An 84835-nucleotide genomic window follows, 5' to 3' on the forward strand; every position below is an offset into this window, starting at 1 on the left:
GTGGTCGACACCATTTCGTCCACCGCCCGCACCGGCAAGATCGGCGATGGGAAGATCTTTGTCCTGGATGTGGCACAGGCCGTGCGGGTGCGCACCGGCGAAACCAACCTCGAGGCGCTTTAAGCGTCCATTTCGGAGGAAAATACAGATGCGTAAACTGAAACTCTCTCTTGCCGCCACGGCCTTTGCCGCCCTTCCGGGCCTGGCACTGGCGCAGGACGCGGCAGCAGAAACCCCCGACATCAACCCCTATATCTTTACCACCCTGCTGTTCCTGATCGGCGGCTTCCTGGTGTTCTGGATGGCTGCAGGCTTTGCCATGCTCGAAGCAGGTCTGGTGCGTTCCAAGAACGTGACCATGCAGCTGACCAAGAACATCGCGCTGTTCTCGATCGCGGCCATCATGTACTGGCTGATCGGTTTCAACCTGATGTACCCCGGCGACTGGGTGATCTCGGGCGTGATGGGCCCCTGGTTCTCCATCACCTCGCTTGAACCGGTTGGTCTGGCGGCAGCGGATGCATCGCTCGACTATGCTTCGGTTGGCTCCGACTTCTTCTTCCAGCTGATGTTCTGCGCCACCACTGCCTCGATCGTCTCCGGCACCCTGGCCGAGCGTATCAAGCTGTGGCCCTTCCTGATCTTCGTCGCGATCCTGACCGGCGTTATCTACCCGATCGAAGCCTCTTGGCAGTGGGGCGGCGGCTTCCTGTCCGAAATGGGCTTCTCCGACTTCGCCGGCTCGACCCTGGTGCACGCAGCAGGTGGTTTCGCAGCCCTCGCAGGCGCGCTGATCCTCGGCCCGCGTATCGGCAAGTACAAAGACGGCAAAACCATCCCGATGCCCGGCTCCAACCTGGCTCTGGCGACCCTGGGTACCTTCATCCTGTGGCTCGGCTGGTTCGGTTTCAACGGCGGCTCGCAGCTGGCGATGGGCACCGTGGGTGATGTGACCGACGTGTCGCGCATCTTCGCCAACACCAACATGGCTGCCGCCGCTGGTGCTGTCGCTGCCCTGCTGCTGACCCAGGTCATGTTCAAGAAGCCCGACCTTACCATGACCCTGAACGGCGCTCTTGCCGGTCTGGTGTCGATCACCGCCGGTCCGCTTGACCCGTCGCTGTTCGGCGCGCTCTGGATCGGTGCCGTCGGTGGTGTGATCGTGGTCTTCGTTGTGCCGATGCTGGACAAGCTGAAGATCGACGACGTCGTCGGCGCCATCCCGGTGCACCTGGTCGCAGGCTTCTGGGGCACCTTCGCGGTTCCCTTCTACACCGAAGGTACCTCCTTCGTGACCCAGATCACCGGCTTCGTTGCCATCGGCGCCTTCACCTTCATCGTCTCCGGCATTGTCTGGCTGATCCTGAAGGCAACCATGGGTATCCGCGTCACCGAAGAAGACGAGATCAACGGTCTCGACATGGCGGAACTGGGCATGGAAGCCTATCCGGAGTTCAAGGCAGGCTAAACCCAGCCTCCTGACACAGATCTAGGAACGCGGCCTCTCGGGGCCGCGTTTTTCTTTGTCCGCGCCCCTTTCGCCCAGCATCGGGTGAACCCTCCCGCCCGCTCCGGCACAGTCATAGACTGTCCCTTTGCGGTTGGGCCCGGCGCCGCGATAGCGGCGCCTGCTGCTCTCCTCTGTCGCCAAGGCCCCGCCCATCAAAGCGTACAGCGGGTCAAGGGCCGCACCAGCGGCCTCGCGCAAGGCGCGAGGTTCCCTTGAGGCGCGGTGCGCTGCAATTCACAATGGTCAAGGCGCGTTTGAGGGCAGACCTGCTCTTAAACCGCTTCTCAGCGAAATCCCTTGCGCCGCGTCAGCGGCGCCGGGCCCAAGCCCGCCAAGGGGTCTTGCCAGAGGCAAGGCACCTGCGGGCGCGGGAGCCCCTGCCCCATGACCGTCACACAAAAACGCGCCCCACTCGGGAGCGCGTTTCACTCTTCACGTCTTTGTTTATCGCGGCGTTCAGACGCCCGCGTCGATGATCGCCTTGGCCAGCAGCGGCACGGTGGTCTTGTTGAGGCCCGCGATGTTCATGCGGCTGTCGCCCACCATGTAGATGCCATTGTCCACGCGCATCTTCTCGACCAGCTCGGGCGTGGTGCCCAGAAGCGAGAACATGCCGCGGTGCTGCGCGATAAAGCCGAAGCGGTCCGAGCCGCTCAGGCGCTGCAGCTCATCCGCCAGCTGCTGACGCAGGCCCAGCATGCCCAGACGCACCTCTTCCAGCTCGGATGCCCAATCGGCGCGCAGGGCTTCGTCGTTCAGGATCATCGTCACCAGGCGCGCGCCGTGATCCGGCGGGAAAGAGAAGTTCTGCCGGTTGAGGAAGGCCAGCGTGCCCTGGTTCAGCGCCTGTGCGCTGCCGTCCTGGCTAACCGCCATCAGAAGGCCGGTGCGTTCGCGGTAGATGCCGAAGTTCTTGGAGCAGCTTGCCGCGATCAGGCATTCGGGCGTCTGGGCAGCCACCATGCGCACACCCGCTGCGTCTTCTTCCAGACCGTCGCCAAAGCCCTGGTAGGCAATGTCGATCATCGGGATCAGACCGCGCGCGTTCAGAAGGTCGATCACCTCCTGCCACTGGGTGGTGTTCAGGTTGGCCCCGGTGGGATTGTGGCAGCAGCCGTGCAGCAGCACCACGTCGCCCTTCTCGGCCCCCTTCAGATCCTCGATCATCCCGTCAAAGTTCACGCCGCGGGTTTCGCGGTCAAAATAGCGGTAGGTGACGGTCTCGATGCCAACGTATTTCAGGATCGAGATGTGGTTCGGCCAGGTCGGGTCCGACACAAAAACGCGTGCCTTGGGGTTGGCCATCTTGATCAGCTCGAACGCCTGGCGCACGGCACCGGTGCCGCCGGGGGTGGCGGCGGCGGCAATGTTTCCACGCGCCACGCTATCACCCAGGATCAGTTTGATCATCACATCGGCATAGCCGGGATCACCCGCGAGGCCAGTATAGGCCTTGGTGGTTTCTTCTTCCCACAGCTTGTGCTCGGCGGCCTTGATCGCGCGCATCACCGGGGTGACGCCCTCGGCGTTCTTGTAGACACCGACACCAAGGTCGATCTTATCCGCGCGCGGGTCCTCGCGGTACATCTGCATCAGCGCCAGGATCTTGTCCGCTGGCTGGGGTTTCAGGGTCTCGAACATCAGTTCTCTCCGGTTGCAACGGGTAGGGTCGGGAAGGCGCCCCATTCTGCCCAGGATCCATCATAAAGCGCGTGATCGGTCTTGCCGATGCGCTCCAGTGCCAGGCTGAGAACGGCGGCGGTCACACCCGAGCCGCAGGTGGTGATGGCAGGTTTCGCAAGGTCGACACCGGCCCCTTCAAAGGTGGCGCGAATGCCGTTTGCGTCTTTCAGGGTGCCATCGGGGTTCAATAGGGTCACATAAGGCACGTTCTTCGAGCCGGGGATATGGCCCGAGCGCAGCCCTTCGCGCGGTTCCGGGACCTCGCCGCGGAACCGTTCGGCAGCGCGGGCGTCGATGATTTCATGATCGCCCAGCTTGGCGGCCGCAGAGACCTGCGTCACATCGCGAACCAGCTGGTTCTGCACCCGCACGGTCATGTGGCGGTCGCGGATCATCGGCGGCAGGTCTTCGACCGGATGCCCCTCAGCCTGCCATTTCGGCAGACCGCCATCCAGCACCGCGACATTCATCTGCCCCATCAACCGGAACAGCCACCAGACACGGGCCGCCGATTTCAGGCCGGCGCCGTCATAGACCACCACCTGATGACCGTCGCCTACGCCCATCGCGCGCAGGCGCGACATGAACTTCTCGACCGGTGGCACCATATGGGGCAGTTCCGACCGGTGGTCCGAAATATCATCGATGTCAAAGAAGCGCGCGCCGGGGATATGGGCCGCGTCATATTCCGCCTTGGGATCGCGGTTCTCATTGGGCAGATACCATGACCCGTCCAGAATCCTGAGATCGGGATCCTTCAGATGGGCTGCCAGCCAGTCGGTTGACACAAGAGTTTTCGGATCATCCATCAAAAACGCCTCCCCTCAGGTTCGCTGGCGCATGGGTACAGCCCACCGCGCGGAGTCGCAAGAGAAGCGGCTGTTCCGGTACAATATTTCCCTGATACATGCACCAAACGTGGTGCCGTGGCGACAAACGGCACGCCGGGCCTGCCTCGTCCCTGTCCCGAAGGATGGTTCCGGCAGCTCAGGCTATTGGCGTCAGCGCGCGTCCTTCAGCAGCCGCTGTTTCTGGCGCGACCAGTCGCGTTTGGCCTGGGACTCGCGCTTATCGTGGTTCTTCTTACCCTTGGCGATGCCGATCTTCATCTTGGCCATACCCCGGTGGTTGAAGTAGAGCACCAGCGGAACCAGGGTCATGCCCTTGCGCTGCGTCGCATTCCACAGGCGTGCCAGCTCCTTGCGCGAGACCAGCAGCTTACGGCGGCGGCGCTCCTCGTGCTTGAACACCTTGGCCTGCGCATAGGGCGCGATATAGGAGTTCACCAGCCACAGCTCCCCGTCGTCGACGGTCGCATAGGATTCAGCGATATTGGCGCCCCCGGCGCGCAGGGATTTCACCTCCGACCCCTCAAGAACGATCCCGCATTCGAGATCTTCCTCGATCGCGTAATCGAACCGCGCCCGGCGGTTCTCGGCAATCACTTTGTAGTTCGGGTCTGATTTCTGCTTGGCCATGGCAGGCAGATGTAAGCGCGCCCGGGACCGGACGCAAGATGACTCAGGCTTTGCGGCTGCGGATCAGGGTAAAGACACCACTGGCCACGATCACCGCGCTGCCAATCAGCGTCAGCGTATCGGGCCGCTCGCCAAAGACCAGAATGCCCAGCACCATGGCAAAGACCAGCCGCGTATAGCGGAAGGGCGCCACGACCGAGATTTCGCCCAGCCGCATGGCGCCGGTCAGCGCCCCATAGGCGATCACGCCGATCACCGTGGCGCAGGCCACATCCAGCCAGACGCCCGGATCGGTCAGCCCCCCGTCACCCAGCCCATCAAGCCCGGTCCAGCCCAGCGCGATAATGCCCGCTACTGCCAGCATGGCAAAACCCAGCATACCGAGCTGGCTGTTGTGCATCGACACATGCGCCGCCCGCGTTGCCAGATCGCGCCCGGCAAAGCCCAGCGTTCCGGCCACCGCGAACAGCGAGGCCGGTTCAAAGCCGCTGACCCCGGGGCGCAGGATGATCAGCACCCCGGCGAAACCGACCAGAATCGCCAGCCAACGCCGCCAGCCCACCGTTTCGCCAAAGAACACCACCGCGCCCGCCGCGACCACCAGCGGCGTCGCCTGCAGGATGGCCGAAGCCGAGGACAGCGGCGTCAGCGCAAGGGCCAGGGTAAAACACAGACGACCAACGACCTCTGACAGAGAACGCAGCAGCATCACGCGCGTGCAAAAGGCCGGGTGCCACAAGGCCTGTCCCTGCGCACGCGCCACCAGTGCAAACAGCACCATACCGCCAAGACCGAAGAAAACCAGAATCAGCCCGACCGGCAGCGCCTGCGCTGCCGATTTGATGAACATGTCCTCCAGCGCAAAGGCCCCCATGGCCAGCACCATCAACAGGCTGCCGCGCAGCGTTTCCATCGGTGCCTCCCCCAATCGGCTTTTACGTCCCTGCCAAAGCCCTAGTCACAAGGTGAGACTTCGGCAAGCACTGCCGTGTCCCCTCTTACGGAATTGTGACCTTTGCGGGCGCAGGACCTGATCAGCCAGTCGGATCCGGTCTGCGATAATGGTGCATGTTGAGAAAGGCCGCCCCGTCCGGCCCGGCACGGTACCCATGGGGCTGATCGGCCGCAAAGCGCAGCCCCTCCCCAACGTCGAGCCGCACCCACGCGCCATCGCTCAGCACCTCCACAGGCCCTTCGAGCACAAAGACCTCTTCGGTCACGCCCGCGTCATGCGCCTGAGATTGGTGGCACTGATCCGGACGCAGGCGCACGTGAAAGGTCTCGGCCCCGAGGTTGGGATCAAAGGGAAAGACGATCTTGACCGCGATACTGCCGGGAAACTGCACCGTGCGGAACACGCTCTCGCCCAGAACCTTGGGCTGACTGCTATCCTCGATCAAGGCGGTCAGCGGCAGGTGAAACCCCTTGGCGATCTTCCAGAGCGTGGCGATGGTCGGGCTGGATTCGCCTCGTTCGATCTGCCCCAGCATCGCCTTGGAGACTCCCGTCACCTCGGCCGCCCGCGACAGGCTGAAACCGGCCTCGGCCCGGATCTGCTTCAGATTCTGCGAAATCTTGTCTTCACTTACCGGCGGGGACGCGGGCTGCGTTGGCATCGGTCTGTCGATCTCTTCAAAAAAGGGCTTGTGCGTTATAACGCACAGAAGATAATGTGCGCTATAACGCACAAACTGACCCTACAAGAGCCCGACGCCCGGGAAAACCCCATTCAGGATCCCCATGATGCCGCAGCTGAAACTCTCTCATATCACGGCAGGCGCCGTCGCCGTTCTGGTCGGGTACACCAGTTCGGTGGCGATCATCTTTCAGGCCATCGCGGCGTTGGAGGCAAACCAGGCGCAGGCCAACAGCTGGCTTCTGGCCCTCGGGCTGGGCATGGGGATCACGAGCCTGATCCTGTCGCTGTGGTTCCGCCTGCCGGTTCTGACCGCCTGGTCCACGCCCGGTGCCGCTCTTCTGGCGGTGGGCGGTGGCGCGACCACCCTGCCCGAGGCCACGGGCGCCTTTCTGTTCTGCGCCGCCTTGCTGACGCTCACCGGCCTCACTGGCTGGTTCGAGCGGCTGGCGCGGCTGATCCCGGATACGCTGGCCAATGCGCTTTTGGCTGGTATCCTGTTCCGCTTTGGGCTGGAGGCGTTCACTTCGCTTGAAGAAGACGTCTGGCTGGTCGCGGTGATGGGCGCGGTCTTTCTGATCGGCAAGGTCTATGCCCCGCGCTACACGATCCCGCTGGTTCTGCTGGCGGGTGTCATCTGGGCCGCCGCAGCCGGCAGCTTCGGAGACCTGCAGCAGCTGAACCTGACTCTCGCCACCCCCGAGGCGGTCATGCCCGAGTTCACCCTCTCGGCGCTGATCGGCCTTGGCCTGCCACTCTATATCGTCACCATGTGTTCCCAGAACATGCCCGGCGTGGTGACCCTGCGCAGCGCAGGTTACGTTCCGCCGGTTTCGGCTGCGCTGACGGTGACCGGGATCGCTTCGCTGATCCTCGCCCCCTTTGGCGGCTATGCCTTCAACCTGGCCGCCATCACCGCTGCCATCTGCGCCGGACCCGAAGGGGATGAGGATCCGGACACCCGCTACCTCGCCGTGGTGGCCGCCGGGGTGATCTATTGCGCCGTGGGGCTGGGCGGCGCTGCCGTGATTTCCCTGTTCCTGATCGCACCGCACGCGCTGGTCGCCACCATTGCAGGCCTAGCGCTCTTGTCGACCATTGGCAACGGGCTGTCCCATGCGCTGGCCCCGACCGAAGGACGCGAGGCGGCACTCCTGTGTTTCATGGGCACGGTTTCGGGCATCAGCTTTCTTGGGATCGGAGCCCCCTTCTGGGCCCTGCTGATCGGCCTGGTCTGTCACCTCACGCTGAGCCGCCCGTCGGTGACATTCAGAAAACCCGCATAACCCATTCCGCAACCGCCCCGGAAATCGGAGCAAAATAACCAAAATCGCCCCTCAGTTATTGCGTTTGTTTCGCGAATCATGTCCCTGAGGGTAAAAAGGGGAAATAGCCACATGCCAATGTACCGATCCAGAACCTCCACCCATGGACGCAACATGGCCGGCGCGCGTGGCCTTTGGCGCGCAACCGGTATGAAAGACCATGATTTCGGCAAGCCGATCATCGCCATCGTCAACTCCTTCACCCAGTTCGTGCCCGGTCACGTCCACCTCAAGGATCTCGGCCAGATGGTCGCCCGCGAGGTCGAGGCCGCAGGCGGTGTTGCCAAGGAATTCAACACCATCGCGGTGGATGACGGCATCGCCATGGGCCATGATGGCATGCTCTACTCCCTGCCCTCGCGCGAAGTGATCGCGGATAGCGTGGAATATATGGTCAACGCCCATTGCGCCGATGCCATGGTCTGCATCTCCAACTGCGACAAGATCACGCCGGGCATGCTGATGGCCGCCATGCGTCTCAATATCCCGGTGATCTTCGTCTCCGGCGGCCCGATGGAAGCGGGCAAGATCGACATCGCCGATCTGGATGCCAAGAAGATCGACCTCGTCGATGCCATGGTTGCCGCCGCCAGCGACACGCTGAGCGACGAACAGGTCCAGCATATCGAGGAAAACGCCTGCCCCACCTGCGGCTCCTGCTCGGGCATGTTCACCGCGAACTCGATGAACTGCCTGGCCGAGGCACTGGGTCTCGCCCTGCCCGGCAACGGCTCGACCCTCGCGACCCACGCCGACCGCAAGAACCTGTTCCTTGAGGCGGGCCGCAAGATCGTCGACATCACCAAACGCCACTACGTGGGCGAGGAAAAAGGCCTGCTGCCGCGCGAAATTGCCACCTTCGAGGCCTTTGAAAACGCCATGAGCCTCGACATCGCCATGGGCGGTTCCACCAACACCGTGCTGCACCTCCTGGCCATTGCCAATGAAGGCAAGGTGGATTTCGACATGTCCGACATGGACCGGCTCAGCCGCAAGGTGCCGTGTCTCTGCAAGGTGGCCCCCAACATCGAAAACGTCCACATGGAAGACGTGCACCGCGCTGGCGGCATCTTCTCGATCCTCGGCGAACTCAGCCGCGCCGGTCTGTTGCACGATGACTGTTCCACCGTACACTCCAGCACCATGGGCGAAGCCATCGCCAAATGGGACGTCAAGGTCGCCAACAACCCCGAGGCCGAAGAGCTGTTCAAGGCGGCGCCGGGCGGCGTGCGTACGACCGAGGCCTTTTCGCAATCCAACCGCTACAAGGAGCTCGACACCGACCGGAAGGGCGGCGTCATCCGCTCGGTCGAAAACGCGTTTTCCAAGGATGGCGGCCTTGCTGTTTTGTTCGGCAATATCGCGCTCGATGGCTGCATCGTGAAAACCGCGGGCGTCGATGAAAGCATCCTGAAATTCACCGGCTCGGCCTATGTCTGCGAAAGCCAGGATCAGGCCGTCAGCGACATCCTGACCGGCAAGGTCAAGGAGGGCGATGTGGTGGTGATCCGCTATGAGGGCCCGCGCGGCGGTCCGGGCATGCAGGAAATGCTCTACCCGACCTCCTACCTTAAATCCAAGGGTCTCGGCAAAGCCTGCGCCCTCCTGACCGACGGGCGTTTCTCCGGTGGCACCTCGGGTCTCTCCATCGGTCACGTCTCCCCCGAAGCGGCCGAAGGCGGCGCCATCGGCCTGGTGCAGATGGGCGACACCATCGAGATCGACATCCCCAACCGCTCGATCCACCTGGCCGTCTCGGACGAGGAACTCGCCAGCCGCCGCGCCGCGCAAGAGGCCGCTGGCTGGAAACCGGCGAAACCGCGCAAGCGCAAGGTCTCGACCGCGCTCAAGGCCTACGCGATGCTGACCACCAGCGCCGCCAAGGGCGCCGTGCGCGCGCTGCCAGACGACGAGTGACCGCCTCTGAATGAATGACGAAGGCCCCTCGCCAACCCGGCTGAGGGGCCTTTTTCTTATCCGGCCTTCGACCGCGGCATCTGCGACCCGGGTCAAGGGCGGCTCCGCCGCCGCGCGGCCCGCGCGGTTCACCCTTGACGCGCCCATCCCAAAGAAAATCGATAGGGTGCGTTGAGGGCAGACCTGCCCCTCAACCGCTTCTCAGCCCCCTGCGCGCCGCGCCAGCGGCGCCACGCCCAACCAGCGGATGGGCATTTTCAATGCCCGACGATGGGCGGGAGTACCCCTGTTTCTGCCAAAGACACGATCAGTCGCCCAGCTTGGCGTGCACCTCGTCCAGATCGATCTCTCCGATGGGCATCTTGTTGGCCGGGTTTTCAAAATCGTATTTGAACAGATCGAAGTCGCGCTTGTAGATCTCATAGATCAGATGCATCGACAGATCGTCGAAGTAATCCTCGACCGGATGCGCGCGTTTGGGACCGTGGCCTTCGCTTTCGTTGAAGCGCGGGATTGCCGCCAGATCCACGGGATGCGGCGTCTCGATGGCGTCCAGAACGCCCTGCATCCCATCGTTAAAGGCCTCGGTCCAGATGATCTTGTTGTAGCGTCCGCCATTCACGATAAAGGTCGACACATGCCCCGAGGCCGCCGACCAGTGGATATCCGGCTCCATCGGACGCCGGAACCGGATGGTGTCGCGCACGAATAAAAGGAACCGCCGGAAGCTCTTGATCTGGTCGAACTCCTGCTGGCCATCCTCGCCGCCGACCTCGATCCCGTAATCATAGACCAGCCGTGGCACCAGATTGCCACGATAGCGCTTGCCGTTGCGCTGGATGCCGCAGATCTTGTCAAAGAAGGAGCTGAGCACCCGGGTATAGGGGTTGCGCACGCAGGTGAAGGCATAGGTGCGCTGGCCCAGCACATTGCGGCTGATCGGCTCCTGACTGACCTCCTGCGCCCATTTATGCAGGCCTTCCTTTGAATCGTGAATATCGCCCTCAAAGAACCTGCCGTGATCGGAATAATAGAGTATCTGACCGATGGTCGAACAGGCGCATTTCGGCACCACCCGGTAAATCACGCTTTCACTCTCGGTCATCCAGGTTCCTGGGAATCCCATCCGCAACCAACTCCGTTCCTGTCCACTCGACGCAACAATGACCACATCGCGACCAAAAGACAAATAATCTTGTTTCTTCAAACAGCTCCGAGCTTTATCAAGAAGACAATCCAGCAAAACAGGGGCGTACCGTCGTCAGAATGGCAAAAATTGCATACATACTGCTCTGCCATAAGGACCCCGAGGCGATCATCCAGCAGGCCGAACGGCTGACGGCGGTCGGCGATTACATGGTGATCCATTTCGACGGCCGCGCCAGCGATCAAGACTATGCCAAGATCCGCGCGGCCCTCGACGACAATCCCAATGTCTGCTTTCCGCGGCGGCGCATCAAATGCGGCTGGGGAGAATGGTCGCTGGTCCGCGCCACCCTAGCAGCAATGCGCACCGCCGCCGACAACTTCCCCAGGGCCACCCATTTCTACATGCTGTCGGGCGATTGCATGGCGATCAAGACCGCCCAGTACGCGCATGACTATCTGGATCAGAACGATTTCGACTTCATCGAAAGCTTTGATTTCTTCGAAAGCGACTGGATTAAGACCGGCATGAAGGAAGACCGGTTGATCTACCGGCATGTCTTCAACGAACGCAAGAACAAGGCTCTGTTCGAATGGAGTCATAACCTTCAGAAGAAACTCCGCCTGCACCGCGCGGTGCCTTCGGACATTCAGGTTCAGATTGGCAGCCAGTGGTGGTGCCTGCGCCGCCGCACTGTTGAGGCGATCCTGCAATTCGTGCGGGAGCGGCGCGATGTGGTCCGCTTCTTCCGCACCACATGGATCCCGGATGAGACCTTTTTCCAGACGCTGGTCCGCCACCTGATCCCGGGCGATGAGATCCAGTGCCGCACGCTCACCTTTCTGATGTTCACCGATTACGGAATGCCGGTGAATTTCTACAACGATCACTACGATCTGCTGCTGAGCCAGGATTTCCTCTTTGCCCGCAAAATCAGCCCGGATGCCAAGGATCTGAAACGCCGTCTCGGGCGGCTCTACGCGGCCGAGGGCGTGGAGTTCCAGATCTCGAACGAGGGGCGCAGCCTGTTCCAGTTCCTTACCCAGCGCGGTCGCAACGGACGCCGCTTTGCACCGCGGTTCTGGGAAACCGAAAGCAGCCTGGGGCGAGAACGCGAATTGACCATGGTCGTGTGCAAGAAATGGCACGTGGCCAAGAGGCTGATCCGGCAAGTCAACGAGCGCACTGAGGTTCCGGCCATCGCCTATCTCTTCCACGAGGAAGACACGCCCTTACCCGATCTTGGCGGGATCGAAGCCTCGCTGTGGAAACGCACTCGCCACCGCCGCGCCCTGATGCGCATGCTGTTTGAATATTACGACAGCAACCGGCTGATCGTCTGCATAGATCCCTCGGGGCTGGAGCTGATGAATGACTTCGCCTCTGACCGCTCAGTGACGCAGGTGCTTCACCTCGATTGTGATTTCACCGATGAATATCTGATCGCCCATGCCCAGCGATCTGGCCTTGTCGGAGTGCAGACACCGAAACAGACCCTCGACCGGATCCTGCCGACCATCCGCAATGATATCCTGCATGAAACCGACCGGATCCGGGATGCCGGGTTTGATCCCTTCGTTACCCTGCACGAGGCGGACACTGCAGAAGACAAGGTCGCCAAACTGGCCAGGGTGTTTGGCATTACGGCGGAGCAGGCCAAAGACATCAGCCAGAACCCAGATCTGTTCAGCGATTAATCGACCTCAACCGTAAGGGCCACCCCGCACCCCCGGCGCGGCGAACAGGATCACTTGTTGCCGCCACCAAGCCAGCGGCGCAGCCTGCTGCGGCGCTCTGATATGGCGTCGCCAGCGGCATAAAGGCTGTCTTCCACATCATCGATCATCGGGTCGAGCCGGTTGCGGCGGAAGCGGCGCCAGCGCACGTAGATGGCCCAGAACAGCGCCGCAATCAGCACTAGGATCAGAATGCTGACCCAGTTCAGAGGTTTGTCATCCGGCCCGGCAACGGGTTTGATCCCAACCGCATTGGGAAAGGCCGACAGGAATTCGTTGCGCCAACCATAGTGCAGCACCGCCACCCATTCCGGCGCGGCCTTGTTCGAGATCGCGTCATTGGCCTCGGTATACAGATTGGCGGTGTCGAATTTGAAATAGGGCGGCCAGTTCCAACCGGTGTCCTCGTTCCGGTAAACGATCGCGCTGCCATCGGGACGCACCGCCTGAATGAACTGCACATCCCGGTTGCTCTGCTCGGTCGACTGGGTGTCGGGCGTCGACCAGAACATCCGCGTCCAGTCATTCAGTTCCTGACGCTCCTCGTAGGTGTTGACGATCCGCACCACGTCATACTGCGGCAACGTATAGTGCAGGAAGGCCCCGAACAGCAGCCAGACGGTGATCAGAAATCCCCATTTGATGTAGCCCATAAAGGCCTCCTATCTGAAATTTACCATATAGATCAGCGTCGCAATCAACCCCAGCGGCACCACATAGACAAGCAGGATCAGCCGACGCCGGAACGAATGGTCATACCGCCGCAACCCCCGCTGGATGAAGGCCGCGCGATCTCCGGTCAAGCCCTTCTCAGCCCAGCGGCGTTTCAACTTGGCCCGGCGCATTTCCCGCGAATAAAGCGACACGGCGCCGTAAACCACCGTGAGCCCAATCATCAGAAAGAAAAACAGCCGAAAAAAGCCTAACATCACCGCCCCCAGCCCCAACGCGGCCCAAGCCTGCGGCGCTGCCCTGCGGCAGAGCCCGGCCAAGGCGCTGGCTTACCCCTTCGAACATAAGCGTTTTTGCCGCGATGCCAATCCCGCCGACCGCACAAGGGTGCGGGGGCGCCCGCCGCCCATCCGAAGCGGGCAGTTCGGGCACGGGCTTAGTTTTGGCGGGCTTTCTTCAGCACCAGAAAGGTCATCATCCCAAAGGGGGGCAGACTTTCCTGCTCCTTGAGGCTGAGCGTCTCTTCGCCAAGGATGGTCCCGATCTCGAAATCGGAATGCCAGCCCAGCACATTGGCAAAGGGGGCCGATATCTTCTCAAGCGAGGCCAGAACGCCCTGGGTGCTTTTGAAATGGTTGCTGATCACCACCTCGCCGCCGGGTTTCAGCACCCGGGCGATTTCCGCCATCACCTTTTGCGGCTCGGGCACCACCGACAGCACATGCATTGCCGCCACCGTGTCAAAGGAGGCATCGGGAAAATCCAGATCACGCGCATCCATCTGCCGCAGCCCCGCGACATTGGCCAGATCCATCTCGGCCACGCGGGTTTCTGCCTTGGCCAGCATTTCGGTGCTGAAATCGATACCGGTGACGCGCAGATCCGCGCCGTAATGTGGCAGCGACAGCCCGGTGCCAACGCCAACCTCCAGCACGCTGCCGCCACGCCGGGTGATATAGTTCACGACCCGGCGCCGCCCGGCATTGGTAACCGCCCCGAATGTCCTGTCATAAATTGGCGCCCAGCGCGCGTAGGATGATTGAACCGCCTTCAGTTCCAATCCCGTGCCTCCCCGTTTTCTTGTTACCCGCTCAATCCGGTACCTTTCGGATCAGCCCCCAGACCACCAAAACCACGTAAACAAGGCACAACACAACCAGCGTCGTCCAAGCATAGGTCAGAACCGCCGCCCCGGCAAAGGCACAGCCCACCAGGAAGTATTTCACATTCTCCCGGCTGATCTTCACCGCCTTGGGCGACCAGGTCGGGATGCGACTGATCATAAGGAAACCTATGACAACCATGTGAAAGCAGATCAGCAGATCCGGAACGACCAGCCCGCCGGAGAAGGAGAAGGAGACGAACATCGGCAGCATCGCCAGTAGTGCCCCGGCAGGCGAAGGGATGCCGGTGAAGTAGCCAAGGCGTTCGCCCACGACCGGCTCATCCGATTTCGCTGCCACGTTGAACCGCGCCAGCCGCACCACGCAACAGACCGAGAACACCAGCACCGAAATCCACCCGGCGCTGCGCATGTCCTGCAAGGCCCAGAAATAGATCACCAGCGGCGCCGCGACGCCGAAGTTCAGGAAATCCGCGAGCGAATCCAGCTCGGCTCCCATCTTGCTGTCGCTGCCCAGGGCCCGCGCCAACCGCCCGTCAAGACCATCCAGCAGCGCCGCCAGCAGGATCAGCTGCACCGCCAGCACGTAATTGCCCTGCACCCCGAACCGGATCGCCGACAACCCCGCACAGATCGCCCCCACCGTCATGATGTTGGGGAGAAGCTGGATCAGAGCGAATTCATTCTTGGTCTTCTTGGGCAGATCGTCCATGGGGCGGAGGTCAGTCTATAAGGCTCGGTTAGGGATCCTTGGGGCGGCACAGGACTGCATAGCCCCCTGCCCGCCCCAGCCTGCACAATACAGGAGGGTTCCCCCTCCTATGCCCGATTGCGAGGGAGCGTGCAATGGGAGGGGTCGGAGAGCCGTTTCCACCATAGCCCGCCAAGGCAGGATGGCGGATGATCACTTTTTAAATATTACAATGATACTCATGTTATCTCTGGGGCGAGCTGAATCACGGTTGTTTTGTTAACCGTTCAACGGGACAAGAGACTGAATCTCATATACGACCCGAGGACTTGGTTCATGTATCGTCTGTTGGACTGTATCACCCAGGAGCATATTTATGGCCTGGTTGCCGTGGCTGCTTTTATTTGCGTCATCGGTTCGGTCCTCTCCACACATATGTCCACCCGTTTGACCCAGTGGACGGGCATGCGCCGCCTGGTTCAGCTGCCCCTTGCCGGTTTGATCACCGGGGCCACGATCTGGTCGACCCACTTTATCGCGATGCTGTCCTATGACCCGGGCTATGCGCATGGGTATGAACCGGTGCTGACTGGCGTATCGCTTCTGGTCGGCGTCATCGGTTCACTGGCTGCAAACACCGGGCTGGCCTATGCCCGCAGCCGGATTGCGGCCTGTGCAGCGGGGGCGGTGTTCGGGCTGACCGTGACGGCGATGCATTACACTGGCATGAACGCCTATTTGCTCCCCGGAACGATTGTCTGGAGCCTTCCGCATCTGGTGGCCTCTGTCCTTCTGGGCGCGGGTTTTGGCGCACTCAGCTATGGTTTGATTGTCCAACGCCTGGGCGGGGTGGCCGGGCGGCTATGGCCAGCGGGGGCCATGGTCCTGGCGATCTGTCTTATGCATTTCACCGGGATGAGCGCCATCGAGATCCGGCTGGATTCCTCAATTGAGGTGCCGACCGAGACAATTTCGGATACCGCCATGGCCATGCTGATCTTCGGAGTGACAGGGATCATTCTGCTGATTGCCATCGCTTCTGCGAGTATTGAGGTCAATCTCGAAGGGGAATCCCGTTCCCAACTCACCCACGCGGCCCTGCATGATCCGCTGACCGGCATGCCCAACCGGATGTGGCTGACCCGCAAACTGGATGCCCTGCAGACGCAGCTGACCGAAAATGAGACAGCAAAGGCGGCGGTGCTGACGATCGACCTCAATCTGTTCAAGGAGGTGAACGATCTGCATGGCCATGCGATAGGAGATGCAGTATTGCGCCGGGTTTCGCAGAGCTTGAATGAGCAAAAGAGTGAAGGCGAATACATCGCGCGGGTTGGCGGTGACGAATTTGTCGCCATCAAACTGGGGTTCCGCCGCATCGAAGAGGTGCAGAGCTTTGCAGAGCGTCTACATGCCGCCATAGTAGAGCCCATCGACCTGGAGGAAGTCTCGTTGCGGGTCGGGGCGTCGATCGGGATTGCATCGACGCTGGAAGACGGGCGTGATCCGAACCAGTTGCTGCATAAATCGGATGTGGCGATGTATCGGGCCAAGTCAGAAGCAGACACGCCGATCTGCCAATTCGACGAGGAAATGGACCGCCGTAGCCGGGACAAGACGCAGCTGGTGCATGACCTGCGTCTGGCGCTGCAGAACAATGAATTCGAACTGGTGTATCAACTCCAGAACACATTGGAAACGCTGGCGCCGGTGGGGTTCGAAGTGCTCTTGCGCTGGAACCATCCGACGCGTGGTCGGGTGTCCCCGGATGAATTCATCCCGGTGGCCGAAGAAACCGGTCTGGTGCGCGATATCGGCGCCTGGGTGCTGCGGGAGGCCTGCCGCGAGGCGGCGCAATGGGATCACCCCTACAGCATTGCCGTCAACGTGGCGCCGCAACAGCTGGTGCAGCCCTCGTTTGTCGAAGACGTGATGGACAACCTGTTCGAGACCGGCCTCGACCCGCAGCGCCTTGAACTGGAAATCACCGAAGCCAGCATCATCGACGATCAGGCGCATACGCTGAAGGTGATGCACAAGCTGAAAGAGCTGAGTATTCGCATCGCCATGGATGATTTCGGCACCGGGTATTCGTCGCTGTCGATGTTGCAGACCTTCCCATTCGACAAGATCAAGATCGACCGCAGTTTCGTTCAGGACGTGCATAAAGACGCACAGCGTGCCGCCATCGTGCGCTCCACGCTGCTGCTCGGGGCTGCCCTCGACATTCCGGTTCTTGCCGAAGGGGTCGAGGTCGAAGACGAACTCAGCTTCCTGCGCGCAGAAAGCTGCACCTCGGTTCAGGGCTTTTACTTCGGTCAGCCAATGACCCGGGACGACATGCGCCGGATTGCCTGCAATGCGGCAGTGGACGGCGAGAAAAACGCCGCATAACCCCTGGACTGCGGCCTGCCTGCCGAACAGAGGCTGCACAGCCTGTGTACGGGGGGTGTCCGGATGTCACCCCCCGACTCTTGAGCCTTTCGGCCCCCGTTACCCGACCACGTTGAACTCCGGCCCGTAGGGGTAGCCGGTGATGTTCTCGTTGCCATCCTCGGTGATCACCAGGATGTCATGTTCGCGGTAGCCGCCCGCGCCGGGGTTGTCTTCCGCGATGGTCAGCATGGGCTCCATCGAAATGACCATTCCCGGCTCCAGCACCGTGTCGATATCCTCGCGCAGCTCCAGCCCGGCCTCGCGCCCGTAGTAGTGGGACAGGACGCCAAAGGAGTGCCCGTAGCCAAAGGTGCGGTATTGCAGGAGATCGCGTTCTTCGAAGAAGGCGTTGATCTTATGGGTGATTTCGGCGCAACTGGCGCCGGATTTCAGCAGCGAGATGCCGTATTCATGGGCGGCGACATTGGCCTCCCAGACTTTCAGGCTGTCGGGATCGACCTCTCCGACGAACAGGGTCCGCTCCAGCGCGGTGTAATAGCCCGAGATCATCGGAAAGGTGTTCAGCGACAGGATATCGCCGCGCTGCAGCTTGCGCGCAGTCACCGGGTTATGGGCGCCATCAGTGTTGATGCCCGACTGGAACCAGACCCAGGTGTCGCGGTATTCGGCATCGGGAAAGCGTTTGGCGATCTCCAGCTCCATCGCATCGCGTCCCGCCATGGCCACGTCGATCTCCCGCACCCCTTCGCGGATCGCATCGCGGATGGCATAGCCGCCCACATCGGCCACTGCGGCACCGGCGCGGATCATCTCGATCTCGGCAGCGGATTTATGCATGCGCTGGCGCATGGTCGGCTCGTAAAGATCCACCATCTCAGCCGGTTGCAGAAAGGCTTCGAGCTTGCCCTTTTGCAGCAGGGTCAGGTGATCGCTCTCGTAGCCCACCGTTGCGCAGGGGCCAGAAACCGACAGGATCGCACGCCAGAAATTGTCGCGCTGCCAGTCGGTATAGGTGATGTTATCGCAGAAAGAGCGGCGCCAGGGCTGGCCCGCGTCGATGCCTGCGCTGATGGTGACGGCGGCATCGGCGGTCACCACAAGACCGTAGGGACGGCCAAAGGCGCAGTAGGTAAACCCCGAATAATACGAGATATTATGCATCGACGTGAAGACGGCGGCGGTGACGCCTGCCTGCTCCATGATCTTGCGCAGGCCCGCAATGCGCGCCTCATACTCGGCCACGGGGAATTGCAACGGCGCCTTTTCGCCATTGTGAAAACGGTACATGTCAGGACGTGCAGTCATGCTGGATCCTTCCTTTGCTTACAAGAAAGGTCCCGGCGTACAGGACAGATTGTGTGTCTAAGTCAGGGTCCCGTGAGAACTCCCTCACGCGGCGACGCCATCGCCCGGCCCTGATCCCAGACATGCTGCGGAATCGCAGCGCTGGCAAGTGTTTTCTGCGCCGCCCTGCCCGGGTCGTGCCTTGGTGCGGCGCAGATCGGCAGGGCTACCTAATTGACGATCAGCGCCACCAAGTCGCTGTCGGGATCCGCCAATGGGTCGATGACATTGAAATGATGCTTGCCAAAGGCGATGACGTGATCCGTCGCCCAGGCATCGGTCAGCCATTGCGCCTGATCCAGAAAGGCCGGGCGTTCCTCGGCGCCGACCCAGACGGTGACCGGTACGTCATAGCGGTCCTGCATCTCCACCGGGCTTTCGGCCTTGGCGGCCTCGGCATCCATCTTGAATTGCTTGTTCATTGAGGTTCGCAACAGCGGCAGCAGATCCGACAGCGGCGAAATTGGGATCACTGTTTTCAGGCGCGCGCCTACATCCTCGGGCAGCAGCGCCCGGTCCAGCATGCGGGCGACCAGATGCCCCCCGGCAGAATGCCCGGCCAGGGCGATGGGGCCGTCCACTTCTTCGGCGATATGTACCACCGCCGAGGCCACCTGCCGGGTGATATCGGCAATGGAGACATCGGGGCACAGGTCGTAGGACGGCATTGCCACGGCCCAGCCATGCGCCAGCGGACCTACCGCCAGATGCGACCAAGTGCTTTTGTCGAACCGCAGCCAGTAGCCGCCGTGCACGAAGATGAAGACACCCTTGGGCGTACCTTCGGGCAGGAAGAGGTCGAACTTGTTTCGATCGCCTGGACCGTATGGAATGTCGAGCTGGGCGCGCTCGTGCAGGCTGTTGCGGAAATCCTCGGCCGAGGCATCCCAGCGCGGCGGATAATCATCGGCCCCCGCGATATAGGCTCCGTTGGCATAGGCGTCGTCCAGTTCCATGGCAGTCTCCCCGGTTTGTTGTTTTTGCCAAAGTGACGGGCTGCGCGGGACAATGTCAAACAGCTAACTGAAGCGGCGGCATCCGGCCCTTCTGCTTTGCCTATGACCAGCGTCCGGCAGATTTATGATCAAATTCTGGACTCATCGAAGGTTCTGGACATATGAATGACCAGCTGATTTGCATGCCTGCAAATAATCCGGGGAGACACCAATGCTGACCAAGAACACCGAGCTGAAGTCCCTTTTGAAGGACCCGACCCTGCTGGAAACCCGCGCCTATGTGGGCGGCCAGTTTGTTGACGGAGACAAGGGCACCTTTGTTGTCACCAACCCCGCGCGTGGCGATGTGGTGGCTGAAGTTGCCGATCTCAGCCGCGCGCAGGTTGCAGGTGCCATCGCCCAGGCCGAAGCCGCACAGAAAGACTGGGCCAAATGGACCGGCAAGGAACGCGCGAATGTCTTGCGCAAGTGGTTTGACCTGATGATGGAAAACCAGGACGACTTGGGCATCATCCTGACCGCGGAAATGGGCAAACCCCTAGCCGAAGCCAAGGGCGAGATTGCCTATGGTGCATCTTTCATCGAGTTCTTTGCTGAAGAGGCCAAGCGGATCTATGGAGAGACCATTCCCGGCCATCAGCGGGACAAGCGGATCACCGTTCTGAAACAACCCATCGGGGTTGCCGCCTCGATCACGCCGTGGAACTTTCCCAACGCGATGATTACCCGCAAGGCCGGTCCGGCGCTGGCCGCAGGCTGTGCCTTTGTCGCCCGCCCGGCCGAGCTGACGCCCCTGTCGGCCACCGCGCTGGCGGTTCTAGCGGAACGCGCAGGCATTCCGGCGGGTGTGTTCAACGTGGTCACCACCTCGGACGCGCCAGAAACCGGGCTGGAATTCTGTGAGAACCCGGCGGTGCGCAAGCTGACCTTCACCGGCTCGACCCCGGTTGGCCGTCTGCTGCTGCGCCAAGCGGCGGATCAGGTGATGAAATGCTCGATGGAACTGGGTGGCAATGCGCCTTTCATCGTCTTTGACGATGCCGATCTCGACGCTGCTGTCGAAGGCGCGATCATGTGCAAGTTCCGCAACAACGGCCAAACCTGCGTCTGCGCCAACCGGATCTACGTGCAGGCCGGTGTCTATGATGCTTTCGCCGCCAAGCTGAAAGAGGCGGTTGCCAAGATGAAAGTCGGCGACGGTCTTGAGGACGGCGTTCAGTTCGGCCCGCTGATCAACGACAAGGCCGTTGAAAAGGTCGAGGCCCATCTGGCCGACGCGCAGGCCAAGGGCGCCGAGATCATTCTGGGCGGCACCCCGTCCGAGCTGGGCGGCTCCTTCTTCCAGCCGACCATCGTGACCGGCGCCACCACGGATATGCAGTTCTCGACCGAGGAAACATTCGGCCCGCTGGCGCCGCTGTTCAAATTCGAGGACGAGGACGAGGTCATCGCCATGGCCAATGACACCATCTTTGGCCTCGCATCCTATTTCTACGCCAAGGATCTGAGCCGGGTCTACAAAGTGGCCGAGGCGCTGGAATACGGCATCGTCGGCGTCAACACCGGGATCATCTCGACCGAGGTCGCGCCCTTTGGCGGCGTCAAGCAGTCGGGCCTCGGGCGCGAAGGCAGCCATCACGGCATCGAAGATTATCTGGAGATGAAGTACATCTGCATGTCGGTCTGATCCGGCACGCAAAGGATCAGAGCATCAGGACTGGGGTCCGTGACCGGCAAGGTCGCGGACCCTTTTTCGTATCTGCGCACGAAAAGCCTCGACCGCCCCTGCCTGCCCCGGAAGGCGAGGCAGAACCGGTTGCGACATGGCGAAATAGCTAATCGCCCCCAGCAGATCGCAAACCGCTGCCAATGCGGCCGCGGGCGGCGCGGCGCGCCAGGCCGGTGCATCCTGCACCATGGCCACCAGTTCCTGCAAAAAGGGCCGCAGGAACCAGCGTTCAGCGGGCTGGTCTTCCTGTCGGTCATCCAGCAGCTCCCGCAGGATCAGGCGGCTGTCGACAGGATTGAGCAGCCCCTCGCTCAGATAGGTTTCGAAAAACGTCTCAAGCCGCTGCTCCGGCGCGGCATCGGGGTTCTGCGCCTCCATCAGCATCAGCATCATGCGATCCGCTACCCCTTCCAGCACCCGCTCATACAGCGCGTCCTTGCTGCCGAAATGGTGCAAGAGAGCCTGTTTGGTCAGCCCCAGCTCATCCGCGATATTGGCGATCGAGGCGCCGTGATAGCCCCGGTTCGCAAAAAGCTGCGTTGCGGCCAGAACGAATTCGTCCGGACGATTTGCGGATCGTGACGCAGGGCGGTCAGCGGGGCGAGAGGCAGGGGGCATGGCGGCTCCTTTCCAGCTTCTGATAGCAGAAAAGGACGGTCCCTACCATCCGGTCAGTTTCGACCGTGAGATGCGCCAAACGCAAAAGCCCCCGCGCCCGGCATCCGGACACGGGGGAAGGAAGGCCGCCACGGGTAGGACGGCGACCTCGGGGAGTTTCAAAGCAGGCAGAACCCTGTGCGGGGAAGGATCAGTTGACCTTCTGCGCTTCCAGTTCGGCGCGCTGCGGTGTGGCAGAGCTGATCTCGATCCGGCGCGGTTTCAGGGCCTCGGGCACTTCGCGCTGCAGGTCGATATGCAGCATGCCATCCGCATGGCTGGCGCCGGTGACGCGCACATGGTCGGCCAGTGTGAAACGGCGCTCGAACGCGCGGGTGGCGATGCCGCGGTGCAGGAAGGTCCGGTCCTCATCCGCTTCGGCCTTGCGGGCCGACACGACCAGGGCGTGCTCCTTCACCTCGACGCTGAGGTCGGCTTCGGAGAAACCGGCGACCGCAATCGAAATGCGATAGCTGTCGGCATCGGTCTTTTCAATATTGTAAGGGGGATAGCTGGGCTGGCTTACATCGTTGCTGAGAACCCGGTCCATCAGGTCCGCGATCTGGTCAAATCCCACGGTCGCACGGTGCAGCGGTGCAAAATCAAAGGTACGCATATGTGTCATCCTCATCATTGAGCGATATGTACATTGCCCTCCCACGTCTGGGGCAGGGCGTTCATTTCCATCGGGCCCCGCTTGGCGGCGACCCGACACAATCGAGATAAGGACTGCATCGTGGGTTTCAAGAGGTTGGCAGGGCGCGGAAATATGCCCCGTCTGAGGCCTACTGACGGATGAATTTGGCGCCGCTGGTACGGCGGCCATCGCCGACCTGAACCCGGCCCACACCGGGCGGCATGCGGCTGCCGATATGGGTGCCGGTCAGCTGCGCCTGCAACAGATCCAGCCCCTCGCCCAGCGCCGCGCCAAGCGACACCCGCTGGCCGTTCACCTCTGCCTTGGCCGAGACCACCGAGACGATGCGTGGTGTTTTCCCGTCAAAGGAAAACACCGGCGCTCCGGAGGAGCCGAAATCCACATCGCAGGACATCACAAGAACCCCCTGCTGCTGTGCGGTGACGGCGCAGACCTCCTGCAGCGAGGGCGCTTCGGAGCGATCATGCGCATAAGACACCACGCCAATCCGGCTCCCCCTGCGCGGGCGCCGGTCGGTTTCGAACGGGATAACGGTGGTGTTGCGGATGGGGCGCTGCAGCTGCAACAGCGCGATATCCTTGCGCACCCGCCCGGTCGATACCTCGCCATCATAGACATAGTCGGGGTGGATCACCGCCCGGCGCACCGAGCGATAGGCCGAGGCGCGGCCATTGCGCCAGCCGGCCAGAAACTCGATCGTCTCTGGGGCGATCCGCTGACCGGTCCGCCCATCAAACAGACAATGTGCTGCTGTCAGGACCAGATCCGGCGCGATGAGCGAGCCTGTGCAGAAGCCTTCACCATTGACATCGAGACGGCCAACCGCCTCCCAGGCGCGGCCCGCATCCGTGGTGTCGAGCCGCTGAAGTCGGCTGTCACCAGCCGCCACAAACGCGGGCAGCAGCGCCGCCAAAATCCCGAAAACCCAATGCCGCACGCATGTCTCCCTGCTCACCCTGCTTTCAGGATAGGTATCTGTTGGGGCGAAAATACGGCAAGGGCCGCGCTGAAACAGCCCGGCCCCGCAAAAAATTTACCACTGTGGGATCAGCGCAGGATCGGCACCTGATCCTCAGCCGTGGCGGCATGCCCGTTCCCATCGGTCATCGCCGGCGGTTTCGGACCACCCGTGGCCCAGTCCAATAACTCAACCGTATGTACGATGGGCAACTTGGTGCCTGACCCAATCTGCATCATGCAGCCGATATTGCCAGCAGCGATCAGGTCGGGGTTCTTTGCCTCCAGCGTTTTCACCTTCCGCTCTTTCAACTGCCCCGAGATCTCGGGCTGCATCAGGTTGTAGGTCCCGGCCGACCCGCAGCACAGATGACTGTCGGCAGGCTCCACAACCTTGAAACCGGCGCGTTTCAGCAGCGTCTTGGGATGCGTCTTGATCTGCTGGCCGTGCTGCAGTGAGCAGGCCGCGTGATAGGCAACGGTCAGCCCCTTGTCGCCACCTTCGGGCAGGTCGAGTTGCATCAGCAGCTCGGAAATATCCATCGCCCGTTCCGATACCCGCGCCGCATCCGCCGCCAGCGCATCATTGCGGAACATATGGCCGTAGTCCTTCACCGTGGTGCCACATCCCGAGGTGTTGATGACGATGGCATCCAGCCCCTGTCCGTCGATCTCGGCACACCAGGCGCGGATGTTCTTGGCCGCGGTGGCGTGGCTTTCGTCCTCACGGCCCATGTGATGGGTCAGCGCCCCGCAGCAGCCCGCACCCTTTGCCACGACCACTTCGCAGCCCAGCCGGGTCAGCAGGCGAATGGTGGCATCGTTGATATCGGTATTGAGCGCCTTTTGCGCGCAGCCGGTCATCAGCGCCACGCGCTTCTTGCGCGGCTCTGCGGGGGTGAAGCTTTGCGGATCATCGTTGCGGCTGACCGGCGGGATGTCCTTTGGCGCCATGTCCAGCATCGCCCGAAGCCGCGCATCGGGCACCAGCCCTTTGAAGGGACGCGCCAGTTTCGCACCGAACAGCGCGAGGCGGAATCGGCCCGGATAGGGCAGAATCTGCGCCAGAACCCAGCGCAGGGCCCGGTCGGTAAAGGGGCGTTTGTAATTCTTGTCGATATAAGCGCGCGCGTGGTCAATCAGGTGCATGTAATGCACGCCCGACGGGCAGGTGGTCATGCAAGCCAGGCAGGAAAGGCAGCGGTCGATATGCTTGACCGTCTTTTCATCCGGCACGCGGTTGTTTTCCAGCATGTCCTTGATCAGGTAGATCCGCCCGCGCGGGCTGTCGAGCTCATCCCCCAGAACCTGATAGGTCGGACAGGTCGCGGTGCAAAATCCGCAATGCACGCAGGAACGCAGGATCTCGTTCGAGCGCTGAATGCCGGGATCCTTCAGTTGGTCTTCGGTAAATTCAGTCTGCATGTCTTATCCCATCAGGCCAGGGTTCAGGATCCCGCGCGGATCGAACTGGTCGCGCAGCCCCTTGGACAGGGCCGCAAGAGGCGCCGGTTGCGGTTCGAACCGGCCAAGACGCGCAGCGATTTCGGCACTGGCGCGAACCAAGGTGGCATGGCCTGGAACTGGCTCCATTCCGGTGCCTGCGCCCGACATCTTTTTGCGCAGGTCGCTACCCTCGGGCATCAGCGCCCAGATCAGCCCGCCGCCCCAGTCGAGTTGCAAAGCCGTCGCGCCAAGGCGCGGCGCCAGCTCCACCGCATCCGAGGGCTTCACGCTGATCCGCCAGACATCGCCATCGTGGCCGTGGAACGCTGCCACATCGCGGATGCTACGCCACAGATCCTCGTCCGCCTCGGCGCGGTGAGCAATGCCGTGCTCAGCCAGCCGCTTCACCAACGCATCACAGCGGTAGTCCACCGATTCCTCGAAGCCTTCGACGCGGATATGGGCGGTCATCGTGTCGGGATCATATGCGGCCCCGGTCACATCAAAGGGCGAGCCAAGCGCCGCGGACATCGCCCGCACCGCGCCCGGCAGATCCAGACCGCCGACCGAAACGGTGGCCATCTGCGCCGCACGCGGCAGCACCTTGAAGGACACCTCGCTCAGCACTCCCAGCGTCCCTTGCGCGCCGGACATCAGCTTCACCAGATCATAGCCGGTGACGTTCTTCATCACCCGGCCGCCATTCTTGACGATCTGGCCGGTGCCATCGACGAAACGCACGCCCAGCAGGAAATCCCGCGCCGCGCCCGACTGAATGCGGCGCGGCCCCGAGATATTGGCAGCAAAGAGCGATCCGATTGTTGGCGTGCCGTCGGTGCCCAGAAGGGCGCGGTAGTCCGCCGGTTCAAAGGCAAGGCGCTGGTTCTCTGCCGCCAACAATTCCTTGATCTCGGCAACCGGGGTTCCGGCCTTGGCCACAAGGGTCAGCGCGCCGGGTTCATAAAGCTCAATCCCGCTGAGGGCAGAAAGGCTCAGGGTCTCCCCTTCCACCGCCATGCCACGGGTACCGCCGCCCTGGATGTTGAGGGGGCCCTTGGCCGCAGCGATCATCCCGGCCAGTTCGGCCTCGCTTTCGGGTCGCATCATGGTCTTTTCCAAACGTTCTGGAGAATCATTGAAGGCGGGGATCATTCCGCCGCCAGCGCCGGAGTGCGGCGGCTTTCGGTTACCGACAGCGGGAAGACCTTGGCCGGGTTCAGCAGCCACTGCGGATCGAAGACATCCTTGACCTTCAGCTGGGCCTCCAGATCATCGCCCGAGTACTGGTGCAGCATCAGATCGCGTTTTTCGATCCCGACGCCATGTTCGCCGGTCAGGCAGCCGCCGACTTCGACGCAGAGTTTCAGTACCTCGGCGCCGAATTCCTCGCAGAGTTCAAGGTCTCCGGGTTTATTGGCGTCGAACAGGATCAGCGGGTGCATGTTGCCATCGCCGGCGTGGAACACATTGGCCACCGCCAGACCGAATTCCTTGCTCATCTCGCCGATGCGACGCAGCACGTAGGGCAAAGAGGACACCGGAATAGTCCCATCAAGGCACATGTAGTCGTTGATCTGCCCCATGGCGCCAAAGGCGGATTTGCGGCCCAGCCAGATCCGCGCGGCCTCATCCGCATCAGTGGCTTCGCGCAGCTCGACCGGGTTGTGGGATTGGGCGATGTCTTTGATCACCTTCAGCTGCGCATCAATCTCGGCATCGCTGCCTTCGACCTCGATGATCAGCAGCGCCTCGCACATGGGGTAGCCCGCCTTGGCAAAGGCCTCGCAGGCCTCAATGCAGGGACGGTCCATGAACTCGATAGCAACGGGCAGCACGCCCGCCTTGATAATATCGCTGACGCAGGCGCCTGCCACTTCGTTGCTGTCATAGCCGATCAGCACGGGACGGGCGCCTTCGGGCTTGTGCAGAATCCGCAGGGTCGCCTCGGTCACGACGCCAAGCTGCCCCTCGCTGCCGCAGATGACACCCAGCAGATCCAAGCCGCCCGCATCCAGATGCGCGCCGCCGATTTCGACCACGGTGCCATCCATCATCACCATGGTAACGCCCATCAGGTTGTTGGTTGTAACGCCATACTTCAGGCAATGCGCCCCGCCCGAGTTCATCGCGATATTGCCGGCAATGGCGCAGGCCAGCTGGCTCGACGGGTCGGGCGCGTAGAAGAAATCCTCCTCCTCCACCGCGCCGGATACGGAGAGGTTGGTGCGCCCGGTCTGCACCCGGATGATGCGGTTCTCGTAATCGGTCTCCAGCACGTCATTCATCCGTGCAACGCCCAGGATCACGCAATCCGCGGTTGGCAGGGCGCCCCCGGCCAGCGAGGTGCCCGACCCGCGCGGCACCACGGGCACGCCCTCTTCGTGGCAGATACGCAGGACCTCGGACACTTCAGCCGTGCTGCGCGGCAGCACCGCCAGCAGCGGCGGACATTTGTAAGCCGTCAGCGCATCACATTCGTAGGCTCGGGTCTCAGCCTCCTCCGTGATCAGGGCGTCTGCGGGCAAAACCTTTGCCAGACGCGCGGCCAGGTGGGCTTTGCGCGACAGGACTTTGGGATCCGGGGCTGGCATTTCCATGGCGGGCACTCCTCTTTGGTAAACTTATATTACCAATTCATGCCATCTGGCAAGGGACCAGTTGCTGGGCTAGGGTGGCGGCATGATCTGGATTGACCGTATCGCCCTGTTTTCGACCCTGGATTTTGCCGCGCTAACGCTGATTGTCGCGGGCTGGATCTGGATCGGCTGGCGGATCGAGAACCCGGCGGCTGGCAAGCCTTCGGTGTCCTACCTGATGGCGGATTTCCGGCGCGACTGGATGGTGCAGATGGTGACCCGCCAGCCGCGCATGTTCGACGCGCAGCTGATCAGCGGCCTGCGGCAAGGCACGACGTTCTTTGCCTCGGCCTCGATGATCGCAATGGGCGGCGGGTTGGCGCTGATCGGCAATACCGAACAGCTGGCCGGCGTTGCCGAGGATCTGATTCAGGACAGCGCGCCCGCCTTTGTCTGGGAGGTCAAGATCCTGACGGTTCTGCTGTTTCTGGCCAATGCCTTTTTGAAATATGTCTGGGCGCACCGGTTGTTCGGCTATTGTTCGGTACTGATGGCGGCGGTGCCCAATGATCCCGCTGAGCCACTGGCCCTGCCCCGCGCGGCGCAGGCGGCGGATCTGTCGATCACCGCAGCGCGCAGTTTCAACCGAGGCATGCGCTGCACCTATTTCGCGCTGGCCTCGGCTGCGTGGCTGGCGGGGGCGATCCCGCTGATCCTGGCCACGCTGATTACTTTGGCAGTGCTTTACCGGCGCGAATTCGCATCGCAGTCCCGCAGCGTGCTGTTGCGCATTCCGCCCGAGACGCGGAGACAGGATGCGGACGACACATCTTCGTGATTCCGCACATCACCGCGACCGGACTATGATGCACTTCATGAAACCTGCTCTGATCACCCTGCTTTGCGCGCTGAGCGCGGCCTCTCCCGCCCTCGCCGAGGCGCCCCGAATCGAAGGTGCAACCGCCCACCAGAACGGCAGCAGCTGGACGATCAGCGTGACGCTGTCCCATGCCGATACGGGATGGGAGCACTATGCCGATGGCTGGCGCGTGCTGGATGAGAATGGCCGCGAACTGGGCCTGCGGGTGTTGGCGCATCCGCATGTGAACGAACAGCCCTTCACCCGCAGCCTGAGCGGCATCGCAATCCCGGAGGGCACCCGGCATATCAGCCTTCAGGCGCGCTGCATCGTGGATGGCTGGAGCGACGAAAGCTTTCGCCTGACCCTGCCCTGACCAACCCCATCAGGTTCTGTGGTAAGGACTGCCGGACAGGATGGTTGCGGCGCGGTAGATCTGCTCGGCCAGCATCACCCTGACCAGCATATGCGGCCAGACCATCTTGCCAAATGAGATCGAAAAATCCGCCTCTGCGCGCAGGCTGGAATCGATGCCATCGGCGCCGCCAATGATCAGCGCCAGATCCTGCCGCCCACTGTCGCGCCAGTCTGCCATCTTGCCCGCAAAATCGGGCGAGGACAGCAGCTTGCCCCGTTCATCCAGGGTGCAGATCAGCGCGCCCTTGGGCAAGGCCTTGCGCAGCAGATCCGCCTCGGCGGACATGCCAAGGTTCTTCTTGTCCTCGACCTCAACCACCCGCGCAGGGCCAAGGCCAAGGGCGCGGCCGGTGCGGTCGAACCGTGTCAGATAGTCATCGATCAGGGATTTTTCCGGGCCGGAGCGGAGCCGCCCGACCGCACAGATATGTACACGCATAAGAGGGATCCCGCCCGCCTGTCGATCTCAGCCAAGGAAATCACAGGTAGGTCTTTTGGGGCGCCGCCGACCTTGCAGGTCGCGGGCAGCCGCCCCCGTTTCCGAAATCAGCTGCCGGTCGCGCCCGCGCCGGGCACCCACATCTTTTCCAGCTGATAGAACTCGCGCACTTCGGGGCGAAAGATATGGACGATCACGTCGCCGGTATCGATCAGCACCCAGTCGCCAGCGTCCTTGCCCTCGACCTTGCTGATGATGCCATAGTCCTGCTTCAGCCGGTCGGTCAGCTTTTCGGCCATGGCCGCAACCTGCCGGGTTGAGCGACCGGACGCGATGACCATGAAGTCGCCAATGGCCGTTTTGCCGCGCAGATCGATCTGCACAACATCTTCGGCCTTGTCATCATCCAGAGAGGTCAGGATCCGCTCCAGCAGCACCTCGCTGGTGGGTCGAGTCTTGGCAGGCATAGGGGCTGCCTCATTAACAGCGGCAACTGCCGCTTGGGGTTCGGGTGACAGGACAGTGTCCTCCTTGCTGCGCGCCGAAACACCCCCGGCGCCGGGGCTGCGTTAAATGTAGCAAGACAGGGGCCTTTTTTCAATGAAGCTTCGCTGCATTGCCGCGATGGCATATGCGCACTCTTTTTCAACCCTTTGGCGCCTCTGGCGCGGGCTCTTCTACCGGCTCTGAGATTTCCAGCGGAGTATTCAAAACCCGAACTTCGCGCTGCGGGAAGGGAATCGATATGCCTTCAGCCTGAAAGGCGTCCCAGAGGGCAAGAAACACATTGCCCCGGATATTGGTCAGCCCCGCCGTGGGATCGCTGATCCAGAACCGCAGCACATAATCGACGCTGCTGTCGCCAAAGCCGATGATGTGACAGACCGGCGCCTTGCCGGGGGTGGACAGCACCCGGTTCACCGAACGCGCAGCGGCAATGGCCACCCGGCGCACCTGATGCGGATCATCGCCATAGCCGGTACCGAAATTGATATCGAGCCGCACGTAGCGGTCAGAATGGGACCAGTTCACCACCTGCGAGGTGATCAGATCCTCGTTCGGGATCAGGTATTCGCGCCCGTCCCGCGTCACAACAGAGACATAGCGCGCACCCAGCGCATTGATCCAGCCGAAGGTCTCCCCGAGCGAGATCACATCCCCCGGCTTGATCGAGCGATCCATCAGGATGATGATGCCCGACACAAGATTGGACACCACCTTCTGCAGACCGAAACCGATGCCAACACCAACCGCACCGGACAGGACGGCCAGCCCGGTCAGGTCGAAGCCGATGGCGCGGATGCTGATAATGATTGCCAGCCCATAGAGGGCCAGCTGGATGGCCTTGCCGATCAGCACCTGCATCGAAGGAGAGATATCGCTGTTGCCCTTCAGCCCCTTGCCCGCCGCGTTAGAGCCGAAACGTGCCAGTGTCAGCAGCACCGCCGCAAGCATCAGCGCCTTCAGAACCGCTAGCATCGACAGGTGCATGGCGCCAAATGTGATCGCAACGCTGTCCAGAAACTCTGCCACGTCATCGACAAGGTTCAGCGCCACCAGCGTCGCGTAGATCCACAGGGACCATGTGAACAGCCGCCGCAGCGTGTGATTGCGCACCAGCCGAGCGATGATCCCGATCACCAGCCAGGCCGTGGCCAGGGTCGCTGCGATCCCGATCAGGTAGCTGCGCGACGGCCAGGTCACATTCTGCATCAGCAGGTAAGCCGCCCAGGACAAGACAATGAAGTAAATCAGCGTCAGCCGCCGGATCATGTGAATCAGCGCCCGCAGCCGCCACTTTGGCCAGCCGGTGCGGCGATGCCCCCAATTGTCCCACTGTGTTTTGGTCAAAAGACGCAGCAGATAAGCCAGAATCACCAGCCCGCCAACGATCAGCATCTGATACTGTCGCCAGCCCGGGGTCAGGAACTGCTCCGACAGCATCCAGACTTTGTTCCACAGCGACACCAGAAATTCGATCAATGTCTCGGGCAACTGCTCTTGATTCATGGGGACCTCCACCGCCCAGCATGGCGTCGGCCGCAATGAGGTTGCAAGGAAAACCGCGCAGCCGGGATTGGGCGGCGCCCTTTCGAACCGCACTGCTCGAACCTTGATTGTCAGGCGGGGCGGATGTATCTGACAGGCATGACCTTCGTATTGGCCCAGAAAATCGAACTGCAAGACCGCGCACGCCTGCGCGAACGGTTCTATGGCGCCGCCCGCACGGTCCTGGCGCGCCTATAAGGCTGCAGCCCAGCCCAAAGCCAGCTATTCCAATACAGAACGGGAGAGGACCCATGTCCCCCAAGACACTCTATGACAAAATCTGGGATGCGCATCTCGCGCATGAAGCAGAGGACGGCACCTGCCTGCTTTATATCGACCGCCACCTGGTTCACGAAGTAACCAGCCCGCAGGCCTTTGAGGGGCTGCGCATGGCGGGCCGCACCGTGCATTCCCCGGATAAAACCATCGCCGTGCCGGATCACAACGTGCCCACCACGATGGGCCGCGAAGACCCGGCGCAGATGACCGAGGAAAGCCGCATCCAGGTCGCGGCGCTCGACAAGAACGCCAAGGAATTCGGCGTGCACTATTACCCGGTCAGCGACATTCGTCAGGGTATCGTGCACATCGTCGGTCCCGAGCAAGGCTGGACCCTGCCCGGCATGACCGTGGTCTGCGGTGACAGCCACACAGCGACCCACGGCGCATTCGGCGCGCTGGCGCATGGTATCGGCACCTCCGAGGTCGAACACGTTCTGGCCACCCAGACGCTGATCCAGAAGAAATCCAAGAACATGAAAGTGGAGATCACCGGCAAGCTGAAACCGGGCGTCACCGCCAAGGACATCACCCTTGCCGTGATCGGCGAGACCGGCACCGCCGGCGGCACCGGCTATGTCATCGAATATTGCGGCGAAGCGATCCGCGATCTGTCGATGGAAGGCCGCATGACCGTCTGCAACATGGCCATCGAAGGCGGCGCCCGCGCTGGCCTGATCGCGCCGGATGAAACCACCTTTGAATACGTCAAAGGCCGCCCGCACGCCCCGAAAGGCGCCCAGTGGGAAGCCGCGATGGACTGGTGGAAGACGCTCTACACCGACGAAGGCGCGCATTTCGACAAGGTCGTGACGCTCAAAGGCGAAGACATCCAGCCCGTCGTGACCTGGGGCACCTCGCCCGAGGACGTGCTGCCGATCACCGGCGTCGTGCCCGCCCCCGAAGAGTTCGAAGGCGGCAAGGTCGAAGCGGCGCGCCGCTCGATCGAGTATATGGGGCTCACCCCCGGTCAGAAACTGACCGACATCGAGATCGACACCGTCTTCATCGGCTCCTGCACCAATGGCCGGATCGAGGATCTGCGGGCCGTGGCCGAAGTGGTCAAAGGCAAGAAGATCAAGGACGGCATGCGCGCCATGATCGTGCCCGGCTCGGGTCTGGTCCGCGCTCAGGCCGAAGAAGAAGGCCTGGCAGACATCTTCAAGGAGGCCGGTTTCGAGTGGCGCCTTGCGGGTTGCTCCATGTGCCTGGCGATGAACCCCGACCAGCTGTCCGAGGGTGAGCGCTGCGCCGCCACCTCGAACCGCAACTTCGAGGGGCGTCAGGGCTACAAGGGCCGCACCCATCTGGTCAGCCCGGCCATGGCCGCCGCCGCTGCCATCACCGGTCACCTGACCGATGTCCGTGATTTGATGTAAGGAGCCAGCACGATGGAAAAGTTTGAAAAGCTCACCGGTATCGCCGCGCCCATGCCGCTGGTCAACATCGACACCGACATGATCATCCCCAAGGTGTTCCTGAAATCGATCCAGCGGACCGGGTTCGGCAAGAACCTGTTCGACGAGATGCGCTATAACCGCGACGGCAGCGAAATCCCCGATTTCGTGCTGAACAAGCCGCAATACCGCAACGCCGAGATCCTGGTTGCGGGCGATAACTTCGGCTGCGGCTCCTCCCGCGAACACGCGCCTTGGGCGATTGCGGATTTCGGCATCAAATGTGTGATCTCCACCTCCTTTGCCGACATCTTCTTCAACAACTGCTTCAAGAACGGCATCCTGCCGATCGTTCTGCCGCAGGAACAGGTCGATATCCTGATGAAGGACGCGGAAAAGGGCGCCAATGCCCGCATGACCGTGGATCTGGAAGCGCAGGAAATCACCACTTCGGACGGCGAAGTGATCAAGTTCGACGTCGATGCCTTCAAGAAGCACTGCCTTCTGAACGGTCTCGACGATATCGGGTTGACCATGGAGAAAGCCGGAGCGATCGAGGCCTTCGAAAACAAGATGGCCCAGGAACGCCCCTGGGTCTGATCCCTTCCGGCATTGCCATTCTGACACATTTGAAAGCCGCCCGATCCGGGCGGCTTTCATTGTTCCAGCACAGCCCCATTTGCGGCACCGCGCCACAATTGAGACATATTCCCTAAGATTCTCGCGGCCCGCGCAATCGCAGGTTCACCCCGTCATGACGGCTTGCGGTTGACCCAGCCGCTCCCCCTAAATCTGGTATATCGGCCTACAAGGTGCTGAAACAGAAGGCATCTATTGATGTATTCCGGCACCAGTTCCGGTCCGAACACCCGCCCGGGTGGTGGATTCTCTTTCAGAACCCTTGAGTGGTTTCCTGCCAGCGTGCAGAAATAGGGCAGAATTGAGGCAGACTCCCGGACGCAGATCCGGGACACAAGTTGGAACAAAGGCACGGCAAAGCACCGGCCAGTCCAGGTTGAAGGGAACAGATCGTAGTGTTTGCACGCATCATAGGCGCGGCAACCCGCGGCGTATTGGTGGCATTGCTGATCGCGATGCCGTCCTTGCTGCTGCCGGTATCGGCCACCGAATCCCCCGAGATTATCGTCTTCATGGCGCTTCTGGGTGGCACCCTTACCTTTGCCGAGTATTTCTCCAGCTTTCCCAGCTTTGTCGAATTCCGTCAGGCACCGCCGCTGAACCGGATGCGGTTCCTGTCTCTTTTTGCCATGGTCGGGCTGCTCAGCCTGCTCGCCCGCCATCCGCTGGACCCGACCGGTCTGACCGCATTGGTGCATGAAGTGGCCGCGCGACTGGGCGCCGGGATGGATTTCGCCTACTCCCCGGTGCAGTTGACCACCCTGATGATGCCCGCCGATGTGCCCGACGCAACGGTTCTGGCGGTTCGCTCGGCAGCCGGGATCAGCTATCTGGTGGCGGCGCTCAGCATCATAACCTTTGCGCTGGCGGTCCGCATCGGGAACTGGCCGCTGGGCAACGGCGCCTTCAACGTCTGGGTTAACTTGCCGCTGTTCGATCCCACCACGGGCGGCGATGTGGTGATCCGTCTGCAACGGGACGGACGCGTCAACATGGTGATCGGCGCGCTGCTGCCGTTTGCCATTCCGGCGGCCATCAAACTGGCCTCGGGAATCATTGACCCCGCGGTGTTTGCCGCACCGCAGACTCTGGTCTGGACGGTCAGCGCCTGGGCCTTTGTCCCAGCCTCGATGATCATGCGCGGGCTGGCGCTGCTGCGGGTGGCCGAGTTGATCGCCCAGCGCCGCCGCGCCGCCTATGCCGATCCCGAGACTCTGCAAACCGCATGAGACGCCGCGCCGGTCTTGTTCTGTCCGGCGCCTTCCTTTTGCTGTCTCTGTTCCTGCCCGCACAGGCTGATACGGTGCGGATCGCGACCTTCAATACCGAACTGTTCCGCAAGGGTCCCGGCCTGCTGCTACGCGATATCGAGCGCGGAGAGGACCCGCAGATCGCCGCCGTGATCGACGTCATCCTGGCGGCAAAGCCTGATGTTCTGACCTTGCAGGGTATTGACTGGGATTATTCCAACCGGACCCTTCGGGCGCTCGAGCGCCATCTGGCTCTCGCCGGGCATCCTTTCCCCTATCTGTTTGCCGCCGCGCCGAATGCTGGCCTTCCCACGGGGCTGGATCTGGATGGTGATGGACGTCTGGGTGGCCCGGGGGATTCCCAGGGCTATGGCGATTTCACCGGCCGCGGCGGAATCGCCGTCCTGTCCCGTATCCCCATCGACACGGCTGAGGTTCTCGACCTTTCGCCGATGCTGTGGCGCGACCTGCCCGGTGCGTTGCTGCCACAAAACGCGGACGGCAGCCCCTTCCCGTCGGCCACGGCACAGGCGGTGCAGCGGCTATCCTCCACCGCCCATTGGGTGGTTCCACTACGCCTGCCCGGTGGAGCGCGGCTGGATTTGCTGACTTTTCAGGCGGGACCACCGGTGTTTGATGGACCGGAAGACCGCAATGGCCGCCGCAACCATGACGAAATCCGCCTGTGGCAACTGTTGCTGGATGGCCGCCTGCCCGAACCGTTCCACCCTGCTGATCTGCGCCAGTTCGTGATCGCTGGCGGCGCCAATCTGGACCCTGGCAAAGGCGCGGGCATCAAAGCCGCAATCCGCCAGCTATTGGACGATCCCAGACTTCAGGACCCCCGCCCCACCAGTGCCGAGGCGGGCCGCAACACGGTGGAGTGGGACAACGCCGGGCAGATGCGGGTCGACTATATCCTCCCCTCGGTCAATCTGCCGGTGGCAGATGCAGGGGTGCTCTGGTCCCTCCCGGGCACGGACAGCGCCTCCCGCGCCAGCCGTCACCGGCTGGTCTGGGTTGATATTGAACTGCCAAGACCGGATCCTTCAGGCTCCGACTAAGCGGCGGGAACGAAGATCCTGATCAAGCCTCTTTTTCACATAGGCGGCAGGCAGCGCTCGCGATATCGCCTCGGCCAGTGGCGTTTCCTGAAAATCTGGGAGGAGGTTCCGCAACACGCTGCCGTCCAGCCGGTGCGCCGTATTCCAGAGGTAGCGCATCTCCAGCAGGCAGCGCCCCAACGGCCAGACCGGGGCCGCCAGCCTTAATGGCCACCACGACATGCCTTTCAGCGCGACCGGTTTGTTCAGGCTCTCATTCACTGCCGCAAACAACTCTCGCCCCGTGAGGGTGTAGCCCGGAAACGGCACATCCAGATAGACCGGCAATTCATCCCCGCGCGCAGCCAGTGCAACGGCAGCCCGCGCCAGATCCGGCAGAAAGGCCCAGGCATGCTGCAGATCCGGGTTACCAGGATAGACGAACCGGCCCTTTGCGAGTTTCGCCGTCATCACCGCGTCAAACCAATTGCCCGACTGTTCGGTATCCAGAAAATCACCTGCTCTCAGAACGATGGTCCGCACGCCGGAAGTCCGGTAGGCATTCTCCATCGCGATGCGGATGCGGCCCAAGGGATTTTCGGCCCGATGGGGCGAGCGTTCGGACCAGGGCGACGGTGTGCTGGCACCAAAGACATAGACATTGCCCGGCACAATCACCGTGGCGCCGCTGGCCTTGGCCGCCGCGATGATCTTTGCGTGCAGATCCGGCACCTGCGCCGCCCAGTCGGGATAGGCCGGGTTCCAGGCCGCAACGATCACATCCTTGCCCTGCGCCGACTGCATCAGATTGTCCCGTTTGCGGTCAAAGCGGGTGACCTCGGCCCCCGCCTGTTCAAAGGCATGGGCGCAAGCACGGCCGAACCGGCCAGAGGCGCCGAGAATGAGAACCTTCCGTGTCATGATCTGTTCCTTCCATCGTGGACAGGCTCAATGTATCCATTCACCAAAATATACCAATTGCATAAATTTTCAGATCTGCCATTCAGTATTGAATGGACAAAACGACACTCAGCGACTGGTCCCTGATCCAGAGCTTCCTTGCCGTGGCCGAAACCGGCTCGCTCTCGGCGGCGGCCGCGCAGCTGGGGCGCAGCCAGCCCACCATGGGCCGCCATATTCAGACCCTCGAAGAGCAGCTTGGGCAGCGGCTGTTCAACCGCCATCCGCGCGGCCTACACCTAAGCCCGGAAGGCGAAGCATTGCTGCCAATGGCGCAGGACATTCACGCCCGCATGCACGCGATTGGCCTGACTGCGGCGGGCCAATCGCAGGATCTGAAGGGCACCGTGCGCATCACCGCCAGCATCTTTGCCTCACATTACATCTTGCCGCAGATCCTTGCCGATATCCGCGCTGCGCTGCCGCAGATCGAACTGGAACTGGTGCCCAGCGATGCCTCGGAAAACCTGGTGTTCCGCGCTGCCGATATCGCCGTGCGGATGTACCGCCCGACCCAGCTTGATATTGTGACCCGCCACATCACGGACCTGCCGCTCGGGGCCTTTGCCGCCAAACGGTATCTGGACCGCCGCGGACGGCCAACAGATCTGGAAAGCCTCTGGGCCCATGATCTGATCGGCTATGACGATGACGATCTGATCCTGCGCACCATGCGGGCAATGGGCATCCACGCGGACAGGCATCACTTTGCTGTCCGCTGTGACAACCAATCCGCCTACTGGCAGCTCTTACGGGCGGGCTGCGGGATCGGGTTTTCGCAATGCGGTGTCGCCCATCTGGACCCCGAGGTAGAAGAGCTGGATCTGGACATTCACATACCTCCCCTGCCGGTCTGGCTGGCGGCCCATGCCAGCATGCGGCAGACCCCACGGATCAGGCGGGTCTGGGATATGCTGGCCACCGGGCTGGAAAAGGCTGCAAAGCGGCCTCCAGCCCCTTAAATTCAAGGCCGCGTTATTGACCCTGCCCGCGGTGCAGAGTACCCCAATTCCAGCTATTTCAAGGAGGAAGCGCATGTCCAACCCATCGATTCTGATTCTGCCCGGAGACGGCATCGGCCCCGAGGTCATGGGCGAGGTCCGCAAGGTCATCGGCTGGTACGGTGACAAGCGCGACATTCAGTTCGATGTGAGCGAGGATCTGGTCGGCGGTGCCGCCTATGACAAGCACGGCACCCCGCTGCATGACGACACCATGGCCAAGGCACAGGAAGTCGACGCCGTCCTGCTGGGCGCGGTGGGCGGCCCGAAATACGACGTGCTGGATTTCTCGGTCAAACCGGAACGCGGCCTCTTGCGCCTGCGCAAGGAGATGGACCTTTACGCCAACCTGCGCCCTGCGCAGTGCTTTGACGCGCTGGCGGATTTCTCGTCCCTGAAAAAGGACGTCGTCGCGGGCCTCGACATCATGATCGTGCGCGAACTGACCTCTGGCATCTACTTTGGTGAGCCGCGCGGCATCATCGAGGAAGGCAACGAGCGCGTCGGTATCAACACCCAGCGCTACACCGAAAGCGAGATCGACCGCGTCGCACGCTCCGCCTTCGAACTGGCGATGAAACGCGACAAGAAGCTCTGCTCGATGGAAAAGGCCAACGTCATGGAATCCGGCATTCTGTGGCGCGAAGTGGTGACCGAGGTTGGCAAGGAATACCCCGAGGTCGAGCTCAGCCACATGTACGCCGACGCCGGCGCCATGCAGCTGTGCCGCTGGCCCAAGCAGTTCGACGTGATCGTCACCGACAACCTGTTTGGCGACCTTCTGTCCGACGCCGCGGCGATGCTGACCGGCTCTTTGGGCATGCTGCCCTCGGCCAGCCTCGGCAAACCGATGGCCAACGGTCGTCCCAAGGCGCTCTATGAGCCGGTGCACGGCTCTGCCCCCGACATCGCCGGTCAGGGCAAGGCGAACCCGATTGCCTGTATCCTCAGCTTTGCCATGGCGCTGCGCTATTCTTTCGACATGGGCGAAGAGGCTGATCGGCTCGAAGCCGCTGTCGAAAAGGTTCTGGCCGATGGTGTGCGCACCGCAGACCTTCTGGGCGAAGAAGGCGTCACGCCGGTCTCGACCAGCGAAATGGGCGACGCCATCGTCGCAGCGCTCGACGCCAGCCTCTAAGGCGCGTCGCTGTTTTCGGCTGCGGCGGGATCTTTCGCCGCAGCCAGCGCCCCGCGCGCAACCCCGCCGTAATACGCGATCCGTTCGGCATGATGCAGGCAGCGCTGCATCCAGCGCATCGCATCGGTATGGGAAAACACATCCGACAGACTGTAGATACCAGCGTGCTCTCCCAGCAGCAGCGCGCGCCGGTGGCGTTTGGTGCGCAGCTCGATCAGGTCATACAGCCGCCCCAGGCGGGCCACCGTCTTCTCCTCCTCTGCGCGCCCTTCAGCAAGCTGCGCCAAGGCAAGCCCCATGGCCTGCGCCGGACGTCGCAGCATCGGATCCTCTGACAGGGTCGCTGCCCGCCCTTTCTGCCCGCTCCGCGCCATAAGGCGCATCAGGTGGTCGGTCTGATGCAGCAGCGCCGCATAGGCACGCTCCTGATCTTCGCGCCCTTCGGACAGACGGATATCCGCCAGAAATTCCGACAATTCCTGCAAAGCCTCCTGCGCGGATTGCAGCGCCGACAGGGGCCGGTAATCCGGCGGATCGCGCAGCGCTGCGGCCAGGGCAGCATTCAGACGCTGGGATATGGTGGCCGTGGCGGCCTCCCCTGCGACAAGGGAAAGCCCTGGATCCTGCAAAAGGGCCCGATCCAGATCGATCAGCGGCGCAGCGGGATGGTCCGGCACCAGCCGCGCGACCATGGCGGCAAATTGCTGAGTTATCGGCAGGAACATCGCGGTCCCGACGATGTTGAAGCCCATGTGAAAGATCAGGACTGTCGTCACCGCCCCGGTTGCCTGTTCCAGCACCGGCAGCCACGCTGCGCCGGACAGAAGCGCGGCAAAGGCCACGACCGAGGTCGCCACGTTGAAGAACAGATTGGCCAGCGCCGTCTGCCGCATCGGGCGCGAACCGCCGACCGAGGCGAGAATTGCGGTGAACGTGGTGCCGACATTCATCCCGATCACGATGGCCAGCGCCTGCTCCAGCGGCAGGGCACCGCCCTGAACCATCACCAGTGCCAGCGCCATTGCCGCCGAGGATGACTGCATCACGATGGTCAACCCGGCGCCCAGCCCCACCAGCAATACCAGCCCCAAGAACGTATTCCCCGGCAGCATCTGCGGCGTCACCAGCTCAGATGCACCGGCCATGCCCACCTGCATCAGATCAAGCCCGATCAACAGCAGGCACAGGCCCGACACCATCCGCCCGGCCCGCGCCACCGCGCCGCGCCCCAGCAAATCCGCCAGACCTGCAAACAGAAGACCGGCCATCGCCACGCTGCCCAGCTTCAGCTTGAACCCCAGCAGGGAGACCAGCCAGCCGGTGGCCGTGGTGCCGATATTGGCGCCATAGATCACCCCCAGCGCCTGCGGCATGGTCAACAACCCCGCCCCGACAAACCCAACCGTCATGACAGTGGTCGCGCTGGAGGATTGAATCACCGCTGTCGACAGCGTCCCGGTCATGACCCCGCGCAGCGGCGTTGTGGTGAACCGGGTCAGGATGTCCCGCAAATTTGAACCGGCCGCGTCCCGCAGCGCCGCCGTCATGATCTTCATTCCCACAAGGAACATACCGATGCCGCCAAGCACCGTGAGATAGTCTGCTGACATGTCAGCCTCGTTTTTCCCAAGGATGGCGCCCTGCCGCGCGGGACGCAAGTTTTCACAATCCGCGTTCATTGCAAAAAAGCATGACAAATCGGCTTGCAAAACCCGCGCGCCGGGTATAATCCCGCGCCACGGTCGGAGTGTAGCTCAGCCTGGTAGAGCACTGTCTTCGGGAGGCAGGGGCCGGAGGTTCGAATCCTCTCACTCCGACCAATAAAGCAAGGCGCCCCATGGGCGCCTTTGTTGTTTCTCGTCATATGTGCTTGGGTCAGCCAAGCATCAGAGATGGCAGCCAGAGCGTGATCTCCGGAAAGCACAGCAGTACCACCAGCACCACGAGTTCCATCAGAAGGAACGGCACGATGCCCCGGAAAATAGTGCCCAGCGCAACCCCAGTTTGGGCCGAGGCAACATAGGCGTTCAGGCCAAGCGGTGGCGTCAGTAGCCCGATCTCGACCGTCTTTGTCACCACGATCCCGAACCAGACGGGATCATAGCCCAGCGCCATCGCGGTCGGAAACGCCAGTGGCATTGCAAGGGACAGGATCGCCAGCTGGTCCATAAACATGCCCATAACCAGCAGAATCAGTACCATGAAGGCCAGAATCGCTGCACGCGGCAGATCCGTGGTCGATGCGAATTCCAAAAGCGCATGGGTGATCCGCGTGAAGGCCAGATAGTTCGCGAAGATCGCCGAACAGGTGACGATGGCAACGATCATGACGGTCGCCCGGATGGCCGCGGACACAGATGTGCTCAGGCCGACAAAGGTTATGCTGCGCTGCACAAGAACAATGATGAGCGATCCCATCACGCCAAGCGCCGCAGCCTCGGACGGAGAGGCGACACCGCCGTAAATGGCACCGATGACCCCCACCATGAGCAACCCCATTGGGATCACGTGACGGCTGGCCTTGACCGCCTTGCCCAGCTGGAACGGATCCCCTTTGGGCGCCTGATCCGTACGTGTCGCGATGATCTTGATCACCAGGGCCAGACCCGATGCCGTCAGCAATCCCGGCACGATGCCGGCAATGAACAGCTGCCCGATCGAGGTTTCCGTGAGGACGCCATAGACAACCAGCACGATGGACGGCGGCACCACCACGGCAAGCGTGCCCCCCACACTGACCACGGCCGCCGCCAGACGGTCGGCGTAGTTATGGTTACGCATCTCTGGAAAGGCCGATGCGGCCATTGCCGCAGTTGATGCGGTCGAACTGCCCACCAACGCCGCCAGCAGGACGGAGGAGGCCACGGTTGCCATCGCAAGGCCGCCTTTGACATGGCCGATCCAGCACTGGCAGGCATGGATCGCGCGGCGCGTCACATCGCCCGAGGTCAAAAGCTCTGCCATGAGGATGAACAGCGGGATCGCCACCAGAATGAACGAGGACGAACTGTCAAAGAAGATGCGTTCCAGCACAGCGAATGCAGGGCGCCATCCCAATTGCAAGGCAAGTCCGATGAAGCCAACCAACCCCATGGCGAATGCGATCGGCATCCGGAACACCATGAATAGGGCCAGCAGGCAAAGAAGGGCGAGGAAAGTGATCATGTTCGCGGCTCTGTCTTCAGGATCCGGGCAGCCAGATGGGCGCCCGGATCGTTTCAGTCTTTGTCGGGCTTACTTCGAAGTCAGGGCACGATAGTTTTCGAGAACCGCCTCTGCGCCATCCGCATTGATACGCTCCAGCCAGTCCTGGCCAACAAGTTTCATGCTGTCGGTGAGGCTTGCCAGTTCCGCGTCAGAGAAGGTGTAGGTGTCGATTCCTTCGTCCTTCCACTGAGTGACAAGACCTTCGACCGAGTCATCCTGCGCCTTTGCCACATGCATGGCCGTCTCTGCGCCCAGCTCCAGCATCTTGGCCTGCACGTCCTCGGGAAGGTCTTTGAACAGGTCACTGCGTACGACCATTACAAAGCTATAGCCGCCGAAGGATCCGTTGGTGGAAATATGACTCACCACTTCGTTGAGCTTGTAGCCCGGCACCGATGCCAGCGGGAACAGAACCGCATCAAGCCGTCCGCGTTCTACCGCCGTGTAGACCTCTGGCCCCGGGATCGAGATACCCACTGCACCCATGGAGCGGGCCGTCATCGCCTGTGTCGAGCCAGACGTCCGGATATCCAGCGCCTTCCAGTCTTCCGCCAGACCAAGCCGTTTCTTGGCAAGCACCTGATAGGGGGGCAGCACGAAACCGAAGATCGGCGTGACACCTGCCGCCAGCAGTTCCTCGCGCAGCGGTCCCTCCTTCAGCATCGCCTGAAGCGCCTTGGTACCCTGCTGGGCCGAGCTGTAGAACCCCGGCAAGCCGACCACCGAATTCAGCGGCAGGGATTCCGCGTGATAAAGCGTGCCCAGAAGCGCCGCGTCGAGAATGCCATTGTTCACGGCATCCAGCTGTGCCTTGGATTTTGCCGCCTGCTGCGACGGGAAATGCTGGAACGAGACCGCACCTCCGGTGGCCTCTTCCACCGCTGCCATCCAGCGCGTGGTGCCCTCGATCGACACGATATGGCTGGTCGACTGGAAATCCCCAAGGCGCAGCGTCTCGGCGATACCGGCTGTTGCGGTCATGCCCAGAGCGATGATCGCGGAAACCGCAGTGATCTTCTTCAAGGTCTTCATTTCGTTTCCTCCCATTGTTGGTTTATCGGGTGAGATCTGGCTCCGCAGGACGGAACACATCATGGATCAGCCGCAGGACCAGCACACTGCACCCAAGAGGTGCGACGGCATAGGCCCACCCGAGCGGCCAGTCGATCACGCCATACTCGACCTCGTGATGCGCAAAGGCACCCCAGGCAAATTTCGCAGACATGAAGGTGATCGCGGCAAAGAAGGCGGCAGGCAGAAGCAAACGCGCCTTTGCTAGCAGCGTTCCCCAAAGACCGGGGAGGGTCTCTGGGCCAAAATCCAGGGCGAGATGACCACCGTCCCGGAACACCCGCGACAGCGACAGCGTCGCCAAGGCAGGCATCAGGTAGAGCTCGGTCAGTTCGAACTGGATCTGGACCGGGCGGTTCGCGATCATGCGCAGCAGGATATCTGCGTTGATCAGGACCGCCACGGCAACCAGGGCGAGGCACCCGGCAAGATGCAGGGTGTCCTCGATTTTTCTCAGCGTGCGTTCGATCATGGTCAAACCAGCCTCCCTTCTGGTTGACGCGAGAGCCCAGGCTTAACGCTTGGGCAGCTCGACGATTGCAGAGCCCATGGCGGACATTTCGCCATCCTGCTGTTCTGCACGTTGCTGGATTTCAAGCAGATAGCGACCATCTTCCTCATACTTGCGAATGACGGTGCCGTGGATCAGGATGATGTCGCCTTCGGGGTTGTGCCGACGCACCTGGCATTTCGCCTGCCGCAGGAACCCATCATCGCCCATCCAGTTGGTGATCTGATGTGTCAGCCAGGACGTCCGCTCGGGACCATAGTCATAGGCGCCGGGCGCACCAACTTCGAGCGCGAATTCCTCTTCCCAGTGAACCCGTTCGGGGCAATCGGGAATGCCGTAGCGGTTCTTCGGACCAGCGCTTGGGTGTTTCTGCTGCAGCTGCCAGGCCAGCTTGTTGGCCCGGATGTAAAGACCGCCCCAACCCTGCGCATAGGCGATGAAGCCAGTGGCCGTCATCGGCCCCTTGACCATGGTCGGCAGCTCGGTGCCTTCGGCAACGTCATCCCAATAACGGGTCTCGGCGCCGCGGATTTCTTCCTGCTCGTAATACTTGTAGTATTCTTGCAGTTCGGCCTCGGTCCAGACACGGCGGCCCTTCTCCTTGGCTTCCGTATACTTGGTGCCATTCTCGCGCGCCTGATCACGGTCGGTGCGGAAGCACCAGCTGTCAGCATCCGCCACAAGATCGCCCGTCGCAGTGTCATAGAAATCGACGTGATAGATCTGCTGGACGGCTTTCCCTGCGAAACGGGTGTCGTGTTCGACCAGATCCTTGAGGTAGGCCTCGGTGCGGAATTCCATGTTGCGAGTGATGGTCTTGTGCCAGTTCCAGTTGGCCCCCGACCACATCGCGTGCACGCCCGGCAGCCCACCCACATAGCCCGAGATGATCCGGTTCGTCGCGAACAGGAACGAAGGCAGCGCGATCACATCGCCATACTTGGTGGTCTTGGCATAGTCCGGATCACACCACAGCGGGTTGTCGTCACCAATGCCATGGGCGTAGTGGCGAATGTTGTCTCGGGTCGCTTCATAGCACCAGGGCTCGACCGTTTTTTCGATCTTTACGCCAACGCGTTCGCGCAGATCGTCAAGGCCTTCCTCGGTGATCTTCGGAAATTTCCGGGTCATTTCATTCATTCGTTTTCCTCCTAGAATTACGTCTGGTGCGCGCGGATCAGCCCGCGGTTTCCAGTTGTCTGGCTTGTTGATCTCTCAGGATTTTTCGGTTCACCTTGCCTGCCGGGGTTTTTGGCAGTTCGGTGACAAATTCGATCTGGCGGGGGTATTCGTGCCGCGCGAGCTTGGAGCGGACATGCTCCTGTATGTCTTCCTTGAGCCCGGCAGTCTCCGCTGTTTTCAGGATAATGTAGGCCTTGACGACCTGACCGCGCAGTTCATCCGGGGCGCCGATCACACCACATTCGGCAACGGCGGGATGGCTCAGCAACGCGTCCTCGACCTCAACCGCGCCGATGGTCCAGCCTGCGGAAATGATGACATCGTCCGCCCGGCCGCCGTGGTAGAAATAACCATCCTCATCGACCCGCCCCAGATCCTTGGTCGGGAACCATGTGCCTGCCTTTTTGACCATGAGCTCACCGGTCTCGCCGGGGTCACATGGCGAACCATCGTCGCGCTGGACCTGCACCTCGACGCCGGGAACGGCCTTGCCCATGGCACCGTCCCGCACCTCCAGATCATTCGCACCCGGATAATTGGCAATGATGACACCGATCTCGGTGGTGCCATACATCGAGCGGACCTTGGTGCCGAAGACACGTTCCACATAGGCGGCGGTTTCGCTGTCGATCGGCTCACCCGTGAAGGAGAGCTTGTCGAAATGATAGGTGAAATCCTCTGCCCGGCCGGAGTTGCGCATCATCCGGTAATGGGTCGCCGCAGCCGTAAGGTTGCTGATCTCGAAATCGTGCAGGGCCTGCAACAGGCGTACCGCGTCAAACTTGCCCGAGAACGTGCCGGTCGACACGCCAAGGGCCAGCGGTGCCAGCGTACCGTGCCAAAACCCGTGCCCCCAGGCTGGTGAGGACGGACAGAAGAACCGATCGCCCGGGCGGATGCCCGTTGCATAAAGCGCCGCAACCATCAGCGTCACGATGGAACGGTGGTTGTGCTTCACCGCCGCAGGCAGCAGGCGGGTGGTCCCGGATGTGTATTGCAGGACGGCAAGGTCGTTACCCGCGGTCGAGCAGTCGAATTCGCCGGGAAATCCATCCAATCCATCAAGGAACTCTGCATCTGCGACAACAACCCGTTCGGCGCCACCTTCGACGGCTTCCGGCCCCTTCTCTGCGTTGGTGAACAGGATCTTCGGCGCGCAATCCTCGACCCGCAGGCGGATCCCGTCAGGCCCAAAAAGGGTGAACATCGGAACCGCCACGGCACCTGCCTTCATCGCGCCGAACATGACGCAGTAGAAGGGCAGCGACGGCTCGATCATGACCGCGATACGGTCACCTTTCTGGACGCCCTGCGACACCAGATAATGCGCAACCTGGGAGGACCGGCTGGCCAGTTCCGCAAAGGAAATGATCTCATCCTGTCCCGAGGCATGCGCAATTCGCAGCGCCGTGCGATCCCCCGCTGCGTGGCGGTCCACGCATTCATGCGCAATGTTGAAGTTGTCGCGATCCCCGTCGAAGAGCGCCCAGAGCGCATCCTTCGAATAGTGCGTCAGCGCGTCAGCGTAGGATGTGAAATCCGTCAGGCGTTGCATCGCCAATCCTCTCCCTTTCGTCGTCCGGCAAGCACGTCATCGCGGCCTGCCCGTGTTCGTTGACAACGGTAGGGATCAGGATATGTTATTGTCAATACGCTATAATTATTGTATATACGCAATGAAATCAAGCGTTACAGAGGTATAAAATGGCCGCAAAATCAGCAGAGACCACGACCAAGAGACAGGTGCCCGCCGTCACGCGAGCCATTGCTATTCTTAGGTTTTTGGCGCGTTCGGACGAACCGGTGGGCGTCAATCCGATCGCCCGCGAGCTCGAACTTGTGCCCAGCACCTGCCTGCACATTCTGCGGGTGCTTCAGGATGAGGGACTCGTCGATTTTGATTCGAACACCAAACGCTACTCGATCGGAATCGGCATCCTTCCCCTGGCCCGTTCAGCCCTTCAGAAGAACACCTTCTCGGTCCTGGTGCAGCCGCTGCTTTCTGGCCTATCCGAGAAATTCGGGGTGACCTCCATCGCGACACAGGTGGCCGAACCGTCCCAGATGGTGGTCATCGCACTGTCGCAATCGACCCTGCCCTTCCGACTTCAGGTCGACCTTGGCAGCCGCTTCCCCATCCTGATCAGCGCCACCGGCCGCCTGTTTGCCGCATTCAACGTCACCGACCCCGAAGAGCTGCGCAGCGGTTTTGACAAACTGGTCTGGGATCACCCGCCCAGCTTTGAAGACTGGCTAACCGAAGTCGAGGCGACCCGCGCGCGCGGTTATGCGGTGGACAGGGGAACCTACATCTCGGGCGTGACGGTTGTCGCGGCGCCGGTGTTCAACGCCGCCGGGCAGATGATCCGCTCGCTTGTCGCCATCGGTATTTCAGAGCGGATGGATGACAAACAAGTCGCTTCGCTGGCGAAATCCCTGCTGAAGCTGCGCGACAAAATCGAAGCCATGCAAATCGAAACGAGGAGCTAGACAGTGACCCAACTCACCGAACAAACAGGCTGGAAAGAGCTGAAGGCCGGTCCCTTCATGGATGGGATCGGCCCCATCCTGAAGACCAGGGCGCTGGATGGCAGCAATATCTATGGGCTGCGCACCGATGCCTCCCATTGCAACGCCATCGGTTCGGTGCATGGCGGCGTGGTCACCGGGGTGCTGGATCAAGCCATCGCCATCGAGGCCTGGAATGCGGCCAATCGGCAACCGACTGTCACCCTCCAAATGGATACGCGCTTTGTCACCGCTGCGCGCGCCGGTGACCTGCTGGAAGCCAGCGCAACCCTGCGCCACGCGACGCGCTCCATGCTGTTCGTGGACGCGGATCTGTACGCAGGGGATCGCCTGATCGCCACGGCAACAGCCGTCATGAAAATAATCGCAAAGAAGGACACACCATGAGCACGCAACAGGAAGAGCAGCAGCGACGCGGACCGCTGGCAGGTATCAAAGTGCTGGATTTCTCGCGCATCCTGTCCGGCCCCTATGCCAGCATGGTGTTGGCCGATCTTGGTGCAGAAGTGGTCAAGGTCGAACCGGTCGGCAGCGGCGATGAAACTCGCAACTTCCCGCCCTTCAAAGGTCCGCTGAGCCATTATTTCATTGCCCTCAACCGCAGCAAGAAAAGCATCACGCTGGACCTGAAATCGCCAGAGGGGGCAAAGATCGCCCGTAACCTTGCGCGCAAATGCGACGTTGTACTCGAAAACTTCCGCCCCGGCGTGATGGATCGGCTGGGTCTTGGCTATGAGACGTTGAAGGCGGATAATCCCGGGCTGGTCTATTGCTCCATCACCGGTTTCGGGCGCAACAGCCCCCATGGCGACAAACCCGCCTTTGATATCGTGGCGCAGGCGCTGTCCGGGGTAATGGATGTGAACCGCGAACCGGGGCAGCCCCCCAACAAGCTGGGCATTCCGCTCGGCGATATGGCGGGCAGTATCTTTTCGCTGTTCGGTCTGCTCGCTGCACTGGTGGAACGCAACACGACAGGACAGGGCCGCCACGTGGAAATCGCCATGCTGGACAGCCTGATTGCCATGCAGGGTTATCTCTCCCAGATCTATTTTGTCAGTGGCAACAGCCCGCAGCCGGTTGGCACCCGTCACCCCTCAATCGTGCCTTACGGCGCCTTCCCGACCAGGGACGGCCATGTGATCGTCGCCTGCTTGACGGAACGGTTCTGGCACAATTTCGCGCGCTGCCTTGGGCGTGAAGACCTGATCACCGACCCGCGCTTCGCAGAGTATGAAAAACGGCTGGAGAACCGCGACGCGCTGGAGCCGGAAATCTGCGAAATCATGGAAAAAGACACCACGGAATACTGGCTGGATCGGCTGACCGAATTCGACGTACCTAATGCGCCGATCCTCAGCATCGCGGAGTCTCTGGAACAGGAGCATGTCGCAGCACGCGGGCTGATTGAAACCGTGACGCACCCGGACGTGGGGGACATGCAACTGGTGCGCGGACCGATCCGGTTCGACGGCGAGAGCCCTGCCCCCGCGCGCGCGCCTGCACTCCTCGGCGAACACACGCGTTCGGTGCTGTCGGACTGGCTGGGATATGATGAGGAAGAGGCCCGTGCCCTAGAAACACGCGCCGCGGCACCCGGCGCAGGCTAGGCCTCAGGTCTTTGCGCCGTCTGGGCAATCAGACTGCGGATGTCCGCATCCGTGACCGGTTTGGCCAATGAGGCCAGGCCGGGACTGCCGCGCAGGCTTTCCGGGATCCGGCCAATTCGGCGTGTCGACATCAGGATCAGTTGGCAGTCCGGGTGCAGCCCGGCGCCCAGCTGCAGAAGATCCCAGCCTGATGCGCCATTGTCGAGATTGAGATCACTCAGCAGCAGGTCAAGCTGTGGCAACTCCCGGATCTGCGCTGCGCCTTCGGCAAAACTGCTGGCCCGGTGCAGGGTATAGCCGATCCGCTCTAGCGCCTTGCCGGCCGAGTCGAGATAGGCCGGGTCATCATCGACCACCAGTGCCGTACCGGGCGCCTGCAGCGCAACCTCCTGTGGGGCCTCCTCAGCCTTCAGCGGCGGAAAATTCAACGTCACGGTGGTGCCCCGCTCCGGCGGCTCGATGCGGGAGGTGATGTCGAGACGCCCGCCGGATTGGTGCACGAAGCCATCGACCATCGACAGGCCCAGCCCGGTGCCGCTGCCGTCGCTGCGATTGGTGAAAAACGGCTCGGTTGCGCGATGTAGCACCTCGGGTGTCATACCACAGCCATCGTCACGGATGCTGAGCTGGGCGCCGCCATCCTGCCCCGTCCCCACCGAGACGCAAATGCGGCCAGCTCCCTCAATCGCCTGACCTGCGTTGACGCAGAGGTTCAGAATGGCGCTTTCCATCTGGCCCGGATCGACCAGCGCATTGACAGGCTCTGCCGGCAGATCAAAGTCCAGCGAAATGTTTTCCGGCAGAGCAATTTCCAGAAGGTCGGCCATACCTTCGACCAGCATCGACAGATCGGTCACCTGCGGTTCCAGATGCTGCTTGCGGGCAAAGGCCAGCAAACGTTCGGTCAGGGACACGCCAAGATCCACCGCCGAGCCGATGCGGGTCCGCAGGTACCGGGCCTGTTCGTCATCCGCCCGTTTCAGAAGGTGCAGGTTGCCAGAAATACTAGACAGGATATTGCCGAAATCATGGGCGACCTCACCGGCGACCTTGCCCAGGGTTTCCACACGGCGGATTTCCTCCAGCCGTTCATCAATGCGTTTGCGTTCGGTGGTTTCCGACAGCAACCAGACCGCCCCCCCATCGGGCAGCGGCGAATGGCGCAGCTCCAGAACATGGCCAGAGGCATCGGTGTATTCCTCAAATCCACCGCGCTCCCCTGCGCTCACTTGCCGGGTAAAGGCAGAGCGGTCGATCAGCGCCTGCATATTCGCTGGTTCTTCCGCCTCCTCCGGCGGCAGGCGTAACAGGCTGCGCAGCTTGTCGTTCTCGGCCTCGATCCGGCCATCGGCAGCACTGATGGCGACACCGTCTTTGATATTGCGGAACACACGCGAGAACAGCGCGTTCTGACGGCGGATCTGACCAGTGCGCCGGTCCAGCTTGCGCGCGTTTTCGCGAAATACCTGAAAGGCGGCAAAGAGCTGACCGATCTCATCCTCGGACACCCGGGCCCGGGGCAAATCGCTGCGGTGATCCCCGGCGGCCAGTTTGCGCATTGCATCAGCCACACGGCGCAGGTTGCGGGCCACATAGCGCGACACGTAAAGCGACGAGGTGATTGCCACCAGAAGGCTCATCAGGGTCAGCGCCAGAAAGGAATTCTTGGCAACGCCAAGGTTGTCGGAGGTCTCTGCGCGCGCCTGCGACAGGCGGGCCTCGGCCTGTGCGACCTTTTCTTCGGCATAGGTCGAAATGCGGCCCGCCTCCTGCCGGATACGGAACAGGGCGTTTTCCGCATCAAGCTGCGCGGCAAGCTCGCGGTGCTTCAGCACGAACAGGCTGTCACTGCGGCTGAGGGCTGTTTCGATCTCGTCAAAGGTTTCCCGGTGGACAGCCGTCAGGCCCGGCACGATCTGATCACGAACGCGCTTGTAGCGGCGGGTGAATTCACCAAGTTCGATCAGGGCATCCGCCCGCCCGGCGCCGATGGCGCTGGCCGTCAGTTGTTGCAGACCGGCCCAGACCTCGCGCTCTGCCAGCGGCAGCGTGGTATCGCCGGACAGCCGCCGCACCCGCCCATTAAGACGCAGCATGTCCCGGTCGATCGCGGTGAGTTCCGCCTTGCGTGCGGTCTGCGGCACCAGCGCGGTGGTCAGATCATCAATCGCCAGCCTCAGCCGGGCCAGCGGCAGATCCAACGCCGGATCGCGGGCGGCATGGTCTTCGATACTGCGCAGGTTCGACAGAACGCTCTGCGCCTCCTGCTCCAGCTGGAAGGGAGGAAACAGCGCATAAAGAAACGGCGCAGAGGTTGCCAGATCCGCCGCCCGGCGGGACAGGTCCAGCGCATCAGACACTTCGGTCAGCGTGTCCTGATGCAGAACATTCATCCACATCTCGGTCCGGTTCAGCACCCGCATGCCGATCAGGCTGACCAGCAGGATCAGCCCGAACAGAACGGCAATGGCAGCGGAGAGGCGAAACCGGACGCTGAGACGGGAAAGCGCGAGCATGCGACGTCAGCCCGGCGACAGGTGAAAGATATAGCCCTGCGCGCGGCGGGTCTGCAGATGCACCGGTTTTGACGGCACCGCCTCGATCTTGCGCCGCAGACGCAGGATCAGCACGTCGATGGTCCTGTCCACGTAGCGCTGCATGTCCGAGCCGAGCTCCTCCAGCAGTTCCGGACGCGGGATCACCCGGTCGGGGTTGCGGGCGAAATAATCAAGCAGCCGGTACTCGGCATTGGTCAGCGGGATCTCCTCGCCTTCCGCGTCCAGCAGACGACGGGATTGCACATCCAGCCGCAGGGTGCCAAAGGCGATTTGCTGTCCCGGCGCGGCGCTGGGTTTGGCAGGACCATGTCCATAACGGCGCAACACGGCGCGGATACGGGCCACCAACTCGCGCGGGTTGAAGGGTTTGATCATGTAATCATCCGCGCCGGTCTCCAGCCCGATGATCTTGTCGATCTCATCCCCGACACCAGTCAGCATCACGATGGGGATCTCGTAACGCTCGCGGATATGGATCGCCAGCGTCAGCCCGGATTCGCCGCGCAGCCGCAGATCTATCAGGGCCAGATCCACTGGCGGCGGGTCGCCCAGCGCGTGAAAGGCGGGAATATCGGCGCAGCAGACCGCATCGAACCCGCTTTCGCGCATCAGCGCCGACAGCGTTTCGCGCACATCCGGATCATCGTCAACAATGGCGATGAGCGGCTCTGTCCTGCCGTCCTGCATCACATCCTCCCTCACCGCACCTCCTGCGGTCTTCGCGGGCGGCATACTGCCAAGCCCCGCCAGGATACGCCAGCCGATCAGCAGAGCTGTGATGCAGTTTGAAACATTGTTAACATGAAAGCTGGCTTCTCGCTGTTTGATTAACAATACGCGCCTAGCATGCGCCGGATGCGCGTCTTTATCTTCGCCCCACCAGCGCCGCGATGGCGGGAGTGGCTCCCGGCACCGGCGTTCCAAGGGAGGACAACATGGTAAAATTCTGGACCGGCGCCGCCACGGCACTGGGCGCTCTGACGCTGAGCGCAATCACCGCAACCGCAGCCGAAGACTGCGCCGAGCGCGGCGCGCTCGACACGCTGTACTGCGATGCCAACGGCGATCTGGTGGCTGATACCCCCACCGATCCGGCCAAACTGAGCAACCCCGACACCCTGGTCTTTGCCTATACGCCGGTCGAAGACCCCGCAGTTTATGCTGACATCTGGGAACCCTTTATCGCACATCTGGAAGAGACCACCGGCAAGGACGTGCAGTTCTTTGCAGTGCAGTCGAACTCGGCCGAGGTCGAAGCGATGCGTTCGGGCCGTCTGCACGTTGCGGGCTTCTCGACCGGACCGACACCCTTTGCGGTGAACCTGGCCGGCGCCGTGCCTTTCGCCATCATGGGCGCTGCGGATGGTCAGTTCGGTTACAAGCTGCAGGTCTTTACCCAGGCCGACAGCGACATCAAGGAAGTGAAGGATCTGGCAGGCCGCCGCGTGGCGCATACCTCGCCGACCTCGAACTCCGGCAACCAGGCACCGCGCGCGCTGTTCCCGGGTCTGGGCGTCGAGCCCGACAAGGACTATGAAGTGGTCTATTCCGGCTCGCACGATCAATCGATGCTGGGCGTGGTCGCAGGCGATTATGACGCCGCACCGGTGGCCTCCGAAGTGGTGGACCGCATGGCCGAGCGTGGTCTCTATGACACCGACGACGTGCGCAAGATCTGGGAAAGCGATCCCTTCCCGACGACCTCGTTCAACGTGGCGCACAACCTCGACCCCGAACTGACCGCGAAGATCAAGGAAGCCTTCTTCACCTTCGATTTCGAAGGCACCAAACTGGGTGACGAATTCGAAGGCGTCAGCAAATTCATCCCGATCACCTACAAGGATCAATGGGCGGTGATCCGTCAGATCCAGGCCTCCAACGGTGTGGAATACACGCCGCAGGGCCTCGCCGGGAACTAAACCCACCAGACCCGAAGATCCGGCCGACCACAGGCGTCGGCCGGACACTCCTGCGGCCCCCCGCGGCTTGCCCCCTACGGGCAACGCGGCAGGGGCATGGCCGCGCTATGTCCGAGAGGCCGTCATGCTAGAAATCACCAAACTCACCAAACGCTACGGATCGGGCGATCCGGTGCTGAAGGAGCTGGACCTGACCGTAGAGGGCGATCAGCTGACCTCGGTCATCGGATCCTCCGGCGCGGGCAAAAGCACTCTGCTGCGCTGTATCAACCGTCTGGTCGAGCCGACTTCGGGGTCGATCAATCTGAACGGCACCGAGTTCACCACCCTTGGCCGCCGCGATCTGCGCGCGGCGCGGCGCCGTATCGGCATGGTGTTTCAGGGTTTCAACCTGATCGATCGCCTGACGGTAATGGAAAACGTCCAGTCCGGGCGCCTTGGCTATATCTCGACCTGGGCGGCGCTGACCCGGCGCTATCCGCGCGAAGACATCCGCCACGCCTATGAGCTGATGGAGCGGGTGGGCATCGCCCATTACGCGGACAAACGCGCGGATGAGCTGTCCGGCGGTGAAAGGCAGCGTGTCGGCGTGGTACGCGCCCTGATGCAGCGCCCTGAAATCCTCCTAGCGGACGAACCCACCGCCTCGCTGGACCCCAAGACATCGGAACAGATCATGTCGCTGCTGCGGGATCTTGCGAATGAGCTGAACTTGCCGGTGATCATCAACATCCACAATGTGACCGAGGCCAAGGAATACAGCGACCGCATCGTCGGCATGCGCTATGGCCGGATTATCTTTGACGACCTGCCCGATCAGCTGGGCAAGGACGAGATGGACGAAATCTATGCAGGCGTTCCGGCAGAGGACCGCGCCGAGGTCGGGGCGGCGGCATGAGCACGGTCAAGGACACCTGGAAAAAGCCACCCTTCATCGCCAACCCGGTGATGCGCTACGGGCTGTATGCGGCTGTGGCGATCTATTTCGTCGTGACCCTGGCCACCCTGCCCATCGATTGGGACCGTGTGGCGGACGGGATGAGCCGCGCCCAGCGCATCTTCAGCGGGGCATTTCCGCCCAGCTTTGACCGCGCCGGTCTGCTGTTCGATGGTTTCATGGAAAGCCTGAAGATCGCCATTCTGGCCACCGTCGGCGGCATCGCGGTTTCGGTGCCGCTGGCCTTCATGGCGGCGGGCAATATCGCGGTGAAACCCGTCTATCTGCTGGGCCGCGGCATCATCATCGTCGCGCGCAGCTTTCACCCGGTGATCGTTGCAATCATCTTCGTAAAGGCAGTGGGCTTTGGTCCCTTTGCCGGGGCTCTGACGCTGGTGGTCTATTCCATCGGTTTTGTGGCGAAACTGCTGGCCGAACGGATCGAGGAAATCGACTTTGGCCAGGTCGAGGCCATGCGCTCTGCCGGGGCCGGGTTCATCGCAACGCTGGCCTATGCGGTGATGCCGCAGATCATGCCGCGACTGGTGGGTCTTGGCATCTACCAGCTGGACAGCAACCTGCGTGCCTCTGCCGTGGTCGGTATCGTCGGCGCGGGTGGCATCGGCGCCACGCTGGCCAATGCATTCGGGCGCTATGACTACGACTTTGCCCTCGCCATCACCATGGTCATCGTCGGGGTGATCCTGATCTCCGAGGCGGTGAGCGGATTTATCAGGAAGCGGATCGCATAATGACCAATCAGTCTTTGAACCAAACGCTCGACCATTGGTCCCGCTTTACCCTGCGCCAGCGCCTGATGCGTTATGGCGGGCTGGCCCTGACCCTGCTGATCGTTGGCTGGGCACTCAGCAGCATCGACGTGATCTGGGCCTGGGTCTGGGACGCGCCGTCGCAGATGGCGGATCTGTTCGGGCGGATGATGCCGCCGGACCCGAGCAACCTGCCCTCAATCCTTGAAGCAATCTGGCAGACAGTGAATATCGCCACCCTGGCGACGATGATCGCCGTCGTGGTCTCGCTGCCCGTTGCCTATATCGCCGCGCAGAACACCACGCCGAACAAGTTCGCCCTGTGGGTCGGGCGGTTCATCCTCGTCTCCTCGCGGTCGGTGAACACCATCATCTGGGCGCTCCTGTTCGTGGCCATCTTCGGCCCCGGCATCGTGGCGGGGATCGTGGCGATCATGTTCCGCTCCATCGGGTTCCTCGGCAAACTGCTGGGCGAAGCGATCGAGGAGATCGACCGCAAACCGGTGGAGGCGCTGGAGGCCTGCGGAGCCTCGCGGTTCAAGATCGTGCTTTACGCCATCGTGCCGCAGGTGATGCCCGCCTTTTTCGCCGTAGCGATCCTACGCTGGGACATCAACCTGCGCGAATCCACCGTGCTGGGCCTTGTTGGCGCGGGCGGCATCGGGATGATCCTGCAAGGCGCGATCGACACCTTCAACTGGCCCGAGGTCGCCATGGTCCTGCTGACCATCCTCGCGCTGGTGGTGGTGGGAGAGGTGGTCTCCTCCTTCCTTCGCAAAAAGGTCCTGTAACTCGGATCCTGTGACTTGTGGCGGCCCGCGCGACGTGGGCCGCCATTCTTCAAGCTCTCCCCCCCGTTCCATCGACAAGCCGGGACCGGAGCGCCACGGTTTTTCACATTTGCAAGCCCTTGTCTTGCGCCGCAGATAGCTTGGCCTTAGGCGTAAGAGGGTCCCCTGCCTGAGTTTAAAACCCTGCCATGCAACTTTACCTGCCCATCGCCGAAGTGTCGGTCAACGGTCCCCTGCTGTTGTCCATTGGGCTGGTTGTCGGCATTCTCTCAGGGATATTCGGGGTGGGCGGCGGCTTTCTGATCACACCGCTTCTGTTCTTTATCGGGATTCCGCCAGCCGTGGCGGTTGCGACATCCGCAAATCAGATCGTTGCCTCCTCCTTTTCCGCCCTTCTTGCCCATATCCGCCGCCGAACGGTGGATTTTCACATGGGGCTTGCCTTGATGGCCGGGGGTCTGGCGGGGTCAACCCTTGGTATCTACATCTTCGATGCCCTGCGGCAGCTGGGGCAGGTCGATCTGCTGGTCAACCTGTTCTACGTGTTCTTCCTGGGGCTTGTTGGGTCCCTGATGTTCATCGAAAGCCTGAACGCCATCCGCAAGGCACGGGCACAATCGGGAACACCAAAGCGCAAAGGTACCAGGCGTGACTGGGTGCATGCCATGCCGCTGCGGGTGCGGTTCCGCACCTCCGGACTTTATATCTCGGTCTTTCCGCCGCTGATCGTCGGCTTTGTCGTCGGGGTGCTGTCGGCAATCATGGGGGTGGGCGGCGGTTTTGTCGTGGTTCCGGCGATGATCTATATCCTGGGCATGCCGACGAAGGTCGTGGTCGGCACCTCCCTGTTCCAGATCATATTCGTCTCTGCCTACACGGTGATGATGCACGCCTATACCAACCACACGGTCGATACCGTTCTGGCGGTGCTGCTGATCGTCGGCGGAGTGATCGGCGCCCAGATCGGCACCCGTATCGGGTTGCTCCTGAAGGCCGAACAGCTGCGCATCCTGCTGGCGTTACTGGTGCTGACCGTCTGCCTGAAACTGGGGCTTGATCTGGCCTTGCAACCGACCGAGCTGTTCTCGCTGACCCACGTAATCGGGTGAGGCTGGCCTCAGCCGCCTGAACGCCTCGCTCTCTCGCAACCAGAGCCTTCGGCGCCCTCGTTCTTCCGCATCGCTTCAGCGAAGAAAAATTGACCATACCTGCTGTTTGGCCGTCCCCTGAGCGCAAATTTTGCCACGGCTGGGGACTGACGTAAGATCGTCTATTGAAACTTCCTAAAGGAACTATCGAATATACCCACAAGGGGTTGATGGCCTTCCGGGTCGGATATGGATAGCAATGATTGAACCTCAGTTTCTCGACGATGATCTACGGTTGCAGTTTATTGCAGACCTGCGCATCGACTTCCGGAATCCCACTCCGGAAATCCAGGGCCTGTGCGATCTGGCCGCGCAACTGGCTGGCACTGACATTGCTCTTGTCTCGATCGTAGGGGAACGCGAGCAGGTTTTTCTTGCGAGCACCGGCATGGGAGAGATGCGGAGCACCGCGCGTCAGGTTTCCTTCTGCGGGCATGCGATTTGCGACAAGACCACTCTGCTTGTGCCCGACACCCACAGGGATGAACGCTTCACCGATAATCCGCTTGTATTGGGCCCGCCGTATATCCGGTCCTATGCCGGGGCCCTTCTTGAGCCTGAACCGGGGCGGCCGATCGGCACCGTCTGCGTTATGGGGCGGGAACCTAGCAGCTTTTCGCCGGAGGTTCTGGCCGGTCTGGAAAAGATCAGCGCTGCAGTGAGTGCGCTGCTGCTTGCACATCGCGACAAACAGAGGCTTGCAGAGGCCGCCTCCCAGAGCGCCCGGATCGCGTTTTGGTCGGACATCATGGAGGAGAGCCTCGAGGAGATCTACGTGCTCGATCCCGGCACGTGGAAATTCGTCCTGGCCAACAAGGCTGCAAGGGATAACATCGGCTATTCGATGAACCGGCTGACCGAGTTGACGCCGCTGGACCTTGATCCGAGACTGGATCCGGAACGTTTTGGCATGACGGTGCGAAACCTGATGCAAGGCCAAAACACCTACCGCAGGATCAGCACAGATATGCTGCGGGCGGACGGGTCGACCTATCCGGCAGAGATCACACTGCAACGGGTGTTTAACACCAGCCCGATGATCGTCTGCTACGTGCAGGATACGACCGAACGCTCTGCCGCCGAAACCGCAGCCCGAGACGCACATGCCAGATTGCAGGCCGCCATCGAGGCGCTGACCGATGGTTTTGTTTATTTCGATGCTGATGAACGGCTGGTGCTGGCAAACAGCCGCTATGTCAACATGTTCTCGGCTGAAACAGCCCCCCTGGTCAAACCGGGTCAATTGTTCGAAGTGATACTGCGCAAGGCGGCCTATGAGGGCTATTACGCCGGTACGGAAGGCGGACGCGAGGAAGAGTTCCTAGCGAAACGCCTTGCGGCCTTCCGCAACCCGTCAGGCTCCAGTCTGGTAACTCTGGAGGACGGGCGCGTTTTCCGGGTCTTCGAACAGCGCACCCCCGATGGCGGCTGTGTCGGACTACGGGTGGATGTCACTGAACTCCATCAGGCACGGGCGCAGGCAGAGGCGGCGAATGCGGCCAAGTCGGCGTTTTTAGCCAATATGAGCCATGAAATTCGCACGCCGATGAATGGCATCCTCGGGCTGGTGCAGGTCCTGACGCAGACCGAACTCGATCCGGCCCAGCGCGAAATGGTCGAGGCAGTTCAGGGCTCTGCCGAGGGGCTGCTGAGCATTCTGAACGATATTCTGGATCTGGCCCGTATCGAGGCGGGCAAGGAAACCTTTGACACGGCCCCGTTCAGCCCGGCGCAGGTGTTGCGAGATGTGGCGCGCATTCATCAGTCTGTCGCCCAGCAAAAGGGGTTGAACCTGCGGCTGGAGCTGGCTCCTGAGCTGGAAGGCACCTGGGTCGGCGATGCGCGCCGGATCGGGCAGGTGATCCATAATCTTTGCGGCAACGCACTGAAATTCACGGATCAGGGCCACGTCACCCTGACAGGCAAGGTGTCCACGGAAGGCAATCTGCACCTTTGCGTTTGCGACACCGGGATTGGCATGACGCCAGAACAACTGCGCCGGGTGCGCAACAAGTTCGAACAGGCCGACAACTCGATCACCCGAACATTTGGCGGCACCGGTCTGGGGCTGGCAATCGTCACCGAGCTGACCGAGATGATGGGCGGCGATTTTCAGATAGAGTCGCAGCAGGGACGCGGGACCGAAGCGCGTGTCATCCTGCCGCTGCAACGCGGTACTGCCCCCACTGAGGCAAAAGAGACGCCAACGGCTGTCATCGCGACCACCTCCCACCCTGCCGCTCCGATGCGCATCCTCGTTGCCGAGGACAACGCCACCAACCGTCTGATCCTGAAAAAGATGCTGTCCAAATTGGACCATGACCCGATCATGTGTTCGGACGGGCAAGAGGCACTCGATACCTGGCAGGCGCAGGAGGTCGATTGTCTGCTGTTCGATATATCAATGCCGCGGCTCAGCGGTCTTGAGGCGCTTGCCAAGATCCACCGACACGTCGCGGACACGGGCGGAGAGATGCCGCCTTCCGTCGCCTTCACGGCCAACGCGATGCCGCATCAGATCGAAGAGCTCAAGGCCGCCGGTTTCGATGATGTTCTGACCAAGCCGATCCGGTTTCAGGACCTGTCAGACTGTTTGACCAACCTCGCAGCCCGGGCCGCAAGCCCCAGCAAGGTCTAGCGATATTGATGGGACCATCTGGTTCTGTCTTTGATGCCAAACCGGCCCCTTAATAGCATGAGAGCCAGCAGAACGCTGGCCCCCTTCACTTTTCAAAAAATGCGCCAAATCAGGGCCTTAATCCATCATCAGCCCCGGCAGCCATGTACCCACTGCAGGCTGCCAAACAAGCAGCGCAAGGATCGCGAGCTTGATCACCAGAAACGGCGTCACGGCTGCATAGATCTGCTTCATGCCGATCCCGTCAGGGGCGACCCCGCGCATCACGAACAGCAACAGGCCGAATGGCGGCGTCAGCAGGCCGATCTCCATCGTCAGCAGGTAGACAACCCCAAGCACCAGATCATTGATCCCCAGTTGCGCCGCCAGTGGCACGAAGACCGGCACCGTCACCATCAGCATCGAGACCTGATCGATAAAACAGCCAAGCAGCAACAGGATCACGATCATGCCGATCAGCACGCCAACCGGGGTCGGATCCACCGCGTTGATCGCCTTGATCAATCCGTTGGTGGCGCCGCTGAAGGACAGGATCTGCGAAAAGGTCTGACTGGCGGCCATGATGAACAGGATCATCACCGACAGCTTTACCGTCTCGATCAGGGCCTTGCCGATCTTCTCGAACGTCAACGCCCGGTAGGCGGCCCCTGCGCCCAGCGCTGCAAGGCACCCCAAGGCAGCGGATTCGGTCGGGGTCGCAATCCCAAGAAGCAAGCTGCCGATCACCACCGCGAACAAGGCGCTGAGCGGTGCCACGTAGATCAGGAACGGCCGCCACCGTTCGGATAGGGACATCGTCGGCAGGTCATCCGGCGGCGCGACCCGCGGGTCCATCAGGCTGCGAAGGATGATATAAGCCACGAAAGAGCCCGCCAGCAGCAAGGCCGGGATAACGCCTGCGACGAGGAGACCAGAAATGGAGATACCCGCAAGGCTGCCCACCAGAACCGCAAGGGCCGAGGGTGGGATCAGCATGGCGATGGCGCCCGATGCCATGATCGGCCCCATGGCCATGGTCGGGTGATAACCGCGTTTCAGCATGCCGGGCATCATGGTCGAGCCGAGCATGGCCGTATTGGCGATCGTCGATCCGGACAGCGCCGCAAAGATCGTACCACCAAACACCGTCACCACCGACAGGCGCCCGGGCACCCGGGTCACCACCCGCTCGATCGCGTCGATGGCGCGATGGGCGATGCCGGTCTGGAATAGGAGCTCCCCCATCAGGATGAACAGGGGAATCGGCGCCATCTGAAAATTCGCAACCGATTGCGTGGCATTGCGCGCCAGCTGCAAAAGGCCCCGATCTCCGCCGAGGATTTCAAAGGCTCCGATCATGGTCACGGTGATAAAGGCAAAGGCCACCGGCAACCCCAGAAGGAGCAGTGCGGCCAGACCGCCCAGCATCCAAGAAAGCGTAACAATCCAATCCATCAGCAGGTCTTTCAGAGGCCAGTCAGCGGCGCATCATCCTGCACCGGGCGCGCAATCTTGCGCAGGAATTCAAGGGTACAGAGCAGCATCGACGCGGGCAGCGGGATGAAGGTCCACCATTCGGGGAAGGTGAAGGCCGTGCGCACCATGGAGCCGCGGCCCTGCGATTGCATAAGCGCCTCGAACGCGTACCAGCCCATCACCGCGCAGGTCGCCGCGCCGATCAGGCAGGTCATCACCAATGCGCCGCGCCGCGCGGCAGGCGGCAGGGCGCGAGTGATCAGATCGACCTGCACATGGGCATTGATGTGCAGCACCCAGGGCGCCGCCAGAAAGGTTGCCACCATCAAGGCGTATTCAATCGCATCAAGCGCGCCGTAGATCACCGGCAGGCCAAGATTGCGCAGAACAACGTTGAGCGGGATCACCAGCGTGATTGCCGCGATCAGGCCCGCGCTCAGCACGGCCAAGGCGCGCAGCAACGCCGAAAAGGGTTTGTCTAACAGTGTCATTGCGGCTCCGGTTTGGGGCGGCTCTGAAGAGGGGCAGCCCCGACCAGAGCCGCCCCTCTCGTGTTACTTCAGCAGGCAGGCCTGCAGCTTTGCGCCAAGATCAGCGTCGATCTTCATGACCTCGCCCCAGCCCTCTTCCTGAGCGGTGGTGTTCCAGGTCGCGGCGGCCTCGCCTTCAAAGGTCAGCGTCTTGATACCGGCATCTGCCTGTGCCTTTGCCTCGGCCGCGTTGCGTTCGACGTTCATGGCGTTCTGCTCTTCGATCCAGGCCGCGCCCTTTTCCAGCAGCGCGCGCTGTTCGTCATCCAGACCGTTCCAAGCGTCGAGATTGACGAGGAAGTTGACATCGACCTGATAGAACCCCGGATCGACGCGATAAGCCGTCTGTTCGTGCCAGCCGAGATCCAGAACCCCCTGGCTGGGCCAGCCGTATCCGTCGATCGCACCGCGCTCCAGTGCGGAATAGACCTCGCCCGGGGCGGTGCGGACCAGCGTGGCGCCCAGTTTCTCGAACATGGCGCGGTAAACCGGCGTGGTGCGCAGCGTCAGCCCGGTCAGGTCGGGGCCTTCCAGCGGTTTGGTCAGATAGAGGTGATAGTTCATGTGATCGCCGACGCGGGCGAGATATTTCACGTTCATCTGGTCCTGGTGGATGCTGTCGACCAGTTCATAACAGCCGTTTTCACGCTGCTCCTGAATGGTGTTCTGGGCCAGATGCAGGGCATCGCCGGTGGGCACGAGGTTCGGGTAGTAGGCGGTGGTGTTGTTGGCAATATCGACGATGCCAGCCTGCACCGCGTTGCCCAGTTCGAACGGCGGCACGGCTTCGGGACCACCCAGAAGCTCGATCTGGACCACGCCCTTGCCGTTCTCGTTCACCCATTCGACGAAAGCTTCGAAATCGCGCGAGAAGGTGGTGCCGGTAGCAAATGCGGTGACAGCCCGCAGCGACACCTCCTCTGCCTGCGCGGCAGATGTTCCCAGAGCGGTGGCCGCGACAAGCGCAATGGTGGCGGCAGATGAACGGAAAGTCATGTGTGTCTCCCTGACTGAAATCAGGCGCGCCGGTGGACTTTTTTGAACGTCCGGTTGTTGTTTAGGCGGCCTGGCGATGGCGGACCATCTGGCGTTTACTTTATGCTTGAAATTTCAAGCCTCAAGTAATTTATGTGCAAAATCAAGTATTTTTTATACATGTATTGCAGGGTCTTACTAAAAATCCCCCGACTCTTTCCAAGGCCGGGGGATCACATCTTGCAACCGGAATATTCGGCAGCCAGCGCGACCGGATCAGGCGCCCAGACGGCAGTACAGCCCTGCGGCCAGTCGGGCACGTTCGACGAGGCTGTCGATCTCGATATGCTCGTTCAGGGTATGCAAACCTTTGCCGCGTACCCCAATGGAGTCGAGGGTCGGAAGCCCCATGAAGCCGGTGAAATTGCCGTCCGATCCGCCCCCGGCAGAGCCTGCGGGCAGCTCGAACCCGATGTCACCCGCGATGGCGCGCGCCACTTGCAGCATCGCCATGGTGCCGGGCTGATCCGGCTCCCAGACCGGGCGGGTGACGCCGCGACGCACCTCCATGATGACATCGCCCTCGGTCGAGTTCAGCGCCATCATCTCTGCGACGCCCTCATCCAGCAGTTCCTGCGTTTTGGCCATGGTCAATACCTCGGCATCGCAGACAGAGGACACGCAGTTGACCCATTTCCCGGCGTTGATCACCCCGACAGAGAAGGTGCAGTCCTCGTTGGTCATGCCTTCGATCACCGCCACGTTGCGGGCCATCTCGGCAATGGCCGATCGTCCCTCGGACAAAGCCCAGCCTGCGTGGCTTGGCCGCCCTCTGGTCTGCAGGTTGAAACGCGCAATCGCGTAGCGGCCGATCACCGCGCCACCATCGGGCCGGGCGGGTTCCGGCACCAGGATATACTGGTGGCGCGCGGCTTCCATCTCGATCAGGCGGCGGGCCATTGGGGTGCCGATTTCCTCGTCCGGGGTGAACAGAAAAGTCACTGGCAGCGGTGTTTCGATCCCGGCTGCCAGGATCCGGCGCATAGCCTCAAGGTAGACGTAGTTGCCGCCCTTCATGTCCATGATCCCGGGACCATAGCAAAGGTTGCCCTCGCGCCGGAACGGCAGCTTTTCCAGCGTACCGACCGGGTGCACGGTATCAAGGTGACCCAGCACCAGAATGCCACCTTCGCCCGCGCGGGGATGCGGCATGGTCGCGCGCACACTATCGCCCAGCCCCATACGGCCCGGAATACGCTCGACCCGTGCGCCCAGCGCCGCCAGATCGTGCTGCGCCACATCCATCATGCGGTTCACAGCCGCGGCGTCAAAGGTGGGGCTTTCTGTTTCCACCCACAGCCGCAGCCCTTCGAGCATCTCATCCGCGTCAAAGGGCAGATCCACGGGATCTTTCGTCATGCTCAGTTCCTTTTCAGACGGGTTTCGATGATCCGCGCATAGACCGAAGCGCCGACAGGCAGGATCGCATCATCCAGCACAAAGGCGGGGTTGTGCAGCGGCACGGTGCCCGCGTGACCAACGCGGCAGTAGGCGCCCGGCACCACCTGCAGCATATCGGCGAAGTCTTCCGATCCGGTCGCCTGATCTTCGGTGATCACCGCCATATCGGGGCCGACGATGTCTGCCGCTGCTTCGATATAGGCCTGTGACAGCTCCGGGTCGTTCTGCAGCACGTCAAAGACATTGCGCAGGGACACCTCGATCTCGACTCCATAGGCCGCGGCCATACCGGCGCAGAGTTCCTTCATGCGGGCCTCGGCCATTTCGATCACATCGGCGTGGAAATAGCGGATGGTGCCGGCGATGCTGGCGCTGTCCGGAACCACGTTATAGGCAGAGCCGGAATTGAACTTGGTCACCGACAGAACCAGCGGTTTGGTGGGCGGCGTGTTGCGGCTGACGACGCTTTGCAGCTGCTGCACCAGCGCGGTGGCAATCACGATCGGGTCCTTCGACTGGTGTGGCATGGCGGCATGGCTGCCGGTGCCGGAGACGGTGATGTCAAAGAAACTGGCCCCGGCCATCGCCGGGCCGGGGGTGATCTCCACACGCCCCGGCTCGCCATTGGGACTGTTGTGCATGCCGTAGATCTCATCGACCGGGAATTGTTCGAACAGGCCTTCCTCGATCATCCGGCGGGCGCCGCCAAGACCTTCTTCGGCGGGCTGGAAGATCAGAACGGCGGTACCGTCGAAATCGCGGGTTTCAGCCAGGTAGCGCGCAGCCCCCAGCAGCATGGTGGTATGGCCATCGTGGCCACAGGCATGCATCTTGCCCGGGTTGGTCGAGGCAAAGGAAACGCCGGATGCCTCGACGATGGGCAGCGCATCCATATCGGCGCGCAGGCCGATGCGACGGTTGCCGCCTCCCTGCCCCTTGATGATCGCGACAACGCCGGTGCCGCCCAGACCTTCGTGCACCTCGTCAACGCCATAGGCGCGCAGCTGCTCTGCCACGATACCAGAGGTGCGGGTTTCTTCAAATCCCAGCTCGGGATGGGCGTGCAGATCCTGACGGATCGCGGTCAGCTCGGCGGCGAAATCCTCAATTTTGGGAAGAACGCTCATGCATAGTCTCCTGCTATCTGTGACGCGCCGGGAAGGGCGCGAAAGTTGGCAAAGTCCCAATGGCGGCCGGGAGCGGCCTCGATCAGGCTCTGGGTATATTCATGGGCCGGGTTCGCCAGCACATCGGCGGCGCGGCCCTGTTCCACCACGCGACCGCGCTGCATGACGATGACATCGTCGCAGATCTGGGCAGCTACGCGCAAATCGTGGGTGATAAACAACATGCCTATACCAAAACGCGCCTGCACGTCGTCCAAAAGCTCCAGCACCTGCGCCTGTACGCTGACGTCCAATGCGGAAACGGCCTCATCCGCCACAAGAAGGTTCGGTCGCATGGCCACGGCGCGGGCGATGGCAATCCGCTGACGCTGCCCACCAGAGAACTGATGAGGATAGCGGTCAAGCGCGTTGCGCGGCAGGTCCACCAACTCCATCAGATCACCGGCATGGTCCATGGCTTCGTCTTTCGAGGTGCCAAAGTTGATCGGCCCCTCGCACAGCGAGCGCGCCACGGTCCAGCGCGGGTTCAGCGAGCGATAGGGATCCTGAAACACGATCTGGAAGTGCTTGCGATGGGGCTGCAACTGGCGGCGGCTTAGGCGCGCGACTTCGGTGCCCGCAACCGCGACAGAGCCGTCCGTGGGATCAATCAGCCGCATGATGCAGCGCGCAACGGTGGATTTTCCAGAGCCACTTTCACCAACGATGCCAAGGGTTTGTCCCGGCGCAATGTCGAAATTCACATCCTGCGCGGCATGCACTTCGTCATTCTTGCGGAAAACACCGCCGCCGCCATAGACCTTTTCCAGCCCGCCGACTTTCAGCACCGGCTCGGCGCCCGTGGGCGCACGCGGGGCGCGGGGCGCCAGGTTCGGAACCGCCTGCAACAGTTTGCGGGTATAGTCCTCCTGCGGCGCGGTCAGCAGCTCGGCAATCGGCGCGCGTTCCACGATCTGGCCCTGCTGCATGACGCAGACGGTATCAGCGATCTCGGCCACAACGCCCATGTCGTGGGTGATGAACAGAACAGCGGTGCCGTGGCGCTCCTGCATCTCGGCGATCAGCTTCAGGATCTGCTGCTGGGTGGTGACATCCAGAGCCGTTGTCGGCTCATCCGCGATCAAGAGATCCGGGTCCAGCACCAGTGCCATGGCGATCATGATCCGCTGGCGCTGCCCGCCCGAAAGCTGATGCGGAAAGGCGGAATAGATGCGCTGCACATCCGGCAAGTGCACCTGCTCCATGATGTCAAGCGTGCGTGCCTTGGCCTCAGCTGCCGACAGATCGGTGTGCATACTCAGCACCTCTTCAATCTGTTCACCGACCCGCAGCACCGGGTTCAGCGCCGTCATCGGCTCCTGAAAGATCATCGCCACGCGTTTGGCGCGCAGCTCGCGCATCTGCGACGCGCTGGCGGCGGTGATCTCCACCTCCTTGAGGTCGATGCGCCCGCCGGTGATCTCAAGCGCGCCCTTGGGCAACAACCCCATGGTCGCCAGTGAGGTCACCGATTTGCCCGAGCCGCTTTCGCCCACCAGGCACAGGGTTTCACCGGCGCGGATATCGATATCGATGCCGCGCAGGACCGGATCGGTCATGCTGGTCCCGCTGAGGCCGACAGTCAGGCCGCGAATGGTCAGAACCTGTTCCGCCTGCGAGAAGTCCTTGGATTTGAACTGCATCTTATGCCTCCCGTTTCTTCAGACGCGGATCCAGAAGGTCACGCGCGGTATCGCCCAGAAGGTTGATCGACAGAATGCAGAGCGACAGCATCACCCCGGGCCAGAAGATCAAACCCGGCTTGATCTGGAAGAAGGTCCGCCCCTCGGCCATGATATTGCCCCAGGTCGGGATCTCGGTGGAAACGCCAGCGCCCAGGAAGCTGAGGATCGCTTCGATCAGGATCGCGGAGGCGCAGATATAAGTGCCCTGCACGATCAGCGGCGCCAATGTGTTCGGCATCAGGTGCTGGATCAGGATCTTCGGCATCGAAGAGCCCAGCGCGATGGCCGCCTCCACATAGGGTTCCTCGCGCGCGCTCAGCACGACCGAGCGCACCAGCCGCACCACGCGGGGCACCTCGGGGATGGTGATGGCGAGGATCACGGAATGCAGGCTCGGCCCGTTGAGGGCAACCAGCGCAATCGCCAGCAGGATCGCCGGGATCGCCATCAAGCTGTCCATGATCCGCATGATGACCCCGTCGGCAGCGCGGAAGAAGCCCGCGACCAGACCGATGGCAAGGCCGATGGCGACGCTGACCACGGCAGCGCCCACGCCGATCAGCAGAGACACGCGGCCGCCGGTCATCACCCGGCTGAAGATGTCGCGGCCGTATTGGTCGGTGCCCAGTATATGTGCCTCTGACGGCGGTTTCAGACGCGCCAATGCATCCATCGAAAGCGGATCATAGGGCACATAAAGCGGCGCCAAAAGCGCGGCCAGCACGATGAGCGTCAGCATCAGCGCGGCCAGCATCGGCCCCAGCCCAAGGCGAGCGCCCGCAGGCAGCGACAACAGGCGGATTAGCGGCTGAAAGGCGCTCTGACTGGAGGAAGAATGATCGGTCATGTCAGTAACGGATCCTCGGGTCAAAGAAGGAATAGGAGATGTCCACCAGAAGGTTCACCAGCACGTAGATGCCCGCCGTCAGCAGGATCATCGCCTGGATCACCGGGTAGTCACGCGCGAGGATGGCATCGACAGTCAGACGCCCGATCCCGGGGATGTTGAACACGCTTTCGGTGACCACCACGCCGGAAATCAGCAGCGCAAAACCGGTACCGATGATGGTGAGGATCGGAACCGCCGCATTGCGCAGCGCATGGCGGAACAGCACGGTATTCTCGCGCACGCCCTTGGCGCGGGCGGTGCGGATGTAATCCTCTCCCAGCACCTCAAGCATGGAGGCGCGGGTCATGCGCGCGATCAGCGCCACATAGATCGTTGCCAGTGTCAGCGACGGCAGGATGGCGCGGATGAAGAAATCGCCCAGCCCGTCGGTCGGGGAGGCATAGCCCTGTACAGGTACCCAGCGCAGCTCAATCGCGAAGATCTGGATCAGCACATAACCGATCACGAAGACCGGCACCGAAAAGCCGAGGACAGAGAAGGACATCACCGCAAAATCGGCCCAGGTCCGGTGGCGCCAGGCGGCGATCACCCCCATCGGCACCGCCAGCAGGACCGAGATGATGATGGTCATCAGGGCGATATTGATGGTCGGCCCCAGACGGTCCCCGATCATGTCGGCCACCGAGGTGTTGGAAATCAGGGAGGTCCCGAGATCGCCCTGCAGCATCTGCCCGGTCCAGGTGAAGAACTGCACATGCAGCGGGTCATTGAGGCCAAGATTGTCGCGGATCCGTTCAAGCTGCGCCGGAGTGGCGGCGTCGCCTGCAAGAATGGCTGCCGGATCGCCCGGTGTCAGCCGCAGCAAAAGAAAGACGAAGACGGCCACGATGATCATGACTGGAACGGTCGCCAGGACGCGCTTCAGGATATAGCTGAGCATAGACAGCTACCTTTTGAATTAGTGTGGAAAAGCCGGGGCGCGGGAGAGTTCCGCGCGCCCCGGAAGTCGGGGGAGGGATTAGTCTTCCTTGGTCACGTTCCAGAACACCGGAACCGGCGACGGGATCATGTTCTGGATCGCGTTCTCGCGTGCCTGCGGCATGGTGTATTCGCCAAGGTGGATGTAGTTCACGTTGTCCATCACGTGTTCCTGGATCTTCACCGCAACCTCTTTGCGTTCCGCATCGGAGGCCGCCGCGACAAAGTCGGAGCGCAGGGCTTCGATCTTCTCATCCGAAGGCCAGCCGAACCAGGCATCGTCGCCACGGCCGTTGACCATCACGTTGATCAGCGGGTCCGAGATTTCAGGCACCATCCAGTTGGTGAAGAAGATGTTCCAGCCACCTTCTGCCGGGGGCAGCTGCTGGGCACGACGGTTTACAACGGTCTGCCAGTCCATCGGCTGCATGTCGACGTTGAAGCCCGCTTCGCGCAGGGCCTGCGCCGCAACCACCGGCTGGTTCGACAGGCTGACCACATCGGTCGGCGCCATCAGAACGATGGGCGTGCCATCATAACCGGCTTCTTCCAGCAGGGCCTTTGCCTTGTCCGGATGCGCGCCGGAAGTGATCGCTTCGGCACCGGCCTCGTCGCCCAGCGGCGTGTCACAGCCAAAGATCGCACCGCAGACCTTGTAGTAGGACGGATCGCCCATCATGGTCGCCAGCACGTTTTCCTGGCTCAGTGCTTCCAATGCGGCCTGACGGACCTTCGGATTGTCAAAAGGCGCGTGCAGGAAGTTCGGGCGGCCAATGGTCACGTAACCCAGCGGGTCGCGGGTTTCGACAGTGACATCCGGTGCGGTTTGCAGGATCGGCAGCAGGTCGACCTGAACCTGTTCAAGGTAGTCGATTTCACCGGCAGCCAGCGCGTTGATGGCGGTCAGCGAGTCCGGCATGGTGGTCCAGACCACCTTGTCGACGTTCACGACCTTGCCACCGGCCATCCAGCTCGCTTCTTCGCTGCGCGGCACGTAACCATCAAACTTGCTGTAGGTGACCGAAACGCCGGGTTCGTATTCATCGGTTTCAAACACGAAGGGACCGGAGCCGACATATTCGGTGATGGTCTCATCCGCCGAGGTCTCTGCCACCCGCTTGGGCATGATGAAGGGCGGAACCGCCGACTGTTTGGAGATCACGTTCATCAGCGGCGGGAAAGGTTCGGACAGGGTCCAAACGACGGTCTTGTCGTCGGTCGCCTCAAGGCTTGCAGTGACGTCAAAAATCATCTGACCGCCACTGTCACGCTTGCCCCAGCGGGTCAGCGAGGCAACCACGTCTTCACCGGTGACCGGCGCGCCATCGTGGAACTTCAGCCCGTCGCGCAGGGTGAATGTATAGGTCAGCCCGTCGTCAGAGACCGCAAATTCGGCCATCTGGGGCTGCGGCTGGAAGTTTTCATCAACGGCGGTCAGGACGTCATAGACCATATAGCCGTGGTTGCGGGTGATATGCGCAGTAGTAATCACCGGGTCCAGAACACGGAGGCCCGAGTGCATCACTGCCGTGATCACCTTTTCTTCTTCGGCCTGGGCCGCAAGCGGTGTCAGCATGGTGGCACCCGCCATCAGCGTTGCAGCCATGCTGCCGCGCAGGGCGGAAAGGGGACGAAGTGTTTTCATTCTTGTTTTCCCTGTTGTTGTGAGGAGGAACGGTTCTGTTGTTTTTGGTTTTGGGCTCCGGCGAAACACCCGCCGAAACCAGGGCGCAGGGCGCCGTATGAGTTCAGGACCCGAAGACGGGTCCGTTGGGGGACAGGCGCAGGCCTGTCCGCAGCCGCGTGAACGGCAGGTCTGCCGGGCTGAAGGCCATCGGCCCCGGCGCCAGACAGACCAAGGTTTTCCCGGCGATCGGATCGAAATCCGCCCGGAAATGGGTTGAGCTCTTGAGAACGAGAATGGATTGGTCCTCAGGCGTGATGCCGACAAAGCGGAACATCTCACGGTCGGCGAGCTGGGCAATCTGGCTGGTAACCACCACCCGCACGCCGCCGATCCGCAGGCAGGCCGCGGGGCTGAGATCGAGCCAGGTGCCCCCATAATAAGGACCGGTCGCCTGCAGCTTGTCCGTGACCAGCTGCTCCACCACCGCTTCGGTTTCAAACGGCACGTCCTCAGGGAAGTCGGGATGCCCGCCAAGGGACAGCCTCACGCTGGCTCCCTCCCCCGCAGCAAAGGCGCGCGAAACAGATTCCGGGTCCACGATCAGGCCAAGGGCCGCTTTCTGTGCCTCCGCTTCGACCAGCGCACGTAGCATGCCTGTTGTGGTGGCAGCGCCGCCAGCACCGGGGTTGTCCTGCGTATCGGCCAGAACGATGGGCGCCTTGACGCCTGTGGCCAGAAGCCGCTGCGCCTCGGCTACGCCTTCGGCTGCCGTGTAGGTCCGGCTGTCAAAGGCGCTTTCGGCCTCCCCATAGGCCGCCGCGATCTGATCGACCGCAGCTTCTGCCGCCTTTTGTGTCGGGGCAAAGGCGATTGCGCAGGGGCCACAGTCAGGAATATCCGCTGCCGGGAAACCCATAAACAGGGAGGCCGCTGTGCCCGCATCGTCCATTTGCGCAACCGAACGATAAAGGGATGCGGCAGGCTCCATCGTCGTGCTCTGGAACGAGATCGGCACCATATAGGGCAGGCTGCGATAGGCCTTGGCCGGGAGGGTTCCGCTGCGCAGGATATCATCCAGCAGCCGCGCCGCGCGGGCGCCTGTCTCGGCCATGTCCACATGCGGATAGGTGCGAAAACCGGTCAGCACATCGACCATTTCCACCAGCCGCCGCGAGATATTGCCATGCAGGTCCAGCGCCGCGGCAATCGGCACATCCGGTCCAACGACCGCCCGCACACGAGTGGCAAGCTCACCCTCGCCATCATCCAGATGAGTGGTGACCATGGCGCCGTGCAGATCGAGGAAGACACCATCCAGCGGTCCGGCCGCCCGGATGCCCTCTACGATGCGTTTGGCGATGCTTTCAAAGGCCTCTTCGGTCACATGCGCCGACGGGATTGCCCCCGCCCATAGAACCGGCTCCACCTGCCAGCCGCGCTCTGCCGCGACGGTCAGGGCACCGCTGATGCCCAGATTCACACCCTTGCCCGCCTCCAGCAGCGCCGCGCCTTCGGTCAGCGGGATATAGCCGCCGCCCTGCTGAAAGGCCGGTAGATCCGCGGGGTTGGGCGCGAAGGTGTTCGTCTCGTGAAGAAATCCGGCCAGGGCGACCCGCATCAGTCATCACTCCGTAAAGAACAAGGTTGCCGCTACGGCAACCTTGCTAAATATATTATATAGTGATACAGTTGTATCATGAATCAATCGTAGACATCCAATTTTGGATTCGTCAACACTCAGGCGGACTCATGCGACCCAATGTCAGAACAACCCCGGGCAAAGAGCTGAAATTCGAAGCAGAAGAGGGCGATGCGCTTTTTGTGCGTTCTGCGGCGCGGGCCATGCAGGTCCTTGCGGCCTTTCACGGGGTCAACAAGGCGCTTAGCCTCAGTGAAATCGCCAAGCTGTCGGGGCTGGATCGCTCCGCCACCCAACGCATCGTCCACACGCTGGCAAAACTGGACTATGTCCGGCGCAGTTCGGATGATCGCGGCTATCTGCCCGGCCTGCGCCTTCTGGATCACACGCTGGATGTGCTGCGGCTCGACCCGCTGGTGCAAAAGGCAACGCCGGTCCTGCTGGAGCTGCGCCGCTCCCTGCGGGAACGCATCGACCTCAGCCTGTTTGACGACACCCGGATGATTTACGCCTTCCGCATCCAAAGCAAACGCGAGACGTTTTACGCCACTCTTGTCGGCCACAGCGTTCCGGCCTTTGCCACGGCGGGTGGGCGCGCGGCGCTGTCGCTGATGACCGATGATGAGGTCCGGGAGGTTCTGGGCAGGTCCGAATTGATAGAATACACCGCCGCAACCCGCACCGATCCCGAGGAAATTCTGGAGCAGGTCCGGATTGCACGTACCAATGGCTATGCGGTGATCGTCGATGAATACCTGCGCGGCGAAGTCGCCATCGGCGTCGGCATTTCACGCGACGGGCGCCCCATCGGCGCCATCCACGTTGCAGGCTCGCTCTCTGAATGGTCGCAGGACGAATTCGAACGTCAGGCCGCGCCGGTGGCGATGGAAGCCGCACGCGATATCATGGCCAGCCTGTAGGGGCTTTGACCACGGCCAAACCGGGCGCGGTTGTTACCTGTGTGGTGGTGTAATCGAGTTTGCGACATCCAGCAGATAAGGCACCAACTCGCGCTCGACCCGCTCAATCGTCCAGTGGAAGGCAGAGACAGAACATTGCACCGACGCGCGGGCAATGCCGTTGGGGCCGCGGATCGGTGCTGAAATCCCGATCTCGTTCAGAATCATCTGATCCTCTGTCAGACTGAACCCACGTTCTGCGGTTCGGGTGATCTGCCGTCCCAGTTCTTCGCGGTCCATGGTGGTGCGAGCGGTCATCTGCCGCAGCGGCCAGTTTTCCAGTGCTTCCGCAACATCCTCAGGCGCCCAGGTGGACAGAATCGCCTGCCCGGGCGAAGTGGACAGCGCTGGCAGGCTGCGCCCGACCAGCATCGCTTCGAAGTTGGTCCGCTGGCAGGGCAGCCGGGTGACATAGACGATATTGGTACCGGAGATTTCAGCCAGGTTCACCGTCTCGCCCAGCCGCTGTGACAGTTCGATCAGCTTTGGCATCGCCAGCGCCACCAGGTGATCGGACCAGTAATAGGCATAGGCCAGCCCGAGCCAGGCATGGGTCGGACGGAATCTCTTGGTCACCGGATCCCGGTTGAGAAAGCCTTCGACCGCCAGGGTATTGGCCAGCCTCTGCACCGCGCTTTTGTCCATTCCGCTGAGCTTGACCAGTTCGGTCAGCGACAACTCAGTATGGTTGCGGCCGAATATTTTAAGTAGTTTCAGACCCTTGGCCAGAGAAGACACATAAAGCGTGTCCTGCTTCCGGGGGGTAGCACTGTTATCGCCACCGGCGTCACCGGACATTTTTCGACTTGACGACATGGGACAGCCTGCCCTCTTATGACATTATTGTGATAGTTAGTATCATATAATAATACCAATGTCAAACCCTGAGTACTGTTGCACCCTATGGCAGCCCTTCAGGTCAACATGGAGTAAACATGAAACGCTTTCTGATCCCCGCGACCGTTCTTGCGCTCAGCGCTGCAGCTGCGCATGCAGACAAGTCCGAAGACGTGCTGAATGTGGCCTTCACCAAAGAGCTGGAGAACGTCGACAGCTACTTCAACTCCTCCCGTGAAGGCGTTGTGCTGCAGCGCGCGGTCTGGGACGGTCTGATCTACCGCGATCCCATCACCAACGAATACAAGGGTAACCTTGCAACCTCGTGGGAGTGGATCGACGATCTGACGCTGGAGCTGAAACTGCGTGAAGGCGTGACCTTCCACAACGGCGAACCCTTTGATGCGGACGATGTGGTCTACACCGTGAACTTCGTTGCCGAAGAACAGAACGGCGTGAAGACCCAGCGCAACGTCAACTGGATGAAATCGGCCGAGAAGATCGACCAGTACACCGTGCGCATTAACCTGAAGGCCCCCTTCCCCGCCGCGATCGAATTCCTCTCCGGTCCGGTCTCGATGTATCCGAATGAATATTACGCCGAAGTCGGTCCCTCGGGCATGGGCCTGGAGCCCGTCGGCACCGGTCCCTACAAAGTGGTTTCGGTCGACCCGGGCAAGCATTTCGTGCTGGAGAAATACGAAGGCTACCACGACAGCCCCAAAGGCCAGCCCGAAGTCGGCACCGTCGACATCCGCACCATCCCCGATGTGAACACGCAGATGGCGGAACTGTTCAACGGCTCGCTGGATCTGATCTGGCAGGTGCCGTCTGATCTGGCGGAAAAGCTGGAGCAGATGGGCAAGTTCACCGTTGCCAACGAAAGCACCATGCGCATCGGTTATCTGACGCTGGATGCCGCCGGTCGCACCGGTGAAGACAACCCCTTCACCGACGTACGCGTGCGCCGCGCGGTGGCCCATGCCATCGACCGCGAGGCATTGGTTTCGGCGCTGCTCAAAGGTAAGAGCCAAGTGATTTCCACCGCCTGCTTCCCCAGCCAGTTCGGCTGCGATCAGGATGTGGTCTCCTATGAATACGACGTCGAAAAAGCCAAGGCCCTGCTGGCCGAAGCGGGATACCCCGATGGGTTCAAGACCGAGTTCTACGCCTACCGCAACCGCGACTACGCCGAAGCGATCTCCAGCTTCCTGAACGCTGTCGGCATCGACACCGATTTCAAGATGCTGCAGTACTCTGCCCTGCGCGAACTGCGCATGAAGAGCGGCACGCCGGTCTCCTTCCAGACCTGGGGCTCCTACTCGATCAACGACACCTCGGCGATCACCAGCCAGTTCTTCAAGCTCGGCTCGCTTGACGATGCCCGCGACGAAGAAGTTGCCGGCTGGCTCGATACCGCTGACAGCGCCACCGATCCCGAAGTGCGCAAGGAAAACTATTCCAAGGCACTGAAAAAGATCGCGGATCAGGCCTATTGGGTGCCGATGTTCTCCTACAACACCAACTACGTCTTCTCCCAGGATGTGGCCTACACCCCCACTGCCGATGAAGTTCTGCGCTTCACCGACATGGAATGGAAGTAAGCTGATCCCTGCGGCGGGGCCCCGGCCCCGCCGTCTCTGCTCCCCGCCCTGCCCGGGTGGTTCTCCCTTATCCTGCCCAGCAAATGAGGTTCCCCTTGCTGCGTTTCATACTGAAGCGGGCCGGGCTGGCCATATTGGTCGCCCTTACGGTCTCGTTGATTTCCTTTAGCCTGCTGTTTTTGTCCGGTGATCCCGCCACGGCGATCGCGGGCGAACATGCCAGCGATCAGGATGTCGAAGCCATCCGCCGCATCTACGGGTTTGATCGCCCGATGCTGGTTCAATACTGGGACTGGCTGGTCAGTGCCCTGCGTGGCGATTTCGGCGAAAGCTACTATTTCAAGCTGCCGGTGGCGAGCCTGATCATGGACCGCCTGTCCATCACCATGACCCTGGGTGTCTGCGGCATTTCCTTTGCCCTGCTGACCGCTGTTCCGCTTGGCGTGGCCGCCGCGATCAAGCCGAACTCGCTGATCGACCGTTTGGCCCTGTTCCTGTCCGTTGCCGGTCAGGCGATGCCCAGCTTCTGGTTCGGTCTGATCCTCATCGTGGTTTTCTCGATCCAGCTTGGCTGGCTGCCGCCCTCGGGCACGGCAACGCCGCTGCACTTCGTGATGCCGACCATCGTGCTTGGCTACTACGCGATGCCCGCGATCATGCGTCTGACCCGTGCAGGCATGCTCGAAGTGCTGTCCTCGGACTACATCCGCACCGCCCGCGCCAAGGGCGCGCCAGAGGGGCTAGTGATGTTCAAACACGCGCTGCGCAACGCGATCATCCCGGTGGTGTCGCTGGCGGCCGTGCAGATGGGCTTCATGCTGGGCGGCTCGATCGTGGTTGAATCCATCTTCGCGCTGCATGGCGCAGGTTACCTCGCCTGGGAATCCATCAGCCGCAACGACCTGCCGACCGTGCAGGCGCTGATCCTTGTATTCTCGATGTTCTATATCGTTTTCACCTTCCTTGCCGACGTTTTGAACGCGTGGCTGGACCCCCGCATGAGGGCCGGATGACATGACCCAGACTGCTGATCCTCTTCTTCAGGACATTATCGGCCCGACCCCAGGCCAGCTGCTGCGCAAGCGTATCTTTGGCCATCAGGGCCTGTTGATCGGCGGCGTGGTGCTCGCACTGCTCGTCATCGTCGCGCTGTTTGCCCCCTATATCGCGCCGCATGATCCCTATGCCCAAAGCCTGCTCGCACGGATGGAACCGCCGGTCTTCCTTGGCGGCACATGGGAACATCCGTTGGGCACCGACCACCTTGGCCGGGACTACCTGTCGCGCCTAATCTATGGCGCCCGCGTATCACTGATGATCGGTGTCGTGGCGGCGCTGATCTCGGGCCTCATCGGTACCGCCATGGGCGTGGCCGCAGGCTATTTCGGTGGCCGCGTCGATGCAGTGGTAACCTTCCTCATCAACGTGCGTCTGGCGATGCCCGTGGTGCTGGTCGCACTGGCCGTGGTCGCAATCTTCGGCGGCTCGCTCACCGTGGTCATCCTCGTTCTGGGCCTCCTGCTCTGGGATCGCTTCGCCGTGGTAATGCGTTCCTCCACCCTGCAGGTGCGCGGCCGCGAATATGTCGCCGCCGCCCGCGCCATCGGCTGTTCCAACACCCGCATCGTGATGTCGGAAATCATGCCCAATATCGTCAACAACCTGATCGTTGTCGTGACGCTAGAGATGGCCCACGCCGTCCTGCTCGAAGCGGCGCTGTCCTTCCTGGGTCTTGGCGTGCAACCGCCGACGCCCTCCTGGGGCCTGATGGTCTCCGAGGGCAAGCAGATGATGCTGTTCGAACCCTGGCTGGTTCTGATCCCCGGCTTTGTGCTCTTTGCGCTGGTTCTGGCGATCAACCTGCTGGGTGATGGTCTGCGCGACGTCACCGCACCTGAAAACCGCAACTGAGGGAGGCAGGCATGACTGACACACCGATACTCTCTGTCCGCAACCTGACGCTGGATATTCCCGTCGGCGGCGGCACCTTGCACGCCGTACGCGGCATCGACTTCGACCTGAATCGGGGCGAAACGCTCTGCATCGTTGGTGAAAGCGGCTCCGGCAAGTCCCTGACCTCGCTCGCGATCATGGGGCTTCTGGGCAAGAAGATCTCGCGCAAGGCGGATCAGCTGTCCTTTGACGGCATCGACCTGATGAAGACCAGCCAACGCGGCATGCGCAAGCTGCGCGGTCTTCGCATGTCGATGATCTTTCAGGAGCCGATGACCTCGCTCAACCCGGCCTATACCATCGGCGACCAGCTTACCGAGGCGCTGCTGCTGCACAAGCCGGTGTCGAAGGATCAGGCCCGCGCCCGCGCGGTGGAACTGCTCGAAAAGGTTGGCATCACCGCCGCCGAAAGCCGCCTGTCGCAATATCCGCACCAGCTGTCGGGCGGCTTGCGGCAGCGGGTGATGATCGCGATGGCGCTGATGTGTGAGCCTGAGCTGATCATCGCGGACGAGCCGACAACCGCGCTCGACGTGACCATTCAGGCGCAGATCCTGCGGCTTCTGGTCGATCTGCAAAAGGAACTGGGCATGGCGATGATCCTCATCACCCATGACCTGGGCGTGGTGGCCCGCGTCGCCGACAAGGTTGCGGTTATGTACGCGGGCGAGCTGGTCGAGACCGGCCCCGCCACCGCCGTCTTCCAGTCCCCGGCGCACCCCTACACCCGTGGCCTGTTGCGCTGCATCCCGGTGCCAGGCAAGACCGAGCGCGGCGCCGAACTCGGCACCATCCCCGGCATCGTGCCTTCACTGGTGGGCGATGTGACCGGCTGCCCTTTCCGCACCCGCTGCGATCATGCAGTCGCGGCCTGCCGCGAACCGATCCCGCTGCGCGAACACGCCAGTGCTGATCACAACTTCCGCTGTGTCCACGCCAATGGCCACGCCCAGAACTCCGAAGAGGTGCCCGCATGAGCGATACTCCCGTGTTGGAACTGCGCAACGTGTCCAAGACCTATTCGGTCAAACAGGGCATGTTTTCCTCTCCCAAGCCGCTGAAGGCGGTCAATGACGTGTCGCTGAAGATCGGCCGCGGCGAGGTCCTGGGCCTTGTCGGGGAATCCGGCTGCGGCAAATCCACCCTCGCCAAGATCCTGCTGGGCCTAGAACAGCCTACCGAGGGTCAGGTGCTGGTGGATGGCAAGGAACTCGGCGCTCAGAACCGGTCGGAACTGGCCCGCCGCATCCAGCCGATCTTTCAGGATCCCTATTCCTCGCTCAATCCGCGCAAGAGCATCTACGACATCATCTCTTTGCCGCTGCGGGTGCACAACGTGGGTGACAGCGCCAGCCAAGAAAAGGCGGTGCGCGAGATCCTGGACATCGTCGGCCTGCCCGCGCGGGTGATGAATACTTACCCCAGCCAGATGTCCGGCGGTCAGCGGCAGCGGGTGGCGATTGCCCGGGCGCTGATCATGAAGCCCGAGATCGTCATCTGTGACGAGCCAACCTCGGCGCTGGATGTGTCTGTGCAGTCGCAGATCTTGAACTTGCTTGCAGATCTGCGCCGTGAATTCGGCCTCACCTACCTTTTCATCAGCCATAACCTTGCGGTGGTGGAACACCTCGCGAACCGGGTGGCGGTAATGTACCTCGGCCGGATCGTCGAGGAAGCCAGTGTTGAAGGCCTGTTCGACCGCAGCCGCCATCCCTATTCCGATGCGCTGCTGCAATCGGTGCTGACTCCGGACCCCAACAAGGGCGTGCCGGACACCCACCTGGGCGCGGCCTACCCGAACCCGATTGCGCCCCCATCAGGCTGCCATTTCCACCCGCGCTGCGCCAAGGCAATGCCCCAATGCAGCCAGGTTGCGCCGCAGACCGTTGCGACCGAAGATGGCCGCGTCGAATGCCACCTCTTTGACAGCGCCCAGACCTCTGCGGCCTGATCGGACAGAAAGGAAGACTCACATGATATCCAATCTCTCCTCGACGCAGGTGACCCGCAAGACGGTGATCGAAACCGAATACGGCGTCGTCGCAGCCCAGCACAGCCGCGCCGCCCGGATCGGGGCCGATGTGCTGGCCGCAGGCGGAGACGCGGTGGATGCCGCCGTCGCCGTCTCCTTTGCCATCGGGGTGGTCGAACCCTGGATGAGCGGCCCGGCCGGTGGCGGCGCCGCCATGCTCTGGCGCGCTGACGAAGGGCGCGCCTATGCACTCAACTACGGCATGCGCGCGCCTAAGGGGCTGAACGTCGCCGATTATCCGCTGTCCGGCGAAGGCAAGGCCGGCGATCTCTTCCCCTGGGAAAAGGTCGTCGAAGACCGCAACGTGCAAGGCGCCACCGCCATTGCGGTGCCAGGCACCGTCGATGGTGTGGGCAAGGCCCACGCGCGGTTCGGCAAGCTGCCGTGGAAGGACTTGCTGCAACCGGCCATCGCACTTGGCCGCGAGGGGCTTGCGGTGGACTGGTATGCGGCGCTGATCATCGCCTCGACCACCCGCGCGCTGGCGCAGGACGCCGACGCCGCGGCGCTGTTCCTTGAGGACGGTCAATGGCCAACCATCGCGGGCTGGACCAGCCTCGCGGACAAGCGCATCGACATGTCCAAGATGGCTGATACCCTGTCGCAGCTGGCCGAGGCCGGAGCGCGGGATTTCTACGAAGGTGACATCGCCGCCGCCATGGCCGCCGACGTGCAGGCCAAGGGCGGATCGCTCTCGGTCGAAGACCTTGCCAGCTATCATGCAGAGCTGCAGGATCCACTGTCCTTTGCCTATCGCAACACACGCTTCGACGTGATGCCGGGGCTGACGGCGGGGCCGACATTCCGCGATGCCTTTGCCCATCTCGAAGAGGCGCTGACGCCCGGCGATCAACCGGGTGCAGAGGCCTATACCGCCTATGCCGCCGCGCTGAAGGCGGCCTATGCCAAACGTCTGTCAGGCATGGGCGATGATGGCGAAACGCCGGATGCCCCCGGCTGCACCACGCATTTCTCGGTGGTGGACCGTCACGGCAACATGGTGTCCCACACCCAGACGCTGCTGTCGATCTTCGGCTCCCGCGTGGTGTCGCCGCAGACCGGATTGCTGATGAACAACGGCATCATGTGGTTCGACCCCGAGCAGGGCAAACCAAACTCGCTGGCGCCCGGCAAACGCTGCCTGATGAACGTCTGCCCGGTCCTGGGCGAGACAGAAAGCGGCAGCCGTTTTGCCTTTGGCGCATCCGGCGGGCGCAAGATCGTCTCGGCCGTGGCGCAGCTTTCGTCCTTTATGGCGGACTTTGGCATGGACGTGGGCGAGGCTTTCCACCAGCCCCGGATCGATGTGTCAGGTGGGGAGACCGTGGTCGCGGACGACAGCCTGCCCGCCGATGTGATCGCCGCGCTTGAAGCCGAGCACAACACGGTCACAACCCGCCGCGCCGTCTTCCCCTATGCCTTCGCCTGCCCGGCCGGCGTTCAGCGCAAGGAAGGCCGCAACAGCGGCTGCACCGAAATCATGTCGCCCTGGGGCGATGCCATTACCGAACCTGTGGAGCAGAAATGACCGCATCTACCAGCCGCGACGGCGCAATTTCCCGTGTCAGCAGTTATTTTGACGAAGGCACCTTTCAATCCGACCTGGCCCATTGGGTCACTTACCCGACCGAAAGCCAGAACCCCGAGGCCGCGCCTGAGCTGATGCGCTACCTTGTCGAGGTGATCGAGCCCCGTCTCACCGCCTCCGGGTTTACCTGCGAGATCTTCCCGAACCCCGATCCTGCCGGTGGCCCGCTCCTGGTCGGCGAACGGATCGAGGATCCGGCCCTTACCACCGTTCTGACCTATGGCCATGGCGATGTGATCCGCGCCCAGACCGAACAGTGGCGCGAAGGGCTGGGCCCCTTCACCCTGGTCGAGGAAGGCGATCGGCTTTATGGCCGCGGCACCGCCGACAACAAGGGCCAGCATCTGGTCAATATCGCCGCGCTGGAGGCCGTGCTGGCCGAACGCGGCAGCCTTGGCTTCAACGTCAAGATCGTGATTGAAATGTCCGAGGAAACCGGTTCTGCCGGTCTGCCGGAATTCTTCACCGCGCAGAAGGACCGCCTGAAGGCCGACGTTCTGATCGCCTCAGACGGGCCGCGCCTGCAGCCCGACACCCCCACCATGTTCATGGGCTCGCGCGGCGGTGTCAGCTTCGACCTTGAACTCGACCTGCGCGAGGGTGCGCATCACTCCGGCAACTGGGGCGGCCTGCTGGCGGACCCGGCGATGATTCTGGCCCACGCGCTGACCACCATCTGCGACCGCCGCGGCCAGATCCAGATCCCGGAATGGCGCCCTGACAGCCTGACCGACACCGTGCGCGCCGCGCTGGACGGCCTGCCGCTCAAGGGCGACAGCGGCCCTGCGATCGACAGCGACTGGGGCGAGACCTCGCTGACCCCTGCTGAGCGAGTCTTTGGCTGGAACTCCTTCGCGGTGCTTGCAATGACCAGCGGCGTGCCGGAAGCGCCAGTCAATGCCATCGCCCCAACCGCCCGCGCCACCTGCCAGCTGCGCTATGTGGTGGGCACTGATCCCGATGACATCCTGCCCGCACTGCGCCGCCATCTGGACAAACACGGGTTCGAAAACATCAAGGTCACCCCGCATGACCGTGGTTTCTTCAAGGCAACCCGGCTGGATCCCGATCACCCCTGGGTGACCTTCGTGGCCGGATCGCTGACCGAAACCGCAGGCAAGAAACCGCATATCCTGCCGAACCTTGCCGGATCCCTGCCGAACGACAGCTTTGCCGATATCCTGGGCCTGCCGACGGTCTGGGTGCCGCATTCCTATCGCGGATGCTCGCAACACGCCCCGAACGAACATGTTCTGAAGCCCGTCTGCCGCGACGCGCTGCGCTGCATGACCGGCCTGTTCTGGGACCTGCCGCAAGCGGACGCAGACGGCACCGCGGCCAGCTGATCACCGCGCTGTATTTTGATCGAAACAAAGGGCCCGCGACTTTGCGGGCCCTTTGTTTCAGTTCAATTTCCCAAAAGGTCCAAGCGCGATTGAAGACTGCCAGCGCGCCATTGTTCGATGTGGCTGTTAATCATTGGTAGAACACAAAAACGCCGCAGCCCTTTCGGGTGCGGCGTGTTCGCTAAAGTTGGTTGCGGGAGCAGGATTTGAACCTGCGACCTTCAGGTTATGAGCCTGACGAGCTACCGGGCTGCTCCATCCCGCGGAGATTGTTGGTTATGATCGTTAGAGAGATTTTTTTGGTATTTACTAGGTTTGGCGGTGACCTACTCTCCCAGGGCTTAAGCCCAAGTACCATTGGCGCGACGGCACTTAACTTCCGGGTTCGGGATGGGACCGGGTGTTTTGCTCGTGCTATGACCACCAAACCGAGTAAATACCAAAAGCCTCCGGCTTTTGGTATTTGCGGCAGGCAGGATATTTGCGAAGCAAATGCCCGTTGCCGCAGGCCCGTTATGTCACGGGTCGTTTTCCAAAAGCGGAAGGTTTTTAGATCAACGTTTTGTCCAAGTTTCGTTTTGCTTTTTGGTGTTTACGAGACTGTCTGTTACTGGAACAGATCAAGCCTATCGGGCGATTAGTACCGGTCAACTGAATGCATTGCTGCACTTACATCTCCGGCCTATTGACGTGGTGGTCTTCCACGGCCCTCAGGGATACCTTGTTTTGAGGGGGGCTTCCCGCTTAGATGCCTTCAGCGGTTATCCTTTCCGATCATAGCTACCCTGCACTACCGTTGGCACGATAACAGGTCCACCAGTGGATCGTTCACCCCGGTCCTCTCGTACTAGGGGCAACTCCTCTCAAGTATCCTACACCCACGGCAGATAGGGACCGAACTGTCTCACGACGTTCTAAACCCAGCTCACGTACCTCTTTAAACGGCGAACAGCCGTACCCTTGGGACCTGCTCCAGCCCCAGGATGAGATGAGCCGACATCGAGGTGCCAAACACTGCCGTCGATATGGACTCTTGGGCAGTATCAGCCTGTTATCCCCGGCGTACCTTTTATCCGTTGAGCGATGGCCCTTCCACTCGGGACCACCGGATCACTATGGCCGACTTTCGTCTCTGCTCGACTTGTCAGTCTCGCAGTCAGGCTGGCTTCTGCCATTGCACTCAACGAGCGATTTCCGACCGCTCTGAGCCAACCTTCGCGCGCCTCCGTTACGCTTTAGGAGGCGACCGCCCCAGTCAAACTACCCGCCACGCAGGGTCCCGGATCCGGATAACGGACCGCGGTTAGACATCAAGAGTGCGAAGGGTGGTATCTCAAGGGAGGCTCCACCGGAACTAGCGTTCTGGTTTCGATGCCTACCACCTATCCTGCACATCACAATCCTGATGCCAGTGCGAAGCTGTAGTAAAGGTGCACGGGGTCTTTCCGTCTAACCGCGGGAAGCCTGCATCTTGACAGGCAATTCAATTTCGCTGAGTCGATGTTGGAGACAGCGGGGAAGTCGTTACGCCATTCGTGCAGGTCGGAACTTACCCGACAAGGAATTTCGCTACCTTAGGACCGTTATAGTTACGGCCGCCGTTTACCTGGGCTTCAATTCGGAGCTCTCACTCCTCCTTTTAACCTTCAGGCACCGGGCAGGCGTCAGACCCTATACGTCGTCTTGCGACTTCGCAGAGCCCTGTGTTTTTAATAAACAGTCGCCACCCCCTGGTTTGTGCCCCCGGATCCAAGTTGCCTTGAACCCGGGCCTCCTTCTCGCGAACTTACGGAGGTATTTTGCCGAGTTCCTTCAACATCGTTCTCTCAAGCGCCTTGGTATTCTCTACCAGTCCACCTGTGTCGGTTTAGGGTACGGTCTGATGGAGGGCTATTTCCAGGGACTGCTCAGCAGCCCAACCAATCCGATAAGGCTGAACTACAGTCGCAATCCGTCACATCCTCCTGGCCCAGGAATATTAACCTGGTTCCCATCGCCTACGCCTTTCGGCCTCGGCTTAGGGGCCGGCTTACCCTGCTCAGATTAGCTTTAAGCAGGAACCCTTGGACTTTCGGCGAGAGTGTCTCTCACACTCTTTGTCGCTACTCATGTCATCATTCTCGCTAGTGATCTCTCCACCGGATGGCTCACGCCCCGGCTTCATCGAAAG

At 61.7% G+C, this 84835-nt stretch carries 74 protein-coding genes, 2 tRNA genes and 2 rRNA genes (2 of these 78 only partly in view); 34 read left to right on the forward strand and 44 right to left on the reverse strand.

Annotation, left to right across the window (positions count from 1 at the left end; genetic code table 11):
• Positions 1-123, forward strand: the 3' end of a protein-coding gene (locus JL2886_RS08795) for a P-II family nitrogen regulator (RefSeq protein WP_065271668.1). It extends 216 nt beyond the left edge of the window; 123 of the gene's 339 nt are visible here — the last part of the coding sequence; its start codon lies beyond the left edge, outside the window; its stop codon occupies positions 121-123.
• Positions 124-148: 25 nt separating this feature from the next.
• On the forward strand, positions 149-1468 hold the full coding sequence (gene amt / locus JL2886_RS08800) for an ammonium transporter (RefSeq protein WP_065271669.1): 1320 nt from the start codon (positions 149-151) through the stop codon (positions 1466-1468).
• Positions 1469-1966: 498 nt separating this feature from the next.
• On the opposite strand, the gene JL2886_RS08810 is transcribed toward amt, so the two are convergent.
• The 5 genes from JL2886_RS08810 to JL2886_RS08830 all read right to left on the reverse strand — a co-directional run bounded on the left by JL2886_RS08810 (position 1967) and on the right by JL2886_RS08830 (position 6287).
• On the reverse strand, positions 1967-3151 hold the full coding sequence (locus JL2886_RS08810; RefSeq protein WP_065271671.1) for an aromatic amino acid transaminase: 1185 nt from the start codon (positions 3149-3151) through the stop codon (positions 1967-1969).
• Complete coding sequence (gene sseA / locus JL2886_RS08815) at positions 3151-4002, reverse strand: 3-mercaptopyruvate sulfurtransferase (protein WP_065271672.1); 852 nt, start codon at positions 4000-4002, stop codon at positions 3151-3153. The genes JL2886_RS08810 and sseA overlap by 1 nt, the downstream gene beginning before the upstream one ends.
• 192 nt (positions 4003-4194) lie before the next feature.
• Positions 4195-4671: an SsrA-binding protein SmpB gene (gene smpB / locus JL2886_RS08820; RefSeq protein WP_065271673.1), complete on the reverse strand. Its 477-nt coding sequence runs from the start codon at positions 4669-4671 to the stop codon at positions 4195-4197.
• Positions 4672-4714: 43 nt separating this feature from the next.
• Positions 4715-5584, reverse strand: coding sequence for a DMT family transporter (locus JL2886_RS08825; protein ID WP_065271674.1), 870 nt, complete (start codon positions 5582-5584; stop codon positions 4715-4717).
• Positions 5585-5705: 121 nt separating this feature from the next.
• Positions 5706-6287: a helix-turn-helix domain-containing protein gene (locus JL2886_RS08830; protein WP_065271675.1), complete on the reverse strand. Its 582-nt coding sequence runs from the start codon at positions 6285-6287 to the stop codon at positions 5706-5708.
• Positions 6288-6411: 124 nt separating this feature from the next.
• Between JL2886_RS08830 and JL2886_RS08835 the strand changes: the two genes are divergently transcribed.
• Positions 6412-7593: a benzoate/H(+) symporter BenE family transporter gene (locus tag JL2886_RS08835; protein WP_065271676.1), complete on the forward strand. Its 1182-nt coding sequence runs from the start codon at positions 6412-6414 to the stop codon at positions 7591-7593.
• A gap of 111 nt (positions 7594-7704) precedes the next feature.
• Positions 7705-9549 carry a dihydroxy-acid dehydratase gene (ilvD, locus tag JL2886_RS08840; protein WP_065271677.1) on the forward strand — a complete coding sequence of 615 codons (1845 nt, stop codon included), beginning with the start codon at positions 7705-7707 and terminating at the stop codon, positions 9547-9549.
• A 307-nt stretch (positions 9550-9856) separates the two neighbouring features.
• Here ilvD and JL2886_RS08845 read toward each other — a convergent pair whose 3' ends face one another.
• The gene (locus tag JL2886_RS08845; RefSeq protein WP_065271678.1) at positions 9857-10675 is read right to left on the reverse strand and encodes a sulfotransferase family protein; all 819 of its coding nucleotides are present in this window, start codon (positions 10673-10675) and stop codon (positions 9857-9859) included.
• 140 nt (positions 10676-10815) lie between these two features.
• Here JL2886_RS08845 and JL2886_RS08850 point away from each other — a divergent pair, with 140 nt between their 5' ends.
• Positions 10816-12393: a DUF5928 domain-containing protein gene (locus JL2886_RS08850; protein WP_065271679.1), complete on the forward strand. Its 1578-nt coding sequence runs from the start codon at positions 10816-10818 to the stop codon at positions 12391-12393.
• 50 nt (positions 12394-12443) lie between these two features.
• Here the strand turns inward: JL2886_RS08850 and JL2886_RS08855 are convergent, their stop codons facing one another.
• The 4 genes from JL2886_RS08855 to pssA all read right to left on the reverse strand — a co-directional run bounded on the left by JL2886_RS08855 (position 12444) and on the right by pssA (position 14939).
• On the reverse strand, positions 12444-13085 hold the full coding sequence (locus JL2886_RS08855; protein ID WP_065271680.1) for a DUF1523 family protein: 642 nt from the start codon (positions 13083-13085) through the stop codon (positions 12444-12446).
• 9 nt (positions 13086-13094) lie between these two features.
• Positions 13095-13361: a hypothetical protein gene (locus JL2886_RS08860; protein ID WP_065273607.1), complete on the reverse strand. Its 267-nt coding sequence runs from the start codon at positions 13359-13361 to the stop codon at positions 13095-13097.
• A gap of 179 nt (positions 13362-13540) precedes the next feature.
• Positions 13541-14164, reverse strand: a complete 624-nt coding sequence (locus tag JL2886_RS08865) for a class I SAM-dependent methyltransferase (protein WP_065271681.1) — start codon at positions 14162-14164, stop codon at positions 13541-13543.
• Between the two features lie 31 nt (positions 14165-14195).
• Positions 14196-14939 carry a CDP-diacylglycerol--serine O-phosphatidyltransferase gene (gene pssA, locus JL2886_RS08870; RefSeq protein ID WP_065271682.1) on the reverse strand — a complete coding sequence of 248 codons (744 nt, stop codon included), beginning with the start codon at positions 14937-14939 and terminating at the stop codon, positions 14196-14198.
• A 315-nt stretch (positions 14940-15254) separates the two neighbouring features.
• Here pssA and JL2886_RS08875 point away from each other — a divergent pair, with 315 nt between their 5' ends.
• Entirely contained in the window at positions 15255-17312 is a 2058-nt protein-coding gene (locus tag JL2886_RS08875) for a putative bifunctional diguanylate cyclase/phosphodiesterase (RefSeq protein WP_065271683.1), read from the forward strand.
• 99 nt (positions 17313-17411) lie between these two features.
• Here the strand turns inward: JL2886_RS08875 and JL2886_RS08880 are convergent, their stop codons facing one another.
• Together JL2886_RS08880 and JL2886_RS08885 are read right to left on the reverse strand one after the other, a co-directional pair.
• Positions 17412-18620, reverse strand: a complete 1209-nt coding sequence (locus tag JL2886_RS08880; protein ID WP_065271684.1) for an aminopeptidase P family protein — start codon at positions 18618-18620, stop codon at positions 17412-17414.
• A gap of 209 nt (positions 18621-18829) precedes the next feature.
• Positions 18830-19615 (reverse strand): alpha/beta hydrolase, encoded by a 786-nt coding sequence (locus tag JL2886_RS08885; protein WP_065271685.1) that lies wholly within the window; start codon positions 19613-19615, stop codon positions 18830-18832.
• Between the two features lie 211 nt (positions 19616-19826).
• Here JL2886_RS08885 and JL2886_RS08890 point away from each other — a divergent pair, with 211 nt between their 5' ends.
• The gene (locus JL2886_RS08890) at positions 19827-21302 is read left to right on the forward strand and encodes an NAD-dependent succinate-semialdehyde dehydrogenase (RefSeq protein ID WP_065271686.1); all 1476 of its coding nucleotides are present in this window, start codon (positions 19827-19829) and stop codon (positions 21300-21302) included.
• A gap of 24 nt (positions 21303-21326) precedes the next feature.
• On the opposite strand, the gene JL2886_RS08895 is transcribed toward JL2886_RS08890, so the two are convergent.
• The 6 genes from JL2886_RS08895 to JL2886_RS08920 form a co-directional block, all read right to left on the reverse strand.
• A complete protein-coding gene (locus JL2886_RS08895; protein ID WP_065271687.1) occupies positions 21327-21962 on the reverse strand; it encodes a TetR/AcrR family transcriptional regulator in 636 nt (211 codons plus the stop codon).
• Positions 21963-22152: 190 nt separating this feature from the next.
• The gene (locus tag JL2886_RS08900) at positions 22153-22617 is read right to left on the reverse strand and encodes an Hsp20 family protein (protein ID WP_065271688.1); all 465 of its coding nucleotides are present in this window, start codon (positions 22615-22617) and stop codon (positions 22153-22155) included.
• Between the two features lie 169 nt (positions 22618-22786).
• Positions 22787-23575 (reverse strand): trypsin-like serine peptidase, encoded by a 789-nt coding sequence (locus JL2886_RS08905; protein WP_370570771.1) that lies wholly within the window; start codon positions 23573-23575, stop codon positions 22787-22789.
• Positions 23576-23706: 131 nt separating this feature from the next.
• Positions 23707-25041: a glycolate oxidase subunit GlcF gene (gene glcF / locus JL2886_RS08910; protein WP_065271690.1), complete on the reverse strand. Its 1335-nt coding sequence runs from the start codon at positions 25039-25041 to the stop codon at positions 23707-23709.
• 3 nt (positions 25042-25044) lie between these two features.
• Positions 25045-26166, reverse strand: coding sequence for an FAD-binding protein (locus tag JL2886_RS08915; protein WP_082996153.1), 1122 nt, complete (start codon positions 26164-26166; stop codon positions 25045-25047).
• A gap of 44 nt (positions 26167-26210) precedes the next feature.
• Entirely contained in the window at positions 26211-27659 is a 1449-nt protein-coding gene (locus JL2886_RS08920; protein ID WP_065271691.1) for an FAD-linked oxidase C-terminal domain-containing protein, read from the reverse strand.
• Between the two features lie 82 nt (positions 27660-27741).
• Here JL2886_RS08920 and JL2886_RS08925 point away from each other — a divergent pair, with 82 nt between their 5' ends.
• Both JL2886_RS08925 and JL2886_RS08930 read left to right on the forward strand, forming a co-directional pair.
• Positions 27742-28476, forward strand: a complete 735-nt coding sequence (locus JL2886_RS08925) for a DUF599 domain-containing protein (protein ID WP_065271692.1) — start codon at positions 27742-27744, stop codon at positions 28474-28476.
• Between the two features lie 37 nt (positions 28477-28513).
• Entirely contained in the window at positions 28514-28873 is a 360-nt protein-coding gene (locus JL2886_RS08930; RefSeq protein ID WP_065273609.1) for a hypothetical protein, read from the forward strand.
• Positions 28874-28882: 9 nt separating this feature from the next.
• On the opposite strand, the gene rlmH is transcribed toward JL2886_RS08930, so the two are convergent.
• From rlmH to JL2886_RS08945, 3 genes are all read right to left on the reverse strand, one after another.
• Positions 28883-29353 (reverse strand): 23S rRNA (pseudouridine(1915)-N(3))-methyltransferase RlmH, encoded by a 471-nt coding sequence (gene rlmH, locus JL2886_RS08935; protein ID WP_065271693.1) that lies wholly within the window; start codon positions 29351-29353, stop codon positions 28883-28885.
• A gap of 107 nt (positions 29354-29460) precedes the next feature.
• Positions 29461-29820: a ribosome silencing factor gene (gene rsfS, locus JL2886_RS08940; protein ID WP_065271694.1), complete on the reverse strand. Its 360-nt coding sequence runs from the start codon at positions 29818-29820 to the stop codon at positions 29461-29463.
• Between the two features lie 178 nt (positions 29821-29998).
• Positions 29999-31363, reverse strand: coding sequence for a mechanosensitive ion channel family protein (locus tag JL2886_RS08945; protein WP_082996041.1), 1365 nt, complete (start codon positions 31361-31363; stop codon positions 29999-30001).
• 123 nt (positions 31364-31486) lie between these two features.
• On the opposite strand from JL2886_RS08945, the gene JL2886_RS08950 reads away from it, so the two are divergent.
• The 5 genes from JL2886_RS08950 to JL2886_RS08970 all read left to right on the forward strand — a co-directional run bounded on the left by JL2886_RS08950 (position 31487) and on the right by JL2886_RS08970 (position 36031).
• Complete coding sequence (locus JL2886_RS08950) at positions 31487-31600, forward strand: isopropylmalate isomerase (protein WP_065271695.1); 114 nt, start codon at positions 31487-31489, stop codon at positions 31598-31600.
• Between the two features lie 53 nt (positions 31601-31653).
• Entirely contained in the window at positions 31654-33060 is a 1407-nt protein-coding gene (gene leuC, locus JL2886_RS08955; RefSeq protein WP_065271696.1) for a 3-isopropylmalate dehydratase large subunit, read from the forward strand.
• Positions 33061-33072: 12 nt separating this feature from the next.
• The gene (leuD, locus tag JL2886_RS08960; protein ID WP_065271697.1) at positions 33073-33678 is read left to right on the forward strand and encodes a 3-isopropylmalate dehydratase small subunit; all 606 of its coding nucleotides are present in this window, start codon (positions 33073-33075) and stop codon (positions 33676-33678) included.
• 434 nt (positions 33679-34112) lie between these two features.
• Positions 34113-34946, forward strand: coding sequence for a hypothetical protein (locus JL2886_RS08965; RefSeq protein ID WP_065271698.1), 834 nt, complete (start codon positions 34113-34115; stop codon positions 34944-34946).
• Positions 34943-36031, forward strand: coding sequence for an endonuclease/exonuclease/phosphatase family protein (locus tag JL2886_RS08970; protein WP_065271699.1), 1089 nt, complete (start codon positions 34943-34945; stop codon positions 36029-36031). Before JL2886_RS08965 ends, JL2886_RS08970 begins: the two co-directional genes overlap by 4 nt.
• Here the strand turns inward: JL2886_RS08970 and JL2886_RS08975 are convergent.
• Positions 36017-36931 carry a sugar nucleotide-binding protein gene (locus tag JL2886_RS08975; RefSeq protein WP_065271700.1) on the reverse strand — a complete coding sequence of 305 codons (915 nt, stop codon included), beginning with the start codon at positions 36929-36931 and terminating at the stop codon, positions 36017-36019. The genes JL2886_RS08970 and JL2886_RS08975 overlap by 15 nt on opposite strands.
• A gap of 92 nt (positions 36932-37023) precedes the next feature.
• On the opposite strand from JL2886_RS08975, the gene JL2886_RS08980 reads away from it, so the two are divergent.
• Together JL2886_RS08980 and leuB are read left to right on the forward strand one after the other, a co-directional pair.
• Positions 37024-37932, forward strand: a complete 909-nt coding sequence (locus JL2886_RS08980; RefSeq protein ID WP_065271701.1) for a LysR family transcriptional regulator — start codon at positions 37024-37026, stop codon at positions 37930-37932.
• Between the two features lie 73 nt (positions 37933-38005).
• Positions 38006-39109, forward strand: a complete 1104-nt coding sequence (leuB, locus tag JL2886_RS08985) for a 3-isopropylmalate dehydrogenase (protein ID WP_065271702.1) — start codon at positions 38006-38008, stop codon at positions 39107-39109.
• Here the strand turns inward: leuB and JL2886_RS08990 are convergent.
• Positions 39106-40719, reverse strand: coding sequence for a Na/Pi cotransporter family protein (locus JL2886_RS08990; RefSeq protein WP_082996154.1), 1614 nt, complete (start codon positions 40717-40719; stop codon positions 39106-39108). The two genes, leuB and JL2886_RS08990, sit on opposite strands and share 4 nt — an antisense overlap.
• Before the next feature lie 133 nt (positions 40720-40852).
• Here JL2886_RS08990 and JL2886_RS08995 point away from each other — a divergent pair.
• A tRNA-Pro gene (locus JL2886_RS08995) sits at positions 40853-40929 on the forward strand.
• A 55-nt stretch (positions 40930-40984) separates the two neighbouring features.
• On the opposite strand, the gene JL2886_RS09000 is transcribed toward JL2886_RS08995, so the two are convergent.
• The 5 genes from JL2886_RS09000 to JL2886_RS09020 form a co-directional block, all read right to left on the reverse strand.
• A complete protein-coding gene (locus tag JL2886_RS09000) occupies positions 40985-42274 on the reverse strand; it encodes a TRAP transporter large permease (protein ID WP_065271704.1) in 1290 nt (429 codons plus the stop codon).
• 69 nt (positions 42275-42343) lie between these two features.
• Positions 42344-43348, reverse strand: a complete 1005-nt coding sequence (gene dctP / locus JL2886_RS09005) for a TRAP transporter substrate-binding protein DctP (protein ID WP_065271705.1) — start codon at positions 43346-43348, stop codon at positions 42344-42346.
• A 22-nt stretch (positions 43349-43370) separates the two neighbouring features.
• On the reverse strand, positions 43371-43859 hold the full coding sequence (locus JL2886_RS09010; RefSeq protein WP_065271706.1) for a TRAP transporter small permease: 489 nt from the start codon (positions 43857-43859) through the stop codon (positions 43371-43373).
• 42 nt (positions 43860-43901) lie between these two features.
• On the reverse strand, positions 43902-45038 hold the full coding sequence (locus JL2886_RS09015) for an FAS1-like dehydratase domain-containing protein (protein WP_065271707.1): 1137 nt from the start codon (positions 45036-45038) through the stop codon (positions 43902-43904).
• A gap of 37 nt (positions 45039-45075) precedes the next feature.
• A complete protein-coding gene (locus JL2886_RS09020) occupies positions 45076-46635 on the reverse strand; it encodes an acyl-CoA synthetase (protein ID WP_065271708.1) in 1560 nt (519 codons plus the stop codon).
• Between the two features lie 149 nt (positions 46636-46784).
• Here JL2886_RS09020 and JL2886_RS09025 point away from each other — a divergent pair, with 149 nt between their 5' ends.
• From JL2886_RS09025 to JL2886_RS09035, 3 genes are read left to right on the forward strand one after another with little or no spacing between them, the layout of a single operon-like run.
• A complete protein-coding gene (locus JL2886_RS09025) occupies positions 46785-47570 on the forward strand; it encodes an IclR family transcriptional regulator (RefSeq protein WP_065271709.1) in 786 nt (261 codons plus the stop codon).
• 3 nt (positions 47571-47573) lie between these two features.
• Positions 47574-47996, forward strand: a complete 423-nt coding sequence (locus JL2886_RS09030) for a PaaI family thioesterase (protein WP_082996042.1) — start codon at positions 47574-47576, stop codon at positions 47994-47996.
• Positions 47993-49219 carry a CaiB/BaiF CoA transferase family protein gene (locus JL2886_RS09035; protein ID WP_065271710.1) on the forward strand — a complete coding sequence of 409 codons (1227 nt, stop codon included), beginning with the start codon at positions 47993-47995 and terminating at the stop codon, positions 49217-49219. Before JL2886_RS09030 ends, JL2886_RS09035 begins: the two co-directional genes overlap by 4 nt.
• Here JL2886_RS09035 and JL2886_RS09040 read toward each other — a convergent pair.
• Positions 49216-51735 carry an ATP-binding protein gene (locus JL2886_RS09040; RefSeq protein ID WP_065271711.1) on the reverse strand — a complete coding sequence of 840 codons (2520 nt, stop codon included), beginning with the start codon at positions 51733-51735 and terminating at the stop codon, positions 49216-49218. The genes JL2886_RS09035 and JL2886_RS09040 overlap by 4 nt on opposite strands.
• Positions 51736-51741: 6 nt before the next feature.
• Positions 51742-52464, reverse strand: a complete 723-nt coding sequence (locus JL2886_RS09045) for a response regulator (protein ID WP_065273612.1) — start codon at positions 52462-52464, stop codon at positions 51742-51744.
• 248 nt (positions 52465-52712) lie between these two features.
• On the opposite strand from JL2886_RS09045, the gene phnD reads away from it, so the two are divergent.
• From phnD to JL2886_RS09075, 6 genes are all read left to right on the forward strand, one after another.
• Positions 52713-53696, forward strand: coding sequence for a phosphate/phosphite/phosphonate ABC transporter substrate-binding protein (phnD, locus tag JL2886_RS09050; protein WP_065273613.1), 984 nt, complete (start codon positions 52713-52715; stop codon positions 53694-53696).
• 124 nt (positions 53697-53820) lie between these two features.
• Positions 53821-54594, forward strand: a complete 774-nt coding sequence (gene phnC, locus JL2886_RS09055) for a phosphonate ABC transporter ATP-binding protein (protein WP_065271712.1) — start codon at positions 53821-53823, stop codon at positions 54592-54594.
• Positions 54591-55385, forward strand: coding sequence for a phosphonate ABC transporter, permease protein PhnE (gene phnE, locus JL2886_RS09060; RefSeq protein WP_065271713.1), 795 nt, complete (start codon positions 54591-54593; stop codon positions 55383-55385). Before phnC ends, phnE (JL2886_RS09060) begins: the two co-directional genes overlap by 4 nt.
• Positions 55385-56194 carry a phosphonate ABC transporter, permease protein PhnE gene (gene phnE / locus JL2886_RS09065; protein WP_065271714.1) on the forward strand — a complete coding sequence of 270 codons (810 nt, stop codon included), beginning with the start codon at positions 55385-55387 and terminating at the stop codon, positions 56192-56194. Before phnE (JL2886_RS09060) ends, phnE (JL2886_RS09065) begins: the two co-directional genes overlap by 1 nt.
• A 188-nt stretch (positions 56195-56382) precedes the next feature.
• On the forward strand, positions 56383-57303 hold the full coding sequence (locus JL2886_RS09070; RefSeq protein ID WP_065271715.1) for a sulfite exporter TauE/SafE family protein: 921 nt from the start codon (positions 56383-56385) through the stop codon (positions 57301-57303).
• Positions 57304-57541: 238 nt separating this feature from the next.
• Positions 57542-59980 (forward strand): ATP-binding protein, encoded by a 2439-nt coding sequence (locus JL2886_RS09075; protein WP_065271716.1) that lies wholly within the window; start codon positions 57542-57544, stop codon positions 59978-59980.
• Positions 59981-60097: 117 nt separating this feature from the next.
• Here the strand turns inward: JL2886_RS09075 and JL2886_RS09080 are convergent, their stop codons facing one another.
• From JL2886_RS09080 to JL2886_RS09125, 10 genes are all read right to left on the reverse strand, one after another.
• Positions 60098-61414 carry a TRAP transporter large permease gene (locus JL2886_RS09080; protein WP_065271717.1) on the reverse strand — a complete coding sequence of 439 codons (1317 nt, stop codon included), beginning with the start codon at positions 61412-61414 and terminating at the stop codon, positions 60098-60100.
• Between the two features lie 11 nt (positions 61415-61425).
• On the reverse strand, positions 61426-61926 hold the full coding sequence (locus JL2886_RS09085) for a TRAP transporter small permease (RefSeq protein WP_065271718.1): 501 nt from the start codon (positions 61924-61926) through the stop codon (positions 61426-61428).
• A 63-nt stretch (positions 61927-61989) separates the two neighbouring features.
• The gene (gene dctP, locus JL2886_RS09090; RefSeq protein ID WP_065271719.1) at positions 61990-62961 is read right to left on the reverse strand and encodes a TRAP transporter substrate-binding protein DctP; all 972 of its coding nucleotides are present in this window, start codon (positions 62959-62961) and stop codon (positions 61990-61992) included.
• Positions 62962-63216: 255 nt separating this feature from the next.
• Positions 63217-64359 (reverse strand): M20/M25/M40 family metallo-hydrolase, encoded by a 1143-nt coding sequence (locus JL2886_RS09095; protein WP_065271720.1) that lies wholly within the window; start codon positions 64357-64359, stop codon positions 63217-63219.
• A 2-nt stretch (positions 64360-64361) separates the two neighbouring features.
• A complete protein-coding gene (locus tag JL2886_RS09100; RefSeq protein WP_065271721.1) occupies positions 64362-65528 on the reverse strand; it encodes a M20 aminoacylase family protein in 1167 nt (388 codons plus the stop codon).
• Entirely contained in the window at positions 65525-67210 is a 1686-nt protein-coding gene (locus tag JL2886_RS09105; RefSeq protein ID WP_065271722.1) for an ABC transporter ATP-binding protein, read from the reverse strand. The genes JL2886_RS09100 and JL2886_RS09105 overlap by 4 nt, the downstream gene beginning before the upstream one ends.
• 1 nt (position 67211) lies before the next feature.
• The gene (locus JL2886_RS09110) at positions 67212-68099 is read right to left on the reverse strand and encodes an ABC transporter permease (RefSeq protein ID WP_065271723.1); all 888 of its coding nucleotides are present in this window, start codon (positions 68097-68099) and stop codon (positions 67212-67214) included.
• Between the two features lies 1 nt (position 68100).
• Positions 68101-69042, reverse strand: a complete 942-nt coding sequence (locus tag JL2886_RS09115) for an ABC transporter permease (RefSeq protein WP_065271724.1) — start codon at positions 69040-69042, stop codon at positions 68101-68103.
• A gap of 78 nt (positions 69043-69120) precedes the next feature.
• A complete protein-coding gene (locus JL2886_RS09120; protein ID WP_065271725.1) occupies positions 69121-70725 on the reverse strand; it encodes an ABC transporter substrate-binding protein in 1605 nt (534 codons plus the stop codon).
• A 103-nt stretch (positions 70726-70828) separates the two neighbouring features.
• A complete protein-coding gene (locus tag JL2886_RS09125) occupies positions 70829-72325 on the reverse strand; it encodes a M81 family metallopeptidase (RefSeq protein WP_065271726.1) in 1497 nt (498 codons plus the stop codon).
• A 131-nt stretch (positions 72326-72456) separates the two neighbouring features.
• On the opposite strand from JL2886_RS09125, the gene JL2886_RS09130 reads away from it, so the two are divergent.
• Complete coding sequence (locus JL2886_RS09130; RefSeq protein WP_065271727.1) at positions 72457-73266, forward strand: IclR family transcriptional regulator; 810 nt, start codon at positions 72457-72459, stop codon at positions 73264-73266.
• Positions 73267-73299: 33 nt separating this feature from the next.
• On the opposite strand, the gene JL2886_RS09135 is transcribed toward JL2886_RS09130, so the two are convergent.
• Entirely contained in the window at positions 73300-74121 is an 822-nt protein-coding gene (locus JL2886_RS09135) for an IclR family transcriptional regulator (RefSeq protein ID WP_237028444.1), read from the reverse strand.
• A gap of 119 nt (positions 74122-74240) precedes the next feature.
• On the opposite strand from JL2886_RS09135, the gene JL2886_RS09140 reads away from it, so the two are divergent.
• The 7 genes from JL2886_RS09140 to JL2886_RS09170 all read left to right on the forward strand — a co-directional run bounded on the left by JL2886_RS09140 (position 74241) and on the right by JL2886_RS09170 (position 82665).
• Positions 74241-75746, forward strand: a complete 1506-nt coding sequence (locus JL2886_RS09140; protein WP_065271729.1) for an ABC transporter substrate-binding protein — start codon at positions 74241-74243, stop codon at positions 75744-75746.
• A 95-nt stretch (positions 75747-75841) separates the two neighbouring features.
• Positions 75842-76759 carry an ABC transporter permease gene (locus JL2886_RS09145; RefSeq protein ID WP_065271730.1) on the forward strand — a complete coding sequence of 306 codons (918 nt, stop codon included), beginning with the start codon at positions 75842-75844 and terminating at the stop codon, positions 76757-76759.
• A gap of 1 nt (position 76760) precedes the next feature.
• Positions 76761-77657, forward strand: a complete 897-nt coding sequence (locus JL2886_RS09150) for an ABC transporter permease (RefSeq protein WP_065271731.1) — start codon at positions 76761-76763, stop codon at positions 77655-77657.
• Between the two features lie 11 nt (positions 77658-77668).
• Positions 77669-78676 (forward strand): ABC transporter ATP-binding protein, encoded by a 1008-nt coding sequence (locus JL2886_RS09155; RefSeq protein ID WP_065271732.1) that lies wholly within the window; start codon positions 77669-77671, stop codon positions 78674-78676.
• A complete protein-coding gene (locus tag JL2886_RS09160; protein ID WP_065271733.1) occupies positions 78673-79650 on the forward strand; it encodes an ABC transporter ATP-binding protein in 978 nt (325 codons plus the stop codon). The genes JL2886_RS09155 and JL2886_RS09160 overlap by 4 nt, the downstream gene beginning before the upstream one ends.
• Before the next feature lie 22 nt (positions 79651-79672).
• On the forward strand, positions 79673-81259 hold the full coding sequence (locus tag JL2886_RS09165; protein WP_237028445.1) for a gamma-glutamyltransferase: 1587 nt from the start codon (positions 79673-79675) through the stop codon (positions 81257-81259).
• Positions 81256-82665, forward strand: coding sequence for a M20 family metallopeptidase (locus JL2886_RS09170; protein WP_065271734.1), 1410 nt, complete (start codon positions 81256-81258; stop codon positions 82663-82665). The genes JL2886_RS09165 and JL2886_RS09170 overlap by 4 nt, the downstream gene beginning before the upstream one ends.
• A 188-nt stretch (positions 82666-82853) precedes the next feature.
• Here JL2886_RS09170 and JL2886_RS09175 read toward each other — a convergent pair.
• The 3 genes from JL2886_RS09175 to JL2886_RS09185 form a co-directional block, all read right to left on the reverse strand.
• Positions 82854-82930: transfer RNA gene (locus JL2886_RS09175), tRNA-Met, on the reverse strand.
• A 48-nt stretch (positions 82931-82978) separates the two neighbouring features.
• Positions 82979-83093, reverse strand: a 5S ribosomal RNA gene (gene rrf / locus JL2886_RS09180).
• A 188-nt stretch (positions 83094-83281) separates the two neighbouring features.
• Positions 83282-84835: ribosomal RNA gene (locus tag JL2886_RS09185) — 23S ribosomal RNA — on the reverse strand; it runs 1273 nt beyond the window's last position.

The sequence above is a fragment of the Phaeobacter gallaeciensis genome (genome assembly GCF_001678945.1).
Lineage (GTDB): Bacteria > Pseudomonadota > Alphaproteobacteria > Rhodobacterales > Rhodobacteraceae > Phycobacter > Phycobacter gallaeciensis_A.

Bases quoted from the DNA above. Each gene is read 5' to 3' on its own strand.
- JL2886_RS09105 (WP_065271722.1), bottom strand. From the start codon at position 67,210: ATGCAGTTCAAATCCAAGGACTTCTCGCAGGCGGAACAGGTTCTGACC.
- JL2886_RS09010 (WP_065271706.1), bottom strand. From the start codon at position 43,859: ATGATCGAACGCACGCTGAGAAAAATCGAGGACACCCTGCATCTTGCC.
- JL2886_RS09170 (WP_065271734.1), top strand. From the start codon at position 81,256: ATGACCGCATCTACCAGCCGCGACGGCGCAATTTCCCGTGTCAGCAGT.
- JL2886_RS09045 (WP_065273612.1), bottom strand. From the start codon at position 52,464: ATGCAGGACGGCAGGACAGAGCCGCTCATCGCCATTGTTGACGATGAT.
- JL2886_RS08845 (WP_065271678.1), bottom strand. From the start codon at position 10,675: ATGGGATTCCCAGGAACCTGGATGACCGAGAGTGAAAGCGTGATTTAC.
- JL2886_RS08855 (WP_065271680.1), bottom strand. From the start codon at position 13,085: ATGGGCTACATCAAATGGGGATTTCTGATCACCGTCTGGCTGCTGTTC.
- JL2886_RS08970 (WP_065271699.1), top strand. From the start codon at position 34,943: ATGAGACGCCGCGCCGGTCTTGTTCTGTCCGGCGCCTTCCTTTTGCTG.
- JL2886_RS08835 (WP_065271676.1), top strand. From the start codon at position 6,412: ATGATGCCGCAGCTGAAACTCTCTCATATCACGGCAGGCGCCGTCGCC.
- JL2886_RS08850 (WP_065271679.1), top strand. From the start codon at position 10,816: ATGGCAAAAATTGCATACATACTGCTCTGCCATAAGGACCCCGAGGCG.
- ilvD (WP_065271677.1), top strand. From the start codon at position 7,705: ATGCCAATGTACCGATCCAGAACCTCCACCCATGGACGCAACATGGCC.
- JL2886_RS08895 (WP_065271687.1), bottom strand. From the start codon at position 21,962: ATGCCCCCTGCCTCTCGCCCCGCTGACCGCCCTGCGTCACGATCCGCA.
- JL2886_RS08860 (WP_065273607.1), bottom strand. From the start codon at position 13,361: ATGTTAGGCTTTTTTCGGCTGTTTTTCTTTCTGATGATTGGGCTCACG.
- pssA (WP_065271682.1), bottom strand. From the start codon at position 14,939: ATGGACGATCTGCCCAAGAAGACCAAGAATGAATTCGCTCTGATCCAG.
- JL2886_RS09100 (WP_065271721.1), bottom strand. From the start codon at position 65,528: ATGAGCGTTCTTCCCAAAATTGAGGATTTCGCCGCCGAGCTGACCGCG.
- JL2886_RS09095 (WP_065271720.1), bottom strand. From the start codon at position 64,359: ATGACGAAAGATCCCGTGGATCTGCCCTTTGACGCGGATGAGATGCTC.
- JL2886_RS09115 (WP_065271724.1), bottom strand. From the start codon at position 69,042: ATGCTCAGCTATATCCTGAAGCGCGTCCTGGCGACCGTTCCAGTCATG.
- JL2886_RS09025 (WP_065271709.1), top strand. From the start codon at position 46,785: ATGGCCGCAAAATCAGCAGAGACCACGACCAAGAGACAGGTGCCCGCC.
- JL2886_RS09000 (WP_065271704.1), bottom strand. From the start codon at position 42,274: ATGATCACTTTCCTCGCCCTTCTTTGCCTGCTGGCCCTATTCATGGTG.
- JL2886_RS09120 (WP_065271725.1), bottom strand. From the start codon at position 70,725: ATGAAAACACTTCGTCCCCTTTCCGCCCTGCGCGGCAGCATGGCTGCA.
- JL2886_RS08980 (WP_065271701.1), top strand. From the start codon at position 37,024: ATGGACAAAACGACACTCAGCGACTGGTCCCTGATCCAGAGCTTCCTT.
- phnD (WP_065273613.1), top strand. From the start codon at position 52,713: ATGGTAAAATTCTGGACCGGCGCCGCCACGGCACTGGGCGCTCTGACG.
- phnC (WP_065271712.1), top strand. From the start codon at position 53,821: ATGCTAGAAATCACCAAACTCACCAAACGCTACGGATCGGGCGATCCG.
- JL2886_RS09155 (WP_065271732.1), top strand. From the start codon at position 77,669: ATGACTGACACACCGATACTCTCTGTCCGCAACCTGACGCTGGATATT.
- JL2886_RS08825 (WP_065271674.1), bottom strand. From the start codon at position 5,584: ATGGAAACGCTGCGCGGCAGCCTGTTGATGGTGCTGGCCATGGGGGCC.
- glcF (WP_065271690.1), bottom strand. From the start codon at position 25,041: ATGCAGACTGAATTTACCGAAGACCAACTGAAGGATCCCGGCATTCAG.
- JL2886_RS09160 (WP_065271733.1), top strand. From the start codon at position 78,673: ATGAGCGATACTCCCGTGTTGGAACTGCGCAACGTGTCCAAGACCTAT.
- JL2886_RS09080 (WP_065271717.1), bottom strand. From the start codon at position 61,414: ATGGATTGGATTGTTACGCTTTCTTGGATGCTGGGCGGTCTGGCCGCA.
- dctP (WP_065271719.1), bottom strand. From the start codon at position 62,961: ATGACTTTCCGTTCATCTGCCGCCACCATTGCGCTTGTCGCGGCCACC.
- JL2886_RS08890 (WP_065271686.1), top strand. From the start codon at position 19,827: ATGCTGACCAAGAACACCGAGCTGAAGTCCCTTTTGAAGGACCCGACC.
- JL2886_RS09040 (WP_065271711.1), bottom strand. From the start codon at position 51,735: ATGCTCGCGCTTTCCCGTCTCAGCGTCCGGTTTCGCCTCTCCGCTGCC.
- JL2886_RS08830 (WP_065271675.1), bottom strand. From the start codon at position 6,287: ATGCCAACGCAGCCCGCGTCCCCGCCGGTAAGTGAAGACAAGATTTCG.
- JL2886_RS08900 (WP_065271688.1), bottom strand. From the start codon at position 22,617: ATGCGTACCTTTGATTTTGCACCGCTGCACCGTGCGACCGTGGGATTT.
- JL2886_RS09075 (WP_065271716.1), top strand. From the start codon at position 57,542: ATGATTGAACCTCAGTTTCTCGACGATGATCTACGGTTGCAGTTTATT.
- JL2886_RS08885 (WP_065271685.1), bottom strand. From the start codon at position 19,615: ATGGAACTGGACGACGCCTATGCCAACGGAGCCTATATCGCGGGGGCC.
- phnE (WP_065271714.1), top strand. From the start codon at position 55,385: ATGACCAATCAGTCTTTGAACCAAACGCTCGACCATTGGTCCCGCTTT.
- JL2886_RS09020 (WP_065271708.1), bottom strand. From the start codon at position 46,635: ATGCAACGCCTGACGGATTTCACATCCTACGCTGACGCGCTGACGCAC.
- rlmH (WP_065271693.1), bottom strand. From the start codon at position 29,353: ATGCGTGTACATATCTGTGCGGTCGGGCGGCTCCGCTCCGGCCCGGAA.
- JL2886_RS09150 (WP_065271731.1), top strand. From the start codon at position 76,761: ATGACCCAGACTGCTGATCCTCTTCTTCAGGACATTATCGGCCCGACC.
- JL2886_RS09165 (WP_237028445.1), top strand. From the start codon at position 79,673: ATGATATCCAATCTCTCCTCGACGCAGGTGACCCGCAAGACGGTGATC.
- JL2886_RS09140 (WP_065271729.1), top strand. From the start codon at position 74,241: ATGAAACGCTTTCTGATCCCCGCGACCGTTCTTGCGCTCAGCGCTGCA.
- JL2886_RS09070 (WP_065271715.1), top strand. From the start codon at position 56,383: ATGCAACTTTACCTGCCCATCGCCGAAGTGTCGGTCAACGGTCCCCTG.
- JL2886_RS08990 (WP_082996154.1), bottom strand. From the start codon at position 40,719: ATGTCAGCAGACTATCTCACGGTGCTTGGCGGCATCGGTATGTTCCTT.
- JL2886_RS08975 (WP_065271700.1), bottom strand. From the start codon at position 36,931: ATGACACGGAAGGTTCTCATTCTCGGCGCCTCTGGCCGGTTCGGCCGT.
- sseA (WP_065271672.1), bottom strand. From the start codon at position 4,002: ATGGATGATCCGAAAACTCTTGTGTCAACCGACTGGCTGGCAGCCCAT.
- JL2886_RS09130 (WP_065271727.1), top strand. From the start codon at position 72,457: ATGCGACCCAATGTCAGAACAACCCCGGGCAAAGAGCTGAAATTCGAA.
- JL2886_RS08930 (WP_065273609.1), top strand. From the start codon at position 28,514: ATGAAACCTGCTCTGATCACCCTGCTTTGCGCGCTGAGCGCGGCCTCT.
- leuC (WP_065271696.1), top strand. From the start codon at position 31,654: ATGTCCCCCAAGACACTCTATGACAAAATCTGGGATGCGCATCTCGCG.
- JL2886_RS08810 (WP_065271671.1), bottom strand. From the start codon at position 3,151: ATGTTCGAGACCCTGAAACCCCAGCCAGCGGACAAGATCCTGGCGCTG.
- JL2886_RS09110 (WP_065271723.1), bottom strand. From the start codon at position 68,099: ATGACCGATCATTCTTCCTCCAGTCAGAGCGCCTTTCAGCCGCTAATC.
- JL2886_RS08915 (WP_082996153.1), bottom strand. From the start codon at position 26,166: ATGCGACCCGAAAGCGAGGCCGAACTGGCCGGGATGATCGCTGCGGCC.
- rsfS (WP_065271694.1), bottom strand. From the start codon at position 29,820: ATGCCTGCCAAGACTCGACCCACCAGCGAGGTGCTGCTGGAGCGGATC.
- JL2886_RS08945 (WP_082996041.1), bottom strand. From the start codon at position 31,363: ATGAATCAAGAGCAGTTGCCCGAGACATTGATCGAATTTCTGGTGTCG.
- amt (WP_065271669.1), top strand. From the start codon at position 149: ATGCGTAAACTGAAACTCTCTCTTGCCGCCACGGCCTTTGCCGCCCTT.
- JL2886_RS09085 (WP_065271718.1), bottom strand. From the start codon at position 61,926: ATGACACTGTTAGACAAACCCTTTTCGGCGTTGCTGCGCGCCTTGGCC.
- phnE (WP_065271713.1), top strand. From the start codon at position 54,591: ATGAGCACGGTCAAGGACACCTGGAAAAAGCCACCCTTCATCGCCAAC.
- dctP (WP_065271705.1), bottom strand. From the start codon at position 43,348: ATGAAGACCTTGAAGAAGATCACTGCGGTTTCCGCGATCATCGCTCTG.
- smpB (WP_065271673.1), bottom strand. From the start codon at position 4,671: ATGGCCAAGCAGAAATCAGACCCGAACTACAAAGTGATTGCCGAGAAC.
- JL2886_RS09035 (WP_065271710.1), top strand. From the start codon at position 47,993: ATGAGCACGCAACAGGAAGAGCAGCAGCGACGCGGACCGCTGGCAGGT.
- JL2886_RS08925 (WP_065271692.1), top strand. From the start codon at position 27,742: ATGATCTGGATTGACCGTATCGCCCTGTTTTCGACCCTGGATTTTGCC.
- JL2886_RS09125 (WP_065271726.1), bottom strand. From the start codon at position 72,325: ATGCGGGTCGCCCTGGCCGGATTTCTTCACGAGACGAACACCTTCGCG.
- leuB (WP_065271702.1), top strand. From the start codon at position 38,006: ATGTCCAACCCATCGATTCTGATTCTGCCCGGAGACGGCATCGGCCCC.
- JL2886_RS09135 (WP_237028444.1), bottom strand. From the start codon at position 74,121: ATGTCGTCAAGTCGAAAAATGTCCGGTGACGCCGGTGGCGATAACAGT.
- JL2886_RS08950 (WP_065271695.1), top strand. From the start codon at position 31,487: ATGTATCTGACAGGCATGACCTTCGTATTGGCCCAGAAAATCGAACTG.
- JL2886_RS08875 (WP_065271683.1), top strand. From the start codon at position 15,255: ATGTATCGTCTGTTGGACTGTATCACCCAGGAGCATATTTATGGCCTG.
- JL2886_RS08920 (WP_065271691.1), bottom strand. From the start codon at position 27,659: ATGGAAATGCCAGCCCCGGATCCCAAAGTCCTGTCGCGCAAAGCCCAC.
- JL2886_RS09015 (WP_065271707.1), bottom strand. From the start codon at position 45,038: ATGAATGAAATGACCCGGAAATTTCCGAAGATCACCGAGGAAGGCCTT.
- leuD (WP_065271697.1), top strand. From the start codon at position 33,073: ATGGAAAAGTTTGAAAAGCTCACCGGTATCGCCGCGCCCATGCCGCTG.
- JL2886_RS08880 (WP_065271684.1), bottom strand. From the start codon at position 18,620: ATGACTGCACGTCCTGACATGTACCGTTTTCACAATGGCGAAAAGGCG.